Annotated in this window: 101 protein-coding genes and 1 riboswitch (2 of these 102 running past the window's edge); of the genes, 58 read left to right on the top strand and 43 right to left on the bottom strand. The window is 72.7% G+C overall.

The genetic code is table 11. The annotated features are described in order from the left end of the window. Together IE207_RS00805 and IE207_RS00800 are read right to left on the bottom strand one after the other, a co-directional pair. A protein-coding gene (locus tag IE207_RS00805) for an ATP-dependent RNA helicase (protein ID WP_190182029.1) crosses the window boundary here: on the bottom strand, positions 1-1,227 show its beginning. Its footprint begins 1,413 nt before the window's first position; 1,227 of the gene's 2,640 nt are visible here — the first part of the coding sequence; its start codon is at positions 1,225-1,227; the stop codon falls past the left edge of the window. Positions 1,228-1,231: 4 nt separating this feature from the next. Next, positions 1,232-2,104 (bottom strand): class I SAM-dependent methyltransferase, encoded by an 873-nt coding sequence (locus tag IE207_RS00800; protein ID WP_229873210.1) that lies wholly within the window; start codon positions 2,102-2,104, stop codon positions 1,232-1,234. 346 nt (positions 2,105-2,450) lie between these two features. Between IE207_RS00800 and rpsA the strand changes: the two genes are divergently transcribed. The 4 genes from rpsA (at position 2,451) to IE207_RS00780 (ending at position 6,345) form a co-directional block, all read left to right on the top strand. After that, a complete protein-coding gene (gene rpsA, locus IE207_RS00795; RefSeq protein ID WP_190182028.1) occupies positions 2,451-3,968 on the top strand; it encodes a 30S ribosomal protein S1 in 1,518 nt (505 codons plus the stop codon). 222 nt (positions 3,969-4,190) lie between these two features. Continuing rightward, positions 4,191-5,129 carry a PAC2 family protein gene (locus IE207_RS00790; protein WP_190182027.1) on the top strand — a complete coding sequence of 313 codons (939 nt, stop codon included), beginning with the start codon at positions 4,191-4,193 and terminating at the stop codon, positions 5,127-5,129. Positions 5,130-5,167: 38 nt separating this feature from the next. After that, positions 5,168-5,776, top strand: a complete 609-nt coding sequence (gene coaE, locus IE207_RS00785) for a dephospho-CoA kinase (RefSeq protein ID WP_190182026.1) — start codon at positions 5,168-5,170, stop codon at positions 5,774-5,776. Positions 5,777-6,012: 236 nt separating this feature from the next. Further along, positions 6,013-6,345: a tetratricopeptide repeat protein gene (locus IE207_RS00780; RefSeq protein WP_190182715.1), complete on the top strand. Its 333-nt coding sequence runs from the start codon at positions 6,013-6,015 to the stop codon at positions 6,343-6,345. Positions 6,346-6,399: 54 nt separating this feature from the next. Here IE207_RS00780 and IE207_RS00775 read toward each other — a convergent pair whose 3' ends face one another. Both IE207_RS00775 and IE207_RS00770 read right to left on the bottom strand, forming a co-directional pair. Beyond that, entirely contained in the window at positions 6,400-6,660 is a 261-nt protein-coding gene (locus tag IE207_RS00775) for a DUF6343 family protein (protein WP_190182025.1), read from the bottom strand. Positions 6,661-6,775: 115 nt separating this feature from the next. After that, complete coding sequence (locus tag IE207_RS00770; protein ID WP_190182024.1) at positions 6,776-7,381, bottom strand: hypothetical protein; 606 nt, start codon at positions 7,379-7,381, stop codon at positions 6,776-6,778. A gap of 280 nt (positions 7,382-7,661) precedes the next feature. Between IE207_RS00770 and IE207_RS00765 the strand changes: the two genes are divergently transcribed. The 3 genes from IE207_RS00765 to IE207_RS33920 all read left to right on the top strand — a co-directional run bounded on the left by IE207_RS00765 (position 7,662) and on the right by IE207_RS33920 (position 12,638). After that, on the top strand, positions 7,662-10,574 hold the full coding sequence (locus IE207_RS00765; protein WP_190182023.1) for an SCO1167/SCO6262 family helicase: 2,913 nt from the start codon (positions 7,662-7,664) through the stop codon (positions 10,572-10,574). Then, a complete protein-coding gene (locus IE207_RS00760) occupies positions 10,571-11,776 on the top strand; it encodes an SWIM zinc finger family protein (protein WP_190182022.1) in 1,206 nt (401 codons plus the stop codon). Before IE207_RS00765 ends, IE207_RS00760 begins: the two co-directional genes overlap by 4 nt. A gap of 169 nt (positions 11,777-11,945) precedes the next feature. Further along, a complete protein-coding gene (locus IE207_RS33920; RefSeq protein WP_190182021.1) occupies positions 11,946-12,638 on the top strand; it encodes a chaplin in 693 nt (230 codons plus the stop codon). Positions 12,639-12,678: 40 nt separating this feature from the next. Here IE207_RS33920 and IE207_RS00750 read toward each other — a convergent pair whose 3' ends face one another. Next, the gene (locus IE207_RS00750; RefSeq protein ID WP_190182020.1) at positions 12,679-13,368 is read right to left on the bottom strand and encodes a DUF2293 domain-containing protein; all 690 of its coding nucleotides are present in this window, start codon (positions 13,366-13,368) and stop codon (positions 12,679-12,681) included. 137 nt (positions 13,369-13,505) lie between these two features. Between IE207_RS00750 and IE207_RS00745 the strand changes: the two genes are divergently transcribed. Then, a complete protein-coding gene (locus IE207_RS00745; protein WP_229873208.1) occupies positions 13,506-13,874 on the top strand; it encodes a cupin domain-containing protein in 369 nt (122 codons plus the stop codon). Between the two features lie 31 nt (positions 13,875-13,905). Here IE207_RS00745 and IE207_RS00740 read toward each other — a convergent pair whose 3' ends face one another. Continuing rightward, the gene (locus IE207_RS00740; RefSeq protein WP_190182018.1) at positions 13,906-15,351 is read right to left on the bottom strand and encodes a WGR domain-containing protein; all 1,446 of its coding nucleotides are present in this window, start codon (positions 15,349-15,351) and stop codon (positions 13,906-13,908) included. Between the two features lie 93 nt (positions 15,352-15,444). Between IE207_RS00740 and IE207_RS00735 the strand changes: the two genes are divergently transcribed. Both IE207_RS00735 and IE207_RS00730 read left to right on the top strand, forming a co-directional pair. Next, positions 15,445-16,098 carry a nucleoside/nucleotide kinase family protein gene (locus IE207_RS00735; RefSeq protein ID WP_190182017.1) on the top strand — a complete coding sequence of 218 codons (654 nt, stop codon included), beginning with the start codon at positions 15,445-15,447 and terminating at the stop codon, positions 16,096-16,098. A gap of 178 nt (positions 16,099-16,276) precedes the next feature. Next, positions 16,277-16,894: a hypothetical protein gene (locus IE207_RS00730; RefSeq protein ID WP_190182016.1), complete on the top strand. Its 618-nt coding sequence runs from the start codon at positions 16,277-16,279 to the stop codon at positions 16,892-16,894. Here IE207_RS00730 and IE207_RS00725 read toward each other — a convergent pair. Both IE207_RS00725 and IE207_RS00720 read right to left on the bottom strand, forming a co-directional pair. After that, positions 16,834-17,817 carry a carbohydrate kinase family protein gene (locus IE207_RS00725; protein WP_190182015.1) on the bottom strand — a complete coding sequence of 328 codons (984 nt, stop codon included), beginning with the start codon at positions 17,815-17,817 and terminating at the stop codon, positions 16,834-16,836. The two genes, IE207_RS00730 and IE207_RS00725, sit on opposite strands and share 61 nt — an antisense overlap. After that, the gene (locus IE207_RS00720; RefSeq protein ID WP_190182014.1) at positions 17,814-18,755 is read right to left on the bottom strand and encodes a pseudouridine-5'-phosphate glycosidase; all 942 of its coding nucleotides are present in this window, start codon (positions 18,753-18,755) and stop codon (positions 17,814-17,816) included. Before IE207_RS00720 ends, IE207_RS00725 begins: the two co-directional genes overlap by 4 nt. Before the next feature lie 149 nt (positions 18,756-18,904). Between IE207_RS00720 and IE207_RS00715 the strand changes: the two genes are divergently transcribed. Continuing rightward, positions 18,905-19,282 (top strand): cupin domain-containing protein, encoded by a 378-nt coding sequence (locus IE207_RS00715; protein ID WP_190182013.1) that lies wholly within the window; start codon positions 18,905-18,907, stop codon positions 19,280-19,282. A gap of 25 nt (positions 19,283-19,307) precedes the next feature. On the opposite strand, the gene IE207_RS00710 is transcribed toward IE207_RS00715, so the two are convergent. The 3 genes from IE207_RS00710 to IE207_RS00700 form a co-directional block, all read right to left on the bottom strand. After that, the gene (locus tag IE207_RS00710) at positions 19,308-20,612 is read right to left on the bottom strand and encodes an MFS transporter (RefSeq protein WP_190182012.1); all 1,305 of its coding nucleotides are present in this window, start codon (positions 20,610-20,612) and stop codon (positions 19,308-19,310) included. Between the two features lie 249 nt (positions 20,613-20,861). Beyond that, entirely contained in the window at positions 20,862-21,425 is a 564-nt protein-coding gene (locus tag IE207_RS00705) for a methylated-DNA--[protein]-cysteine S-methyltransferase (protein WP_190182011.1), read from the bottom strand. Positions 21,426-21,486: 61 nt separating this feature from the next. Continuing rightward, positions 21,487-22,401 carry a glycerophosphodiester phosphodiesterase gene (locus IE207_RS00700; RefSeq protein ID WP_190182010.1) on the bottom strand — a complete coding sequence of 305 codons (915 nt, stop codon included), beginning with the start codon at positions 22,399-22,401 and terminating at the stop codon, positions 21,487-21,489. Positions 22,402-22,716: 315 nt separating this feature from the next. Here IE207_RS00700 and uvrB point away from each other — a divergent pair, with 315 nt between their 5' ends. The 4 genes from uvrB to IE207_RS00680 all read left to right on the top strand — a co-directional run bounded on the left by uvrB (position 22,717) and on the right by IE207_RS00680 (position 28,689). Next, positions 22,717-24,870, top strand: a complete 2,154-nt coding sequence (gene uvrB, locus IE207_RS00695) for an excinuclease ABC subunit UvrB (protein WP_190182009.1) — start codon at positions 22,717-22,719, stop codon at positions 24,868-24,870. Between the two features lie 92 nt (positions 24,871-24,962). Next, positions 24,963-25,541 carry a TerD family protein gene (locus IE207_RS00690; protein WP_190182008.1) on the top strand — a complete coding sequence of 193 codons (579 nt, stop codon included), beginning with the start codon at positions 24,963-24,965 and terminating at the stop codon, positions 25,539-25,541. A gap of 75 nt (positions 25,542-25,616) precedes the next feature. Continuing rightward, positions 25,617-27,452, top strand: a complete 1,836-nt coding sequence (locus tag IE207_RS00685) for a TerD family protein (RefSeq protein ID WP_190182007.1) — start codon at positions 25,617-25,619, stop codon at positions 27,450-27,452. A 253-nt stretch (positions 27,453-27,705) separates the two neighbouring features. Further along, complete coding sequence (locus IE207_RS00680) at positions 27,706-28,689, top strand: TerC/Alx family metal homeostasis membrane protein (RefSeq protein ID WP_190182006.1); 984 nt, start codon at positions 27,706-27,708, stop codon at positions 28,687-28,689. A 10-nt stretch (positions 28,690-28,699) separates the two neighbouring features. Here IE207_RS00680 and IE207_RS00675 read toward each other — a convergent pair whose 3' ends face one another. The 3 genes from IE207_RS00675 to IE207_RS00665 all read right to left on the bottom strand — a co-directional run bounded on the left by IE207_RS00675 (position 28,700) and on the right by IE207_RS00665 (position 31,508). Next, positions 28,700-30,010, bottom strand: a complete 1,311-nt coding sequence (locus IE207_RS00675) for an MFS transporter (protein WP_190182714.1) — start codon at positions 30,008-30,010, stop codon at positions 28,700-28,702. 139 nt (positions 30,011-30,149) lie between these two features. Then, a complete protein-coding gene (locus tag IE207_RS00670; RefSeq protein ID WP_190182005.1) occupies positions 30,150-30,806 on the bottom strand; it encodes an MBL fold metallo-hydrolase in 657 nt (218 codons plus the stop codon). Positions 30,807-30,815: 9 nt separating this feature from the next. Beyond that, on the bottom strand, positions 30,816-31,508 hold the full coding sequence (locus IE207_RS00665) for a maleylpyruvate isomerase family mycothiol-dependent enzyme (protein ID WP_190182004.1): 693 nt from the start codon (positions 31,506-31,508) through the stop codon (positions 30,816-30,818). A 173-nt stretch (positions 31,509-31,681) separates the two neighbouring features. Here IE207_RS00665 and uvrA point away from each other — a divergent pair, with 173 nt between their 5' ends. Then, entirely contained in the window at positions 31,682-34,621 is a 2,940-nt protein-coding gene (gene uvrA, locus IE207_RS00660) for an excinuclease ABC subunit UvrA (RefSeq protein WP_229873199.1), read from the top strand. 99 nt (positions 34,622-34,720) lie between these two features. Here the strand turns inward: uvrA and IE207_RS00655 are convergent, their stop codons facing one another. Beyond that, positions 34,721-35,371 (bottom strand): NAD(P)-dependent oxidoreductase, encoded by a 651-nt coding sequence (locus tag IE207_RS00655; RefSeq protein ID WP_190182003.1) that lies wholly within the window; start codon positions 35,369-35,371, stop codon positions 34,721-34,723. Positions 35,372-35,440: 69 nt separating this feature from the next. On the opposite strand from IE207_RS00655, the gene IE207_RS00650 reads away from it, so the two are divergent. Beyond that, a complete protein-coding gene (locus tag IE207_RS00650) occupies positions 35,441-36,046 on the top strand; it encodes a TetR/AcrR family transcriptional regulator (protein ID WP_190182002.1) in 606 nt (201 codons plus the stop codon). On the opposite strand, the gene IE207_RS00645 is transcribed toward IE207_RS00650, so the two are convergent. Continuing rightward, on the bottom strand, positions 36,036-36,917 hold the full coding sequence (locus tag IE207_RS00645; RefSeq protein WP_190182712.1) for a carbohydrate kinase family protein: 882 nt from the start codon (positions 36,915-36,917) through the stop codon (positions 36,036-36,038). The two genes, IE207_RS00650 and IE207_RS00645, sit on opposite strands and share 11 nt — an antisense overlap. 81 nt (positions 36,918-36,998) lie before the next feature. On the opposite strand from IE207_RS00645, the gene IE207_RS00640 reads away from it, so the two are divergent. Continuing rightward, positions 36,999-37,430: a Rieske (2Fe-2S) protein gene (locus IE207_RS00640; protein ID WP_190182001.1), complete on the top strand. Its 432-nt coding sequence runs from the start codon at positions 36,999-37,001 to the stop codon at positions 37,428-37,430. A 23-nt stretch (positions 37,431-37,453) separates the two neighbouring features. On the opposite strand, the gene IE207_RS00635 is transcribed toward IE207_RS00640, so the two are convergent. Beyond that, a complete protein-coding gene (locus IE207_RS00635; protein WP_190182000.1) occupies positions 37,454-38,392 on the bottom strand; it encodes a hypothetical protein in 939 nt (312 codons plus the stop codon). Between the two features lie 252 nt (positions 38,393-38,644). On the opposite strand from IE207_RS00635, the gene IE207_RS00630 reads away from it, so the two are divergent. The 13 genes from IE207_RS00630 (at position 38,645) to pgi (ending at position 55,234) form a co-directional block, all read left to right on the top strand. Further along, on the top strand, positions 38,645-39,235 hold the full coding sequence (locus IE207_RS00630) for a papain-like cysteine protease family protein (protein WP_190181999.1): 591 nt from the start codon (positions 38,645-38,647) through the stop codon (positions 39,233-39,235). 4 nt (positions 39,236-39,239) lie between these two features. After that, on the top strand, positions 39,240-40,013 hold the full coding sequence (locus IE207_RS00625) for a hypothetical protein (RefSeq protein ID WP_229873197.1): 774 nt from the start codon (positions 39,240-39,242) through the stop codon (positions 40,011-40,013). Positions 40,014-40,988: 975 nt separating this feature from the next. Further along, entirely contained in the window at positions 40,989-42,977 is a 1,989-nt protein-coding gene (gene uvrC, locus IE207_RS00620) for an excinuclease ABC subunit UvrC (RefSeq protein WP_190181998.1), read from the top strand. Next, complete coding sequence (rapZ, locus tag IE207_RS00615; RefSeq protein ID WP_229873196.1) at positions 42,974-43,981, top strand: RNase adapter RapZ; 1,008 nt, start codon at positions 42,974-42,976, stop codon at positions 43,979-43,981. Before uvrC ends, rapZ begins: the two co-directional genes overlap by 4 nt. Then, complete coding sequence (locus IE207_RS00610; RefSeq protein WP_190181997.1) at positions 43,978-45,042, top strand: gluconeogenesis factor YvcK family protein; 1,065 nt, start codon at positions 43,978-43,980, stop codon at positions 45,040-45,042. The genes rapZ and IE207_RS00610 overlap by 4 nt, the downstream gene beginning before the upstream one ends. Further along, positions 45,033-46,028 carry a DNA-binding protein WhiA gene (whiA, locus tag IE207_RS00605; RefSeq protein ID WP_030237199.1) on the top strand — a complete coding sequence of 332 codons (996 nt, stop codon included), beginning with the start codon at positions 45,033-45,035 and terminating at the stop codon, positions 46,026-46,028. Before IE207_RS00610 ends, whiA begins: the two co-directional genes overlap by 10 nt. A gap of 156 nt (positions 46,029-46,184) precedes the next feature. Then, the gene (locus IE207_RS00600) at positions 46,185-49,145 is read left to right on the top strand and encodes a M14 family metallopeptidase (protein ID WP_190181996.1); all 2,961 of its coding nucleotides are present in this window, start codon (positions 46,185-46,187) and stop codon (positions 49,143-49,145) included. 232 nt (positions 49,146-49,377) lie between these two features. Beyond that, positions 49,378-50,385 (top strand): type I glyceraldehyde-3-phosphate dehydrogenase, encoded by a 1,008-nt coding sequence (gene gap, locus IE207_RS00595; protein ID WP_190181995.1) that lies wholly within the window; start codon positions 49,378-49,380, stop codon positions 50,383-50,385. Positions 50,386-50,527: 142 nt separating this feature from the next. Next, positions 50,528-51,739, top strand: a complete 1,212-nt coding sequence (locus IE207_RS00590) for a phosphoglycerate kinase (protein WP_190181994.1) — start codon at positions 50,528-50,530, stop codon at positions 51,737-51,739. A gap of 6 nt (positions 51,740-51,745) precedes the next feature. Further along, positions 51,746-52,522 (top strand): triose-phosphate isomerase, encoded by a 777-nt coding sequence (gene tpiA, locus IE207_RS00585; protein ID WP_190181993.1) that lies wholly within the window; start codon positions 51,746-51,748, stop codon positions 52,520-52,522. A 149-nt stretch (positions 52,523-52,671) separates the two neighbouring features. Continuing rightward, entirely contained in the window at positions 52,672-52,893 is a 222-nt protein-coding gene (gene secG, locus IE207_RS00580) for a preprotein translocase subunit SecG (RefSeq protein WP_190182709.1), read from the top strand. Between the two features lie 181 nt (positions 52,894-53,074). Further along, positions 53,075-53,410, top strand: coding sequence for an RNA polymerase-binding protein RbpA (locus tag IE207_RS00575; RefSeq protein ID WP_007263454.1), 336 nt, complete (start codon positions 53,075-53,077; stop codon positions 53,408-53,410). A 165-nt stretch (positions 53,411-53,575) separates the two neighbouring features. Continuing rightward, entirely contained in the window at positions 53,576-55,234 is a 1,659-nt protein-coding gene (pgi, locus tag IE207_RS00570) for a glucose-6-phosphate isomerase (RefSeq protein WP_190182708.1), read from the top strand. Between the two features lie 49 nt (positions 55,235-55,283). On the opposite strand, the gene pgl is transcribed toward pgi, so the two are convergent. From pgl to tkt, 5 genes are all read right to left on the bottom strand, one after another. After that, entirely contained in the window at positions 55,284-56,060 is a 777-nt protein-coding gene (pgl, locus tag IE207_RS00565) for a 6-phosphogluconolactonase (RefSeq protein WP_190181992.1), read from the bottom strand. A 94-nt stretch (positions 56,061-56,154) separates the two neighbouring features. Then, positions 56,155-57,204, bottom strand: a complete 1,050-nt coding sequence (opcA, locus tag IE207_RS00560) for a glucose-6-phosphate dehydrogenase assembly protein OpcA (RefSeq protein WP_190181991.1) — start codon at positions 57,202-57,204, stop codon at positions 56,155-56,157. After that, positions 57,201-58,730, bottom strand: coding sequence for a glucose-6-phosphate dehydrogenase (zwf, locus tag IE207_RS00555; protein WP_190182707.1), 1,530 nt, complete (start codon positions 58,728-58,730; stop codon positions 57,201-57,203). The genes opcA and zwf overlap by 4 nt, the downstream gene beginning before the upstream one ends. A 2-nt stretch (positions 58,731-58,732) precedes the next feature. Next, a complete protein-coding gene (tal, locus tag IE207_RS00550; protein WP_190181990.1) occupies positions 58,733-59,851 on the bottom strand; it encodes a transaldolase in 1,119 nt (372 codons plus the stop codon). Between the two features lie 34 nt (positions 59,852-59,885). Further along, positions 59,886-62,006: a transketolase gene (gene tkt / locus IE207_RS00545; RefSeq protein WP_190181989.1), complete on the bottom strand. Its 2,121-nt coding sequence runs from the start codon at positions 62,004-62,006 to the stop codon at positions 59,886-59,888. Positions 62,007-62,284: 278 nt separating this feature from the next. Between tkt and IE207_RS00540 the strand changes: the two genes are divergently transcribed. From IE207_RS00540 to IE207_RS00530, 3 genes are all read left to right on the top strand, one after another. Next, a complete protein-coding gene (locus IE207_RS00540) occupies positions 62,285-63,226 on the top strand; it encodes a heme o synthase (protein WP_190181988.1) in 942 nt (313 codons plus the stop codon). Between the two features lie 39 nt (positions 63,227-63,265). Beyond that, positions 63,266-63,580 (top strand): hypothetical protein, encoded by a 315-nt coding sequence (locus IE207_RS00535; protein ID WP_190181987.1) that lies wholly within the window; start codon positions 63,266-63,268, stop codon positions 63,578-63,580. Positions 63,581-63,709: 129 nt separating this feature from the next. Continuing rightward, positions 63,710-64,831, top strand: a complete 1,122-nt coding sequence (locus IE207_RS00530; protein WP_190181986.1) for an amidohydrolase family protein — start codon at positions 63,710-63,712, stop codon at positions 64,829-64,831. A gap of 82 nt (positions 64,832-64,913) precedes the next feature. Here the strand turns inward: IE207_RS00530 and IE207_RS00525 are convergent, their stop codons facing one another. The 4 genes from IE207_RS00525 to IE207_RS00510 form a co-directional block, all read right to left on the bottom strand. Beyond that, positions 64,914-65,903 (bottom strand): COX15/CtaA family protein, encoded by a 990-nt coding sequence (locus IE207_RS00525; RefSeq protein ID WP_190181985.1) that lies wholly within the window; start codon positions 65,901-65,903, stop codon positions 64,914-64,916. Between the two features lie 4 nt (positions 65,904-65,907). Continuing rightward, complete coding sequence (locus IE207_RS00520; protein WP_190181984.1) at positions 65,908-67,044, bottom strand: hypothetical protein; 1,137 nt, start codon at positions 67,042-67,044, stop codon at positions 65,908-65,910. An 84-nt stretch (positions 67,045-67,128) separates the two neighbouring features. Beyond that, on the bottom strand, positions 67,129-67,896 hold the full coding sequence (locus tag IE207_RS00515; protein ID WP_190181983.1) for an ABC transporter permease: 768 nt from the start codon (positions 67,894-67,896) through the stop codon (positions 67,129-67,131). Beyond that, positions 67,893-68,819: an ABC transporter ATP-binding protein gene (locus IE207_RS00510; RefSeq protein ID WP_190181982.1), complete on the bottom strand. Its 927-nt coding sequence runs from the start codon at positions 68,817-68,819 to the stop codon at positions 67,893-67,895. Before IE207_RS00510 ends, IE207_RS00515 begins: the two co-directional genes overlap by 4 nt. Positions 68,820-69,005: 186 nt before the next feature. On the opposite strand from IE207_RS00510, the gene IE207_RS00505 reads away from it, so the two are divergent. From IE207_RS00505 to IE207_RS00455, 11 genes are all read left to right on the top strand, one after another. Further along, positions 69,006-69,782, top strand: a complete 777-nt coding sequence (locus IE207_RS00505) for a helix-turn-helix transcriptional regulator (RefSeq protein ID WP_190181981.1) — start codon at positions 69,006-69,008, stop codon at positions 69,780-69,782. Then, entirely contained in the window at positions 69,779-71,194 is a 1,416-nt protein-coding gene (sufB, locus tag IE207_RS00500; RefSeq protein ID WP_190181980.1) for a Fe-S cluster assembly protein SufB, read from the top strand. The genes IE207_RS00505 and sufB overlap by 4 nt, the downstream gene beginning before the upstream one ends. Before the next feature lie 74 nt (positions 71,195-71,268). After that, the gene (sufD, locus tag IE207_RS00495) at positions 71,269-72,447 is read left to right on the top strand and encodes a Fe-S cluster assembly protein SufD (protein ID WP_190181979.1); all 1,179 of its coding nucleotides are present in this window, start codon (positions 71,269-71,271) and stop codon (positions 72,445-72,447) included. After that, a complete protein-coding gene (locus IE207_RS00490) occupies positions 72,447-72,764 on the top strand; it encodes a bifunctional 3-phenylpropionate/cinnamic acid dioxygenase ferredoxin subunit (RefSeq protein ID WP_190181978.1) in 318 nt (105 codons plus the stop codon). The genes sufD and IE207_RS00490 overlap by 1 nt, the downstream gene beginning before the upstream one ends. A gap of 7 nt (positions 72,765-72,771) precedes the next feature. Beyond that, on the top strand, positions 72,772-73,536 hold the full coding sequence (gene sufC / locus IE207_RS00485) for a Fe-S cluster assembly ATPase SufC (protein WP_053785807.1): 765 nt from the start codon (positions 72,772-72,774) through the stop codon (positions 73,534-73,536). Next, positions 73,533-74,804 (top strand): cysteine desulfurase, encoded by a 1,272-nt coding sequence (locus IE207_RS00480; protein WP_190181977.1) that lies wholly within the window; start codon positions 73,533-73,535, stop codon positions 74,802-74,804. The genes sufC and IE207_RS00480 overlap by 4 nt, the downstream gene beginning before the upstream one ends. Positions 74,805-74,856: 52 nt before the next feature. Beyond that, positions 74,857-75,318 carry a Fe-S cluster assembly sulfur transfer protein SufU gene (sufU, locus tag IE207_RS00475; RefSeq protein ID WP_190181976.1) on the top strand — a complete coding sequence of 154 codons (462 nt, stop codon included), beginning with the start codon at positions 74,857-74,859 and terminating at the stop codon, positions 75,316-75,318. After that, a complete protein-coding gene (locus IE207_RS00470; protein ID WP_190181975.1) occupies positions 75,315-75,659 on the top strand; it encodes a metal-sulfur cluster assembly factor in 345 nt (114 codons plus the stop codon). The genes sufU and IE207_RS00470 overlap by 4 nt, the downstream gene beginning before the upstream one ends. A 203-nt stretch (positions 75,660-75,862) precedes the next feature. Further along, on the top strand, positions 75,863-77,233 hold the full coding sequence (locus IE207_RS00465; protein ID WP_190181974.1) for a DUF3616 domain-containing protein: 1,371 nt from the start codon (positions 75,863-75,865) through the stop codon (positions 77,231-77,233). A 49-nt stretch (positions 77,234-77,282) separates the two neighbouring features. Continuing rightward, entirely contained in the window at positions 77,283-77,606 is a 324-nt protein-coding gene (locus tag IE207_RS00460) for a DMT family transporter (RefSeq protein ID WP_190181973.1), read from the top strand. Next, positions 77,606-78,133 carry a TetR/AcrR family transcriptional regulator gene (locus IE207_RS00455; RefSeq protein WP_190181972.1) on the top strand — a complete coding sequence of 176 codons (528 nt, stop codon included), beginning with the start codon at positions 77,606-77,608 and terminating at the stop codon, positions 78,131-78,133. The genes IE207_RS00460 and IE207_RS00455 overlap by 1 nt, the downstream gene beginning before the upstream one ends. Positions 78,134-78,197: 64 nt before the next feature. Here the strand turns inward: IE207_RS00455 and IE207_RS00450 are convergent, their stop codons facing one another. Continuing rightward, positions 78,198-79,103, bottom strand: coding sequence for a winged helix-turn-helix transcriptional regulator (locus tag IE207_RS00450; protein ID WP_190181971.1), 906 nt, complete (start codon positions 79,101-79,103; stop codon positions 78,198-78,200). A gap of 84 nt (positions 79,104-79,187) precedes the next feature. Here IE207_RS00450 and IE207_RS00445 point away from each other — a divergent pair, with 84 nt between their 5' ends. Next, positions 79,188-80,441: an MFS transporter gene (locus IE207_RS00445; RefSeq protein WP_190181970.1), complete on the top strand. Its 1,254-nt coding sequence runs from the start codon at positions 79,188-79,190 to the stop codon at positions 80,439-80,441. Between the two features lie 9 nt (positions 80,442-80,450). Continuing rightward, positions 80,451-81,431 carry a 2,3,4,5-tetrahydropyridine-2,6-dicarboxylate N-succinyltransferase gene (dapD, locus tag IE207_RS00440; RefSeq protein ID WP_190181969.1) on the top strand — a complete coding sequence of 327 codons (981 nt, stop codon included), beginning with the start codon at positions 80,451-80,453 and terminating at the stop codon, positions 81,429-81,431. Between the two features lie 69 nt (positions 81,432-81,500). Here dapD and IE207_RS00435 read toward each other — a convergent pair whose 3' ends face one another. Together IE207_RS00435 and IE207_RS00430 are read right to left on the bottom strand one after the other, a co-directional pair. Continuing rightward, entirely contained in the window at positions 81,501-81,755 is a 255-nt protein-coding gene (locus IE207_RS00435; protein ID WP_229873194.1) for a hypothetical protein, read from the bottom strand. Between the two features lie 223 nt (positions 81,756-81,978). Then, positions 81,979-83,820, bottom strand: coding sequence for a DUF8508 domain-containing protein (locus IE207_RS00430; RefSeq protein WP_190181968.1), 1,842 nt, complete (start codon positions 83,818-83,820; stop codon positions 81,979-81,981). Between the two features lie 269 nt (positions 83,821-84,089). Between IE207_RS00430 and IE207_RS00425 the strand changes: the two genes are divergently transcribed. Both IE207_RS00425 and IE207_RS00420 read left to right on the top strand, forming a co-directional pair. Further along, the gene (locus IE207_RS00425; RefSeq protein WP_190181967.1) at positions 84,090-85,559 is read left to right on the top strand and encodes a hypothetical protein; all 1,470 of its coding nucleotides are present in this window, start codon (positions 84,090-84,092) and stop codon (positions 85,557-85,559) included. A gap of 264 nt (positions 85,560-85,823) precedes the next feature. After that, positions 85,824-87,263, top strand: a complete 1,440-nt coding sequence (locus IE207_RS00420; RefSeq protein WP_190181966.1) for an alkaline phosphatase PhoX — start codon at positions 85,824-85,826, stop codon at positions 87,261-87,263. Positions 87,264-87,327: 64 nt separating this feature from the next. On the opposite strand, the gene IE207_RS00415 is transcribed toward IE207_RS00420, so the two are convergent. From IE207_RS00415 to IE207_RS00400, 4 genes are all read right to left on the bottom strand, one after another. Continuing rightward, positions 87,328-87,504 carry a hypothetical protein gene (locus IE207_RS00415; protein WP_190181965.1) on the bottom strand — a complete coding sequence of 59 codons (177 nt, stop codon included), beginning with the start codon at positions 87,502-87,504 and terminating at the stop codon, positions 87,328-87,330. Positions 87,505-87,606: 102 nt separating this feature from the next. Continuing rightward, the gene (locus IE207_RS00410; protein ID WP_190181964.1) at positions 87,607-88,806 is read right to left on the bottom strand and encodes a TerD family protein; all 1,200 of its coding nucleotides are present in this window, start codon (positions 88,804-88,806) and stop codon (positions 87,607-87,609) included. Between the two features lie 52 nt (positions 88,807-88,858). Next, positions 88,859-89,077: a hypothetical protein gene (locus IE207_RS00405; protein WP_190181963.1), complete on the bottom strand. Its 219-nt coding sequence runs from the start codon at positions 89,075-89,077 to the stop codon at positions 88,859-88,861. A 52-nt stretch (positions 89,078-89,129) separates the two neighbouring features. Next, positions 89,130-90,653, bottom strand: coding sequence for an aldehyde dehydrogenase (NADP(+)) (locus IE207_RS00400; RefSeq protein WP_190181962.1), 1,524 nt, complete (start codon positions 90,651-90,653; stop codon positions 89,130-89,132). A 153-nt stretch (positions 90,654-90,806) separates the two neighbouring features. On the opposite strand from IE207_RS00400, the gene IE207_RS00395 reads away from it, so the two are divergent. The 5 genes from IE207_RS00395 (at position 90,807) to IE207_RS00370 (ending at position 95,761) form a co-directional block, all read left to right on the top strand. Then, on the top strand, positions 90,807-91,580 hold the full coding sequence (locus IE207_RS00395; protein WP_190181961.1) for an IclR family transcriptional regulator: 774 nt from the start codon (positions 90,807-90,809) through the stop codon (positions 91,578-91,580). Between the two features lie 101 nt (positions 91,581-91,681). Continuing rightward, positions 91,682-93,130 (top strand): peptidoglycan D,D-transpeptidase FtsI family protein, encoded by a 1,449-nt coding sequence (locus IE207_RS00390; protein ID WP_190181960.1) that lies wholly within the window; start codon positions 91,682-91,684, stop codon positions 93,128-93,130. Positions 93,131-93,192: 62 nt separating this feature from the next. Next, positions 93,193-93,687, top strand: a complete 495-nt coding sequence (locus IE207_RS00385; RefSeq protein ID WP_190181959.1) for a GNAT family N-acetyltransferase — start codon at positions 93,193-93,195, stop codon at positions 93,685-93,687. Between the two features lie 74 nt (positions 93,688-93,761). Further along, positions 93,762-94,472, top strand: a complete 711-nt coding sequence (locus IE207_RS00380; RefSeq protein WP_190181958.1) for a DsbA family oxidoreductase — start codon at positions 93,762-93,764, stop codon at positions 94,470-94,472. A gap of 239 nt (positions 94,473-94,711) precedes the next feature. Continuing rightward, on the top strand, positions 94,712-95,761 hold the full coding sequence (locus tag IE207_RS00370; protein ID WP_190181957.1) for an aminotransferase class V-fold PLP-dependent enzyme: 1,050 nt from the start codon (positions 94,712-94,714) through the stop codon (positions 95,759-95,761). Positions 95,762-95,785: 24 nt separating this feature from the next. Here the strand turns inward: IE207_RS00370 and IE207_RS00365 are convergent, their stop codons facing one another. Then, the gene (locus IE207_RS00365) at positions 95,786-96,853 is read right to left on the bottom strand and encodes a pyridoxal-phosphate-dependent aminotransferase family protein (protein WP_190182705.1); all 1,068 of its coding nucleotides are present in this window, start codon (positions 96,851-96,853) and stop codon (positions 95,786-95,788) included. A 64-nt stretch (positions 96,854-96,917) separates the two neighbouring features. On the opposite strand from IE207_RS00365, the gene IE207_RS00360 reads away from it, so the two are divergent. Both IE207_RS00360 and IE207_RS00355 read left to right on the top strand, forming a co-directional pair. Beyond that, the gene (locus IE207_RS00360; RefSeq protein WP_190181956.1) at positions 96,918-98,054 is read left to right on the top strand and encodes an amidohydrolase family protein; all 1,137 of its coding nucleotides are present in this window, start codon (positions 96,918-96,920) and stop codon (positions 98,052-98,054) included. 208 nt (positions 98,055-98,262) lie between these two features. Continuing rightward, positions 98,263-99,153 (top strand): SCO1860 family LAETG-anchored protein, encoded by an 891-nt coding sequence (locus IE207_RS00355; RefSeq protein WP_190181955.1) that lies wholly within the window; start codon positions 98,263-98,265, stop codon positions 99,151-99,153. Between the two features lie 3 nt (positions 99,154-99,156). On the opposite strand, the gene IE207_RS00350 is transcribed toward IE207_RS00355, so the two are convergent. Together IE207_RS00350 and cobC are read right to left on the bottom strand one after the other, a co-directional pair. After that, positions 99,157-100,314 (bottom strand): CapA family protein, encoded by a 1,158-nt coding sequence (locus IE207_RS00350; RefSeq protein WP_190182704.1) that lies wholly within the window; start codon positions 100,312-100,314, stop codon positions 99,157-99,159. Positions 100,315-100,479: 165 nt separating this feature from the next. Further along, positions 100,480-101,934 (bottom strand): Rv2231c family histidinol phosphate aminotransferase CobC, encoded by a 1,455-nt coding sequence (gene cobC, locus IE207_RS00345; protein ID WP_190181954.1) that lies wholly within the window; start codon positions 101,932-101,934, stop codon positions 100,480-100,482. Between the two features lie 86 nt (positions 101,935-102,020). On the opposite strand from cobC, the gene IE207_RS00340 reads away from it, so the two are divergent. Continuing rightward, positions 102,021-102,791: a ZIP family metal transporter gene (locus IE207_RS00340; protein WP_190181953.1), complete on the top strand. Its 771-nt coding sequence runs from the start codon at positions 102,021-102,023 to the stop codon at positions 102,789-102,791. 2 nt (positions 102,792-102,793) lie between these two features. Here the strand turns inward: IE207_RS00340 and IE207_RS00335 are convergent, their stop codons facing one another. The 7 genes from IE207_RS00335 to IE207_RS00305 all read right to left on the bottom strand — a co-directional run bounded on the left by IE207_RS00335 (position 102,794) and on the right by IE207_RS00305 (position 112,427). Then, positions 102,794-104,188 (bottom strand): cobyrinic acid a,c-diamide synthase CobB, encoded by a 1,395-nt coding sequence (locus IE207_RS00335; protein ID WP_190182703.1) that lies wholly within the window; start codon positions 104,186-104,188, stop codon positions 102,794-102,796. Positions 104,189-104,199: 11 nt separating this feature from the next. Continuing rightward, positions 104,200-104,799, bottom strand: coding sequence for a cob(I)yrinic acid a,c-diamide adenosyltransferase (cobO, locus tag IE207_RS00330; protein ID WP_190181952.1), 600 nt, complete (start codon positions 104,797-104,799; stop codon positions 104,200-104,202). After that, positions 104,799-106,907, bottom strand: coding sequence for a putative cobaltochelatase (locus IE207_RS00325; RefSeq protein ID WP_190181951.1), 2,109 nt, complete (start codon positions 106,905-106,907; stop codon positions 104,799-104,801). Before IE207_RS00325 ends, cobO begins: the two co-directional genes overlap by 1 nt. Before the next feature lie 1,165 nt (positions 106,908-108,072). Continuing rightward, positions 108,073-109,596 carry a cobyric acid synthase gene (locus tag IE207_RS00320; RefSeq protein ID WP_190181950.1) on the bottom strand — a complete coding sequence of 508 codons (1,524 nt, stop codon included), beginning with the start codon at positions 109,594-109,596 and terminating at the stop codon, positions 108,073-108,075. After that, entirely contained in the window at positions 109,593-110,567 is a 975-nt protein-coding gene (locus tag IE207_RS00315) for a cobalamin biosynthesis protein (RefSeq protein ID WP_190181949.1), read from the bottom strand. The genes IE207_RS00320 and IE207_RS00315 overlap by 4 nt, the downstream gene beginning before the upstream one ends. Positions 110,568-110,625: 58 nt before the next feature. Then, a riboswitch (cobalamin riboswitch) is annotated at positions 110,626-110,711 on the bottom strand. Between the two features lie 200 nt (positions 110,712-110,911). Then, entirely contained in the window at positions 110,912-111,133 is a 222-nt protein-coding gene (locus IE207_RS00310) for a hypothetical protein (RefSeq protein WP_190181948.1), read from the bottom strand. Positions 111,134-111,161: 28 nt separating this feature from the next. Continuing rightward, on the bottom strand, positions 111,162-112,427 hold the full coding sequence (locus IE207_RS00305; protein WP_190181947.1) for an inorganic phosphate transporter: 1,266 nt from the start codon (positions 112,425-112,427) through the stop codon (positions 111,162-111,164). 341 nt (positions 112,428-112,768) lie between these two features. Here IE207_RS00305 and IE207_RS00300 point away from each other — a divergent pair, with 341 nt between their 5' ends. Next, on the top strand, positions 112,769-113,817 hold the 5' portion of the coding sequence (locus IE207_RS00300; protein ID WP_190181946.1) for an alpha/beta hydrolase family protein. The gene runs 82 nt beyond the window's last position; the window shows 1,049 of its 1,131 coding nt (coding positions 1-1,049); the start codon lies at positions 112,769-112,771; its stop codon lies off the right edge, out of view.

Raw genomic sequence — 113,817 nt, 5'->3', positions numbered from 1 at the left:
CAGTACCTCCCGCGCGGCGGCCATCGCCCCGGCGGGCGGGGCGTCCAGCAGGGCGAGTCCCGTCGCGTCGGGGTCGCCCCAGCAAGCCGCCTGGAGTGCGAACGCCGCCAGGTCGGACATCCGGATCTCCGGCGAGGGATATGCCGTCAGCCGCACGTCCTCGGCCTCGGACCAGCAGCGGTACACCGCCCCCGGTGCCTCGCGGCCGGCCCGTCCGGCCCGCTGACGGCCCGCCGCGCGGGACGCCCGTACGGTGGCCAGTGCGCCCAGGCCCCGCGCGTGGTCCACCCGGGGTTCGCGGGCCAGTCCCGAGTCCACGACCACCCGTACGCCCGGCACGGTCAGGCTCGACTCCGCGACAGCCGTCGCCAGGATCACCCGGCGGTGCGCCGCGGCCGTCAGCGCCGCGTCCTGCACCGCGGCGGGCGCCCGGCCGTGGACCTGGAGCACCTCCGCGTCCACACCGCCGAGCTGTCCGGCCACCCGGGCCATCTCGCCGACCCCGGGCAGGAAGCACAGCACGTCGCCGCCCCGTTCCCGCAGCGCCCGCCGCACCACCGAGGCCACGTGCGCCAGCTGCGCCGGGTCCACCCGCATCCCGTGCGGCGGCCGCACCGGGCGGGCGGGGGGTGCCCACACCACTTCCACCGGGTACGAGACGCCCTCGGCCTGCACCACCGGCGCGTGCCCGAGCAGCCGCGCCCAGCCGGCCGCGTCGGTCGTCGCGGAGGCCGCGACCAGCCGCAGCTCCGGGCGCAGGGTCTGGCGGACGTCCAGGAGGAAGGCGGCGACGGTGTCCGCGTCGAGGTGCCGCTCGTGGCACTCGTCCAGGACCACCACGTCCACGCCGGCCAGCTCCTGGTCCCGCTGGAGCCGCTGGAGCAGCACGCCGGTGGTCACCACCTCCACGGCCGTGCGGGGTCCGACCGACCGTTCCCCGCGGACCGTGAAGCCGACCGATTCCCCGACGTCCTCGCCCAGCAGCCACGCCATCCGCCGCGCCGCCGCCCGGGCGGCGATCCGCCGGGGCTCGGCCACCACGACCCGGCGCCGCTCGCCGGCCCCCACCAGTCCCGCCAGCACCAGGGGCACCAGCGTGGTCTTGCCGGTCCCGGGCGGGGCGCACAGTACGGCGGTGCCGTGCGCGTCCAGCGCCGAGACGAGGGCGGGCACGGCCCCGCGCACGGGGAGGGCGTCGAGGTCGGATGTGCGGACCTGGCGGTTCAACGGGTCAGTCCCTCTCGCACACGAAGATCGCGGTGCCGGGGATCAGGTTGCCGCGCAACGGGGACCAGCCGCCCCACTCCTGGTCGTTCCAGGCGGGCCACTCCGGCTCGACCAGGTCCACCAGGCGGAACCCGCCCGCGACCACGTCCCGGACCCGGTCCCCGAGGGTGCGGTGGTGCTCCACGTACACGGCGCTGCCCTGCTCGTCCTGCTCGACGTACGGGGTCCGGTCGAAGTAGGAGGCCGCGACGGACAGCCCCTCCGGGCCGGGCTCGTCCGGGAACGCCCAACGGATGGGGTGGGTGACGGAGAACACCCAGCGCCCGCCGGGGCGCAGCACGCGGTGGACCTCGCGCATGACGTTCACGGGGTCCGCGACGAAGGGGACGGCGCCGTAGGCGGAGCAGGCCAGGTCGAAGGAGGCGTCGCGGAAGGGCAGGCGGCCGGCGTCGGCCTCCACGAGCGGAACGTCGTCGCCGATGCGCAGGGCGTGCTGGAGCTGGCGGTGCGAGAGGTCGAGGGCCACCGGGCGGGCGCCCCGGGCGGCCAGCCAGCGCGAGCACTGGGCGGCGCCGGCGCCGATCTCCAGGACGTCCTTGCCGGCGAGGGACGCGGCGGAGCCCAGGAGGGCCGCCTCCGCCTCGTCCAGGCCCTCCGGGCCCCAGACGAAGCGGTCGTCGCCGAGGAAGGCGCCGTGCTCGCTCTGGTACTCGTCGGCGTTGCGGTCCCACCAGCCCCGGCTCGCCCGGCTGCTCTCGGCTTCGCCCGCCTCACGGCGGGTGGCCTCGGCGTCCTCGCCGTCGTCCGCGCCGCCGGCGGCGCCGACCTGCCCAGCGATTTCGAACGCGTCTTCGGGAAGGTAGTCCTCTTGGTTCATGGGGCCCGTCGTCGTAGTCTGCGAGAAGTCGGGAGGCGGTGAGCCATCGGGCCTTCCCCGCCAGCGATTTGCGCCGGTAATGCGGCGATCCGCCCGGGGTGTGCGCCTTCGCGCATTGACCCTGTCCGGCTGCCCCCGTATGCTACAAGTTGCGCTGCGAGCCTGTGCTCCTCAGACCTAGCAGGCTGCGCTTGCTTCTGTTGATGTCCCCTCGGTTTTCGAGGCCCTACCGCTGCTTCTGCGGATGCGGGGCTTCCTTGGCTGTCCGGCTTCGGCAGTTGCCGATAAGGGCTCCCGGCGTAGCAGTACCTACGACTTTCTGTCCGTAACCGGAGCCCTTTCCCACATGACGAGCAGCACCGAGACCACCGCCACCACCCCTCCGCAGGTAGCGGTCAACGACATCGGCGACGCGGACGCGTTCCTCGCGGCCATCGACGAGACGATCAAGTACTTCAACGACGGCGACATCGTCGACGGCGTCATCGTCAAGGTGGACCGGGACGAGGTTCTCCTCGACATCGGTTACAAGACGGAAGGCGTGATCCCGAGCCGCGAGCTCTCGATCAAGCACGACGTCGACCCGAACGAGGTCGTCAAGGTCGGCGACGAGATCGAGGCCCTGGTTCTCCAGAAGGAGGACAAGGAAGGCCGTCTGATCCTGTCCAAGAAGCGCGCTCAGTACGAGCGTGCCTGGGGCACGATCGAGAAGATCAAGGAAGAAGACGGCATCGTCACCGGTACCGTCATCGAGGTCGTCAAGGGTGGTCTCATCCTCGACATCGGCCTCCGCGGCTTCCTGCCGGCCTCTCTCGTCGAGATGCGTCGCGTCCGCGACCTCCAGCCCTACGTGGGCAAGGAGCTCGAGGCGAAGATCATCGAGCTGGACAAGAACCGCAACAACGTGGTCCTGTCCCGCCGCGCCTGGCTCGAGCAGACCCAGTCCGAGGTTCGCCAGACGTTCCTCACCACCCTGCAGAAGGGTCAGGTCCGCTCCGGCGTCGTTTCCTCGATCGTCAACTTCGGTGCGTTCGTGGACCTGGGTGGCGTCGACGGTCTCGTCCACGTCTCCGAGCTGTCCTGGAAGCACATCGACCACCCCTCCGAGGTTGTCGAGGTCGGCCAGGAAGTCACCGTCGAGGTCCTCGACGTCGACATGGACCGCGAGCGTGTCTCCCTGTCGCTGAAGGCGACGCAGGAAGACCCGTGGCAGCAGTTCGCCCGGACCCACCAGATCGGTCAGGTCGTCCCGGGTAAGGTCACCAAGCTGGTTCCGTTCGGTGCGTTCGTCCGCGTGGACGAGGGCATCGAGGGTCTGGTCCACATCTCCGAGCTGGCCGAGCGCCACGTGGAGATCCCGGAGCAGGTCGTCCAGGTCAACGACGAGATCTTCGTCAAGGTCATCGACATCGACCTCGAGCGTCGCCGGATCTCGCTGTCCCTCAAGCAGGCCAACGAGTCCTTCGGTGCCGACCCGGCGTCGGTCGAGTTCGACCCGACCCTGTACGGCATGGCCGCGTCCTACGACGACCAGGGCAACTACATCTACCCCGAGGGCTTCGACCCCGAGACCAACGACTGGCTCGAGGGCTACGAGACCCAGCGCGAGACGTGGGAGCGCCAGTACGCCGAGGCGCAGGTCCGCTTCGAGCAGCACCAGGCGCAGGTCATCAAGAGCCGCGAGGCCGACGAGGCCGCCGCTGCCGAGGGCGCTGCCGCCCCGGCCGCCGGTGCCAGCGCCGGTGCGGGCAACATCTCGGGTGGCTCCTACTCCTCCGAGGGCTCGGACGAGACCTCCGGCGCCCTGGCGTCGGACGAGGCCCTCGCCGCGCTCCGCGAGAAGCTGGCCGGCGGCCAGAGCTGATCGCAGCAGCGCGTCACGCTCCGCGCCCCGGCGCGAGAGTGAGCTGAGCTGAACGGTAAGGCCCGTCCCCTTCGGGGGGCGGGCCTTACCGCGTTCCACGGTCGGCGACGGCTCCCGCCGCGTCCCGCGGCCGGGCCGATTACCGTGAAAGCCGTCAACTGGGGAATGGTGGCGCCACCTTGGGCGTTCTTGAGGAGAACGCGGCGAGGAGGAGTGGTGGCGGTGCTTGATCCACAGGGTTTGTACGAATGGGACGCCAAGGGCCTGGCGGTGGCCGACCTGGCGCTTGCCCAGGATTCGGCCGGGCTGGTCATGCTCTACCACCTCGAGGGGTACATCGACGCCGGTGAGGCCGGTGAACAGATCGTCGAGCGGCTCCTGGACACCCTGCCCCACCAGGTCGTCGCCCGCTTCGACGCCGACCGGCTCGTGGACTACCGGGCCCGGCGGCCGCTGCTGACGTTCCAGCGCGACCACTGGACGGACTTCGAGGAGCCCAAGCTGGAGGTGCGCCTCGTACAGGACGCCACCGGCGCGCCGTTCCTGCTGCTGTCGGGCCCCGAGCCGGACGTCGAGTGGGAGCGCTTCGCCATCGCCGTACGGCAGATCGTCGAGCGCCTGGGCGTGCGGCTCTCGGTCAACTTCCACGGCATCCCCATGGGCGTCCCGCACACCCGGCCCGTCGGCATCACCCCGCACGGCAACCGGACCGACCTGATGCCGGGGCACCGCAGCCCGTTCGACGAGGCACAGGTGCCCGGCAGCGCGGAGTCGCTGGTCGAGTTCCGGCTGGGCCAGGCCGGACACGACGTGCTCGGCGTCGCGGCGCACGTGCCGCACTACGTGGCCCGTTCCCCGTACCCGGACGCGGCGCTGACGGTCCTGGAGGCGATCACCGCGGCGACGGGTCTGGTCCTGCCGGCCGTGGCGCACGCCCTGCGCACCGAGGCCCACCGCACGCAGACGGAGATCGACCGGCAGATCCGGGAGGGCGACGAGGAACTGGTCGCCCTGGTCCAGGGGCTGGAGCACCAGTACGACGCGGCGGCCGGGGCCGAAAGCCGCGGCAACATGATCGCGGAGCCCGCCGAGATCCCCTCGGCGGAGGAACTGGGGCGCGAGTTCGAGCGGTTCCTCGCGGAGCGCGAGGGCGAGGGCTGAGCCGCCGGGCGCCCGCGATGGGGCCTAGGCTGCCGGGCATGCTGAAAGTGGGCCTGACGGGCGGAATCGGAGCCGGCAAGAGCGAAGTGTCGCGGCTGCTGGCGGGGTACGGGGCGGTCATCGTGGACGCCGATCGTATCGCGCGGGAGGTCGTGGAACCCGGGACGCCCGGGCTCGCGGCCGTCGTGGCGGCGTTCGGCGAATCGGTGCTGACGGCGAGCGGGACGCTGGACCGGCCGAAGCTGGGGACGATCGTCTTCTCCGACCCGGAGAAACTGCGGATACTGAACTCGATCGTGCACCCGCTGGTCGGGGCCCGGTCCGCCGAGCTTGAGGGCGCGGCGGGCGCCGGCGCCATCGTGGTGCACGACGTACCGCTGCTGGCCGAGAACGGCCTGGCGCCGCTGTACGACCTGGTCGTGGTGGTGGACGCGGCGCCACAGACGCAGCTGGCGCGGCTGACGGGGCTGCGCGGGATGACCGGGGAAGAGGCGCGGGCCAGGATGGCCGCGCAGGCCACGCGGGAACAGCGGCTGGCGGTCGCGACCCTCGTGATCGACAACGACGGGCCGCTGGAGGCGCTGGAACCGCAGGTCCGCAAGGTCTGGGAGACGCTGACCGAGCGGGCCGCGGCGGCCGGAGCCTGAGGCAGTGCGGGCGCGGCCGGACGGGGCGTGAAGGCGCCCGGAGAGGGAAGGAAAGCAACGTGTCCGACACCACGCCTCCGCCGCAGCCGCCGTCGTCCTCGGAACCGCCCGGCTCCTCGGGTCCGTCCTCGGGTTCGCCGGGCTCCTCGCGACCGGGCTCCTCGGGACCGGGGGCCGCGGGTCCTTCCGGCCCGTCGTCCGGTCCTTCCGACGCCGCCAGCCCGGAGACGCACGTCATCGACTTCCGGGCCGCCGAGCAGCTCCTGGCCGCCCGTGATCCTCGGGGCGCCGTCAAGCTGCTCGACTCGGTGATAGCCGCCCATCCCGAGAACACGGCGGCCCGGCTGCTCCGGGCCCGGGCCTTCTTCGCCGCCGCGCAACTGCGCCCGGCGGCGCTGGAGTTCGAGCTGGTGCTGGAGCGCGAACCGGACAACGCCTACGCGCACTTCGCACTCGCCAGGACCCACGAACGGTCCGGGCGGGGCGCGCAGGCCCGCAAGCACTTCCGGCTGGCGGCGGCGCTCGACCCGCAGCCCGAGTACCTGGCGGCCGCGCGCTTCGAAGACTGAGCCCCGTAGCCTGAGCCCGGTCGCCGGCCGGTTGGTGCGGGGCCTGTGCCGGCCTCAGCGGGCGTGGGGCGGCTCGTACGGGGGCACGTCCCGGCCCGGCTGGTAGTGCGGGCCCTGACGGATGTGGTGGACGACCACGACCAGGTCCACCGCCGCGAGCACCGCGACCACCGAGCAGGCGGCGGCCCATCCCGGGCGCCCGCCCAGCGAGAAGAGGGCCGCTCCGCCGGCGGCCCAGATCAGGCCCCACATGCTGAGCCACAACCGCAGCCGCAGCGGACTGCGGGCGGTCACCGGCTCGTTTCCGGTACGCATGGCCATCGCCTCGGATCACCGTAGTCCTCAAACCCATGGTCCCACGGGCGGTCGCGCAGGCGGCCCGTTCCGAAAGGCGCCGACGGCGGGGAGCGGAACGGGGGCGGCGCCCCGGCTACGGGTTCAGCTTGTTCACGGCCGTCGTGGTCGTCTTCTTGAAGGCGGCGACGGGAGCGTCGGAGAGCGTGCCCATCTGCCCCCACTTCACGACGGTCACGGTGGCGCCGTCCCGGCCGATGCCGAAGAGGTGGACGCCGGGTTCGGAGTCCGGGATCGCGGTGTGGACCCCGTACACGTGGGCGCCCTCCTCGACGGTCAGCTTGCCGTAGTCCTGCCAGGAGGCGGTGCCACCGGGCGTCGTACGCAGCCAGTCGGCGGCGCAGGCGGCGACCTCGCGTTCCAGGGAGGCGGCCAGGGAGGCGGCCGCGGAGCCGGATGCGGTACGGACCGAGAGCTGCGTGGCGCCGGTGTCGTAGTCGGTGCCGAAGACGCGGTGCCAGCTGCCGGTGGCCGGGAGCGCCTCCTCCAGGCAGAACGGTGCGGTCACCGGCAGGCCCTTGGTCACCTTTCCGGCGTGCCAGGGCGACGAGGGGTGCGGAGGGAGGTCGGTGCCGTCGAGGAACCCGGGCGCGGTGGCGGCCGAGGCGGTGGGCGGGCCGGCGAGCAGGAGGGCGGCGGCCGCCGTGGCGGCCGCGAGGATGTTGGTGCGCTGTCGCAGCATGGTCGGCTGGTCCCCGTTTCCGGTCGGGTGGGCGGTCGGGGGGTTCCTACCCCGGTGGGGGCGCCGGGGTGCGGACCGGGACGGAATCGGGACACGGGAGAAGTGACCGGGGCCGGGCGTCGGTCCGGCCGGAGCGATGAAGACGCAGGTCGGGGGCGTTGTCGGTGGGCCCACCTAGACTCGGCGGCAGAAGAGAACCATCCGACCGCGAACCATCGGACCGCGAACCATCCGACCGCGAACCATCGGACCGCGAACCATCCGGGAAGGGAGGGCCACCGTGAGCACCCAGACGTCCCGGCCGCACGCGCCGACACCGTCGTCGGTACCGGCCGACGCGCTGCTGCGTCATGCCGCCGTGTTCCTTCCCTCGGCCGTCCCGCGCCAGGGGCGGGTGGCCTTTTGGTGCCCGGAGGGCGATCCGCTTCCCGAGGCCGGGAGGGCGGCCCCGCTCGAGGTGGTGCGGCCGCACGGCGAAGGCGTGCGCACCCGCACCGTCCCCTCCGTCACCCTGTCGGTCAGTGCCGCGCTGCCGCTGCTGCTCCGGGCGGCCCGCAGCCGTGCCGCCCACCCCGCCACCCGTGCCTGGGGCACCGCCGCCGCGCAGGCGCTCGCCCTGGTCGCGCGCGGGCGGCTGCTCCCGGGGCTCACCCCCGACGGCATCGACGCCTGGCGGGCCGGACCGCTCGATTCCGATGACGTGGCCCACCTGCGCGCGATCGCCGCCGCCCTGCCCTACGAGGGGTACGCCACCCCGCTCGCCGGTCGCCGCCCGCTCCAGCTGCCCGAACCGGAGGCCCTGGTACGGGCCTTCCTCGACGCAGCCGCCGACAGCCTGCCCCGTACCCCCGCCGCGCCGGTGGCCGCCGGCCGGCCGTTCGCGGCGCGGGAACCGCAGCAGGTCCCCGGAATGCGCGAATGGGCCGCCCAGGTCGCGGCCGGAGCGGATACCGGGGTCGGGGTCTCCCTGCGGTTGGACCTGTCCTCCTTCCGCCTCTTCGACGAGGCCGACCCGGAGGACACCCGCCGCGCGGGCGCCGCCGTGGTCCAGGTGCACAGCCTCGCCGATCCGACGCTGGTCACGGATGCGGAGCAGCTCTGGGCGGGAGCGGCCGCCGCCGGATTCGGGCCGCGCGCCCGCGTCGATGCCGTACTCGCGCTGCGCCGGGCCGCGCGGGTGTGGCCGCCGCTGCTGCGCCTGCTGGACCAGCCCGTCCCCGATGTGCTGTCCCTCTCCGATCCGGAGCTGGAAGACCTGCTGGGTGTGGCCGCGACCCGGCTGGCGGAGGCCGGGGTCACCGTCCACTGGCCGCGCGACCTGGCCCGTACGCTGTCGGCGACCGCCGTCGTACGGACGGCTGCGCCCGGGTCCGCGATCGAGGGCACCGCCTTCTTCGACGCGGAGAACCTCTTCGCCTTCTCCTGGGAGCTGGCGCTGGGTGGGGACCGGCTCACCCCGGGGGAGATGGACGCGCTGGCTCAGGCGCACCGGCCCGTGGTGCGGCTGCGCGACCAGTGGGTGCGAGTGGATCCGGGCCTGGTGCGCAAGGCCCGCAAGCGGCAGTTGGGGCTGCTGGACCCGGTGGACGCGCTGGCCACCGTACTGACCGGGACGGCCGAGGTCGACGGCGAGCCCGTGCAGGCGGTCCCGGTCGGGGCACTGGCCGCGCTGCGGGACCGGCTGACCGGTGAACCGGCGCCGTTGCCTCAACCCGCCGGGTTGAAGGCGACCTTGCGCGACTACCAGGCCCGGGGACTGGCGTGGCTGGACCTGATGACCTCCCTCGGCCTCGGCGCCTGCCTGGCCGACGACATGGGCCTGGGGAAGACCGTCACGCTGATCGCGCTGCACCTGCACCGGGACCGGCCCGATCCGACGCTCGTCGTGTGCCCGGCGTCGCTGCTGGGGAACTGGCAGCGGGAGATCGAGAAGTTCGCCCCGGGGACCCCGGTGCGTCGTTTCCACGGCGGCGGCCGGAGCCTGGAGGGCCTGGACGGCGGGTTCGTCCTGACCACGTACGGGACGATGCGGGCCAGCGCCGCCAAGCTGGCCGAGCACAGCTGGGGCATGGTCGTCGCGGACGAGGCACAGCACGTCAAGAACCCGCACTCGGCGACGGCGAAGGCGCTGCGCACGATCCCGGCCCCGGCCAGGGTGGCGCTGACCGGGACCCCGGTGGAGAACAACCTGTCCGAGCTGTGGGCGCTGCTCGACTGGACCACGCCGGGCCTGCTGGGCCCGCTGACCACGTTCCGGGCCCGTCACGCCCGTCCGGTGGAGCACCAGACGGAGGAGGACGGCGGCAACGAGGAGGCCGTCGCCCGACTGGCGGCCCTGGTCCGCCCGTTCCTGCTGCGCCGCAAGAAGTCCGATCCGGGGATCGCTCCGGAGCTGCCGCCGAAGACGGAGACCGACCACCCGGTGTCCCTCACCCGGGAGCAGGCCTCGCTGTACCAGGCCGCGGTGGACGAGGCGATGGCGGTGATCGCGTCGAGCGAGGGGATCCAACGACGCGGCATGATCATGAAGCTGCTGATGTCGCTCAAGCAGATCTGCAACCATCCTGCGCAGTATTTGAGTGAGCACAGCTTGAGTGAGCACAGCCTGAATGCGCACAGCCTGAATCAGCACAGCCTGAACGCGCACCGGTCCCGCATCGCGCACCGCTCCGGCAAGCTGGCCCTGCTCGACGAGCTGCTCGACACGATCCTGGCCGAGGGCGGCTCGGTGCTGGTGTTCACGCAGTACGTGACGATGGCCCGCATCATCGAGCGGCACCTCGCCGCCCGGGGGATCTCCCACCAGCTGCTGCACGGGGGTACCCCCGTCGCTGCCCGGGAGCAGTTGGTCGACCGGTTCCAGGCGGGCGAAGTCCCCGTCTTCCTGCTCTCCTTGAAGGCGGCGGGCACCGGACTGAACCTGACCCGGGCCGGGCACGTCATCCACTTCGACCGCTGGTGGAACCCGGCCGTCGAAGAGCAGGCCACCGACCGTGCCTACCGGATCGGGCAGACCCAGCCCGTGCAGGTCCACCGGATCATCGCCGAGGGCACCGTCGAGGACCGGATCGCCGAGATGCTGGAGGCGAAGCGGGCGCTGGCCGACGCCGTCCTCGGCTCGGGCGAGTCGGCGCTGACGGAGCTGACCGACCGCGAGCTGGCCGACCTCGTCTCGCTGCGGAGGCCGGCGTGATCACCGCACGGGACGACCGCCGCCGTACCTTCGAGACCGTGCCGCCCGGCGTCGAGGCCGAGACCTGGTGGGGGCGTGCCTGGGTGGCCGCGCTGGAGGAGCGCTCGCACGACGCGGCCCGGCTGGGGCGCGGGCGGGCGTACGCGGCCGAAGGCCATGTGGACGCGGTGACGATCACCCCGGGCCGGATCGTGGCCTACGTCCGGGGCAGCCGGGCCCGCCCGTACCGCACCGAGCTGGCGCTGCCGGCGTTCGAGGACACCGAATGGCGTGAGGTGCTGGAGGGCGTGGCGGCCGATCCGGCGGCGCTGGCCGGGCTGCTGGAGGGTGAGGTCCCGCAGTCCCTCGCGGATACGGTCCTGCCGGGCGCGGGGGAGCTCGTGCCGCGTTGCTCCTGTCCGGACGTGGGGCGTCCGCCCTGCAAGCACGCCGCCGCTCTGTGCTACCGGGCGGCCCGGCTCCTGGACGAGGATCCGTTCGTGCTGCTGCTCCTGCGCGGGCGGGGCGAGCGGGAGCTGCTGGCGGAGCTGGCCCGGCGCAGTGCCGCCCACGCCGCGCTCGAACGGCGCGACACCGCGCCCGCGTTTCCCGGGGTCCCGGCCCGCGCGGCGCTGGCCCGGACCACCCTGCCTCCGCTGCCGGCCCCGCAGGCGGCGCCCGGCGCGGTGGGTCTGCCGCCCGCCTACCCGTCGGACCCCGCGGCGCCCGACCCCCTGGCGCTGGATCAGCTCGCCTCGGACGCCGCCGCCCGGGCGCTGGCGCTGCTCCGGACCGGTGAGGACCCCCTCGCCGGGTTCACGGTGTGGCAGGACGCCGTCCGGCTGGCCTCCGCACACGCGACCGCCGGGCTCACCGGCGCCGCCCGTGCCCTCTACCGCGACCTGGCCCGGGCCACCGGCCGCACCACCACCGACCTGGCGCGGGGCGCGGCGGCCTGGCGTCAGGGGGGTCCGGCCGCCCTGGCCGTCCTCGAAGAGGCGTGGGACCCGCCGGCCGGTCCGTTCGACCGGGCCCGGCCCGCCCTCGTCGCCGCCGGCTGCGGCTCCTTCCGGCCCGACCGCAACCGCCTCAGCACCCGAAGCCGACAGCTCCGGCTGGGCCGCCAGGGCCTTTGGTACGCCTATGAGTCCAGGTCGGACGAAGAGGACTGGTGGCCGACCGGCACGCCCTCCCCGGATCCGGTCGTCGCGCTGCGGGGATGAGCCGCTCCCGCCGTCCAGGCCCCGGCCAGCCGGGCTGCGCTCATTCAATGCGTGTTACCCAGTACACGATGGAGTGAAATTCGTACCGGCTCTATAACTCGAATGGTCCCACGGCGTTGTCTCCGGTGCGGGCGGTTGCCCGTGAACTCTTCCGGAAGGCAGGGAACTCATGCGTCACAGTCGTCGGAACGGCTTGATCGCGGCGGTCGTCGCGGGAGGCGGAGTGGCGGTCGCGGGGATGGGCGGCTTCGCGTACGCCGATGCGGACGCGGGCGGCGCCGCTCAGCAGTCGCCGGGGCTCCTCTCCGGCAATCTGGTGCAACTGCCCGTGCACACGCCGGTGAACGTGTGCGGCAACACCGTGAGCGTCGTCGGGGTGCTGAACTCCGCCTCCGGGAACCGCTGTGCCAACGACGGGCACGGTGACGGCGGTGGCCATCCGGGGTCGAGGCCATCACAGTCCGGCTCGTCCTCACACTCCTCGAAACCCGGGGCCGGAAACGGTACGGGAGCCGAGGCACATGGGCGCGGAAAGGATTCGCCGGGGGTGCTGTCCGGCAACGGCATCCAGCTTCCCGTCGACCTGCCGCTGAACGTCAGCGGGAACTCCGTGAACGTCGTCGGCGTCGGCAACGGAGCCGCCGGCAACACCTCCGTCAACGGCCCCAGCGGGAGCAAGCCCGTCCAGCCGCCCGCCGTCCAGCCGCCCGTCACCCCCCGGCCGATCATCGCGCCGGCCCCGCAGCAGCCCACCGTGGCGCTGGCCCACACCGGCGCCGACGCCGTCGGCTACCTGCTGCCCGGCGGCGGCGCCCTCCTGCTCGGCGGAGTCCTCCTCTACCGCCGCTTCCGCGTCGGCTGATCCCTGTCCGGGCGGACAGGACGGAGGCTCCGTCGGGCGCTCAGCCTGCGGTCCGGCACCCGGTCGGCCGTCCCGCTTGCGGCTGGGCGCGCCAGCCGTCCAGGATCGCGTCGATCCGCGGTGCCAGCCGGGCCCGCGCCGTGAAGCGGGGGACCCCCGCCATCAGCAGCGCGTCGTACTCGGTGTCGGTGTGGCGCACGGCCGCCCGGACCGCCACCGACACGGCCTGCTCGTCGAGGGCCCGGCCGGCCGCCGTGCGGCCCACCCGGCCGCTGCCCCGCAGCGAGGCGTGCGCGGCGATCGCCCGCGCGCGGTCGGCGGGGCAGCCGGGGAACAGCCGCAGGATCTCGGCGGTGAAGGCCGCCGTGAACCGGGTGTCCTCGGCGGCGCGGCGCAGGCGGTCCCGTTCCCGGCGCCGGGCGCGCGCCTCGGCGTCGGCCAGGCAGGCCCGCTCCGCACGTGCCAGGGCAGCCTCCTCCACCAGCAGCCCCAGACGTTCGTAGCGGTGACGCCGCTTGTTGAGGCGGACCACCACGGCCGAAAGTGAACTGGCTTCCCTCGCCCGCCGGGTGAGCGCCGCGTTACCACGCGGCAGGTACACCAGGTGCCCGAGGTCCGCGCAGTCCAGGCAACGCGGTACACCCGCCTCGCGGACGAGGTGCCGCAGCGGCCCCCGTCGGCACTCGGCGCAATGGATGTGCTTCTGCGACTCGAAGACGACGAGACTCATGACGGAGTGATACCGCCGTTCGGTGCGTATATCACCTGACAGATATGGGTTGTTGACTTTTCATTAATTCACTCTGGATGTCATCAGGTCCGCCTAACGTGACGTGGCTGGGCCGTTCGGCCCATGGAGGAGGGCACATGGGCGGATGGCAGACGACGGCACGACGTCCGAGACGGACCGAGGCCTCGGACCTCATGGGCCGGGAGATCGTCATAGCGCCCGGGGAGTGCACCGGATGGCACTACCACGACGTGCCGCTGATGGCCGTGGTCAAGTCCGGGACGCTGACCCGGATCCTGCACGATGACACGGTCGAGGTGCACCCGGCCGGGTCCACCTTCGTGGAGCCCCCGGGGATCGACCACATCCACCTGGGCCGCAACCTCGGCACGACACCGGTCGTGCTCCAGGTGACCTGCTCTCTGGCCGAGGACGCCCCCTGGTCGGTGTCGACCCCGGCCCCGGCCGCCGCCACACCCTGCGGCTGCCCCGGCCACGCCGGATGAGGGAGCCCGCCGGTCCCGCCCGCCGTGCCGGTCACACCAGCCGGCGTATCTCCCCGCGCACCCGGTAGAAGCCGCCCGACGAGGCGTGCAGCCCGTCGACCACGTACCGGGCGCCGGCCTCCCGTATCCCGCGCGGGAACTGCACGTTCCACGACGGGTCGAAGCCGCCCGACACCACCTGCACCCGCACCCGGCTCCCCTGTCGTACGCACTCCACCACCACGCCGTCCGCCGGCGCGGCGGCCACCGAGACGGTCGCCACCGCCGCGGGCGAGGCGGCCGGGGCGAACACCGGCAGAGCCGCGGCCGACTTCACATCCACCGCTGCCGGGACCGATCCCTGCTGGGCCGCCGCGATGGCCGCCTCGCTCGCGTCCACGCACACCAGCGAACCGTCCGTGGTCACCAGGTACAGCCGCTCGTCCAGGTACTGCATGGACAGCGCGGCGCCGCTGCCCGTGCCCAGCTTCCACAGCCGCCGCCCCGACGCGTCGAAGCAGTAGACGGAGGAGGCGAGGTCGCCGGCGAACACGTGGCGGCCGTCCGGGGAGGTCGCGCACGAGTAGACCGCCGCGTCACACCGGTAGGAGGCCTCCACCGCGCCCGTCGCCTTCGACAGCCGCTGCACGGTCTTGCGGCCGGTGCCCGCGTACACCGCGGTGTCCTCCTGCCAGCCGAACAGCACCGACCCGTCGGTCGCGGTGTGCCACAACTCGCCCCCGCCGTCCGCGGCGTAGGCCGTGACGCCCGCGCTGTGGCCGTGGTAGACCGCCCGCTCGTCCGCCCGGACCATCCAGGCGGCGGACCCGGCCGACCTGCGCGACCACTGGAACTCCTCCTCGTGGTCGATGACGGTCAGCCCGCCACTGCGGTCCGAGACGTTCAGGACGCCCTCGCGGATGTCCAGCCAGAAGATGTCCACATCCGCGGCTATGTCGTACGCCCCGAACGGCACCTTCGACGACAGGTCGTACACCGTGCCGTCGTCGCAGCCCGCATATATCCAGAACTCGTCCGCCACCAGGCACTTCACTCCGTCGGGCAGCGAGTACCGGGCCAGTACCTCACCACCGTGGCTCAGCGTGTAGACGTCCCCCGCCTGGTTGCCCACCCAGCAGCGGTCCTCGTCCACATGGATCCCGAAGGCGGCGGAACCCGTACGGAAGCGCCACAGCACCGGAGCCACCGCGCGCGCCGTCGACGGCGCCGAGGTCACCTGCCGGCGGGTCACCGACCGCGGGGCGCGGGCTCCCCGTACCGCGGGGGCGTAGCCCTTGCGGACCTTCTCGCCTATCTTCTTCGCGGCCGCCGCCCGGGCCTTCTCCGCCGTGGGGAAGGAGGAGTTCTGGAGCTGGCCGTCCGCGCCGATGCGGCCGTACCGCACGCAGACGGCCGTGCCGTCCACGGTCACCTCGTAGAACTTGTGCGCCCCCGCGCCGTCCTGAGACAGCTCCAGGTACGTCGTCTCCCGCGTCATGACAGACCCCTCCCCAAGGCCGGGCCGACGGCTTCGGTTCGCGTCGGTGATCCCTCGTGAAAAACGCTACGGTCCACCACTGACAATGGGCTCGTGCAGCTGGAACCGATCACCTGGCAGCGGCTGGCCGAGCGGCTCGCCGATCATCTGGACGAACGCGGACCCGTTGTGGACGGGGCGGGTTGGCAGCGGGCCGGCATCGACGGCGCGCCCGCCGCGGGCACTGGTCCGGTGGCGGACCACCTCGCGGAGGCCCTGCGTTCGCGCGGCCGTCCGGTCCTCGTGGTGGCCGCCGACGGCTTCCTGCGACCGGCCTCCCTGCGCTTCGAGTTCGGCCGTGAGGACGTGGACGCGTACCTCGGCGGCTGGTACGACACGGCCGCCCTGTGGCGCGAGGTCTTCGGCCCCACCGACCCGGGCGGCACCGGGCGGGTGCTGCCCGACCTGTGGGACCCGGTGACGGACCGGGCCACGCGCAGCCCGTACACCGAACTGCCGCCGGGCGGCGTGCTGATCGTGCACGGCCCGCTGCTGCTGGGCCACTGGTTCCCCTTCGACCTCAGCGTGCACATCCGGCTCTCCCCGGCGGCGCTGACCCGCCGCACCGAGGAGTCCGCACGCTGGACCCTGCCCGCCTTCGCCCGCTACGAGGCCGAGACCGATCCGGCCGCGCAGGCCGACGCCGTCGTCCGGGCCGACGACCCCCGCCACCCGGCGTGGACCGGTATCCGAGGAGTGGCCGGCTGACGACGGCCGGCCCGGCGCCCTGCCGCACCGTCACGGACGTCCCTACTCCGCAACAGTCCCATCCGGGCCCGGTGACGAACCGGATCAGGCCATCGTGGAGGCCGATAAGCGCGGGCTACGTTGACGGGAACGCTTCAACGGCTGCCCCCGCACGGCGCCTTGGCAGAGGGAGACGGCAATGAGCAGAGGTCCGAAGGCAGCGGCAGTGGCCGCGCTGGCCCTGTGCGCGACCCTGGCCCTGACGGGCTGCAACGGTGACAAGGACGCGGGAGCCGCCGGCCCGACGCCCGCCAGCACCCCCAGCGCGACCCCCGCCCTGCCCTCGGCCCCCGCCGGCGGTGCGCCCCCCTCCCCGACGAAGCCGACGGCGAAGGCGACGCCGGTGGCGTCCGCGTCCGCGTCCGCCACCGCGCCCGGCAAGCCCAAGGCGTCGGCCCCCGTGCCCGCCTGCGCCTCCAAGGCGCCGGCCTCTCCGGACGAGATCGCCGTCTACCGCTACACCCCCGAGGGCGGCTTCCACGGTCTGATCGTCAAGCACGGCCACTGGGGCTGCCCCGGCCCGGGCGGCGCCGCCCACTTCGAGACGGTCGGCGAGGAGACCTACCTCCCGATCGCCGAGGACGCCAAGATCACCGCCCTCACCCCGATCGTCGCGAGCACCGTGAGCAAGCCGATCACCGTGCACGAGCTCAGCGAGTGGCTCATCGCCCACCCGGACAAGGGCCTGGTCTTCCACTACAACGTGGGCAAGTCCGGTGCCATCGAGACCCTCGGCCAGGAGGAGTACACGGTCTGAGCCCCGGGCCGGCCGCCCAGGGCGGTGACCGCCACGGCGGCGGCGCGGCAGCCCGCGCGGGCGGCGTCCGCCGGGCCGGCGCCCGCGAGCCTGGCCGCGAGGAAACCGCCGGTGAAGGCGTCCCCGGCGCCCGTGGAGTCCACCGCCTCGGCGGCCTCCGCCGCGACCTCGGCGGTGACCCGGCCCCCCTCGGCGACCAGCGCCCCCGCCGCCCCCCGCGTCACCACCACCAGCGGTATCCGGCGGCTCAGTTCCGCCGCCGCGCGCGCCACGCCGGCCGGCTCCGGCAGCCCGGCCAGCAACCGGGCCTCGTCCTCGTTGGGCAGCAGTACGTCCGCCCCCGCGACGGCGGCCATGAAGCGCTCCGGGCCCAGCGCGGCCAGGAACCCCGCCGAGGCCGGGTCCACGCTCACCGCAACGCCCCGGGCGCGCGCCGCCCGCAGCGCGACCAGGGCCAGCTCCCGGCTGGAGTCGGCGAAGAACAGGTACCCCGACAGGTGCAGGTGCGCGGCCCCGTCCAGCAGGACCGGCGCCCAGTCGGCGGGGGACAGGCGCAGCGAGGCACCGCTGTCGGTCAAGAACGTGCGCTCCGCGTCCTTGCCGACCAGTGCCACCACCGTCCCCGTCGGCTCCTCCCGGTCGATCACCAGTTTCGGCCGCACCCCGGCGTCGACCAGGGCCCGCTCGTGCCAGCGCGCCGATTCCGCGCCGACCCGCGCGAGGAGGCGTACCTCCGCGGCGCCGGTGCGGGCCGCCCAGCAGGCCGCGTTCGCCCCGGCGCCGCCGGGCAGGGTCCGGATCCGCGCCGCGGTGTCGGTGGCCGGCGCCAGCGGCTGCGGGTGCACCGCGACCACGTCCGTCACCACGTCCCCGACGACCAGCAGTGCCCCGGCCCCGGCAGGGCCCGACCGTGCACCGCTCATGCCCGTGCCGCCCAGGCCCGCGCGATGCGGGCGCCGAGCCGGACGTTCCCGCGTACCGCCGCCAGGTTCGCCTCCAGCGAGGCCCCGCCCGTCGCCCGCACCAGGAACCCCAGCAGGAACGGCGTCACCGCCTGCCCCGTGAGCCCCCGCTCCCGGCATTCCGCGAGCGCCTCGGCCAGCACCCGGTCGTGGAGCTCCGGATCCAACTGCTCCGCCTCCGCCACCGGATTGGCCACCAGCAGCGCGGACTCCGGGCCCCCGAGCACGTCCTGGGCGGCCATCACCTGCGCCACCTCCTCCGGATGGTGCACCGTCCAGTCCACCGGCTCGCCCGAACTGGCCAGGTAGAAGCCGGGGAACCGGTCCGTCCCGTAGCCGAGCACCGCCACGCCCAGGGTTTCCAGCCGCTCCAGCGTCGCCGGGACGTCCAGGATCGACTTCACCCCCGCGCACACCACCGTCACGCGGGTGCGGGCCAGCAGCGCCAGGTCCGCCGATTCGTCCTGGCTCTGCGCCCACTGCCGGTGCACGCCGCCCAGCCCGCCCGTGGCGAAGACCCGCAGCCCCGCACGCGCGGCCAGGAACGCCGTCGCGGACACCGTCGTCGCCCCGGTCGCGCCCGTGGCGAGAGCGGGCGCCAGGTCCCGGTGGCCGAGCTTGCGCACCCCGTCGCCGCTCGCGATCCGCTCCAGCCCCGATTTGTCGAGGCCCGCGTACGCCACTCCGTCCAGGACCGCGACGGTCGCCGGAACCGCGCCCTCCGACCGGACCAGCGCCTCCAGCTCCAGGCCCACCGCCAGGTTGCAGGGGCGGGGCAGACCGTGGGCGATGATCGTCGACTCCAGCGCGACGACCGGCCGCCCCGCGGCGAGCGCTTCGCGCACCTCTTCGGACAGGACCGGTACCCGGGACGGTGCGGCTGCTGTGTGCTGTGACATGTCCCCATCCATGGCACGGGATCGCCGCCCGCAAACGCGCACCTCCGCGCCCGTACCCGCGCCCTGGACAGGATGACGCGTTCCGTACGCCCGCGCTGGACGCTCTGGCCACCCCGCGGGCCCCGGCGTCGGCCCTACGCTTGCGCCCCATGAGCACCAGTGACCACAGCGCCCGCCCCGCTTCCTTCGCCGTCTCGCTGCCCGACGTCCCGGACGCCGAACTGGAGGTGGAGGAGCTCGATCCCGCCCAGATCGTCTCCGGCGACCCGGTCGTGACCGGCAAGGTGCTGTGGGAGGCCGAAGACGGCTCGCAGATCCGCGGGATCTGGCAGATCACCCCCGGAGTGGTCACCGACACCGAGGCCGACGAGCTGTTCGTGGTCGTCAGCGGCCGCGCCACCATCGAGGTCGAGGGCGGGGCGACCCTGGAGGTCGGGCCCGGCTCCGCCTGCGTACTCCGCGAGGGTGACAAGACGACCTGGACCGTCCACGAAACGCTGCGCAAGGCCTACCACATCAACTGCTGAACCGCCGTCAGGCCCCGTCCGGGAGCTACGCGTCCACCCGCGCCCCCGCCTTGGCGGGCCCGGGGTGGCGGCGGGCCGTGAACAGGGCGAGCGCCGCCAGCGGCAGCAGCAGCGCGGCGCCGATCGCGTTGAGCCAGCCGTAGCCGGCCTGGGACATGACCAGACCGGCCGCCGCGCCGCCCACCCCCGCGGCGGTGTTCATCGTGAGGTCGCTCAGGCCCTGTACGGCGGCCCGCGCGCCCTGCGGAACGGAGTCGGTCAGCAGCGCCGAGCCGGACACCATCCCGGCGGACCAGCCCAGCCCGAGCACGAACAGACCGAGCGCGCTCTGCCCGTGCCGGCCGCCCGCCGTGCCCGCGAGCAGCGCCGCCAGCGAGAGCAGCCCGGCTCCGAGCCCGATGACGGACAGCCGGCCGAGCCGGTCCGCGAGCCACCCCATGAGAGGGGAGAAGGCGAACATGCCCGCGATGTGACCACTGATCACCAGGCCCACCAGTTTCAGCCCGGCGCCGTGGTGACCGAGGTCCATCGGGGTCATCACCATGATCGACACCATGGTGGTGTGGGACACCGCGACGGCGAGCAGGGCCAGACGAGCCCGCGGTGAGGCCTTGACGGCGGCGAACCCGGTGCGCAGCGAGCGGCCCGGGGCGGAACGGGCCGCCGGCGCCGACAGTGCACGCGCCGTCAGCAGCGGGTCGGGCCGCAGGAAGACGGCGAGCAGTGTGCCGGTGAGGACGAAGACGACGGCGGCCCACAGGAAGGGGCCCGCCGTCCGGGGTATGGAGGTACCGGCGAAGCCGGCGCTGGCCGGGGCGGACAGGTTCGGTCCGGCGACCGCACCGATGGTGGAGGCCCACACGACGACGGAGATGGCCCGCGCACGGCGGTCGGGGGCCGCGAGGTCCGCGGCGGCGAAGCGGGCCTGGAGGTTGGCGGAGGAGGCCGCGCCGAAGGCGGCCATTCCCAGCATCAGCAGCGGGAAGCTCTTGACCACGGCGGCCAGCACCACCAGGAGTGCGCCGCACGCACCGATCCCGTAGGCCAGCACCAGCCCGGGCCGGCGCCCGCGCGCCGTCATGAACGCGGCGAGCGGAAGCGAGACCAGGGCGGTGCCGATCACGGAGGCGGTGGAGGCGAAGCCGGACAGGGACTCCGTGCCGCCGACCTCGGTGGCCAGGACGGGGGCCAGGGCGATGCTGATCGGCACACCCAGACCGCCCAGCATCTGACTGGCGATCAGCACACCGGTGATCCGCCGCCGCAGCCGGGGCAGCTCCGCGGCCGTGACCGGCGCGGCGGTGCGCTCCGTACCGATGGACGCCGTCATGCCCGACACCCCCCTCGCGGCAGCGGGACGCGTGCGGCGGTGGCGAGATGACCGCGTACGGCGTCTGCGAGATGACTGCGTGCGGCGGGGGCCAGGTGACCGCGTGCGGCGGGGGCCAGGTGACCGCGTGCGGCAGGGGTCAGGCGGCCGCGTGCGGCGGCAGAAGTAGTCACCGCGGCAGTTTCCCACCCCTTACCGCGTGGCGGTACCCGGCAGGAGCCGGGCCCCGGGCAGCGCCCCCGGGCGTCCTCAGAACAGCGGCTCGGGCAGCACGCCCTCCAGCGCGAGCAGGATCCGCTTGGCCTCCACCCCGCCCCCGAAGCCCCCGATACCGCCGTCGTTCTCCACGACCCGGTGGCAGGCGACCACCACCGGCAGCGGATTGGACCCCATGGCGTTGCCCACCGCCTGGGCCGCACCCGGCTGGCCGACCCGGGCGGCCAGCTCCCCGTACCCCACGACCTGGCCGTAGGGCACCGAACGGTCGAGCTCCAGCAGCACCCGGCGGTTGAACCCGGAGCTGAGCCGCCAGTCCAGCGGCAGCTCGAAGCGCCGTAGGGAACCGGCGAAATAGGCCTCCACCTGGCGTATCGGCTCCGCGAGCAGCACTTCCCGGCCCGGCCGGGGCCGCCAGGGGTCCGCGCCGAGCCGGGAGACCAGCGAGCCGATCATCCGGTCGATCCGGTCCGGCCCGGCATGGAACCCGACCCGGACCAGGCCCTGCGGGGTCGCGGCGAGGAGCAGGGGGCCGACGCCGCCGGCGACGACCGTCCATTCGAGGTGCGGCCCGCGGGGCCGCTCGGAGCTGTCCACCCGTCCACCGTACGGGCCGCCACCGACAGCCCGGGCCGCGGAGCGGCCCGAAGCCTGCGGTTCAGAACCAGCCCACCGCGTCCCGCACGACGTCGGGCGCGTTGGTGATGATCCCGTCCACGCCCATGCCCTGTACCTTGCGGGCCGTCGCGGCGTCGTCCACGATCCAGGTGTCCACCTCCATCGCCTTGCCGTGTGCCCCCCGCAGCCGGTGCACCGCCGCGACCCAGTCGGCCGAGATCGTGGTGTGCCACGGGTTGATCCGGTCGGTGAAGGCGGCGTACCGGGGCAGGTCGGCGGCCTTCGGGGTGCCCAGGAAGGCCGTCACGATGTCCGGGCGCAGGCTGTGCACGATGCGGATGGAGTCGGCGCTGAAGCTCTGCACCACCAGCCGGCGCCCGACGTGCGCCTCGTCGAGCCAGCCGAGCCGCTCCAGCATGTCGAGGGTCTGTCGCTCGATGCCCGGGTAGAGCTCCGGCTTCTTGATCTCCAGCAGCAGCCGCTGCCGGTTGCGCTGGACCCGGTTCATGTAGTCCTTGAGGGTCGGCACGCGGGCGCCCGCGTACTCCTCGCTGAACCAGCTGCCCGCGTCCAGCCGGGCGATCTCCGCCGCCGTGAAGTCCTTCACCCGCCACGGCTTGCGGTCGGGGAAGAGCTGCTCGACATTGGTGGTGCGGGCCAGGCTGTCGTCGTGGACCACCACGAGTTCGCCGTCCTTCGTGCGCTGGACGTCGTTCTCGACCCAGGCGAAGCCCAGCCGCATGGCGAGGTCGATCGACTCCAGGGTGTTCTCCGGGGCGTACGCCGAAGCCCCCCGGTGGGCGTACACGACGGGGGCTGAGCCGAGCGGCCCGTTGCCCCCGGCGGGGCGGGATGCGGGGCCGGCGCCGGCGGACGCGGCCGTCGTGCCGAGCACGGTGAGGGTCAGGCCCAGGAAGGCGGCGGCGGCCGCGGCGGCGGGTCGGACGACGTACATGCGTTCTCCTCGGGTCGTGAGCCCCTGCCCCTGCCTCAAACAGGCGCGAAGCGACAGACGTTGCGGCGGTGCACTTCACGGCTATGCAGTTGACGGCGATGCACTTCACGGAGATCTGCCCCATGGAGATCCGCTGTATGGCGATCATGGGCGTGAAGATCACCGGGCCGCCACCGAACTACGACAAACGGACCAGGCCGCAGGGGTCCGGACGAGTACGGCGAACGGCCGGGACGGTCCCGCCGGACCTCCGCCCTGGCCCCCGCCCGCCGACGGGAATGCGTGAGTGTCAGTGCGGGGTCGTACGGTGGAGTCATGCGGCCCGTATCGAAGATCGAACGCACGGTGGCGCCTTTCGAGGTCGTCAGCCCCTACCAGCCCAGCGGCGACCAGCCGGCGGCCATCGCCGAGCTGGAGAAGCGCATCCGTGCGGGTGAGAAGGACGTCGTACTCCTGGGTGCGACCGGCACCGGCAAGTCGGCGACCACCGCCTGGATGATCGAGCGCCTCCAGCGCCCCACCCTGGTGATGGCCCCGAACAAGACCCTCGCCGCCCAGCTGGCGAACGAGTTCCGCGAGCTGCTGCCGAACAACGCCGTCGAGTACTTCGTCTCGTACTACGACTACTACCAGCCCGAGGCGTACGTACCGCAGTCGGACACCTACATCGAGAAGGACTCCTCGATCAACGAGGAGGTGGAGCGGCTGCGCCACTCCGCGACCAATTCGCTGCTGACCCGGCGGGACGTCGTCGTCGTCGCGTCCGTGTCCTGCATCTACGGCCTCGGCACCCCGCAGGAGTACGTCGACCGGATGGTCGCCCTCAAGGTCGGCGAGGAGATCGACCGGGACCAGTTGCTGCGCCGCTTCGTCGACATCCAGTACACGCGCAACGACCTCGCCTTCACCCGCGGCACCTTCCGGGTGCGCGGCGACACCATCGAGATCTTCCCGGTCTACGAGGAACTGGCCGTCCGCATCGAAATGTTCGGCGACGAGATCGAGGCGCTGTCCACCCTGCACCCGCTGACCGGCGAGGTCATCAGCGAGGACCGCGAGCTGTACGTGTTCCCCGCCAGCCACTACGTCGCCGGTCCCGAGCGCATGGAGAAGGCGATCGTCGGCATCGAGGCGGAGCTGACCGAGCGGCTCGCCGAGCTGGAGAAGCAGGGCAAGCTGCTGGAGGCGCAGCGGCTGCGCATGCGCACCACCTACGACCTGGAGATGATGCGCCAGATCGGGTCCTGCTCCGGCATCGAGAACTACTCGCTGCACATGGACGACCGCGCGCCCGGATCCGCCCCCAACACGCTCATCGACTACTTCCCCGAGGACTTCCTCCTCGTCATCGACGAGTCCCACGTCACGGTGCCGCAGATCGGCGCGATGTACGAGGGCGACGCCTCGCGCAAGCGGACCCTGGTCGACCACGGCTTCCGGCTGCCGTCGGCGCTGGACAACCGGCCGCTCAAGTGGGAGGAGTTCCAGGAGCGGATCGGCCAGACGGTGTACCTGTCCGCCACCCCCGGGAAGTACGAGCTCTCGCGCGGCGACGGCTTCGTCGAACAGATCATCCGCCCCACCGGCCTCATCGACCCGGAAGTGGTGGTCAAGCCGACCGAAGGCCAGATCGACGACCTGGTGCACGAGATCCGGCAGCGGACGGAGAAGGACGAGCGCGTCCTGGTCACCACCCTCACCAAGAAGATGGCCGAGGACCTGACCGACTACTTCCTGGAGCTCGGCATCCAGGTCCGCTACCTGCACAGCGACGTCGACACGCTGCGCCGCATCGAGCTGCTGCGCGAGCTGCGCGCCGGCGAGTACGACGTGCTGGTCGGCATCAACCTGCTGCGCGAGGGCCTCGACCTGCCCGAGGTGTCCCTGGTGGCGATCCTCGACGCCGACAAGGAGGGCTTCCTGCGCTCGGGGACCTCCCTGATCCAGACCATCGGCCGTGCGGCGCGCAACGTCTCCGGCCAGGTCCACATGTACGCGGACAAGATGACCCCGGCGATGGAGAAGGCCATCGACGAGACCAACCGGCGCCGCGAGAAGCAGATCGCCTACAACACGGCCAACGGCATCGACCCCCAGCCGCTGCGCAAGAAGATCAACGACATCGTCGCCACCATCGCCCGCGAGGAACTCGACACCGAGCAGCTGCTCGGGACCGGCTACCGCCAGGCACGGGACGGCAAGGGCGCGAAGACGCCGGTGCCCGCCCTGGGCGGAGCGGCCGCCGCCGCGGGCAAGGGAGCCAAGGCCAAGGGCGCCAAGGGAGCGAAGGCGGCCGAGGTGCTGACCGACCGTCCGGCGGCGGAACTGGCCGCGCTCATCGAGGAGATGACGCAGCGGATGCGGGCCGCGGCGGCCGAGCTCCAGTTCGAGGTCGCCGCCCGGATCCGGGACGAGGTCGGCGAGCTCAAGAAGGAGCTTCGCCAGATGAGGGAAGCGGGCCTCGCCTGACCCGGGGCCGGTCAGTAGGGTTGGGCCAAGGGTGGCCGCGGGTACGTTCCGCGGGCCCTCATCGGGGCGGGTAGAAGGAGAGGGGACATCGCGTGACGGTCAACATGACCAAGGGTCAGGCCATCAGTCTGGAGAAGCGGGGCGGGGGCACCCTGACCGCGGTCCGGATGGGCCTCGGCTGGCAGGCGGCCAAGCGCCGCGGCCTGTTCGGCTCGCGGACCCGCGAGATCGACCTGGACGCGTCGGCGGTGCTCTTCGCCGACAAGCAGCCGGTGGACGTGGTGTTCTTCCGGCACCTGCAGAGCGACGACGGCTCGGTGCGGCACACCGGCGACAACCTCATCGGCGGCGCCGGCCAGGGCGGCGACGACGAGGCGATCCTCGTCGACCTCCAGCGCGTGCCGGTCCACATCGACCAGATCGTCTTCACGGTGAACTCCTTCACCGGGCAGACCTTCCAGGAGGTGCAGAACGCCTTCTGCCGCATCGTCGACGAGACCAACGGCCAGGAGCTGGCCCGTTACACCCTCGACGGCGGCGGCGCGTACACCGCGCAGATCATGGCGAAGGTGTCGCGCGCCGGCGCGGGCTGGCAGATGACGGCCCTGGGCAACCCGGCGAACGGCCGGACGTTCCAGGACCTGATGCCGGCGATCCTGCCGCACCTGTAAGAAGCAGCGCCCACGGGCGCGGACGGCCAACAGCACAGAGCGCACGGGACCGAAGGCACGGGGGAGGGCTGCACGATGACGGCCGAATTGGTCCGGGGGCAGAACCACCCCCTGTCCCTGCACCAGGTGGAGATCAGGGTCACTGCGGGTACGCCCGTACTGGCCCTGGTCTCGGCCGGTGACGACGAGGGCCGGCTGGCCGGTCCCGAGGCGCTGGCGCACCCCGGCGCCCGGATCCTGCCCGGGCTCGAGGCGCCGGGGGCGGCGGGCGCGCGGCACCGGTTCCCCCTGGACCTCGACGCCGTCGGGGCGGCCGTCCACCGGGTCCGCGTGGTGCTCGCACTGCCGGGCGGCGGACCGGCGCGCTTCGGCGCGGTCCCGGCGCCGCACGTGGCGGTGGCCGCAGCCGACGGCGCCGAAGTCGCCGCCTACACGGTGACTGGGCTGGACTCCGAGAGCGCCGTCGTCGCCCTGGAGCTGTACCGCAGGCAGGACGCCTGGAAGGTCCGCGCCGTCGGCCAGGGCTACGCCGACGGGCTCGGCGCGCTCCTCACCGACGCCGGACTGCCCGGCCCGGCCGCGACCGCCCTGGCCGCGGCGGCCCTGGCGGTGGACACCCCCCTCGCGACGGCCGCATCCGCCGCCGCACCCGCCGCCGCGCGCGGCCCCGCCGGCGAAGGGCCGGCCGGGGCCCCCGCAGCGACCGCCATCGACTACGCCCACCCGCGCCGCCGCCGCACCACCGAGCCGCCCGAGCCGGCGCCCACGCCCGAAGCGCCCGGACAAGCCGGGGCGCCGCCGCGCCCCGTCGCCGGGGACGCCGGCGGCTGGTCCATGGAGGAACGGCTCTACAACCAGGTCTGGGGCATGTTCGAGGACCTGGCCCGCACGGTGGCCGCCTACCGCAGCGCCGTCGACTTCGCGGACTCCCGGCTCGACCGGGAACTCGACGACGCCCTGTCCGACCCGAGCGCCCGCCTCACCGCCAATGCCGCGCGGGACGCCGCCCGCGCCCGCCGTGACGAACTCGTCGCCCGCGCCCAGGCCGTGCTCGACCGGGACCTCGCCCAGCTGCGCGCCGAATCCGAGGTCGTCGAACCCGCGCTGCCGGCCGCGTACGCCCGCTGGGACAACCCCGTCTGGCACGGTGCCGGCGCGCCCCGCGAAAGCCCGCTCGCGCTGCGCCTCGGCGACCTGAGCCTGCCCGAGGCGCCCGGCCTGCGCGTGCCGATGCTGATGCGGCTCCCGCTGGAGCGGGGGCTGTGGATCGACAACGGCCGCACCGGCTCCGAGGCCGCCATGGCCATGGACACCGACCGGCTGCGCCGTCTCGCCATGGACATGGCCGTGGCCCACGCGGTGCGGCTCCTCGCCGTCCACCCGGGCGGCCGGTTCTGCGTCCACGTCATCGACCCGGCCGGGGCCGGAGCCGCCGCCCTGGCCCCCCTCGTGCGCTCCGGCGTGCTGGCCGCCCCGCCCGCCCTGGGTGCGGCGGGCGTCACCGACACCCTTGAGCGGCTGACCCGGCGGGTGGACCTCGTACAGATGGCGGTGCGCGCCGGGGCGCCCGCGGAGCTGCCCCCGGACGTGGACCCGGCCGACCAGCTGCTGATCGTGCACGACTTCCCGCACGGCTTCGACGAGCGCGCCGTCACCCGGCTGCGCTACCTGGCCGACGAGGGGCCGGCGGTAGGCGTGCACCTGCTGATGGTGGCCGACCGGGACGAGGCCTCGGCGTACGGGCCGTTGCTGGATCCTCTGTGGCGGGCGCTGATGCGGCTGTCGCCCGTACCGGACCACCATCTGGCCGACCCGTGGGTCCACCACGCGTGGACCTTCGAACCGGACCTGCCGCCGCAGCACAGCGCGGTCCTGGAGCGGGCGCTGGAGCAGGTCATGACCCGTCACTGACCTTTTCTTGGTCTCCCCTTTACCTTCACCCCTTCGGCGGCTAACCTGGAAAGCGCGGAGGGGAGTATTCCTGCTTTCCTGCTACGGCGTGCCCGTCAATACGGACCCTGCCCGGTCGGCTGAACCACTCGGTCAGCGAACGGCGCCGGTCCCGGGGCGTCGGCCCGCGGCCTCCAGGCCGCCCGGGTGGAAGAGACCTCCGGCAGCGATGACGCTGACGCAGTGCTGAGCCATCCCGCCGGAGGCGTGTGCAATGGACGTTTCAATGACCCTCTGGGTGCTGACCATCGTGGGTCTCGGCATCCTCATCGGCGCCGATTTCCTCATCGGCCGCAAACCCCATGACGTGTCCATCAAGGAAGCCGGCATCTGGACGGTCGTCTGGATCGTCCTCGCCGTGCTCTTCGGCCTCGGCCTGCTGTTCTTCGGCAACGGCCAGGCCTCCCAGGAGTTCTTCGCGGGCTTCGTCACCGAGAAGTCCCTGAGCGTGGACAACCTCTTCGTCTTCGTCCTGATCATGGCGAAGTTCGCCGTACCGTCCCACCTCCAGCAGCGCGTCCTGCTGGTCGGCGTACTGATCGCCCTGGTGCTCCGCGCGATCTTCATCGCGGCCGGCGCCGCGATCATCGCCAGCTTCTCGTGGGTCTTCTTCCTCTTCGGCGCCTTCCTGATCTACACCGCCTGGAAGCTGATCCAGGAGGCGCGCAAGGACGAAGAGGAGGAGGAGTTCGAGGAGAACCGTCTCCTCAAGTCCGTCGAGAAGAAGTTCGGCGTCGCCGACAGGTACCACGGCACCAAGCTCTTCATCCGCAGCAACGGCAAGCGCGTCCTGACCCCCCTGATGGTCGTCATGCTCGCCATCGGGACCACCGACGTGCTGTTCGCCCTGGATTCGATCCCCGCGATCTTCGGCCTCACCCAGGACCCCTACATCGTCTTCACCGCCAACGCCTTCGCCCTGATGGGCCTGCGCCAGCTGTACTTCCTCATCGGCGGCCTGCTCAAGAAGCTCGTCCACCTCAGCTACGGCCTGTCCGTCATCCTCGGCTTCATCGGCGTCAAGCTCGTCCTGCACGCGCTGCACGAGACGGGGGTGCACGTCCCGCAGATCTCCATCCCGCTCTCCCTCGGCGTCATCTGCGGCGTCCTGATCGTCACCACCGTCACCAGCCTGATCGCGTCCAAGAAGCAGGCGGCCGCCGAGGAGGCCGCCCGCCCTCAGAGCGTCGACGCCTGATCCCCGGCGGCTATGCGGGGGCGGCCGCTTCGGCCGCCCCCTTCCGCGTACCCCGGCCCGCCCCGGGCCCGGCGACGGCGGGGTTCGTCTCCGGCAGCAGCGCGAAGCAGGACAGGCTGAGCAGGGCCATACCGCTCAGGTACAGGGCCACGCCCCACGGCGGACCGTCGCCGTCCGCGAGCGCCGTCGCCACGACCGGGGTCAGCGCCCCGCCCAGCACGCCGCCCAGGTTGTAGCCGACGGCCGCCCCGGTACACCGCACGCGCGGGGCGTACAGCTCGGGCAGGTACGCCCCGACCACCGCGAAGGTCGTCACCATGCCCAGCAGGGCGCCCAGGAACCCCAGCGTCATCAGCAGTGGATCCGCGGCGCACAGCAGCGCGACGAAGGGGAACATCCACACCGCGCAGATCGCGCAGCCGGCCAGGCACAGCGGCTTGCGGCCGTAGCGGTCGCCCAGCACCGCCAGCAGCGGGGTCAGCAGGCCCTTGAGCACGACGGCCGTCATGATGCAGCCCAGGACCACCGTGCGGTCCAGCCCGAGCTGCTTCGTCGCGTAGGCCAGGGACCAGGTGGTGGTCGCGTAGAAGACGGCGTAACCCGAGGCGAGCGCCCCACCGGTGAGCAGGAGCAGCCGCCAGTGGCCGCGGACCACGTCGCGCAGCGGGGTCTCGGAGCGCCGCCCGGTCTTCGCGAGTGCCCGGAACTGCGGGGTCTCCTCCACCGAGCGGCGCAGCCACAGCCCGGCCAGCGCCAGCAGCCCGGCGGCCCAGAACGGCACCCGCCAGCCCCAGGCGGTGAACTGCTCCTCGGTCAGGGCGGCCGACAGCACCAGGACCGTCCCGTTGGCCAGTACGAAACCCACCGGCGGCCCCATCTGCGGGAAGCTCGACCACAGCCCGCGCCGGCCCTCGGGCGCGTGCTCGGCGGTCAGCAGCACCGCGCCGCCCCACTCGCCGCCCAGCCCCAGCCCCTGGAGGAAGCGCAGCAGGAGCAGCAGGACCGGCGCTGTCGGGCCGATGGAGGCGTAAGAGGGCACGCAACCGACCGCCACCGTGGCCAGGCCGGTGAGCAGGAGCGAACCGAGCAGCACCGGGCGGCGCCCGTAGCGGTCGCCGATGTGGCCGAAGACGGCGGAGCCGAGGGGGCGGGCGAGGAAGCCGATGCCGAAGGTGCCGAAGGCGGCGAGGGTCCCGGCGAGGGCCGAGAACGAGGGGAAGAAGAGCGGGCCGAGCACCAGGGCGGCGGCCGTGCCGTAGACGAAGAAGTCGTAGAACTCGATGGCGGTCCCGGCGAGCGAGGCCAGCGCGAGCCGCGGCATCGAGGGGGAGCGGCCCGGGGAGGGGTCTGGTTGCATGGTGCACCAAATACCCCGCCCCGGGCCCGCTGGGCGTGCGTTCGGTCATGACCGCCCGGAAGGAGTGCTCGCACACCCCCCGGGTTGACCGGAGTCGCCGGTACTACCAGCCGCGCTCGCGCCACTCGGCCAGATGCGGACGCTCGGCGCCGAGCGAGGTGTCGTTGCCGTGGCCCGGGTAGACCCAGGTCTCGTCCGGCAGACGCGCGAAGAGCTTCTCCTCCACGTCGTCGAGCAGCCGGACGAAGGCCTTCGGGTCGCCCCAGGTGTTGCCGACGCCGCCCGGGAAGAGGCAGTCGCCGGTGAACACGTGCGGGTGCCCGTGCGGGTCGTCGTAGACCAGCGCGATCGAGCCGGGGGTGTGTCCGACCAGGTGGCGGGCGGTCAGCGTGACCCGGCCCACCGTGAGCGTGTCGCCGTCCTGGACCGGGACGTCGGTCGGGACGGGGATCCCCTCCGCGTCGAAGGCGCCCGCGTAGGTCCGTGCGCCCGTCGCCTCGACCACGGCTTGGAGAGCGCCCCAGTGGTCGCCGTGGCGGTGGGTGGTGACGACGGAGGCGATGCCGTCGTCGCCGATCAGGCCCAGCAGCGTGTCCGCCTCGGCGGCCGCGTCGATCAGCAGCTGCTCGCCGGTGGCCCGGCAGCGCAGCAGGTAGGCGTTGTTGTTCATCTCGCCCACCGCGACCTTGGAAATCATCAGGTCCGCGAGTTCGTGCACGTCGGCAGGACCGCCGACCTTGACCGCTCCGCTGTACGTCATGACCCGATCCTAGAGCGGGGGGAGGGCCGGGAGGGCCCCGCCGTCGACGGTCAGGCCGGCGCCCTTGGATTCCCGGCCCGCGAGCCAGGCCAGGAGCTCGCTCAGCGGCCCGGTCAGGGTCACGGGATCGCCTTCGGCGGAGCCGGTGCGCCAGACGCCGGCGTCGTCGGGCGTCCGGAGGCTGACCGGCGGCACCTCCGGGCGGCCCGTCCAGCGGTCGGCGAGGAAGGCGATCTCGCGGCGGGCGAACTCCTCGGGCAGGTCGGCGAGGCCGTAGCCGACGTTCAGGTCCACGTGGTGCAGCTCGACCTCCACGAGCCGGCGGAACGGCACGTTGGTGGCGACGTCGGTCACACCGCCCCGGAGCTCGACCGTCCGCGACCAGTCCTGCGCGGACTGCCCGACGGCCTCGAAGCGGTCCGCGGAATTACGGACGTCCTCCAGCTGTTCCACCAGAGGCCGGACGGAATCACGTTCGATGTCCGCGTCGCGGGCCTCGGCGCTCACGTACATCGGTCGCCCCTCGAGGACGTTGACGAGGGCGTCGGCGTTGCGGGCGAGGTGGGCCAGCACGTGGCCGCGGCTCCAGCCCGGCAGGTGTGACTCCTCGGCCAGGGCGGCGTTGTCCAGTTTCCCGACCGCGGTCAGCAGCCGTTCCGTGGCTGCACGTACAGATCGCAGGTCGTGCACATGATCAGTCATAGGCCGAGCCTAGTGCGCGCGAGGCGTCGGCCACACGATCGGGTGAAGCCCTCTTGGCCGTGCCGTAAATCGAATGCGCGTGCTATACGCTCGGAAGTCAAGCACCACTCCATCGCTAACGCGCCCCCCATACCCTGGGACGGGGGCCCGTGCCCCCCGCTCTCTCAAGAAAGGTGCGGACCGGCGTGACCGACCGTCTCATCGTTCGTGGCGCTCGCGAGCACAACCTGAAGAACGTCTCGCTCGACCTGCCCCGCGACTCACTCATCGTCTTCACCGGACTCTCCGGCTCGGGCAAGTCCTCCCTGGCCTTCGACACGATCTTCGCCGAGGGTCAGCGCCGCTACGTCGAGTCGCTCTCCTCGTACGCCCGTCAGTTCCTCGGGCAGATGGACAAGCCCGATGTCGACTTCATCGAGGGCCTCTCCCCGGCCGTCTCGATCGACCAGAAGTCCACCTCGCGCAACCCGCGCTCCACCGTCGGCACGATCACCGAGGTCTACGACTACCTGCGCCTGCTGTTCGCCCGCATCGGCAAGCCGCACTGCCCCGAGTGCCGCCGTCCGATCTCGCGCCAGTCGCCGCAGGCGATCGTGGACAAGGTGCTCGCGCTGCCCGAGGGCAGCCGCTTCCAGGTGCTCTCGCCGCTGGTGCGCGAGCGCAAGGGCGAGTTCGTCGACCTCTTCGCCGACCTCCAGACCAAGGGGTACAGCCGTGCCCGGGTGGACGGGGAGACGATCCAGCTCTCCGAGCCGCCCGCGCTCAAGAAGCAGGAGAAGCACACCATCGAGGTGGTCATCGACCGCCTCACCGTCAAGGACTCCGCCAAGCGCCGGCTCACGGACTCGGTGGAGACGGCCCTCGGCCTCTCCGGCGGCATGGTGATCCTGGACTTCGTCGACCTCGCCGAGGACGACCCCGAGCGTGAGCGGATGTTCTCCGAGCACCTCTACTGCCCGTACGACGACCTGTCCTTCGAGGAGCTGGAGCCCCGCTCCTTCTCCTTCAACTCCCCGTTCGGCGCCTGCCCCGAGTGCACGGGCATCGGCACGCGCATGGAGGTGGACCCGGACCTGATCGTTCCGGACGAGGACAAGTCCCTGGACGAGGGCGCGGTCTCCCCGTGGTCGCTCGGCCACACCAAGGACTACTTCCAGCGGCTGATCGGCGCGCTCGCGGCCGAGCTGGGGTTCCGCACGGACATCCCGTGGGCCGGGCTGCCGCAGCGCGCCAAGAAGGCGCTGCTGTACGGCCACCGCACCCAGATCGAGGTCCGCTACCGCAACCGCTACGGGCGGGAGCGGGCGTACACCACCGCCTTCGAGGGCGCCGTGCCGTTCGTCAAGCGGCGGCACGCGGAGTCCGAGAGCGACGCGAGCCGCGAGCGCTTCGAGGGCTACATGCGCGAGGTGCCCTGCCCGACCTGTGAAGGCACGCGGCTCAAGCCGATCGTGCTCGCGGTGACGGTGATGGAGAAGTCCATCGCCGAGGTCGCCGCGATGTCGATCAGCGAGTGCGCCGACTTCCTGGGGCAGCTGCGGCTCGACGCCCGGGACAAGAAGATCGCCGAGCGGGTCCTCAAGGAGGTCAACGAGCGGCTGCGCTTCCTCGTGGACGTCGGCCTGGACTACCTGTCGCTGAACCGTGCCGCCGGCACCCTCTCGGGCGGCGAGGCCCAGCGCATCCGGCTGGCCACGCAGATCGGCTCCGGTCTGGTCGGCGTGCTGTACGTGCTGGACGAGCCCTCCATCGGCCTGCACCAGCGGGACAACCACCGGCTGATCGAGACCCTCGTGCGGCTGCGCGACATGGGCAACACCCTGATCGTCGTAGAGCACGACGAGGACACCATCAAGGTGGCCGACTGGGTCGTGGACATCGGTCCCGGCGCGGGTGAGCACGGCGGCAAGGTGGTCCACAGCGGCTCCCTCAAGGACCTGCTGAAGAACAGCGAGTCGATGACGGGGCAGTACCTGTCGGGCAAGCGGTCCATCCCGCTGCCGGACGTGCGCCGTCCCGTGAACGGGGAGCGGAAGCTGACCGTCCACGGCGCGAAGGAGAACAACCTGCGGGACATCGACGTGTCCTTCCCGCTGGGCGTGCTCACGGCCGTGACCGGCGTGTCCGGCTCCGGCAAGTCGACGCTGGTCAACGACATCCTGTACACGCACCTGGCGCGCGAGCTGAACGGCGCCCGGTCGGTTCCGGGCCGCCACACCCGGGTCGAGGGCGACGACCTGGTCGACAAGGTCGTGCATGTCGACCAGTCGCCGATCGGGCGGACGCCGCGGTCCAACCCGGCGACGTACACCGGTGTCTTCGACCACGTGCGCAAGCTGTTCGCCGAGACGATGGAGGCGAAGGTGCGCGGCTACCTGCCGGGCCGCTTCTCCTTCAACGTCAAGGGCGGCCGGTGCGAGAACTGCTCCGGTGACGGCACGATCAAGATCGAGATGAACTTCCTGCCGGACGTGTACGTCCCGTGCGAGGTGTGCCACGGCGCCCGGTACAACCGGGAGACGCTGGAGGTGCACTACAAGGGCAAGTCCATCGCCGAGGTGCTGAACATGCCGATCGAGGAGGCGCTGGACTTCTTCGAGGCGGTACCGACGATCGCGCGGCACCTGCGGACGCTGAACGAGGTGGGGCTGGGCTACGTCCGGCTCGGCCAGTCGGCGCCGACGCTGTCGGGCGGTGAGGCGCAGCGCGTGAAGCTGGCGTCGGAGCTGCAGAAGCGGTCGACGGGCCGGACGGTGTACGTGCTGGACGAGCCGACGACGGGGCTGCACTTCGAGGACATCTCGAAGCTGATCAAGGTGCTGTCCGGGCTGGTCGACAAGGGGAACTCGGTGATCGTCATCGAGCACAACCTCGACGTCATCAAGACCGCGGACTGGGTCGTCGACATGGGCCCCGAGGGCGGTTACGGGGGTGGTCTCGTCGTCGCGGAGGGGACGCCGGAGCAGGTCGCCTCGGTGGGGGCCAGCCACACGGGCAAGTTCCTCCGGGACATCCTGGGCGCGGACCGCATCTCGGACGCGGCCCCGACGGTGCCGCCGACCCGCAAGCGGGCCGCGGCCAAGAAGACGACGGCCAGGGCCCGTAAGGCGTGAGTGGTGTCCGGCGGGGCTGATCTTCCAGCCCCGCCGGCTCCGGGGCGCGGGGGCTCGGGGGCGGGGCTCGGGTCCCAGCCCCCGCAACGGCGCCGCAGGTCAGGACGCCACGCCCACCGCGCGGTCGATGGTTTCCGGGTCCGTGAGGCAGGCCAGCAGGGCGTCCGCGACGTCGGCGCGGGGGATCGTCCGGGCGCCCGGGACGTTGGCGCCGATGACCCGGCGGTAGCTCCCGGTCCGAGGCCGGTTCAGCAGGCGCGGCGGGCGGACCACCGTCCACCGCGTGCCGCTCGCGCGGATCACCGCTTCCATCACGGCCAGATCCGCGTACAGGTCCCGAAGCGCCCGGCGCAGCAGCGGGAGGAAGACCTTCCGGGCCAGCACCCCGTCCTGCGGTACGTCCGGTCCCACGGGCGCCGCGCTGACCGCCGCGAGCCGGCTCACCCCCGCCCGGTCCATGGCCGACACGACGGCCCGTAGCGCCGGTCCGGTGACCGGGGCCAGCCGCGCCTGCTTGTTGCTCGGGGAGCCCAGCGCCGAGATCACCGCCGACCGTCCCGTGAGGACGGGGACCAGCGCATCCTCGTCCGTCAGGTCGGCCACCACCGCCACCCGCAGCCGTTCATGCGCCGGCACCGGCAGCCTGGCCGGGTCGCGGACCACGGCCGTCACCTCGTGACCGGCTTCGAGGGCCTGGCGGACGACCTCCAGGCCGACGCCGCCCGTGGCTCCGAACACCGTGAGTTTCATGTCTCAGCTCCCGCCTCCCCGTTGGTGGGTGAGTGTTCACTCACCCATGAACACCCTTAGAGTGAGTGAATGCTCACCTCGAAGTCAAGCCGTCCCACCCCCGAGCGGCTGCTCGACGCGGCGGAGTCCCTCATGCGCACCGTCGGCTTGGCCAACACCACCACCAAGGCCATCGCCCGTGAGGCGGGCTGCTCGGAGGCCGCGCTCTACAAGCACTACGCCAACAAGGAGGAGCTCTTCGTACGCGTCCTCATGGAGCGCACGCCCAACGCGGCGCCGCTCATGGCCGAGCTCGGCGCGGAGCACGACGAACGCCCGGTCGAGGAGACCCTCGTCGCCATCGCCCGCCACGCCTCGCTCTTCTACGCCGACGCCATGCCCATGGCCGCTTCCCTCTTCGCCGAGCCCGCCCTGCTGACCCGGCACCGCGAGGGCGTACAGCAGATCGGCACCGGCCCCCACGTCATCCGCGACGCCCTCGCCGGGCACCTGCGCCGCGAGCGCGAACGCGGCCGGCTGCGCCCGGACGCCGACCCGGAAGCCGCCGCCGCGCTGCTGCTCGGCGCCTGTTTCCAGCGGGCCTTCTTCCTGCACTTCTCGGGTGGGGAAGTGGTGCGGCCGGTCGAGGAGTTCGCCTCCTCGGTGGCCGGTACGCTCTGGGCGGCTATCCGCTGAGCTCCGCCGCGTACGGGGGTTCCGCGCCCGCACGGGTGCAGGTCAGGGCCGCCGCGCGGGCCGCGTAGGCCAGTACGTCCGGCCAGTCGACCGGGTCACTGCGGCCGGCGCCCGCCAGGCGGTGCAGCAGCGCCGCGTTGACGGTGTCGCCGGCGCCGATCGTGTCGACGACGGTCACCGGGCGGGCCGCCGCCGTATGCTCCGCGCCCTCGCGCGTCCACACCGTGAGCCCGGCGGCGCCCCGGGTCAGCACCACCGCCGAGGGCCCCGCCGCCAGCCAGTCCGGGATCCGGCCGCCGAGCCACGCCGCGTCCTCCTCCGACAGCTTCAGCACCGACACGTACGGGAGCCAGCTCAGGAAGCGCTCGCGGTATGCGCCCGGGTCCGCGATCAGCGCCGGGCGGATGTTCGGATCGAGCAGGGTCAGCAGTCCGCGCCCGGACTCCCGGCGCAGCAGGGCCTCGTACGCGCTCGCGCCCGGCTCCAGCACCAGGGAGCAGGTCCCGAGTGCGAGGGCCCGTACGCCGGAGGGGAGCGCGGGCGGCAGGCTGAACAGCCGGTCGGCCGTGCCTTCGACATAGAAGCGGTACGCCGCCGAGCCGTCCGGTGCCAGCGAGGGCACCGCCAGCGTGGTCGGCTCCGGCCCGCGCTGCACCAGCGAGAGGTCCACCCCGGCGGCCCGCAGCCCGGCCAGCAGGCCCTCGCCGAACCCGTCGGCCGAGACCCTGGAGCAGAAGGCGACCCGTTCCCCGAGGCGCCCCAGCGCCAGCGCGGTGTTGTACGGCCCGCCTCCCGGCCGGGGCACCAGGGCGCCCGGCGGCTCCGCGAGGGGCACCAGGTCGATCAGGGCTTCTCCACCGACGACGATCACGCGGGGAAAGTACCCCATCCGGCGGCGGTATCGTCGGACGGGCCCGGCCGGGCGCCGGCCCCACGACACCAGGAGCACCGCATGTCCGCGTCACAGTCAGCAGCCCGCCGCACCGTGCTCAAGGGCGCGGCCGCCCTCGCCGGAGCCGCCGGCGCCGGACTGACCCTCGCGGCCTGCTCCACCGAGGCGAGCGGCGCGGCGGGCTCCCCGGCGGTCCCGGGCGAGCCGGTCGAGCTCGGCGCGGCGACGGACGTCCCGGTCGGCGGCGCCAAGCTGTACCGGGAGCAGAAGCTCGTCGTCAGCTGCTCGGCGGAGGGCCAGTACAAGGCCTTCACCGCCCAGTGCACGCACGCGGGCTGCATCTTGGACAAGATCGTCGAAGGGCAGGGCAACTGCCCCTGCCACGGCAGCCGCTTCGACGTGAGCACCGGCAAGGTGCTGCGCGGCCCGGCCGCAGACCCGCTGTCGCCGGTCCCCGTCAAGGCGGAGGGCGGCAAGCTGATCGCCGGCTGAGCGAGCCGGTAGCGAAGGACGGCTCAGTCCCAGTCCCAGGCGATGCCCAGGATGCCGCGCCGGACCGACTCCTCCACGAGGTGCACCGCCCGGTGGCGTCCGCTCGGGGTCAGATCCGCCAGTGCGGTGCGCGGCGCGCCGGGGCTGCTGCGGGTGAAGCGCCGGCAGCGCACCGGCAGGGCCGCCTCGTCGAAGCGGACCTGGAGCACGTACTGGCCGCCGGTGTAGGTGAACCCCCGTACGTACTCGGTGCAGCGGCCGCCCGTGCCGTCTTCGAATCCGTAGCCGAAGAGGTAGGTGTCGCCGGTGCGCAGCCGGGCGTCGAAGAGCAGCTCGGCGACCAGCACCCCGGTCCCGCGGTGCCACCGCACGCGCCCCGTCCGGCAGTTCTCGCCCGCGCGGACCCGGATCCGCTCCGGGTCGCAGCCCGGGTCGCCGTGGTGGACGGCGAGGTAGCGGTCGACGCCGTCCCGGTGGGCCCGTACGACGTGCTGCGAGGCGCGGTCCAGCAGCTCACCGCCCGCGCCGACGCGCACCCGCTCGTGGTGGCCGACCGTGTGGAGGCCTCCGTCGGCGGGCAGTTCCAGGCCGGCCAGCAGCTCGTCCACCGCTGCGCCCGCGCTGACCAGGGCCCGGTACGAGCGGGCGGGCGGACGACTGGTGGCCGCCCCGGCGGCCCCGGATGCGGACAGCAGCCGCAGTAACGTTCCCTCGGGCAGTTCCAGGATCTGCTCCAGGGCCCGTACGGCCCTCAGCGACTCGGGGCGCTGCGGGCGCCGGGCTCCCTGCTGCCAGTAGCTGAGGCTGGTCACGCCGACCTTGATGCCCTGGGCCGCGAGGCGGTGCTGCACCCGGTGCAGGGGCAGGCCGCGGGCGGTGAGCGCGGCCCGTAGCGCGAGGTGGAAGGGCCCGGCGTGCAGCAGTCGTGGCAGGTCCGGATCGCTTTCGGCGCTCGGCGGCACGGCGTGCTCCCTCCTGTGAACGTTCACGTGTGGCGGGGCGGGGGACCGCGCCGGTGACCTCTGTGGTCCAGGTGAGGTCCAGGTGAGGTCCAGGTGACGGGACGGCCGCCGTTCACACCGGCGCTGCGCCGTTCACACCCCGATGTCACCGTGCATTGAAGCCTGTTGACCTGATCGCGACAACACCCTGATGCTCCTCATCAGCGTCCGGACGCGCTCCTCCATCCCCACTCCCCCCACGGGAGGAACGCGATGCGCAACCCCCACCGGCGGCTGTCCCTGGCCGCCATCCTCACCGCCCTGCTGTTCGCCCTGCCCGCCGGCACCGCCACCGCCGCCGATGCCGGCGCCGAATCAGTCCTGTCCTACAACCGGCTGAACATCACGATGCAGGCGCAGCAGAAGACCAACTGGTGCTGGGCCGCCTCCGGCAACACCATCGCCACCTGGTTCGGCCGCAACTACAGCCAGAACCAGTTCTGCAACGCCGCCTTCAACCGCCAGCAGGGCACCGAATGCCCCAACAACCAAGCCACCTTGGGCAACGTCCAGACGGCCCTGCGCTGGGCGGGCATCAACTCCGGTTCCTACGTGAGCGGATGGCTCCAGTACTCGACCGTCCAGAGCGAGATCAACGCCAACCGGCCGGTGGAGACCCGTATCCAGTGGTCGAACGGGGGCGGGCACATGCACGTCCTGTACGGGTACGACACCGCCAGCAGCTGGGTGTACTGGGGCGACCCCTGGCCCTCGAACGACCGCTACAACTGGGCCTCCCACGCCTGGTACGTCGACAACAGCACCTTCTCCTGGACCCACTCGCTCTACCGGATCGGAGCGTGACCGCGTGAACACCGGACAGTTGCGCAACGCCGCCGTCGCGGTCCTCGCCACCGCAGCCGCCTGTCTGGCGCTGGCCCCGCAGGCGCAGGCGGCCCCCGTCCCACAGCCGCAGTCCGCGACCGCCGAGGTCAAGGCGGCGGCCGCGCAGGCGGCCGCCGCGCCCGCGACGCTGGACACCCTGTCCCGGTTCTTCGCGCGGGAGGGCAAGGTCGCCGTGACTGCTGCCCGGCCGCGGGTGGAGGGCGAGGCGATCCCGGTGAACTACCTCTCGCCGGACTTCGTGGCGGGCAAGGCCGGGGCGCCGGTCGCCCGGCTGGAGTTCCTCGCCAGCAAGGCGGTCTCCTCGGACGGTCAGCAGGCCGCGCTGTGGACGGCGCGCACGGAGGCCGGATGGCAGGTGGTGAACATCGCCACCGGCGACGACGAGTTCCGCTACGCGCGGCTCGGCGCGGAGAAACTGCCGGGCGGGACGGTGTTCCGGGAGCCGCAGATCGACGCGTGGTACGTGGCCCGGGGTGCGAGGGTGCTGCCGCTGGACGAGGACGCGGAGCGGGCCGTCGGTGCCGGGGGCACGAGCCTGGCCGCGTACCGGGCGCGGGTCGAGCGGGCGTACGGGGACAAACTGCCGGGGTCGGCGTACGCGGAGGCGGGCAAGGCCGGGGGCTACGACGGTGGCCCCGCCGGCGGCTCCCCGGCCGTCCCGGCCGGCGCGGCCGCTGCGCTGGCCCTGGCCGGGACCGGCGCGGTCCTCCTGCGCCGTCGGGCCCTGCGCCCCTGACCCACGCCGGGCCCTGCCGCCCGCCAGGCGGCAGGGCCCACCCCCCCGCCCGGGGGTGCCCCGCCCCGCAGGGCCGTCCGCGTTCGACCGCCGCCGCGTGCGCGGCCCTGCGGGCCCGGCCAGACCATCCTCGCCACTGGTGCGACGCGGCCCCGGCTCGTTCCCGGAGCCGCTGCGCGGGTCGTTGCCCCTCCCCGCCCCTTCCCGTAACCGGGGGCAAGCCCCCGGCCCCCGTGACGGGCGCTCCGCGCCGCTGCCCTCATCCGCCGCGCGGGCGCGGCGCACCGGGCCCCCGGACCTGCCCCGTTCCGGGCGGCCCCGCGTTCGGCCGCCGCGTGCGCGGCCCTGCGGGCCCGGCCGGGAACCCCCGCCCCCGGTGCGACGCTGGTCCCGGCCCGTTCCCGGAGCCGCTGCGCGGGTCGTTGCCCCTCCCCGCCCCTTCCCGTAACCGGGGGCAAGCCCCCGGCCCCCGTGACGGGCGCTCCGCGCCCCTGCCCTCATCCGCCGCGCGGGCGCGGCGCACCGGGCCCCCGGACCCGTCCCGTTCCGGGTGCTGTACGGGACGACCCGGCGGCCCCGGCGCCGGATCTGCCCCGGTCCGGGGGCCGTCCGCGGGTGGCCCCGCCCCCCAGGGCCCGTGCCGACCGCGTGCGGCCGCCCCGCCGACCCGCGGGCGGGACGGCGTTCGGGTGCCGGCCGCCGGCCGGGGCGGGGGCCGGGCCGGGGGTGTGCACGGGGGAGCGGCCTGGCGGGCACGTGGTCCGGCGACGGCCCAGGCGGGGGACGCGGCGCGGCGCCGGTGGTGTCCCCGGACGGGGCCGCGGGGCGCCGGCCGCCCACGCGCCCCCGGACGGCGCCGCGCGCGGCGTGCGCACGCGTTCCCCGGCGGGGGCCGCAGGTGCCGTCCCCATCCACCCCCGGCCAGGGGAGAGGCGTGGGGGTGGGTTGTCCGTGCGCGACAGTAGGGTGGTTGGCATGGCCGACCCCTCCAGCTACCGCCCCCAGCCGGGGCAGATCCCCGAGTCCCCGGGCGTCTACAAGTTCCGCGACGAACACCGCCGGGTGATCTACGTCGGGAAGGCCAAGAGCCTGCGCCAACGCGTGGCCAGCTACTTCCAGGACGTCGCGAACCTGCACCCCCGTACCGCCACCATGGTGACGACCGCCGCCTCCGTCGAATGGACCGTCGTCTCCACCGAGGTCGAGGCGCTCCAGCTCGAATACTCCTGGATCAAGGAGTTCGACCCCCGGTTCAACGTCAAGTACCGGGACGACAAGAGCTACCCCTCCCTCGCCGTGACGATGAACGAGGAATACCCCCGGGTCCAGGTCATGCGCGGCCCCAAGAAGAAGGGCGTGCGGTACTTCGGGCCCTACGGCCACGCCTGGGCCATCCGCGAGACCGTCGACCTGATGCTCCGGGTCTTCCCCGTGCGGACCTGCTCCGCCGGCGTGTTCAAGCGGTCCGCCCAGATCGGCCGGCCCTGCCTGCTCGGCTACATCGGCAAGTGCTCCGCGCCCTGCGTCGGCCGCGTCACCCCCGAGGAGCACCGTGAACTCGCCGAGGACTTCTGCGACTTCATGGCCGGGCGGACGGGGACGTACCTCTCCCGCCTCGAAGCGCAGATGCACGAGGCCGCCGAGGAGATGGAATACGAGAAGGCCGCCCGGCTGCGCGACGACATAGGCGCACTGCGCCGGGCCATGGAGAAGAACGCCGTCGTCCTCGCCGACGCCACCGACGCCGACCTCATCGCCGTCGCCGAGGACGAGCTGGAAGCCGCCGTGCAGATCTTCCACGTACGCGGCGGCCGGGTCCGCGGCCAGCGCGGATGGGTCACCGACAAGGTGGAGGCCGTCGACACCGCAGGACTCGTCGAGCACGCCCTCCAGCAGCTCTACGGGGAGGAGAGCGGCGAAAGCGTCCCCAAGGAGGTGCTCGTACCCGTGCTGCCCGAGGACGCGCCCACCCTGGGGCAGTGGCTCGCCGGGCGGCGCGGGTCGCAGGTCAGCCTGCGCATCCCGCAGCGCGGGGACAAGAAGGCCCTCATGGAGACCGTCCACCGCAACGCGCAGCAGTCCCTCGCCCTGCACAAGACCAAGCGGGCCGCCGACCTCACCACCCGCTCCCGCGCCCTGGAGGAGATCGCCGAGGCCCTGGAGCTGGACGGCGCGCCGCTGCGCATCGAGTGCTTCGACATCTCGCACCTCCAGGGCGACGACGTCGTGGCATCCATGGTCGTCTTCGAGGACGGGCTGGCCCGCAAGAGCGAGTACCGCCGCTTCCAGATCAAGTCCTTCGAGGGGCAGGACGACGTCCGGTCCATGCACGAGGTGGTCTCCCGGCGCTTCCGGCGCTACCTCCAGGAGAAGCTGAAGACGGGCGAGTGGTCCCCCGAGGACGGGGAGACGGACGGCCCGGAAGAGGACGACGGCCGCCCCAAGCGCTTCGCGTACCCGCCGCAGCTCGTCGTGGTCGACGGCGGCCGGCCGCAGGTCACGGCCGCCAAGCGGGCCCTGGAGGAGCTGGGGATCGACGACGTGGCGGTGTGCGGCCTCGCCAAGCGGCTGGAGGAGGTGTGGCTCCCCGGCGAGGACGACCCGGTGGTGCTGCCCCGCACCAGCGAGGGCCTCTACCTGCTCCAGCGGGTCCGTGACGAAGCCCACCGCTTCGCCATCCAGTACCAGCGCAACAAGCGCGGCAAGCGCTTCAAGGCAGGCCCGCTGGACGAGGTGCCGGGTCTCGGCGAGAGCCGCAAGCAGGCCCTGATCAAGCACTTCGGTTCGGTGAAGAAGCTGAGACAGGCGACAATCGACCAGATCTGCGAAGTGCCCGGCATAGGCCGCAAGACGGCCGAGACCGTGGCCGCCGCGCTCGCCCAGGCCGTCCCCGCCCGTCCTGCCGTCAACATGGCGACAGGAGAGATCATTGAAGACGAGTCCGAACGGGGGACAACGCCATGACCGAGCGACCGGCGAACGAAGCCGCGGCGAATGGAGCCGCGGCGAGCGGCCACGCAGCAGATCAGAACGAGACCGAGTACGACCGAGACGGAGCACAGGTGAGTACGGGCACGACAGTGGAGCCCGGCGATACCGCCGAGGCGGCCATCCCCGAGCTGGTGATCATCTCCGGGATGTCCGGGGCCGGCCGCAGCACCGCGGCCAAGTGCCTGGAGGACCTCGGCTGGTTCGTCGTCGACAACCTCCCGCCGGCGCTGATCCCCACCATGGTGGAGCTCGGCGCCCGCTCGCAGGGCAACGTGGCGCGCATCGCCGTCGTCGTGGACGTCCGCGGCCGCCAGTTCTTCGACGCCCTGCGCGAGTCCCTCGCCGACCTGGAGTCCCGCGGGGTCACCCGCCGCATCGTCTTCCTGGAGTCCTCCGACGACGCGCTGGTCCGCCGCTTCGAGTCGGTCCGCCGCCCCCACCCCCTCCAGGGCGACGGGCGCATCGTCGACGGCATCGCCGCCGAGCGCGACCTGCTGCGCGAGCTGCGCGGTGACGCGGACCTCGTCATCGACACCTCCAGCCTGAACGTGCACGAACTGCGCGCCAAGATGGACGCCCGGTTCGCGGGCGACGAGGAGCCCGAGCTGCGGGCCACCGTCATGTCCTTCGGCTACAAGTACGGCCTCCCCGTCGACGCCGACCTCGTCGTCGACTGCCGTTTCATCCCCAACCCGCACTGGGTCCCCGAGCTGCGCCCCTTCACCGGGCTCAACGCGGAGGTGTCGGGGTACGTGTTCAGCCAGCCCGGCGCCAAGGAGTTCCTCGACCGGTACACCGAGCTGCTCCAGCTCATCGCCACCGGCTACCGCCGTGAGGGCAAGCGGTACGTGACCATCGCGGTCGGCTGCACGGGCGGCAAGCACCGCAGCGTGGCCATGTCCGAGAAGCTCGCGGCCCGCCTCGCCTCCGAGGGAGTAGAGACCGTCGTCGTCCACCGGGACATGGGGCGCGAGTGACCGGTCGCTCCCTGCGCCTGCGCCGCCTGCGCCGGCTCGCCCCCGTCCGGGGCGAGGACGGCGCGGGCCGTGCCGGGCGCCGTTCCGCCGCCAGGGTCGTCGCCCCCAAGGTCGTCGCCCTCGGCGGGGGCATGGGCCTGTCGGCCTCCCTGGCCGCGTTGCGCCGGATCACCGGCGAGCTCACGGCCGTGGTCACCGTCGCCGACGACGGCGGCTCCAGCGGCCGGCTCCGCGAGGAGCTCGGCGTGCTGCCGCCCGGGGACCTGCGCAAAGCGCTGGCCGCGCTGTGCGGGGACGACGAATGGGGCCAGACCTGGTCCCGGGTCATCCAGCACCGGTTCCAGTCGGCGGGGGACCTGCACGAGCACGCGGTCGGGAACCTGCTGATCGTCGCGCTGTGGGAGCAGCTGGGCGATCCCGTGCAGGCGCTCGACCTGGTCGGCAAGCTGCTCGGCGCCCAGGGCAGGGTGCTGCCGATGTCGGCGGTACCGCTGGAGCTCCAGGCGCTGGTCAAGGGCCACGACCCGGCGCGCCCTGAGGACGTGGACACCGTACGGGGGCAGGCCACGGTGGCCCTGACCCCCGGCGAGGTGCTGTCCGTGCAGGTCGTCCCCGGCGATCCGCCGGCCGTGCCGGAGGCGGTCGCGGCCGTGCTCGACGCGGACTGGGTGGTGCTCGGTCCGGGTTCCTGGTTCTCGTCGGTGATCCCGCACCTGCTGGTGCCGGAACTGCTCGACGCGCTGATCGCGACGAAGGCCCGCAGGGTGCTCTCGCTGAACCTCGCGCCGCAGCCCGGTGAAACAGAGGGCTTCTCTCCGCAGCGTCATTTGGAGGTTTTGGCCCGACACGCCCCTAAACTCGCCCTGGACGTGGTGTTGGCCGACGAGGCCGCCGTGCCCGATCGCGAGTCCTTGGCCGACGCCGCCAAACGGTTCGGCGCCGCGGTCGAGCTGGCGCCCGTGGCCAGGCAGGACGGGGCTCCGAAGCACGATCCGGAGCTGCTGGCCGCCGCGTACGACCGTATTTTTCGGATGCATGGAAGGATCGGCCCATGGCGATGACGCCCGCGGTGAAGGATGAGATTTCCCGCCTCCCCGTCACCCGGACCTGCTGCAGGAAGGCGGAGGTCTCGGCGATCCTTCGGTTCGCGGGCGGGCTGCACCTGGTGAGCGGCCGCATCGTCATCGAGGCGGAGCTCGATACCGGCATCGCCGCCCGGCGCCTGCGCAAGGACATCCTGGAGATCTTCGGGCACTCCTCGGACCTCGTGGTGATGGCCCCGGGCGGGCTGCGCCGCGGCAGCCGGTTCGTCGTCCGCGTCGTGGCCGGCGGGGACCAGCTGGCCCGCCAGACCGGCCTGGTGGACGGGCGCGGCCGCCCCATCCGGGGTCTGCCCCCGCAGGTCGTCTCCGGGGCCACCTGTGACGCCGAGGCGGCCTGGCGCGGCGCCTTCCTGGCCCACGGCTCGCTCACCGAGCCGGGCCGGTCCTCCTCCCTGGAGGTCACCTGCCCGGGACCGGAGGCCGCCCTGGCCCTGGTGGGCGCCGCCCGCAGGCTCTCGATCGCCGCGAAGGCGCGCGAGGTGCGCGGCGTGGACCGGGTCGTGGTCCGCGACGGCGACGCGATCGGCGCGCTGCTGACCCGGCTGGGTGCCCACGAGTCGGTGCTGGCGTGGGAGGAGCGGCGGATGCGGCGCGAGGTGCGCGCCACCGCCAACCGCCTCGCCAACTTCGACGACGCCAACCTGCGCCGCTCGGCGCGGGCCGCGGTGGCCGCCGGAGCCCGTGTGCAGCGCGCCCTGGAGATCCTCGGCGAGGAGGTCCCCGAGCACCTCGCCGCGGCCGGGCGGCTGCGCATGGAGCACAAGCAGGCCTCCCTGGAGGAGCTGGGCGCGCTCGCCGACCCGCCGCTGACCAAGGACGCGGTCGCGGGCCGCATCCGCCGGCTGCTGGCGATGGCCGACAAGCGGGCGCAGGACCTGGGCATCCCGGGCACGGAGTCGAACCTCGACCTCAGCGAGGAACTGGCCGACAACATGGCCGGCTGACGCCCCCCGACAGGCCGGGCCCGCGCAGCAGGGAGGACAGGGGCCCGCACGGGTGATCGTGCGGGCCCCGCGTCGTACGCCCCATTGACATGGGCATGGGCGATCGTGAGCCTGGCTGCCAACGCTTTCGTGGCAGACGACGCCCAGGGGGGGCACATGAGGCACCGCGCGAGATCGATCCTCGCCGCAAGCGCACTCGTCATCGGAACCACACTCGCCGCATCACCCGTAGCGGCACACGCCCGGCCCGCGGCGGACGGCGGAGCCGGACCGGCCTCCGACGAGGTCCGGGCCTATGACGCCGACATCACCAAGGAGCAGCTCCCGCTCGTCCTCGCCGCCGGCCAGGACGCGCACGAGCTGACCGAGCACCCGCCGCAGACCGGCACGGCGAAGGTCGAACTGTTCCTCACGGCTGCACAGGCCAGGGGCCTCGCCGCACAGGGCGTCAAGATCGCCGAGCGCCGGATCGCCCCGACCGCCCGGGCACAGGCGCCCGGGGACGGCGTCTTCCGCCCGTACAGCGGCAAGGGCGGCCTCCAGGAGGAGATCCTCAAGACCGCCCGGGACAACCCGTCGCTCACCAAGGTCGTCTCCATCGGCAAGACCGGCCGGGGCAAGGACATCCTGGCCCTGAAGGTCACCAAGGACGCCAAGAAGACCAAGGACGGCGCCAAGCCCTCGGTGCTCTACATGTCCAACCAGCACGCCCGCGAGTGGATCACGCCGGAGATGACCCGGCGGCTGATGCACCAGACGATCGACACGTACGGCAAGGACCAGCGGATCACCAAGCTGGTGGACTCCACCGAGCTGTGGTTCCTTCTCTCCGCCAACCCCGACGGCTACGACTACACGCACGCCCCCGACGGCCAGCGGCTGTGGCGCAAGAACCTGCGCGACAACGACGGTGACGGCAAGATCACCGCCGTCGACGGGGTCGACCCCAACCGGAACTTCGCCTACCGGTGGGGCTACGACGACGAGGGCTCCTCCGAGAACCCGTCGAGCGAGACCTACCGCGGTCCGAAGCCGAACTCCGAGCCCGAGACCGTCGCCCTCGACGCTTTCGAGAAGCGCGTCGGCTTCGCGTACGCGATCAACTACCACTCGGCCGCCGAGCTGCTGCTCTACGGAGTGGGCTGGCAGGTCGCCACGCCCACCCCCGACGACGTGGCCTACAAGGCGCTCGCCGGCACCCCCGAGCACTCGGCCGTCCCGGGCTACTACCCCCAGGTGTCCTCCGAGCTCTACACCACCAACGGCGAGGCCGACGGCCACGCGGCCAACGTCAACGGCGTCATGATGTTCACGCCCGAGATGAGCACCTGCCAGACGGCCTCCGCCGTCGACCCCGGCGACCGGTGGAAGCCCGAGGACTGCCCGTCCGTCTTCAACTTCCCGGACGACGAGAAGCTCATCCAGGCCGAATTCGCCAAGAACGTGCCCTTCGCGCTGTCTGTCGCCGAGAGCGCCGCCCATCCGGACCGGCCGGTGTCCTCCGTCGGTCTGAGCGCCGCCGACTTCACCGTGGACCCCTTCACCACCTCCTACGTACAGCGCGGCGAGGACCAGACCGTCTCCGTCACCGCCCGCAAGGCGCTCGCGGACAAGCAGCTCAAGTTCCGCGTCAACGGCGGCCGTACGCACGACGACGGGCTGAGGGCCTGGAAGGGCGGCGACGTCTACGGCGGCGACGACAACAACTGGTTCGACGAGTACCGCGCCAAGGTGGACGGCACCAAGCCGGGCGACACGGTGGAGGTCTGGTTCACCGGCCGCGACCGCGGCAGGGAGGTGTCCAGCGAGCACTTCACCTACACGGTGGCCGAGCGGCCCCGCGACGCCGACGTCCTCGTGATCGCCGAGGAAGGCGCCAAGGCCGTCCACGCCCAGGAGTACGTCGACGCCCTGCGCGCCAACGGCAAGAAGGCGGCCGTCTGGGACGTCGCCACCCAGGGCGTCCCGCACCACCTCGGGGTGCTCTCCCACTTCCGCACGGCCGTCCACTACACCGGGGCCAAGGCTCCCGGCGGCGACACCCAGCTAGCGGTGCGCGACTTCCTCAACGAGGGCGGGAAACTCGTCGAGGCCGGTGAGCTCGCGGGCGGCAACGCCCAAGTCGGCCGCGCCGCCACCGACGACTTCAGCCAGTACTACCTCGGCGCCTACGGCAGGGCCGGCGTCAGCGGGCCCACCGCCTTCACCGGCGCGGGAGGCCTCACCGGCGCCAACGGCGCCCTCGGGAACGCGGCGGACAACCCGCTGGACCACCCCGGTTCCTACTCGGTGACCTCGCAGACCTTGCCACCGACGCAGTTCCCGCAGTTCAAGAGCGCGCAGGCGGGCCAGTACGCCGGGGTCGTGAACCCGTACGCCCCCTACGCGGGCAGCGGGATGGCCTCGGCCACCCACGAGGACAACGAGTGGAAGCGGCTGACCCGCACCATCGACCTCACGGGCGTGTCCGCGGCCGGCAAGCCGCAGCTCATGGCGGCCCTCAACTGGAACACCGAGCCGGGGTACGACCACGCCGTCCTGGAGGCGCACACCGTCGGGGCGGAGGACTGGACCACGCTCCCCGAGGCCGGGGGTCTCACCAGCACCGCCGTGCCCGCCGAGTGCGAGGCCGGGTTCTTCGTCAACGGGCACCCCTTCCTGCGTCATTACCTCGACCTGACGGCCGGCGGCTGCACGCCGCACGGCAGCAGCGGGGCGTGGAACAGCTTCACCGGCTCCTCGGGCGGCTGGAAGCAGGTCTCCTTCGACCTGAGCGCCTACGCCGGCAAGTCGGTCGAGGTCTCGCTGTCGTACGTCACCGACGGCGGGGCCGGCGGTCGCGGCGTCTTCGCGGACCAGGCGAGGCTGAACGTCGGCGGCGCGGACCAGGCCGTCGAGGGCTTCGAGACCTCGCTGGGGGCATGGACGGCGCAGGGCGCACCGGCCGGGAGCCCCGTGATCCCGGGCGACTGGTACAGGTCCGGGGAGTTGTTCAAGTCGTACGCCGCTGTCACTACGCGTGACACGGTCCTGCTCGGCTTCGGCCTGGAACACGTCCCGACGGCGGCCGACCGTGCCGTACTCGTCGGTAAGGCCCTCCGTTCGCTGAACCACTGATCCCAGGCTTAGCGGGCCCTCACTCCGGGTAACGGGGACAAGGTCCCAGAGGTCCCGTACCGGTCCGTCCGGTACGGGGCCTCGCGGTGTCATTCCTGGGAAGCAGGGGAGTGTCAGCCGTCGGCCGATGTCACTCAGAAGCTCACGGAGAGGTAGGGTCGTAAGCGGTCGGGGACATCCCATACAGCTCGCCGGGGGACTTTTACCGGCGCACCAACGAGGAGATCGGTTCGTGACGATCCGCGTAGGCATCAATGGTTTTGGCCGTATTGGCCGCAACTACTTCCGGGCGCTCCTTGAGCAGGGAGCGGACATCGAGATCGTCGGTGTCAACGACCTGACTGACAACGCCACTCTCGTGCACCTGCTCAAGTACGACACCATCCTCGGCCGCCTCAAGGCCGAGGTCTCGCACACCGACGACACCATCACCGTCAACGGCAACACCTTCAAGACGTTCGCCGAGCGCGACCCCGCCAACCTGCCCTGGGGCGAGCTGGGCGCCGACATCGTCATCGAGTCGACCGGCATCTTCACCAAGAAGGCCGACGCCGCCAAGCACATCGCGGCCGGCGCGAAGAAGGTCCTCATCTCGGCCCCGGCCAAGGACGAGGACATCACGATCGTGATGGGCGTCAACCAGGACAAGTACGACGCGGCCAACCACCACGTCATCTCCAACGCCTCCTGCACCACCAACTGCGTGGCGCCGATGGCCAAGGTCCTCGACGAGAACTTCGGCATCGTCAAGGGCATGATGACGACGGTCCACGCGTACACCAACGACCAGCGCATCCTCGACTTCCCGCACTCGGACCTGCGCCGCGCCCGTGCCGCCGCCGAGAACATCATCCCGACCTCGACCGGTGCCGCCAAGGCCACCGCGCTGGTCCTCCCGCAGCTCAAGGGCAAGCTGGACGGCATGGCCATGCGCGTCCCGGTCCCGACCGGCTCGGTCACCGACCTCGTCCTGGAGCTCGCCCGCGAGACCACCAAGGAAGAGATCAACGCCGCCTTCCAGAAGGCCGCCGAGGGCCAGCTCAAGGGCATCCTCGACTACACCGAGGACGCGATCGTCTCCTCCGACATCGTCAACTGGCCCGCTTCCTGCACCTTCGACGCATCCCTGACCATGGTTCAGGACGGCAACCAGGTCAAGGTCATCGGCTGGTACGACAACGAGTGGGGCTACTCCAACCGCCTCGTCGACCTGACGGTGTTCGTCGGCGGTCAGCTCTGATCGTCACGGCAGGCAGCAGCACGATGTGAGGCACAGGGTCCGGGTGGCGCGACGAGGCGCCGCACGGGCCCTGTGGCTTGTCTCGTACCCTCTCACCCAGGTCGGGACGGAAACCCCGCGTGGGGATAAGGAGTAGAAACACATGAAGACGATCGACGAACTTCTCGCCGAGGGCGTCGTGGGCAAGCGGGTCTTCGTCCGCGCGGACCTCAACGTGCCGCTGGCCGGCACCGAGATCACCGACGACGGGCGCATCCGCGCCGTCCAGCCGACCATCGCGAAGCTCGCCGAAGCCGGCGCCCGCGTGATCGTCGCCTCGCACCTGGGCCGCCCCAAGGGCGCCCCGGACCCGGCGTTCTCGCTGGCGCCGGCCGCCAAGCGGCTCGGTGAGCTGCTCGGCAGCGACGTCGCGTTCGCCACCGACACCGTCGGCTCCTCCGCCAAGGAGACCGTCGCGGCCCTCGCCGACGGCCAGGTCGCCGTCATCGAGAACCTGCGGTTCAACGCCGGCGAGACCTCGAAGGACGACGCCGAGCGCGGCGCGTTCGCCGACCAGCTCGCCGAGCTCGCCGACCTCTACGTCGGCGACGGCTTCGGCGCCGTCCACCGCAAGCACGCGTCGGTCTTCGACCTGCCCGCGCGCCTGCCCCACGCGGCCGGCTACCTCATCGCCACCGAGGTCGGCGTACTCAAGAAGCTGACCGCCGAGGTCAAGCGTCCGTACGTGGTCGTACTCGGCGGCGCCAAGGTCTCCGACAAGCTGGCCGTCATCGACCAGCTGCTCGGCAAGGCCGACCGCATCCTCATCGGCGGCGGCATGGCGTACACCTTCCTCTACGCCAAGGGCTATGAGGTCGGCATCTCCCTGCTCCAGAAGGACCAGGTGGACGTCGTCAAGGAGTACATGGCCCGGGCCGAGAAGAACGGCGTCGAGCTGGTCCTGCCGGTCGACATCCTCGCGTCCTCGGAGTTCCCCGACCTCAAGGGCAAGACCCCGGCCGACTTCATCACCGTCGACGCGGACAAGATCCCCGCCGACAAGGAGGGTCTGGACATCGGTCCCAAGACCCGTGAGCTGTACGCGTCGAAGATCGCCGATGCGGAGACCGTCTTCTGGAACGGTCCCGTGGGCGTCTTCGAGCACCCCGACTACGCCGGAGGCACCAGCGCGATCGCGCAGGCCCTCGTCGACAGCAACGCGTTCACCGTCGTCGGCGGCGGGGACTCCGCCGCCGCGGTGCGCACGCTCGGCTTCGACGAGAACGCTTTCGGCCACATCTCGACCGGTGGCGGCGCCTCCCTCGAATACCTCGAGGGCAAGACGCTCCCCGGCCTCGCCGCACTGGAGGTCTGACCCTCAATGACCACGCGCACCCCGCTCATGGCGGGCAACTGGAAGATGAACCTCAACCACCTCGAGGCCATCGCGCACGTCCAGAAGCTCGCCTTCGCGCTCGCCGACAAGGACTACGACGCCGTCGAGGTCGCGGTCCTGCCGCCCTTCGTCGACCTGCGCTCCGTCCAGACCCTGGTCGACTCCGACAAGCTGAAGATCAAGTACGGCGCCCAGGACGTCTCGGCGCACGACTCCGGTGCCTACACCGGCGAGATCTCCGGCCCGATGCTGGCCAAGCTTGGCTGCACGTTCGTGGCCGTCGGCCACAGCGAGCGCCGCCAGTACCACGGCGAGAGCGACGAGCTCTGCAACGCCAAGGTCAAGGCCGCCTACCGCCACGGGATCACCCCGATCCTGTGCGTCGGCGAGGGCCTGGACGTCCGCAAGGCCGGCCGGCAGGTCGAGCACACCCTGGCCCAGGTCGACGGCGGCCTGGCCGGCGTCCCGGCCGAGCAGGTCGAGTCCATCGTGATCGCCTACGAGCCCGTCTGGGCCATCGGGACCGGCGAGGTCGCGACCCCCGAGGACGCCCAGGAGGTCTGCGGGGCGATCCGCGGCCGCCTGGCCGAGCTGTACTCGCAGGAGCTGGCCGACAAGGTCCGCATCCAGTACGGCGGCTCCGTCAAGTCCGGCAACATCGCCGCGATCATGGCCCAGCCCGACGTCGACGGCGCCCTGATCGGCGGCGCGGCACTGGACGTGGACGAGTTCGTCAAGATCGTCCGGTTCCGGGACCAGTAGGGCCCGGCCGTCCCCGCAGCGAGTATGCGCCAGGACGGATCCGTCGTACCCTTGCGGGGGCCAGGAGGCTGCACCACCAGCCCCTGGCCCCCGCGCCCGGCACAATCGGATGGCCGGAACAGCCAGGAAAGTAGGAACCAGCCGTGATTCTGGGGTTCTCGATCGCCCTGATCGTCTTCAGCGCCCTGCTGATGCTGCTCGTGCTGATGCACAAGGGCAAGGGCGGTGGCCTTTCCGACATGTTCGGCGGCGGCATGCAGTCGTCGGTCGGCGGCTCCTCGGTCGCCGAGCGCAACCTGGACCGCATCACCGTCGTGATCGGCCTGCTGTGGTTCGCCTGCATCGTCGCGCTCGGCCTGCTGAGGAAGTAACCCGCAAGCCGGCCGTTCCGGCCATAGTGCCGGTCCGCCGCGCCCCCTGCGGCCTATCATGGGCTCCTGCGGGGGCGCCCCCTGCAGTTGCTGGACGGCCGCCCGGCCTTACGTAGACTTGGGCGCCCGCAGCGGAAAACCCCTCACGCTCCGCGGCACCATCAGGCAGGGAGTTACGACCGTGGCAAGTGGCAACGCGATCCGTGGAAGTCGGGTCGGAGCGGGGCCGATGGGCGAGGCCGAGCGCGGCGAATCCGCGCCCCGCCTGCGCATCTCCTTCTGGTGCTCGAACGGGCACGAGACGCAGCCGAGCTTCGCCAGCGACGCACAGGTACCGGACACTTGGGACTGCCCGCGCTGCGGCTTCCCCGCCGGCCAGGACCGGGACAACCCGCCGGCGCCGCCGCGCACCGAACCGTACAAGACGCACCTGGCGTACGTACGGGAGCGGCGTACCGATGCCGACGGCGAGGCGATCCTCGCCGAGGCGCTCGCCAAACTCCGGGGCGAGATCTGAGAGTCGGCCCTTGCCGGTCGCACATGAGAGTGATCAGGGGCCCGGCCCGCGGGAGAGAACAATCCCGCGGGCCGGGCCCCTTTGTGCGCGTTGTCCCCCTTCTGATCCCTTAGGTTGGGGCGTGGCGGGGCACAACAGGACGGAAGAAGTGGGTTGATGTCCGAGATGAACGCAGACAGCCGTAAGACGAGGCTCAACCGGACGCCCGAGTGGCTGGCACTCGGCAAGCACCGGGAAGCGCTGGGGCAGACGCATCTGCGGGAGCTGTTCGAGACGAATCCCGGCCGGGGGGCCGACTACACCCTGCGGGTCGGGGACCTGTACATCGACTATTCGAAGCACCTCGTCACCGACGAGACGCTCGCGCTCCTGCGTGAACTGGCGGCGGCCACCGGCGTGGCCGAGCTGCGCGACGCGATGTTCCGCGGCGAGAAGATCAACACGACGGAGGACCGGGCGGTCCTGCACACCGCGCTGCGCGCGCCCCGGGACGCGGTGGTCGAGGTGGACGGCGAGAACGTCGTGCCCGCCGTCCACGCCGTGCTCGACAAGATGGCCGCCTTCTCCGAGCAGGTCAGGTCGGGGAAGTGGACCGGGTTCACCGGCAAGCGCATCAAGAACGTCGTCAACATCGGCATCGGCGGCTCCGACCTCGGTCCGGCCATGGCCTACGAGGCGCTGCGCGCCTTCACCGACCGCGGGCTGACCCTGCGGTTCGTGTCCAACGTGGACGGCGCCGACCTGCACGAGGCGCTGCGGGGACTGGATCCCGCCGAAACGCTGTTCATCATCGCCTCCAAGACGTTCACGACGATCGAGACGATCACCAACGCCACCTCGGCGCGCACCTGGCTGCTGGCCGGACTGGGCGGCGACGACGCGGCGGTGGCGCGGCACTTCGTGGCGCTGTCCACCAACGCGGAGAAGGTCGAGGAGTTCGGGATCGACCCGGCCAACATGTTCGGGTTCTGGGACTGGGTCGGCGGCCGCTACTCCTTCGACTCGGCCATCGGCCTCTCGCTGATGATCGCGATCGGCCCGGACGCCTTCCGGGAGATGCTGGACGGCTTCCACACCGTCGACGAGCACTTCCGCACGGCGCCGCCGGAGCGGAACGCGCCGCTGCTGATGGGCATGCTGGGCGTCTGGTACGGGGGCTTCTTCGACGCGCACTCCCACGCGGTGCTGCCCTACAGCCACTACCTCTCGCGGTTCACCGCGTACTTGCAGCAGCTGGACATGGAGTCCAACGGCAAGTCCGTGGACCGGGACGGCAATCCGGTGGACTGGCACACCGGCCCGGTGGTCTGGGGAACGCCCGGCACCAACGGGCAGCACGCGTACTACCAGTTGCTCCACCAGGGCACCCGGATGATCCCGGCGGACTTCATCGGCTTCGCCCGCCCGGTGGCGGAACTGGAGCCCGAACTGGAGGCGCAGCACGACCTGCTGATGGCGAACTTCTTCGCGCAGACCCAGGCACTGGCCTTCGGCAAGACGGAAGAGGAAGTACGGGCGGAGGGCGTCGCCGAGGCGCTGGTCCCGCACAAGACGTTCCGCGGCAACCACCCGACCACGACGATCCTGGCGGACGAGCTGACCCCGGCGGTGCTCGGTCAGCTGGTCGCCCTGTACGAGCACAAGGTGTTCGTCCAGGGCGCGGTGTGGAACATCGACTCCTTCGACCAGTGGGGCGTGGAACTGGGGAAGGTGCTGGCCAAGCAGGTCGAACCGGCCCTGATCGACGGCTCCCGCACGGAGGACCTCGACCCGTCCACCCGGGAGCTGGTGTCCACCTACCGCAAGCTGCGCGGCCGGTCCTGATCCGGCGGCGGGTGCGGGGGGCTGTGACGGCCCCCCGCACCCGTCGGCCTCAGACGGGCGGGTACAGGCCCGGGGGCAGCTTCGCCGCCGCCGGGCGGTCCAGCAGCCACAGGGTGCGGCTGCGCCCGTAGGCGGCCGCGGCCGGGGCCTGGACGTCGCCCGCGCCGCCGAGCGCGATGGCCACCGCGCCCGCCTTGTCCTCGCCCGCCGCCAGGAGCCAGACCTCGCGCGCCGCCCGGATCGCCGGGAGGGTCAGCGAGACCCGGGTCGGCGGCGGCTTGGGCGCGCCGTGCACCCCGACCACCGTGCGGTCGGCCTCGCGCGCCGCCGGATGCTCCGGGAACAGGGACGCCACGTGCGTGTCCGGGCCGACGCCCAGCATCAGCACGTCGAAGGTCGGGACCGGGCCGTGGTCCTCGGGCCCCGCCGCCTTGCGGAGCTCCTCGGCGTACGCCGCGGCCGCCGCGTCGACATCCGCCCCGTAGGGGCCGTCCGAGGCCGGCATCACGTGGACGCGCGCCGGGTCGACGGGGACGGCGTCCAGGAGCGCCTCCCGGGCCTGGACGTGATTGCGCTCGGGGTCGTCGGCGGGGACGTAGCGCTCGTCGCCCCACCACAGGTCCAGCCGGGACCAGTCGATCGCGTCCCGGGCCGGGGCCGCGGCGAGCGCGGCCAGCAGCCCGTTGCCGTTGCGGCCCCCGGTCAGCACCACCGAGGCGCTGCCGCGGGCCGCCTGCGCGTCCACGACCTTCGTGATGAGCCGGGCCGCGGTGGCCTGGGCCATCAGTTCCTTGTCCCGGTGGACGACGACCTGGGGAGTCGTCATACCCATGTGCGTGCCGCCTTCTTGCTCGTGCCGGAAAATGGAGCGGCCGCCGGCCGGACCCCCCGCGGGGGATCCGGCCGGCGGCCGTGGAACGTCACTGCTTGGCCGTGGCCTTCTTCGCCGCGGCCTTGGCGGCCGGCTTGGCCGCAGGGGCCTTCGCCGGTGCGTCCGCCGGTGCGTCCGCCGGCGCCTCGGCGGTAGCGGCGGCCGGGGCACCGGCCGGCTCCAGCCGGTCCACGCCGAACTTCAGCGAGGCCTCGTAGGTGTTGTCGGGGTCCAGCCGGCGCAGCTCCTCCGCGAGCAGCTCGGCCGTCTCCCGCCGCTTGAGCGCCACCGCCCGGTCGGGCTGACCCGGCATGCACAGCGTCGCCAGGGCGCCGTCGGCGCGGTCCAGGACGATCTGGCCGTCCTTGGTCTCCATGCGCACGGCGGTCAGGCCCGGGCCCTGGGACAGCGCACGCGTCACCGGTACGCCCAGGCGGTCCGCGAGCCACATGGCCAGCAGCTCGCAGCTGGGGTTCTCGTCCTCGCCCTCGACGGTGGCGGAGACGACCGACACCCTCTGCTGGTCCAGCGCGGCGGCCAGCATCGAGCGCCAGGGCGTGATCCGGGTCCACGACAGGTCCGTGTCACCCGGCGCGTACGCCTGCGCCCGGTCGCCGAGGGCGGCTATGGGCTGCTCCGAGGAGTAGGTGTCCGCGATCCGGCGCTGACCGAGCGCACCCAGCGGGTCGCCCGCCAGGTCCGTCGGAGCCCCCTCCGGCCACCAGACGACCACGGGGGCGTCGGGCAGGAGGAGCGGGAGAACCACCGACTGGGCGTGGTGGACCAGTTCACCGTGCAGGCGCAGCACCACCGTCTCGCCGGTACCGGCGTCCGTCCCGACGCGGATCTCCGCGTCGAGCCGGGCGTCGCGACGGCTGCGGGGGGAGCGGCTGACCCGCCTGACCACGACGATGATCCGCGAAGGGTGTTCGTGGGACGCGTCGTTGGCCGATTTGAGCGCGTCGTACGCGTTCTCCTCGTCGGTCACGATCACCAGCGTGAGGACCATGCCGATGGCCGGCGTGCCGATGTCCCGGCGCGCCTGCACCAATGCGGCGTTGATCTTGCTGGAGGTGGTCTCCGTAAGGTCGATCTTCATGGCCGGCGCCAGCTCCGTCCGTCTCGTGCGAGCATCTCGTCCGCCTCGACCGGCCCCCAGGTGCCCGCCGGGTACTGCGCGGGCTTCCCGTGCTTGTCCCAGTACTCCTCGATCGGGTCGAGGATGTTCCAGGACAGTTCGACCTCCTGGTGGCGCGGGAAGAGGTTCGCGTCACCCAGCAGGACATCGAGGATCAGCCGCTCGTACGCCTCGGGGCTGGACTCGGTGAAGGACTCGCCGTAGGCGAAGTCCATCGTCACGTCGCGGACCTCCATGGAGGTGCCCGGAACCTTCGAGCCGAAACGCACCGTGATGCCCTCGTCCGGCTGGACCCGGATGACCAGGGCGTTCTGCCCCAGCTCCTCGGTCGCGCCCGACTCGAACGGCAGGTACGGGGCCCGCTTGAAGACGACCGCGATCTCGGTGACGCGGCGGCCCAGGCGCTTGCCGGTCCGCAGGTAGAACGGGACGCCCGCCCAGCGGCGGTTGTTGATCTCCAGCCGGATGGCCGCGTAGGTGTCGGTCTTCGACTTGGGGTCGATGCCGTCCTCTTCGAGGTACCCGACGACCTTCTCGCCGCCCTGCCACGCCGCCGAGTACTGGCCGCGCACGGTGTGCTTGCCCAGGTCCTCCGGCAGCTCCACGGCGGTCAGCACCTTGAGCTTCTCGGCCACCAGCGCCTTGGGGTGGAAGGAGCCGGGCTCCTCCATCGCGGTCAGCGCCAGCAGCTGGAGCAGGTGGTTCTGGATGACGTCACGGGCCGCGCCGATGCCGTCGTAGTAACCGGCCCGGCCGCCGATGCCGATGTCCTCGGCCATCGTGATCTGTACGTGGTCGACGTACGACCGGTTCCAGATCGGCTCGAACATGGTGTTGGCGAAGCGGAGCGCCAGGATGTTCTGGACGGTCTCCTTGCCGAGGTAGTGGTCGATCCGGAAGACCTCGTCCCGGGGGAACACCTCGTGGACGACCTTGTTCAGTTCCTGGGCGCTCTTGAGGTCGTGGCCGAAGGGCTTCTCGATGACGGCGCGCCGCCAGGAACCCTCCTTCTGCGCCAGACCGTGGTCCTTGAGCTGCTGGACCACCTTGGGGAAGAACTTGGGCGGGACCGACAGGTAGAAGGCGAAGTTGCCGCCGGTGCCCTGCGCCTTGTCGAGTTCCTCGATCGTGGCCTTGAGGGTCTCGAAGGCCGCGTCGTCGTCGAACTCGCCCTGGACGAAGCGGCAGCCCTGCACCAGCTGCTGCCAGACCTCCTCGCGGAAGGGGGTGCGCGAGTGCTCCTTGACGGCCTCGTACACCTCCTGGGCGAAGTCCTCGTCGTGCCACTCGCGGCGGGCGAACCCGATCAGCGAGAAACCCGGGGGCAGCAGGCCGCGGTTGGCGAGGTCGTAGACGGCGGGCATGAGCTTCTTGCGCGACAGGTCACCCGTAACGCCGAAAATGACCAGGCCGGACGGCCCCGCGATACGCGGGAGCCGCCGGTCCTGTGCGTCACGAAGCGGGTTCGCTCCGTTCACCGACAAAATACTCAGTCCTCCGCGGGGGCGAGGCGCTCGAGCTCCGCCTGGGTCGACTTCAGCAGGTCGTTCCACGACGCCTCGAACTTCTCGACGCCTTCGTCCTCCAGCACCTGGACGACCTCGTCGTACGAGATGCCCAGCTTCGCGATCGCGTCGAGCTCGGCGCGCGCCTGCTCGTAGGTGCCGTGAATGGTGTCACCGGTGACCTCGCCGTGGTCGGCGGTGGCCTCCAGGGTGGCTTCCGGCATGGTGTTGACCGTGCCGGGGGCGACCAGGTCCACCACGTACAGGGTGTCCTTGTACGCCGGGTCCTTCACACCGGTCGAGGCCCACAGCGGGCGCTGCTTGTTGGCGTGCGCCCTGTCCAGGGCGGCCCAGCGCTCGGAGGAGAAGACCTCCTCGTACGCCTGGTAGGCCAGACGGGCGTTGGCGAGCGCAGCCTTGCCCTTGAGGGCCTTGGCCTCGTCGGTGCCGACGCCGTCCAGGCGCTTGTCGATCTCGGTGTCCACGCGGGACACGAAGAAGGAGGCCACCGAGTGGATCTTGGAGAGGTCGAGGCCCGCGGCCTTGGCCTTCTCCAGGCCGGCCAGGTAGGCGTCCATGACCTGGCGGTAGCGCTCCAGCGAGAAGATCAGCGTCACGTTGACGCTGATGCCCCGGCCGATGACCTCGGTGATCGCGGGCAGACCGCCCATGGTCGCCGGGATCTTGATCAGGGTGTTCGGGCGGTCCACCAGCCAGGCCAGCTGCTTGGCCTCGGCGACGGTCGCCTTGGTGTTGTGCGCGAGGCGCGGGTCGACCTCGATCGAGACCCGGCCGTCCTGGCCCTCGGTCGCGTCGAAGACCGGCCGCAGGATGTCGGCGGCGTCGCGGACGTCCGCCGTGGTGATCATGCGGATGGCTTCCTCGACGGTCACCTTGCGGGCGGCGAGGTCAGAGAGCTGCTGGTCGTAGCCGTCTCCCTGGCTGATGGCCTTCTGGAAGATCGACGGGTTGGTGGTGACACCGACCACGTGCTGCTGGTCGATCAGCTCGGCGAGGTTGCCGGACGTGATGCGCTTGCGGGACAGGTCGTCCAGCCAGATCGCCACGCCCTCGTCGGAGAGGCGCTTGAGTGCGTCTGTCATGGGAATTGCATCTCCTACTGGTCGTGTACGGGCGTCAGCGCGCGGTGGCGGCGTTCCCACGGCTTTCGTTGAGGGAGTCCCGGGCGGCGTCGGCAACGGCCTCGGGGGTGAAGCCGAACTCGCGGAACAGCAGCTTCGCGTCGGCCGAGGCACCGAAGTGCTCCAGCGACACGATGCGGCCCGCGTCGCCGACGTAGCGGTGCCAGGTCAGGCCGATGCCCGCCTCGACCGCGACGCGCGCACGGACGGACGGCGGCAGGACGCTGTCCTTGTACGCCTGGTCCTGCTCCTCGAACCACTCGACGGACGGCATCGAGACGACCCGGGTCGCGATGCCCTCGGCCTGCAGGGCCTCGCGCGCGGCGACGGCGAGCTGTACCTCGGAGCCGGTGCCGATGAGGACGACCTCGGGGGTGGTGTCCCCGCCCTCGGGGCCGGTCGCCTCGAACATGACGTACCCGCCCTTGGCGGCGTCGTTGTTGAGCTCGTACGTCGGCACGCCCTGACGGGTCAGCGCCAGTCCGTGCGGGGCGCCCTTGCCGAACACCTTGGTGTGGCGGCGCAGGATCTCGCGCCAGGCGACGACGGTCTCGTTCGCGTCGGCCGGACGGACCAGGTTCAGGCCCGGGATGGCGCGCAGCGAGGCGAGGTGCTCGACCGGCTGGTGGGTCGGGCCGTCTTCGCCGAGGCCGATGGAGTCGTGCGTCCACACGTAGGTGACCGGCACGTGCATCAGCGCCGACAGGCGCACGGCGTTGCGCATGTAGTCGGAGAACACCAGGAAGGTGCCGCCGTAGATGCGGGTGTGGCCGTGCAGCGCGATGCCGTTCATGGACGCGGCCATGGCGTGCTCGCGGATGCCGAAGTGGATGGTGCGGCCGTACGGGTCGGCCTCCGGCAGCGGGTTGCCCTCCGGCAGGAACGAGGAGTTCTTGTCGATGGTGGTGTTGTTGGAGCCGGCCAGGTCGGCCGAGCCGCCCCACAGCTCCGGGATGACCGGGCCGAGCGCCTGGAGCACCTTGCCGGAGGCCGCGCGGGTGGCGACGCCCTTGCCGGGCTCGAAGACGGGGAGCTTGTCCTCCCAGCCCGCGGGCAGCTCGTTGGCCTCGATGCGGTCGAACTCGGCGGCGCGCTCCGGGTTGGCGGTGCGCCAGGCGGAGAAGTCCTTCTCCCAGGCGGCCTTGGCCTCGCGGCCGCGGTCCAGCGCCTTGCGGGTGTGCGTGATGACCTCGTCGGAGACGTCGAAGGTCTTCTCCGGGTCGAAGCCGAGGACGCGCTTGGTGGCGGCGACCTCGTCGTCACCGAGGGCGGAGCCGTGCGCGGCCTCGGTGCCCTGGGCGTGCGGGGCCGGCCAGGCGATGATCGAGCGCATGGCGATGAAGGACGGACGCCGGGTCTCGGCCTTCGCGGCCTTGAGCGCCTCGAACAGCGCCTTCGGGTCGAGGTCGCCGTTCTCCTTCGGGGCGACGCGCTGGACGTGCCAGCCGTACGCCTCGTACCGCTTGAGGGTGTCCTCGGAGACGGCCGTCTCGGTGTCGCCCTCGATGGAGATGTGGTTGTCGTCCCACAGCAGCACCAGGTTGCCGAGCTTCTGGTGGCCGGCCAGGGCGGACGCCTCGTGGGAGATGCCCTCCTGGAGGCAGCCGTCACCGGCGATCGCGTAGACCATGTGGTCGAACGGGGACGTGCCCGGGGCGGCGTCCGGGTCGAACAGGCCGCGCTCGTAGCGGGCGGCCATGGCCATGCCCACCGCGTTGGCGACGCCCTGGCCGAGCGGGCCGGTCGTGGTCTCGACGCCCGGGGTGTGGCCGTACTCCGGGTGGCCGGGGGTCTTGGAACCCCAGGTGCGGAACGCCTTGAGGTCGTCCAGCTCCAGGCCGAAGCCGCCGAAGTAGAGCTGGGTGTAGAGGGTGAGGGACGAGTGGCCCGCGGAGAGCACGAAACGGTCGCGGCCGACCCACTGGGGGTCCGCCGGGTCGTGGCGCATGACCTTCTGGAACAAGGTGTACGCGGCTGGGGCCAGGCTCATCGCCGTTCCGGGGTGGCCGTTCCCGACCTTCTGGACCGCGTCCGCGGCCAGGATGCGGGCGGTGTCGACGGCCCGCTGGTCCAGTTCGGTCCACTCGAGCTCTGTGGTGGTCGGCTTGGTGCTCACCGTGAGTCAGGGCTCCTCTCCACATGTTGTTTCCCGGTGACGAACGGTGCACCGGCGCGATTCCGAGCCTACCCCCGAGACGGCGTGCCACTATTCGAGTGCCGGTAGTGCGTCGCCGGGTCGCCGACCGGTGTTCACCTGCGCCCGGGCCGATCGGCCCAACACGAGGCGACCCCGGGGCCGGGCGGGGTGAGGGCAACGTCTAGAGTGGCGTGGTACGTGCAAGCCTTGCCGGGCCTCCTGTCCGCGGCTTGCTGAATTCTCTGTCAGGGGTGTGCGTGACGGCCGTCGAATCCCGTCCAGCGGGGGTGCTCGGGACCCCTCCCGGTCATCGGCCGTTCGGGGCCAGGGTCATGGCTTTCGTGGCTTTGACCAAGCCGCGGATCATCGAACTTCTGCTGATCACCACAGTGCCGGTGATGTTCCTCGCCGAACAGGGCGTGCCGTCCTTGTGGCTGGTTCTCGCGACCTGCTTCGGCGGATACCTGTCGGCGGGCGGCGCCAACGCGCTGAACATGTACATCGACCGCGACATCGACGCACTGATGGACCGTACGTCGCAGCGCCCGCTGGTGACCGGCATGGTGAGCCCGCGCGAGTGCCTGGTCTTCGGCATCACCCTCGGGGTCGTCTCGACCCTGTTCTTCGGTCTGCTGATCAACTGGCTGTCCGCCGCGCTCTCGCTCGGCGCCCTCCTCTTCTACGTCGTCGTCTACACGATGCTGTTGAAGCGGCGCACCGCCCAGAACATCGTCTGGGGCGGCATCGCGGGCTGCATGCCGGTGCTCATCGGCTGGTCGGCGGTGAAGAACGAGGTCTCCTGGGCCGCGGTCATCCTCTTCCTCGTCATCTTCTTCTGGACGCCGCCGCACTACTGGCCGCTGTCGATGAAGGTCAAGGACGACTACGCCCGCGTCGGCGTGCCGATGCTGCCGGTCGTCGCGGGCAACAAGGTCGTGGCCCGTCAGATCGTCCTCTACAGCTGGGTGATGGTGGCCGTCTCCCTGCTGCTGACCCCGCTGGGCTACACCGGCTGGTTCTACACCTCCGTCGCGCTGCTGGCGGGCGGCTGGTGGCTGTGGGAGGCGCACGCGCTGAACGCCCGGGCCAAGGCCGGGGTGACGGGCGGGAAGCTCAAGGAGATGCGGCTGTTCCACTGGTCGATCACCTACGTGTCGCTGCTCTTCGTCGCCGTGGCCGTGGATCCCTTCCTCCGCTGACGCTTCCTCCGCTCATTACCCGCCGGTAGCATGCCGTCCATGGCAGACACCACGGCAGACACGAAGAAGCAGGACCGGACGGCCGCGAAGCTGGCCAGGCAGATCGGCGCGTTCGCCAAGCGGCACGGCGGCGCCGAGGGACAGCTCGCGCACATCGGCCAGGCCGGCACCCGGATCGTGCTCGTCGGCACGGACGGCGGCTGGGGCGACCTGGTGGCCCCGACCTACGCGACGGCCGAGCAGGCCGCCGAGAAGGCCGGGCTGACCCTCCACGAGGAGTTCGACGGAGAGTTCGCCGCCCGCGTCAAGACCGGCCCCTACGAGTGGTCGCGCATGGCCGGGATCCAGCTCTGACCCCGCACTGACGCACCCGGTGGTCCGTTCGGGGGCGGCTCGGTCAACAGCGCGAGCAACACCTGTCACCCCGCTCACCCGTTAGGACGTGTGGAAGCCGCTTCCTCACGTCCGCAACGGGATGCCCGGATGATCGAAACGCCGCCCCTGGTGGACCAGCACTGCCAGGGAGTGCTCCGCACCGAGCTCGGCCTCGGCACCTTCGAGGCCCAGCTGATCCGCTCGGCCGGCCCGCCCGCCGCGGGCACCACCTTCTTCGACACGCAGACCGGCTTCGCCGTGCGCCGCTGGTGCCCGCCGCTGCTCGGGCTCGAACCCCACTGCGCGCCCGTGCGCTACCTCGCCCGGCGGCGCGAGCTGGGCGCGGCCGAGGCCGCGCGGCGGCTGCTGCGGGGCGCGGGGGTCGGTGCCTACCTCGTCGACACGGGGGCACCCGGCGACCTCACCGCCCCCAAGGAGCTGGCCCGCGCCGGTGACGCCGAGGCCTTCGAGGCCGTCCGGCTGGAGCCGCTGGCCGAGCAGGTCGCCGACACCTCCGGGACCGTCGCCGCCTTCCTCGCCAACCTCGCCGGGGCCGTCCACCACGCCGCCGCCGGGGCCGTCGCCTTCACCTGCGGGGCGGGCGCCCGGTACCCCGCCGCCCTCGCCCAGGCACCCGAGCCGCCCGGCCCCGGCGAGGTGCGCGGGGCCGCCGGGCGCTGGCTGGCCGGGCGCGCCAAGGGCGCGGCCGTACGCGACCCCGTCCTCCTGCGGCACCTGCTGTGGAGCGCCGTGGCGACCGGGCTGCCGATCCAGCTGCACACCGGCGCGGGGGAGCCCGGGCAGCGGCCCGAGCACGCCGACCCCGCGCTGCTGACCGGCTTCGTACGGGCCACCGCGGGCCTGGGCGCCCCGCTGGTGCTGCTCGGCGGCTACCCGCACCACCGCAGCGCCGCCCGGCTGGCCGAGGCGTTCCCGCACGTACACGCGGACCTGGGACCGCTCCTCGCGCGGACCGGCGCGGGGGCGGCCGCCGTACTGGCCGAGCTGCTGGAACTGGCGCCGTTCGGGAAGCTGCTCTACTCCAGCGGCGGCCGGCGGCTGCCCGAGCTGCACGCGGTGGGCGCCCTGGTGTTCCGCGAGGCGCTGGGCCGGGTGCTGCGCGGCTGGGTCGGCGACGGGGCCTGGTCCTGGCGGGACGCGGACCGCGTCGCGGCGATGATCGCGGCGGGCAACGCCCGCCGCGTCTACCGGCTGGACGAGCGGGCCTGAGCCGCCCGGGGCGGCGCCGGCCCGGCGCGCCCAGAGGCCCGGCGCGCTCAGAGGCCCGGCATGCTCAGACGGGTCGGCGCGCTCAGACGGAGGAAAGCCGGCTGTCGCCCTGGGTGGGGATGCCCGCCCGCTCCACCGGCCGCTCGCGCAGGCTCAGCACCACGCGCAGGACCGAGATCCACACCAGGCAGGAGCCCAGCATGTGCACGGCGACCAGCACCTCGGGCACGTGGGTGAAGTACTGGACGTAGCCGACGGCGCCCTGGGCGAGCAGCACGACCAGCAGGTCGCGGGCGCGCGCCCGGGTGTCGGCGGGGGCGTCCGCCACGCGCAGCACCAGCCACACCGCCAGCGCGAGCGCGCACACCACCCAGGCGGACACGGCGTGGACGTGCGCGGTGGCCGACCAGCCGAACGGCATCCGCTTGATCTCGCTGCTGTCACCCGCGTGCGGGCCGGAGCCGGTGACGACGGTGCCCGCCGCGATCAGGACCAAGGTGGCCGCGACCAGCGCCCACGTGAGCCTGTGCACCGGGCCGGGCACCCGGGGCCGGGGCGCACAGTCGCCCTCGGCGGTGCGCTGCCAGCTGACGGTGGTGACCGCGATCAGGGAGGTGGCGAGCAGGAAGTGCGCGGCCACGCTGTACGGGTTCAGCCCGGTCAGCACGGTGATGCCGCCGAGGACCGCGTTGCTCATCACGAGGGCGAACTGGAGCCAGCCGAGCCGGGTCAGGGAGCGGCGCCACGGCTTGGCGGAGCGGGCGGTCAGGATGAACCAGCCGACGGCCGCGCAGAGCACGTACGTCAGCATGCGGTTGCCGAACTCGACGGCGCCGTGGAATCCCTGTTCCTGGGTGACGATCAGACTGCCGTCGGTGCACTTGGGCCAGGTGTCGCAGCCGAGACCGGATCCGGTCAGCCGCACCGCGCCGCCGGTGACGACGATGGCGACGCTCATGAGGAGCGCGGCGAACGCGGCCCGCCGGACGGTCCGGGGTGACGGGGTCCAGCGGCTGGCGAGGAAGGCGAGGGGGTTCAACACGGCCCCTATCGTAGGCCGCGCCTTGTGCAAACTTTCACGAGGGGGTGCCCACGGGTGCGTCGGGCCCGATGACCAGGCGGAACTTCGCGCCCGCCGGGTCGCCTTCCTCGTGCCACCACACCCGGACGCGCCAGAAGCCCTCGTCGCCCGGGTAGTGCGGCGACGCCATGAACCCGTGGATCAGCTCGGCCGCCACTTCCTCGGCGCTCAGGTCGCGCACCTCGCCGGCGCCGTGCCAGGCCTGGTCCGGTACGGTCCACAGCCCATCGGCGCCGCGGACCTCGATGCGCCACACCGCGAGCCACGGCGTGACCTCCAGCATCGTGACGACCTGCTCCGGCTCCAGGCCCAGCCGGGACGCGATCTCCGGTTCCGGGGTGCCCTGGATCCGGGCGGCCACCACGGCCCGGGGCAGCAGCCGCTCGGGCAGCAGGCCCTGGGCGCGCAGACCGGCGAGGGAGTCGAAGGACAGGTGGCGCAGCCGCAGTTCCAGCTGGCGGCCGATGTGGTCGAGGGCGCCCTCGGCCTCCTCCGCCTCCTCCGGGTCCGGACCGGACAGCAGGATCCGCCGGAAACCGGCCTCCGCGTCCACCGCCCACGCCACCGCGTCCTCGGCGAAGCCCAGCTCGGCGAGGCGGTCCCCGAGGAACACCTTGGCCTGCGCCAGCCCGCGCCGATTGACCGCATCGTGCTGGTCGAGCCCGGTCCAGACCTCCACGGCGGCGCGGGTCACGTCCCGCGCGCGCTCGCCGGCCGCCCGCTCCATGGGGCTCGGGCCGCTCTCCCCGGCCGCGCCGAGCGGAAAGCGCGGCAGCCGGTCCCCGTCGCTCAGCGGCCAGGCCAGCCAGACGCCCTGGTTGATCAGCGACCGGGCGTACCAGCGGGCGAACTCCGGATCGTGTCCGGCCGCCTGCCCGGCGTGCCGGAGCGCTTCCTCGATGGCGGACAGGGCCCCCGCCCGGTCCCCGGCGGCGAAGCGGCGCGCCGCGAGGTCACCCAGGCGCAGGCCCAGCCGCGCGGCGCACTCGGCGTCGGTGCGGGCGGGCTCGCGCAGCGCGCCGATCAGCTCGGCGAGCAGCCGGTCGGCTTCGCCGGGCCCGGTGTGCGCCGACCCCGAACGGACTCTCGCCCACTGCTGGTCCAGCCGTAGAACGGCTTCCCGCTGCCCCATGCCGCGCCCCCGGTGTCCTGGTGTGCGTCGCTGATGTGTGGCGGCGCCCATCCTCGTGCCCGGACAACGAACGGGGGAAGGGATTCACTCCCAGCGGAAGAAGCGGGCGGCGGCGCCGAGCCCCAGGACCGACCAGCAGGCCAGGACGGCCGCGTCGCCCCACGGCATCGCCGCCCCGTTGCGGAGCACCTCGCGCAGCCCGTCCGACAGCGCCGATATGGGCAGCAGTTCCAGTACGGAGCGCACCGCGTCCGGGAACTTGTCCAGCGGCACGATCACCCCGCCGCCGACCAGCAGCAGCAGGAACACCAGGTTCGCGGCGGCCAGGGTCGCCTCGGCCTTGAGCGTGCCCGCCATCAGGAGCCCGAGCCCGGAGAAGGCGGCGGTGCCCAGCAGGAGCAGCGCGGCGACCGCGAGCGGGTTCCCGTGCGGCGACCAGCCCAGCGCCAGGGCGATCACCGTGAGCAGGGCGACCTGGAGCACCTCGGTGAGCAGTACCGACAGGGTCTTGGCGGCCATCAGGGCCCGGCGCGGCAGCGGAGAGGCACCGAGCCGCTTGAGTACCCCGTAGCGCCGGTCGAAGCCGGTGGCGATGGCCTGGCCGGTGAAGGCGGTGGACATCACGGCGAGCGCGAGGACGCCGGGCGCGAGGAAGTCGACGGACTTGCCGGCACCGGTGTCGAGGATGTCCACGGATGAGAACAGCACCAGCAGCAGCGCCGGGATGATCACGGTCAGCAGCAGCTGTTCGCCGTTGCGCAGGAGCATCCGCGTCTCCAGCGCGGTCTGGGCCCGGATCATCCGGGTCACGGGCGCGGCCGCGGGCCGGGGGGTGAACGTACCGGCGCTCATGCGCGCAGCTCCTTACCGGTCAGCTCCAGGAAGACGTCTTCGAGGGTGTGCCGCTCCACCGTGAGGCTGTCCGGCATCACCCCGTTCTGTGCGCACCAGGACGCGACGGTCGCCAGCATCTGCGGGTCGACGTCGCCGGTGACCCGGTAGACGCCGGCGGTGAGCTCGGCGGCCTGGGTGCCGTCGGGCAGGGCCTTGAGCAGCGAGGCCAGGTCCAGGGAGGGGCGCCCGGTGAAGCGCAGGGTGTTCTCGGCGCCGCCGCGGCACAGCAGCTCGGGGCTGCCGTGGGCGACGACCTTGCCGGCGTCCACGATGGCGACCTCGTCGGCGAGCTGTTCGGCCTCGTCCATGTGGTGGGTGGTGAGGACGACGCCGACGCCGTCGGCGCGCAGCTCCCGTACGAGGTCCCAGGTCGCGCGGCGGGCCTGCGGGTCGAGGCCGGCGGTCGGCTCGTCCAGGAAGACCAGCTCGGGGCGGCCCACGACGGCCATGGCCAGCGCCAGGCGCTGCTGCTGGCCGCCGGAGAGCCGGCGGTAGGGGGTGCGCCCGCAGCTGCCGAGGCCGAGGCGGTCCACCAGGGCGGGGACGTCGAGCGGGTCGGCGTAGAGGCTCGCCATGTGGCGCAGCATCTCCACGGCGCGGGCGCCGGAGTAGACGCCGCCGGACTGGAGCATCACGCCTATCCGGGGGCGCAGGGCCGGGGCCTGGGTGATCGGGTCGAGGCCGAGGACCCGTACGGTGCCGGCGTCGGGGCGCAGGTAGCCCTCGCAGGTCTCCACGGTGGTGGTCTTGCCCGCGCCGTTGGGGCCGAGGACGGCGGTGACCGAGGCCCTGCGCACGGTGAGGTCGAGGCCGTCCACCGCGGTTTTCGGTCCGTACCGCTTCACCAGTCCGCGGATTTCCACGGCGGGGTCGTTACTCATGCGGGTGAGTCTACGGAGGGCCGGACGGCCGCCCGGGCCGTGGGGTAAAGGGGGCCGGAACTCGCTCTCACGTGCTGCTTTGAGTGATCTACCGCTTAAATTAGGTAACCCTTAGTGATGGAGGACACCAGGAGTGGCGTCCGTCACCGCTTGTCCGTGCCCGAGTAATTACGCAACAATGGCGTTGTGAAATACGGCGGACGGATGATCGAGACCCCTCAGGGGGAGCTCGCAACCGGGGAGCGGTCAACCCGCGACCGGGTCGCGCGCTCCATCCTGGACCACGGTCCGTCCACCGTCGCCGACCTCGCGCAGCGCCTCGGCCTCACCCAGGCCGCCGTGCGCCGCCACCTGGACGCGCTCGTCGCGGACGACGTGGTCGCACCCCGCGCGCAGCGCGTCTACGGGGCGCGCACCCGGGGCCGGCCCGCCAAGGTCTTCGCGCTCACCGACTGCGGCCGCGACGCCTTCGACCAGTCCTACGACTCGCTCGCCGTGGACGCCATGCGCTGGATCGCGCAGGCCGCCGGCGGGGGCGAGCAGGGCGAGGCGGCTGTCGCCGCCTTCGCCAGGGCGCGCATGGCGGCACAGGCGGAGACCTACCGGGAGGCCGTCGAGGCGGCCGCCCCCGGGGACCGCGCCGAGGCCCTGGCCAAGGCGTTGACCGCGGACGGGTACGCTGCTACGGCGAAGAGCGCTCCCGGTCCGCACAGCGGTGAACAGCTCTGCCAGCACCACTGCCCGGTGGCCCACGTAGCCGAGCAGTTCCCGCAGCTCTGCGAGGCGGAGACCGAGGTCTTCTCCCGCCTGCTCGGGACCCATGTGCAGCGGCTCGCCACGATCGCCCACGGCGACGGGGTGTGCACGACGTTCATTCCGCGAAGCGGAAGCGCCGGCGCCACGGGCGCCGCACAGACCGACTCATCAGTATCTGCAAGCACGGCCGGGAGGAACCCCGCATGACCACGGAGACTGCTCACCCTGAGCTCGATGGCCTGGGCACCTACGAATACGGCTGGGCCGACTCCGACGCGGCCGGTGCCGCTGCCAAGCGGGGTCTGTCCGAAGAGGTCGTCCGCGACATCTCCGGCAAGAAGTCCGAGCCGGAGTGGATGCTGAACCTCCGCCTCAAGGGCCTCAAGCTGTTCGACAAGAAGCCCATGCCGAACTGGGGCTCCGACCTCTCCGGCATCGACTTCGACAACATCAAGTACTTCGTGCGCTCCACCGAGAAGCAGGCCGCTTCCTGGGAGGACCTGCCGCAGGACATCAAGAACACGTACGACAAGCTCGGCATCCCCGAGGCGGAGAAGCAGCGCCTCGTCGCCGGTGTCGCGGCCCAGTACGAGTCCGAGGTCGTCTACCACCAGATCCGCGAGGACCTGGAGGAGCAGGGCGTCATCTTCCTCGACACGGACACCGCGCTCAAGGAGCACCCGGAGCTCTTCCAGGAGTACTTCGGCACGGTCATCCCGGTCGGCGACAACAAGTTCGCGTCGCTGAACACCGCCGTGTGGTCGGGCGGCTCGTTCATCTACGTGCCCAAGGGCGTCAAGGTCGACATCCCGCTCCAGGCCTACTTCCGCATCAACACGGAGAACATGGGCCAGTTCGAGCGGACGCTGATCATCGTCGACGAGGACGCGTACGTCCACTACGTCGAGGGCTGCACCGCCCCGATCTACTCCTCGGACTCGCTGCACAGCGCCGTGGTGGAGATCATCGTCAAGAAGGGCGGCCGCTGCCGCTACACGACCATCCAGAACTGGTCGAACAACGTCTACAACCTGGTCACCAAGCGCGCCGTGGCGTACGAGGGCGCGACCATGGAGTGGATCGACGGCAACATCGGTTCCAAGGTCACCATGAAGTACCCGGCCGTCTACCTGATGGGCGAGCACGCCAAGGGCGAGACCCTGTCCATCGCCTTCGCGGGCGAGGGCCAGCACCAGGACGCCGGCTCCAAGATGGTCCACATGGCGCCGAACACCTCCTCCAACATCGTCTCCAAGTCGGTGGCGCGGGGCGGCGGCCGGACCTCCTACCGCGGCCTGGTCGAGATCGGCGAGGGCGCGCACGGCTCCAAGTCCAACGTGCTGTGCGACGCGCTGTTGGTCGACACGATCTCCCGTTCGGACACGTACCCCTACGTGGACGTCCGCGAGGACGACGTCTCCATGGGCCACGAGGCCACCGTCTCCAAGGTCTCCGACGACCAGCTCTTCTACCTGATGAGCCGCGGTCTGACGGAGTTCGAGGCCATGGCCATGATCGTGCGGGGCTTCGTCGAGCCCATCGCGCGTGAGCTGCCCATGGAGTACGCGCTGGAGCTGAACCGGCTGATCGAACTGCAGATGGAGGGTTCGGTCGGTTAATCCCGCCCGCCCCCTCACGCAGCAATCCTTCGACGCAGGCAGCGCTTTACAAGAGAGTGAGCAACACGACAGCCATGGCTGAGGCTCAGAACATCCCGGCGGGCTCGACCACCGCCGGCGCGATCGCGGTGGCCGCAGAGTCCACCGTCGCCACCCGGATGAGTGCACCCCCGTCCTTCGACGTGGCGGACTTCCCCGTCCCCCACGGCCGTGAGGAGGAGTGGCGCTTCACCCCGCTGGCGCGCCTGCGTGGTCTCCACGACGGCACCGCGGTCGCGGGCGGCACCATGAAGGCCCAGATCGACGCCCCCGACGTCGTCACGATCGAGTCGGTCGAGCGCGATGACGCCCGCATCGGCAGGGCCGGCGCCCCCGTCGACCGTGTCGCCGCCCAGGCGTTCTCCTCCTTCACCAAGGCCACGGTCGTCACCGTGCCCAAGGAGACCGTCCTGGACGAGCCCGTGCGCGTCTCCCTGCACGGCGAGGGCGGCACGACCTTCGGCCACACCGTCTTCGAGGTGCAGGCCTTCGCCGAGGCCGTCATCGTCATCGACCACACCGGTGACGGCGTGCGCGCCGCGAACGTCGAGTTCGTCGTCGGCGACGGCGCGAAGCTCACCGTCGTGTCCGTGCAGGACTGGGAAGACACCGCCGTGCACTGCTCCCAGCACAACACGCTGGTCGGGCGGGACGCGAGCTACAAGTCGATCGTCGTCACCTTCGGCGGCGACGTCGTACGCCTGCACCCGCGGATCAGCTACGCGGGCCCCGGCGGCGAGGCCGAGCTGCTCGGCCTGTACTTCACGGACGCCGGCCAGCACCAGGAGCACCGCCTCCTGGTCACGCACGACGCCCCGCACTGCAAGTCGCACGTGGTCTACAAGGGTGCGCTCCAGGGCCAGGACGCCCACGCCGTCTGGATCGGTGACGTGCTGATCCAGAAGAGCGCCGAGGGCACCGACACCTACGAGATGAACCGCAACCTCGTCCTCACGGACGGCGCGCGGGTCGACTCGGTGCCGAACCTGGAGATCGAGACCGGCGAGATCGTCGGCGCCGGCCACGCCTCCGCGACCGGCCGGTTCGACGACGAGCAGCTCTTCTACCTCCAGGCCCGGGGCATCCCGGCCGACGAGGCGCGGCGCCTGGTCGTGCGCGGCTTCTTCGCCGAGCTCGTCCAGCAGATCGGTGTCCCCGACATCGAGGAGCGCCTGCTCGCCAAGATCGAGGCCGAGCTCCAGGGTTCCGTGTGATGAATTTCGTCAAGGCCTGTGCGCTGAGCGAGCTGGAGGAGAACACCCCGAAGCGGGTGGAGCTCGACGGCACGCCGGTGTCCGTCGTCCGCACCGAGGGCGAGGTGTTCGCGATCAACGACATCTGCTCGCACGCGAACGTCTCCCTCTCGGAGGGCGAGGTCGAGGACTGCATGATCGAGTGCTGGCTGCACGGCTCGTCCTTCGACCTGCGCACCGGCAAGCCGTCCGGCCTCCCCGCGACGCGCCCCGTACCCGTATACCCCGTAAAGATCGAAGGGGACGACGTGCTCGTCTCCCTCACCCAGGAGTCCTGAGGTATCCATGGCAACGCTTGAAATCCACGACCTGCACGTCTCCGTCGAGGCCGAGAATGGCGCCCGCGAGATCCTCAAGGGCGTCGACCTCACCGTCAAGCAGGGTGAGACGCACGCCATCATGGGTCCCAACGGCTCCGGCAAGTCCACGCTGGCGTACTCGCTGGCCGGTCACCCGAAGTACACCATCACCGGTGGCACCGTGACCCTCGACGGCGAAGACGTCCTGGAGATGTCCGTCGACGAGCGCGCCCGCGCCGGCGTCTTCCTCGCCATGCAGTACCCGGTCGAGGTCCCCGGCGTCTCGGTCTCCAACTTCCTGCGCACCTCGGCCACCGCCATCCGCGGCGAGGCGCCGAAGCTGCGCACCTGGGTGAAGGAGGTCAAGTCCGCCATGGAGCAGCTCCAGATGGACCCGGCCTTCGCCGAGCGCAACGTCAACGAGGGCTTCTCCGGCGGTGAGAAGAAGCGCCACGAGATCCTCCAGCTGGAGCTCCTCAAGCCGAAGATCGCGATCCTCGACGAGACCGACTCCGGCCTCGACGTCGACGCCCTGCGCATCGTCTCCGAGGGCGTCAACCGCGTCCGCGAGACCGGCGAGGTCGGCACCCTGCTGATCACCCACTACACGCGCATCCTGCGCTACATCAAGCCCGACTTCGTGCACGTGTTCGCGAACGGCCGCATCGCCGAGTCCGGTGGCGCCGAGCTCGCCGACCAGCTGGAGGCCGAGGGCTACGACAAGTACGTGAAGGGTGGCGCGACCGCGTGACACAGCTGCCTGGCCTCCTCACCGGCACTCATCTGCTTGACGAGGCGATCCGCAAGGACTTCCCCCTGCTGGATCGTGTGGTCCACGACGGGAAGAAGATCGTCTACCTGGACAACGCGGCGACCTCACAGAAGCCCCGCCAGGTCCTCGACGCGTTGAACGAGTACTACGAGCAGCACAACGCCAACGTCCACCGTGGCGTGCACGTGCTCGCCGAGGAGGCCACGGCGCTGTACGAGGGCGCCCGCGACAAGGTCGCCGCCTTCATCAACGCACCGAGCCGCGACGAGGTGATCTTCACCAAGAACGCCTCCGAGTCGCTCAACCTGGTCGCGAACATGCTCGGCTGGGCCGACGAGCCCTACCGGGTCGACCGCGAGACCGAGATCGCCATCACGGAGATGGAGCACCACTCCAACATCGTGCCGTGGCAGCTGCTCTCGCAGCGCACCGGCGCGAAGCTGAAGTGGTTCGGCCTGACCGACGACGGCCGGCTCGACCTGTCCAACATCGAAGAGGTCATCACGGAGAAGACGAAGATCGTCTCCTTCACGCTGGTCTCCAACATCATGGGCACGGTCAACCCGACCGAGGCGATCGTCCGGCGCGCGCAGGAAGTCGGCGCGCTGGTGCTGATCGACGCCTCGCAGGCCGCTCCGCACATGCCGCTCGACGTGCAGCAGCTCGGCGCCGACTTCGTGGCCTTCACCGGCCACAAGATGTGCGGCCCGACCGGCATCGGCGTCCTGTGGGGCCGCCAGGAGCTCCTGGAGGACCTGCCCCCGTTCCTCGGCGGCGGCGAGATGATCGAGACCGTGTCGATGCACGCCTCGACCTACGCCCCCGCGCCGCACAAGTTCGAGGCGGGTACGCCCCCGATCGCCCAGGCCGTCGGCCTCGGCGCGGCCGTGGACTACCTGACCGCGATCGGCATGGACAAGATCGCCGCTCATGAGCACGCGATCACCGAGTACGCGGTCAAGCGCCTCGCCGAGGTGCCCGACCTGCGGATCATCGGCCCCACCACGGCCGAGGACCGCGGCGCCGCGATCTCCTTCGTCCTCGGGGACATCCACCCGCACGATGTCGGGCAGGTGCTGGACGAGCAGGGCATCGCCGTCCGCGTGGGGCACCACTGCGCGCGCCCGGTCTGCCTGCGCTACGGAATTCCCGCGACGACGCGAGCGTCTTTCTACCTGTACTCCACTCCCGCCGACGTCGACGCGCTGATCGACGGGCTGGAGCACGTACGGAACTTCTTCGGGTGACGACGGGTCGGACGACGAAGAGGCGGACGACGATGAGGCGGACGAGGACGCTGTGAAGCTGGATTCGATGTACCAGGAACTGATCCTGGACCACTACAAGCACCCGCACGGGCGTGGCCTGCGCGACGGCGACGCCGAGGTGCACCACGTCAATCCCACCTGTGGCGACGAGATCACGCTGCGTGTGAAGTACGACGGCGAGACGCTCACCGACGTCTCCTACGAGGGCCAGGGCTGTTCGATCAGCCAGGCCAGCGCGTCCGTACTGAACGAGCTGCTCGTCGGCAAGGAGCTGGCCGAGGCGCGGAAGATCCAGGGCGTGTTCCTGGAGATGATGCAGTCCAAGGGCAAGATCGAGCCCGACGAGGCCATGGAGGAGGTGCTGGAGGACGCCGTCGCGTTCGTCGGCGTCTCCAAGTATCCGGCGCGGGTGAAGTGTGCTCTGCTGAGCTGGATGGCGTGGAAGGACGCGACCGCCCAGGCCCTGGGCGACGCCGAGAGGAAGACGGCATGACCGAGAACGCGACGCCCGAGGCGACGATCAAGCCCGCCACCGAGGAAGAGGTCCGTGAGGCCCTCTACGACGTGGTCGACCCCGAGCTGGGCATCGACGTCGTCAACCTGGGCCTGATCTACGGCATCCACATCGACGACGCGAACATCGCCACCCTCGACATGACGCTGACGTCGGCGGCCTGCCCGCTGACGGACGTCATCGAGGACCAGGCGAAGTCGGCTACGGACGGCATCGTCAACGAGCTCCGCATCAACTGGGTCTGGATGCCGCCGTGGGGCCCGGACAAGATCACGGACGACGGCCGCGAGCAGCTGCGCGCGCTCGGCTTCAACGTCTGAAACGTCCGACCGCTCGCTCGTGTGAAGGCCCCCGGCGCCGTCGTGCCGGGGGCCTTCGCCGTTGCCGGGCCCGGCGTCGTCGCGGGGCCCGCGGTGTTCTTCCGGCGGACGGGCACAGTGCACCGGCAGTTGGCCGCGGTGGCCGAATCTTCGAGGCGGCAGCCGGACGAGGCGGCCACCGGTTCCGGTCGTGGGAGTCACCGATGAAGAAGCAGCTTGGTATCGCAGGGATCGCGGCGCTCGTCGTCGCCGGGACGGTCACCGTCGTGCCCGCGCGGGCGGTCACCTACGGGACGCCGACCATCGCGCTGTCCGCCTCCTACCTCTCCGGCTCCGTCGGCGGCGTCGGCGACCAGACCGTCGACGTGAGCGTCGGGCAGAGCGGCGCCGACGCGTCCGCGCTGACCGTCAGCGCCTCCGCGTCCAGCAAGGCCTCCGTCGCCGGCACCGGCGACGTCACGGTCACAGGGACCGGCGCGGTACGGCAGCTCGCCGTCACCGCACGCGGCCGCGGCTACACCAACCTGACCGTCAAGGTGACCGGCCTCGGCGGCAAGACCGCCACCAGGACCCTGTCCTACGCCGCCTCCGCGGCGGTGCGGAACCCGGCCGACGCCCGCTACCTCAGCGGCGCCTCGGACTCCTCGGCCGCCGTGGACGTCGGCGGCGGCTACACCGTCGTCGCCGACGACGAGAACAACGTCCTGCGCCTGTACGACCGTTCGCGCTCGGCCGCGCCCGTCAGGACCTGGGACCTCAGCTCGCAGCTCGGTGTCACCAAGGAGGTGGACATCGAGGGGGCGACCCGGGTCGGCAACACCATCTACTGGACCGGTTCGCTCGGGAACAACAAGGACGGCGAGTACAAGGCGCCCCGGAACACGGTGTTCACCACGACCGTCAGCGGCTCCGGCCCGGGTACGCAGCTCGCGTACGGGCGCTCGTACAAGCAGCTCCGCGACGACCTGGTGGCCTGGGACGAGGCGAACGGGAACCGGTACGGCTTCGCCGCCGGGACCGCGGCCGGCGAGGCGCCCAAGCAGATCGACGGGTTCAACGTCGAGGGGCTGGAGTTCGCGCCGGGCTCCACTTCCACCGCCTACGTGGGCTTCCGGGCTCCGCTGGTACCCGTCGTGCCGGGCGGCAAGGCGCTGCTCGTGCCGGTGACCAACTTCGACAAGGTGCTCTCCAGCGGCGCCAAGGCCGCCTTCGGCACGGGCGTCGAGCTCGACCTGGGGGGCCTCTCCGTCCGGGACATCCGCAAGAACGCGGCGGACCAGTACCTGATCCTGGCCGGCTCCTGGGCAGCCGACGACAACTCCGACCCGTACGCCCTCTACCAGTGGGACGGGATCGCCGGCCACGCCCCGGTCAAGCGGGCCGACCTGCCGACGACCGACCCGGGCGGCTGGGAGGCCATCGTGGAGGTGCCGGACCTGTCGCTCCCGGGCGCGCGGGTGCAGCTGATCACCGACAGCGGCTCGGCGGACCTGTACGGCGACGGGGTCGAGGCCAAGGACCTCGCGCACCCGGAGTGGAAGAAGGCGCGTGCGGCCTGGTTCACGCTGAACTGAGGCCCCTTTTGTGTACGCGTGTACGTAGGGCATGTGTACTGTTGTACACATGCCCTACGTACTGCTCGCCGCGGCCATCGCCTCCGAGGTGGCCGGGACCACCGCCATGAAGTACAGCGACGGCTTCACCCGGCTCTGGCCCTCGCTCGGTACGCTGCTGGGGTACGCCATCGCCTTCACCCTGCTCGCGCAGACGCTGAAATCGATGTCGGTGGGCACGGCCTACGCGATATGGGCCGGGGTCGGCACGGCCGCCATCGCCGCCATCGGGATGGTGTTCATGGGGGAGGCCGCCACCGCGGCGAAGATCGCCGGGATAGGGCTGATCATCGGCGGGGTCGTCCTGCTGAACCTCGGCGGGGCGGCCCACTGATGGCCCGCCGCCACGACCCCGACCGGCGCCGGCGGATCATCGACGCGGCGATCCGGGTGGTCGGAGCCAAGGGCATCGCCGGGCTGAGCCACCGGAGCGTGGCTGCGGAGGCCGACGTGCCGCTGGGGTCGACCACGTACCACTTCGCGACGCTGGACGAGCTGCTGGTGGCGGCGCTGCGGCAGGCGAACGAGGGCTTCGCGACGGTGCTGACGGGCCTGGGGGACGGCGACCTGGCGACCGCGCTGGCCCGCCGGCTGGGGGAGTTCCTGACGGCGGACCGGGCGCGGGCGGAGCTGGAGTACGAGCTGTACCTCGCCGCCCTGCGCAAGCCGGCGCTGCGGCCGGTGGCGGCCGAGTGGTGCGAGGCGGTGGCGGCCGCGCTCGGCGAGCGGGTGGACGCGGCGACGGCCCGGGCGGTGGCGGCGGTGGTGGACGGCATCAGCCTCCATGTGCTGCTGACCGAGGCCGCCTACGACGAGCCGTACGCGCGCGAGCTGCTGGCACGGGTGCTGGGCCGGCCCTAGCCCGGCCGGCTCGTGACACCGCCCGGCCGGGTCCCGGCCGGCTCATGACACCCTCCGGCCGGTTTCACGGCCGGGCCGGACCTCGGGCCGACTCGGGGGCGGCCCCGCGCACCGCGGTGAGGGCCGCCCGGACGCTCGCCTCGACGTCCCGGATCGGGTAGAACACCTCGCGCACCGTCCGCTCCCGGTCCACCACCAGCGTCAGCCGCTTGATCCGGCTCACCCCCGCCGCCCGGAAGGTCGGCAACCGGAGCGCCGCCACCAGTTCGAGGCCCGCGTCCGAGAGCAGCGGGAACCGAAGCTGCTCCGCCTGCGCGAACTCCCGCTGCTCGTCGGGACGTTGGGTGGACACCCCGTGGACCGTCGCGCCCGCCGCGGTGAACTCCGCCAGCTGGTCCCGGTACGTGCACGACTCCAGCGTGCAACCCTTGGCGCCCGGGATCCCCGCCCAGTGGGGCGGGTAGGACTCCGCGCGGGCGTACGCGCCCGGGAAGCAGTACAGGACGGTGAACGGGGTGTCCGCCACCGGGTCGCGCAGCTCGCCGAAGCGGTCCGGCAGCAGCAGCTCCGGCAGCCGCGTGCCGCGCAGCGCGTGCACCCGTACCGCCTCGCGCGAGGCTTCGTCGGTCGTCGCCGTCATCTCTCCCTCTCCGAGGATCCAGGCGTCGCCCCAGTCCTGGAGGGCGACCAGCACCGGCAGCAGGCCCCGCCCGCGCGGGGTCAGCCGGTACTCGTGCCGTACCGGGCGTTCCTGGTACGGCGTGCGCGCCAGCACCCCGGCGTCGACGAGCAGTTTCAGCCGCTCGGTGAGCACCTTGCGGGACATGCCCAGCTCGCGCTGGAACTCCTCGAAGCGGTGCACGCCGCGCGCGGCGTCGCGCACGATCAGCAGCGTCCACCAGTCCCCGACCACGTCGAGGGCCTGGGCGATGGAGCAGACCGCGTCGCCGAGGCCGGTGCGCTGCGCCATGGGAACTCCCTTGTCCGTTTGACCCCGGGCCGCCATGCTGACACAGTCAGTTCCCAAAGGGAACTGACTCGGGGGTGGGCGGCCGTGCCGCAGGGGTTCAAGGACGTGCCGAGAGCGGTCTGGCTGCTGGCCGCGGGGGTGTTCGTCAACGCCGTCGTCAGCTTCACGTTCGTCTTCGTCTTCCTGTACCTGTCCGGCCCGCGCGGACTGGGCCCGGGCCAGGCGGGTGTCGCCGTCGGCGTCGGAGGCATCGGCCTGGTCGCCGGGAACTTCACCGGAGGCTGGTACGGCGACCGCTTCGGACACCGGCGGGTCCTCCTCGCCGCGGCCGGCCTCGGCGGGCTCACCCTCATGGCCTTCCCGCTGCTGTCCGACCCGCTGCTGTACGCAGCCCTCCCGCTGGCCGAGTACGCCTCCGGGGTGGTCCGCGCCGCGAACTCCTCGCTGGTCGCCGTCATCGTGCCGGAAGGGGCCCGCCGGCAGGCCTTCGCCGTGGTGCGCTGCGTCGCCAACGGCGGCTTCACCATCGGTCCGCCGCTGGGGGCCCTCGTCGCGAGCGCCCTCTCCTACGACTGGCTGTTCGTCGCCGACGGGGTCGGCACCCTCCTCTTCGCCGTGTGGACCGCCCGCGTCGTCCCGGCCCGCGGCGCCTCCTCGAAGCGCGCCTCGGCCCCGGACGGCGGCGGGGGCGTCTGGCCCGAGCTGCGGGCGCGGCCGGCGGTGCTCGTCCTCCTCGGCGCCATCCTCGTCACCGACCTCGTCTACCGCCAGCAGTACGGCACCTTCCCGGTCTTCCTCGCCGACCACGGCCTCGACGTCGGCGCCTTCGGGCTGGTCATCGCCCTCAACGGGGGCGTCATCCTGCTGCTGGAACTGCCCGCCGTCCTCGCCCTGCGCAACCGGCCGCCGCTCCCCGTCATCGCCACCGGGCTCCTGCTCGTCGGCGCCGGGTACGCCGCGCTGCTGGCCGGGGCGGGCGCGGCGAGCGCCGTCACCATGATGGTGCTGATGAGCCTCGGGGAGATCCTGTACAAGACCACCGCCACCGCCTACGTGGCCGACCAGGCGCCCGAGCACGCGGTCGGGCGCTTCCAGAGCCTGTACGCCGGCGTCTCGGTCAGCGGGGTCGTCCTCGGCGCCCCGCTGGGCGGGGCGCTGTACGCCGCCGCGCCCGGGCTGCTCTGGCCGCTGTGCGCGGCGCTCGCGGCGGGCTCGGGCGGAGCGGTGTTCTGGGCGTCGGCACGGCAGGCACGACGGGAGGCCGGCCGCCGAGCCCTTGAGGACACAGCGCGCCCGGCACATGAGACCGGTTCGCAACCGCAGGCCCTGGCCGGTTAGGTTTCGGATATGACTGCTACGCGTACCACCGGCGCCGTCGCCGCCGGACTTGCCACCCTCGCCGCCGACGGCACCGTCCTCGACACCTGGTTCCCCGCCCCCGAGCTGGTCGCCGAGCCCGGCCCGGCCGGCACCGAGCGCCTCACCGCCGAGCAGGCCGTGGAGCTCCTGGGCGAGGCCGCGCCCAAGGCCGTCGGGCCGGACGCGCGCCGTGGCGTCGAGGTCGTAGCCGTCCGTACCGTGATCGCCTCGCTGGACGACAAGCCGCTGGACGCGCACGACGCGTACCTGCGCCTGCACCTGCTCAGCCACCGCCTGGTCAAGCCGCACGGCCAGAGCCTGGACGGCCTCTTCGGCCTGCTCGCGAACGTCGCGTGGACCTCGCTCGGCCCGGTCGCCGTCGACCAGGTGGAGACCGTCCGGCTGAACGCCCGCGCCGAGGGCCTGCACCTCCAGGTCACCTCGATCGACAAGTTCCCGCGGATGACGGACTACGTCGCCCCCAAGGGCGTCCGCATCGCCGACGCGGACCGCGTCCGCCTCGGTGCGCACCTCGCCGAGGGCACCACCGTCATGCACGAGGGCTTCGTCAACTTCAACGCCGGCACCCTCGGCACCTCCATGATCGAGGGCCGCATCTCGGCGGGCGTCGTGGTCGGCGACGGCTCCGACATCGGCGGCGGCGCCTCCACCATGGGCACCCTCTCGGGCGGCGGCAAGCAGATCATCTCGATCGGCGAGCGCTGCCTGGTCGGCGCGGAGGCGGGTGTCGGCATCGCGCTGGGCGACGAGTGCATCGTCGAGGCCGGCCTCTACGTGACCGCGGGCACCCGCGTCACCCTCCCGGACGGCCAGATCGTCAAGGCCCTGGAGCTCTCGGGCGCGAGCAACATCCTCTTCCGCCGCAACTCGGTCACCGGCGCCGTGGAGGCCCGCCCCAACAACGCGGTCTGGGGCGGCCTGAACGAGGTCCTGCACAGCCACAACTGACCCGGTACGCGCGAACGCCCTCCCACACCCCCGAGCGGGGTGGGAGGGCGTTCGCGCGGGACGGGGTGGTCAGTGGAGGGCGATGGTGCGGATCAGGCCCGCGAAGGCCCGTTCCTCCTCCTCGGTCAGCTCGACCGTCTCCATCGGGTGGCCGGCCGGGCCGCGCTGGCCCGGGATGGCCGCGAGACCCTCGCGGGAGCCCGGCTGCGGCGGGTGGAACCGGCTGTCCCACAGCATGCGGCCGAGGCCCATGACCCAGACCAGCGCGGCCACCAGCAGTACGGCCAGGCCGATTTCCTCGGCGAGCGAGATGGAGGGGAACACGCGGTCCTCCGGGAGTGCGGCGGGACGGGACCGGGCGCGGGCCCGGGTGGTCAGGCGTGGGGATACTCAACACCACAACCCGGACCGAATGGGTACGGATGTGGCCAGCGTCACGCCAGGGGCGAAAGTCCCCATCTCGGCAGCCCCGCGGCCCGCACGATCAGGCCCGCAAGTGTGCGGGCGGCCCGGGCGGGAGAGCGCGCGGGCCGCCCGCGGTCCGCGGTCACGGGCGGAAGCGCAGCACCTGCGGGTCGTGGTCGCTGTTCTGGGCGGAGAACTCCGCGTTGATGTGCACGCTGTCGTAGGAGAAGTTCTTGACCGCCGGGCTGGTCAGGATCTGGTCCAGCACCTGGGCGTTGCCCTGGTAGACGTAGGAGTAACGTTCCGCCTTCGGCAGCGACTTGATCGCCGAGTACAGCACGCCGCCGTCCTCCAGCGCCTTCGCCGTACCCGAGAACTCGAAGTCGTTGATGTCGCCGACCGCGAGGACCTCGGCGTTCTTCTCTGTCGCCAGGATCTCCTTGACGAAGCCGTTCACGGCCTGCGCCTGGAGCAGCCGCTTGGCCTCCGAGGAACGCACCGGCGGCTGGTGCACCGAGGTCAGACCCTCGTCACCGCCCTTCGAGGCGAAGTGGTTGGCGATCACGAAGACCGTCCTGCCGCGGAAGACGAACTCGCCCGCCAGCGGCTTGCGGCTGTCGGTCCACGCCGGGTTCGCCGGGTCGATCCGGCCGGGGGAGTGGGTCAGGGCCGCGTGGCCCTTCTCCGTCATCACGCCGGTCGCGGTCGTGGAGTCGCCCGCCGCGCGGTCGGTGAAGGAGACGCGGGCCGGGTTGAACAGGAACACCTGACGGATGTTGCCGCCGGGCTCGCCGCCGTCCTTGTTGTTCTCCGGGTTGATGGAGCGCCACTGGTAGGCCGGGCCGCCCGCCGCCGTGATGGCGGCGGTGAACTTGGTCAGCGTCTGCTCCGCCGAGACGGTGCCGTCGTTCTTCGCGCCGTTGTCGTCCTGGATCTCCTCCAGGGCCACGATGTCGGGGGAGGCGAGGTTCTCGACGACCGCCTTCGCCAGGTTGTCGAACTTCGTCTGAGGGTCGGACGGGTCCAGGTTCTCGACGTTGTACGTGGCCACCGCCAGCTCGCCCGGCGCCTGCGCCTTGGTCTTCTCGGGGGCCAGCGTGCCCGGCCTGACCTCCCCGAGGGTGCGCGCGACCAGGGTGTAGCCGCCGAACTGGTTGAAGTCGAGCGGGCCTTCGGTGGTGCCGGTCAGCTTGTCGCCGACGTTCGCCGCCGGGAAGGGCTGCTGCGCGAGGGGCGCCAGCTGCTGGATCTGGAGCCGGCCGGTGTTCTGGGACTCGTACGAGCCGTAGAGCGTGCCGCCGCGCTTGGCGGTGTTCTCCCAGCCCTTCACCGTGACCCACAGCTCCCCGTACGGGTCGGTGGCGCCGACGACGCGCGAGGTGCCGATGCGGACGTTCATGCCCTCCAGGGACTCGTAGTAGTCCAGGGCGTACCGCGAGGGGTCCAGGGTGAGGCCGTTGATGCTGCCGCCGGCGGCCGCGTCGCCGGCCGGGGCGTACTCGGCGGGAACGCTGTACTCGTTGATCGCGACGGCCTCGGGCAGCGCGTTGCCGGAGGACACCACGGTGACGGCCGGCTTGGAGATCTGGGTCACCGACTGGTTGCCGGAGGAGACCCCGCCCGGGATGTACTCGCCGACCGTGCCGTTCACCTTCACGGCGTCGCCGACCGCGACGGTCGGCACCGAGCTCGTGAAGACGAAGATGCCTTCGCTGGTGGCGGCGTTGTCGTCGGCGTCCGGGTCCTGCATCCAGAAGCCGCGCGAGCCGTACGTGCGCACGCCGGTGACGATGCCCTCGACGCCGGTGACCTGCTTGCCGGCGAGCGGGGATATCCGGGTGGTGCCCTGGATGTCGTGGATGCGTACCGGATCGGCGGACGCGGCGCCCTCGGCCGCGTCGGCGGAGCCCGCGAGGAGGCCGGTGGCCAGGGCCGTGGCGACGAGGGCCGCGATGGCGGCGGAACGGGGGTGCGTGGAGCGCATGGTCAGGAACTCCGGTGTGTGGAGGGGGAACCCAGGGGGTCGCGGGTACCCGGAATCGTGTGGAGGGAGCGGGGCGGGGCCTTCGCTATGTCTACGCGCGTCAATTTCCTGTGTGGGGCGTGAAGTTGTCAAGGTCTCCAGGGAAGACGGCGGCTGACTGTGGGATGAACCAAAGGCGTTGGCCCCCTGGCCGTGCCCGAAATGCGTCTACGCTGGGCGTCGCCGTCCGGCCCGACGGCCACCACCGCGTCCACGAGGAGAACCGCCCCATGTCCGCAGAGCCGCACCCCACGCTGCCGCCGGTACGGCTGCACTCCGATGCGGAACTGGCCCGCGACGCCCTCGTCGCACCCCTGTTCGCCCGGGCCGTACGCCTCGCCCGCTGGGCCGGACCCGGCACGCGCGTCGAGATCGGCGGCGAACTGGCCGCCGACCAGTTGCCGCAGGCCGCGGCCGTCCTCGGGCTCGACGCGGACGACCCGGACGGCCCGGTGCACGCGAGCCAGGCCTGGCGGGTGGCCGTGGACACCGGCCTGGTCGATGTGACGGAGCCCGACGAGGACGCCGACGATCCGGCGTACGGGACCGCCGAACCGGGCGAGGACCTCGCGCTGATCACCGGGGGCGCGCCCGGCGACGTACTGGACCTGTGGCTGGCCGCCCTGGACACCGTCCTCGCCGACGCGGCCGTCCCCGACCTGGACGACCTCGTCGACGCCCTGGACGACGGCGGGGGACTCGACTTCGACCGCCTCGACTGGAACCCGGCGCGCGAGGCGGACTTCCTCGACGGGGTCCTCGCCAACCTCTACCTGCTCACCGTCTCCGAGGGCGGCGCGGGGCAGGGCCCGGTTCCGCTGCCCGTCCTCGCCGCCTCGATGGTCGTTCCGGACGACATGGGGGAGCCGACCGACGCGGTACTGGAACAGGTGTCCGACGCGATGATGCGCCTGGACGACCAGTTCCGGCAGCTGGAGCCCATCGGGCTGGTCGAGTTCCGGCCCGTCGACGAGGAGCTGATGGCGGAGGCGGACGACGACGAACTGCTCCCCGACCCGGCCCTGGCGGACGAGGAGGACATCGCCCGGTACGGGATGGTCCGGCTGACCGCCCTCGGCCTGTACGGGGTCCGTGCCCGCATGCTCGAAGCCGGGGTCGAGGCGCCCGCCATCGGCGGACTGGCCGACAAGGGCGCGGACGCGCTGCTGGAGGCGGTCTCCCACTACCCGGAGCACGCGGCGCAGGCGGAGATCGAACAGTGGCTGGCCGGCCGCGAGCTGCCGACGGCGGTGGCCGAACTGCTGGACGCGGCCCGGGGCGACGACGAAGGGGCGCCGCTGCGCCGGCTGCGCTGCCAGCAGGCCCTCGCGCCGGCCGGACCGGAGGCGGAACCCGCGGTACGGGCGGTACTGGACGACCCGCGCCTGGGCGGGCTCGCGCGGGTGTGGCTGGCCGAGCGCGGGGTGAAGGACGTACCGGCGCCGGACGGGGCGATGGTCTTCTGGCTGACGGTCGACACGATCGCGGCGCAGCTCGCGGCGGACGGCGAGGCGGAGGAACTGCCGCAGCTGATGGAGAGCCTGACGGGGCACCACACGGGGTTCTTCGACGAGGTCTGGCGGGTGGAGCACCCGGCGACGGCGGACGTCCTGGAGGCGATGGGCCGGCTGCACCCCGACAAGAAGGCGGCGAAGGAAGCCCGCAAGGCGGCCTTCAAGGCCCGCTCCCGCCGCCACTGACGCTCCGCACAGCCCCCGGCCCGGTTCCGGGGGCCCGGGTTCCGGCCCCAGCCGGATGGGGTGGCGCCCCGGCGCCGGACCGGTTCGGGGTCCAGGGCGAGGGGCCGCAACGCGTCGATCAGCGGCCGGAGTTCGCCATTGCGGGCCGCGGTCAAGGGTCAGCCGGTTTTCGGGGGTAGTTCAGCCGCAGTTCACGTGCGGTCGGGAGCGTATGCGCCGACGACCGTACGACCGGCGCACCACCGCCCACCCCCTGGAGTCACGATGCCCCTCAGCCGTAGGGACTTCACCGCCCGCACCGTCATCGCCGGCGCGGGAGTCGCACTCACCGGGACCGTCGGTGCCCTCGCCACCGCCCCCGGGGCGCTGGCGGCCGACGACACCACCCGGCACGACGAGCACGGGCGCCCGCACGAGCCCGGCTACGGCCCGCTCGTCCCCGACCCGGCCGGGATCCTGGCCCTCCCGGCCGGCTTCACCTACCGCGTCATCACCCACAGCGGCGTGACGAAGCTCGACTCCGGCGAGACCACCCCTTCCAACCACGACGGCACGGCCGCCTTCGAGGGCCACCGCGGGCTCACCCTCCTCGTCAACAACCACGAGCTCAAGGGCCCCCGTTCCGGCTGGGCCCACCCGGTCCCCCTCACCGAGGGCCTCGTCTACGACCCGGCGGCCTCCGGCGGCTGCACGGTCGTCGAGGTCCGCCGCGGCGGCGAGGTCGCCGAATGGGTCGGCATCGCCGGTACCTCCACCAACTGCGCGGGCGGCGCCACCCCCTGGGACACCTGGCTGACCTGCGAGGAGACCGAGGACCTGGCCGGCAAGAACGGGATGACCAAGGACCACGGCTACGTCTTCGAGGTCGACCCGCACGACCGCCGCGCCAACCGCGACCCGAAGCCGGTCAAGGCGTTCGGCCGGTACGCCCACGAGGCGGTCGTCATCGACCCCCGCCAGGGGCACGCCTACCTGACCGAGGACGCCTCCGGCCCCAACGGGCTGCTCTACCGCTGGACCCCGCCGCAGGGCTTCCACCACGGGCGCGGCAAGCTGCGCACGCTCGCCCCCGACGCGGGCGTGCTCGCGGCGGCCAAGTGCTTCGACAGCACCGGGCGGTTCGTGGACGACCTCTCGCGCGCGACGCAGACCGGCACCGTGTACGGGGTCGACTGGGTGGAGGTCCCCGACCGCGACGCCCGCACGACGTCGGTCCGCAAGCAGTTCGGGGCGGACGCCGTGACCCGGGCGCGCAAGCTGGAGGGCATGTGGTGGGCCGACGGGGGCGCCTACTTCGTCTCCTCCTACGCCCGCTCCGAGAGCCCGGGCCCCGCGCACGACGGCCAGGTGTGGTTCTACGACCCCAAGCGGCGCACGATCCGCCTCATGGTCCTGCTCGGGGTGAACGCGGACCCGTCCAAGGACGGCGCCTTCGACGGCCCCGACAACATCACGGTGTCCCCGTACGGCGGCCTGGTCATCGCGGAGGACGGCGAGGGCGTCCAGCACCTGCTCGGTGCGACGGAGTCGGGCCGCACCTACCCGCTCGCCCGCAACGAGATGAACATGGGGACGGCCGAGAACCCCGAGTACTCGGAGTTCACCGGCGTCTGCTTCTCACCGGACGGGCGCACCCTGTACGCCAACATCCAGGAGCCGGGGATCATGCTGGCCATCACCGGGCCTTGGCGGCGCGCCCACTGAGGACCGCGAACCGGGTAGGCCGGGACGGCGGCCGGGCCGTGACGGCCCGGCCGGCCACCGGACCCTACTGGGCCGGGGCGGCCTCCGCGCGGGAGGCCGCGGCCCACTCCTCAAGCAGGAATTCGTACGCCTGCGAGGGCCACTCGCCGTCCACCCGGGTCTCGACGAGGTGCCGGATCGCCGCGTTCGCCTCTGCGGCGGACGGGCGGGCCGGACCCGCGGGCTCAAGTGTCTTCTGCATGAGTACAAGGCTACGGGCGGCCACTGACAGTCACCCCCGATTTAGGGGTGGCATCGCTCACCCGGCGTGGGCGCCGGTTGCGCAATGTGGCCGCCCACCTGCTCAGAGTGCCTCCGCGGCCGGTTTGACCATCCCCCGCACTGTGCGGGACTTCACAAAGTCGCCCATGGCCGTCATCTCCCACTCGCCGCTGAACTGCTTGATCAGTTTCGCCATCATGACGCCCGTCTGCGGCTCCGCGCCGGTCAGGTCGAAGCGGACCAGCTCCTCGTCGGTCGCCGCGTCGATCAAACGGCAGTAGGCCTTCGCCACCTCGGTGAACTTCTGCCCGGAGAAGGAGTTGACGGTGAACACCAGGCCGGTGGCCTCGGCGGGCAGCCGGCCGAGGTCCACGACGATGACCTCGTCGTCCCCGGCGCCCTCGCCGGTCAGATTGTCACCCGAGTGCTTGACGGCTCCGCCGAGGATCGACAGCTTGCCGAAGTAGCAGCTGTCGATGTGGTTGCGCTGCGGGCCGTAGGCGATGACGGACGCGTCGAGGTCGATGGCCCGGCCGCCGAACGCGGGCTCCCAGCCGAGGCCCATCTTGACCTGGGAGAGCAGCGGCCGGCCGCCCTTGACGAGGGAGACGGTCTGGTTCTTCCGCAGGCTGACCCGCCCCTTGTCGAGGTTGATCTTCCCGGCGCCGGAGGCGGCGGCGGGCGCCGGTGCGGGCGCCGACGGCATCGGCGGGGCGGCCACAGGCATCGGCGGGGCGGCGGCGGGGGCCGGGGGCATCGGCGGGGCGGCCGCGGCGGGCTCCTCGTCGACCGAGACCCCGAAGTCCGTCGCGATACCGGCGAGGCCGTTGGCGTACCCCTGGCCCACGGCGCGCACCTTCCACACGCCGCCGCGCTGGTAGACCTCCACCACCACGAGGGCGGTCTCCGCGCCGAGCTGCGGCGGTGTGAAGGTGGCGATCACGGCGCCGCTCGCCGCGTCCCGCACGGTGGCGGTGGGTTCGATGCCCTGGAAGGTCTGTCCTGCGGCGTCCGGGCTCGCCGTGACGACGATCCGCTCGATGCCCGGCGGGAGCGCGGCGGTGTCGACGGTGATCGAGTCGGGCGCCGACCCGCCGCCGGACCGGTAGTCCACGCCCGGTCCGGACGGCTGGTTGTAGAAGATGAAGTCGGCGTCGGATCGCACCTTGCCGTCCGCCGTGAGGAGGAGTCCCGAGACGTCGAGACGCACCGGGGCAGCCACATCGACCGTCACACGGACGGTGTTGAGCGGCAGGTTGGAACCAGGGGTCATAGCGGTCATGCCCGGAGAACGACCGGCACCGCTTTGCCGTTCCCTTACCCTCGCAAGATTCTCAGCCCCGGTTGCGCGGGTGGTTGCGGGCCGCGCGCTCGTTGCCGAACTTGTAGGAGCCGGTCCAGCGGGCCATGACCAGCTGGGCGTCGCCCGACTCCACTTCGGCGACGAACTTCTCGGCCCGCGCCCCGCGCAGGGTGGCCGCGGCCCGGCCCCGGTGCGTGATGACGACGCGGTCGCCCTGTCTTCCGTACGTGAACCCGTGAGGTTTCGGCATGGGCGGCAGCCTGCCGCCCCCCGGGCCCGGGCGGCAACGGATTTGTCCGCCGTCAGCGCCCCGTGACCCGGCGCGGGAGCCCCAGCGGGTTGCCCTCGCGCAGCTCGGGCGGGAGCAGCGCGTCCGGCACCGACTGGTACGCCACCGGCCGCAGCCAGCGCTCGATGGCGGTGGCGCCGACCGAGGTGGAGTGCGAGGTCGCCGCCGGGTACGGGCCGCCGTGGTGCTGGGCCGGCGCCACCGCGACCCCGGTCGGCCAGCCGTTCACCACGATCCGCCCGGCCAAGGCGGTGACCTGCGCGAGCAGTTCCCCGGCCGGCCCGGGCGCGCCCGCGGTCTCGGCCGCCGAGAGCTGGAGGGTGGCGCTCAGGTTGCCGCCGAGCCGGCCCAGCACCTCGGCCGCCCCGGGTCCGTCGTAGCGGACGACGACGCCCACCGGACCGAAGCACTCCTCCAGGAGCACCTCGTAGGACGGGCCGCCGTCGAGCAGGGTCCGGGCCGGCACGGTCAGGTACCCGGCCGTGACGCGGTGTTCCCCGTCCGGGCCCGGTGTGACGGGCGCCTCGACCCCGGGCAGGGCCGACCGCTCCCGGACCCCGGCGACGAAGGCGTCCCGCATCCGGTGGTCCAGCAGCACCCCCGGCCCGGTCTCGCCGAGCGCCTTGCCGAGCGCCGCGGTGAGGCGGTCGCCGTCGGGGCCCTCGGGCACCAGGACGAGACCCGGCTTGACGCAGAACTGGCCGACGCCGAGCGTGAGCGAGCCCGCGAGCCCGGTACCGATCTCCTCGGCCCGCTCGGCGGCCGCGGCCGGGGTGACCACGACGGGGTTCAGGGAGCCCAGTTCGCCGTGGAAGGGGATCGGTACGGGGCGGGCGGCGGCCGCGTCGAACAGGGCTCGTCCACCCCGGACCGAACCGGTGAACCCGGCCGCCGCGACGAGCGGGTGGCGGATCAGCTCCAGCCCCGCCCCGAATCCGTGGACGACGCGTACGACTTGGGCCGGCAGCCCGGCCCGCACCGCCGCCCGGCGCAGCAGCGAAGCGCACAGTTCGGAGGTCGCCGGGTGGTCGGGGTGCGCCTTGACCACCACGGGGCAGCCGGCGGCGAGGGCGCTCGCGGTGTCCCCGCCGGGCACGGAGAAGGCGAGCGGGAAGTTGGAGGCGGCGTAGACGGCGCTCACGCCCAGCGGCACCTTGTAGCGGCGCAGTTCGGGGCGCGGCGGGCTGAGCGACGGGTCGGCGCGGTCGATGCGGATGTCGAGGTAGGCGCCCTCGTCGACGGCGTCGGCGAAGGCCCGCAGCTGTCCGGTGGTGCGGGCCAGCTCGCCGGTGAGGCGCCCGGACCCGAGCGCGGTCTCGGCGTCGGCGGCTTCGACGACCTCGTCCGCGGCTGCGTCCAGCAGGTCGGCGGCCCCGCGCAGGAAGGCGGCGCGGACGGCGCGGTCGGCCAGTGCACCCCGGGCGGCGTGCGCCGCGCGTACGGCCTCGTCCACGTCCCGGGGTGTGGCCTCCACCGCAACCCGGCGGAGCTGCTTCCCGGTGCGGGGGTCCACACTCCAGACTGGTGTTGCTGCCATGGCGCACTGCCTCCTGGGATCCACGCCGACCCGAGCGCTGCGTTCAGTATTCTGAACGCCGTTCCGGTGGATGAATGATCACATCCAGCGTGGACTCTATTTCCGCGTCTTCCCGGTGACAAGGGAAACGAGACAAGAGGGGCACGAACGCCGATGACCACAGGTGAGTCCGGAGCTCCGGCGGCCGTCAAGTCGGCCGTGCGCACGGTCATGTTGCTGGAACACTTCGCGGCGAGGCCCGGGCTGCACAGCCTCGCCGACATCCAGCACGACCTCTCGCTCCCGAAGTCCAGCCTGTACATGCTGCTGCGCACGCTGGTGAACCTGGGCTGGGTGGAGACCGACGCCACCGGCACCCGGTACGGCATCGGCGTACGGGCCCTGCTCGTCGGCAGCTCCTACATCGACGGCGACGAGGTGGTGGCGGCGGCCCGGCCCACCCTGGACCGGCTCTCGGACGACACGACGGAGACGATCCACCTCGCCCGGATGGACGGGACGAGCGTGGTCTACCTCGCGACCCGGCAGTCCCAGCACTACCTGCGGCCCTTCACCCGGGTCGGGCGGCGCCTGCCCGTGCACTCCACGGCGCTCGGCAAGGCGCTGCTGGCCACGCACACCGACGACGAGGTGCGCGTACTGCTGCCGAGGCGGCTGGAGGCGGTCACCGAGCACACCATCACCGACCGGGAGCGGCTCGTGGACGAGCTGGCGCTGGTCAGGGAGCAGGGGTACGCGGTCGACCGGGAGGAGAACACCCTCGGACTGCGCTGCTTCGGCGTGGCGGTGCCCTACCGCACCCCGGCGCGCGACGCGGTCAGCTGCTCGGTGCCGGTCGCCCGGCTGACGCCGCAGCACGAGCAGACCATCAAGGCGGCCCTGTTCGAGGCCCGCGACCGGCTGCCCGTGGTGACGCGCCGGATGTGAGCCGCGCCCCCGCGGCCGGCGATCATGAGGAACCAGTGAGAACCCGGCCACAATCGGGGCAGAGCGGAACGTCCGGGGCGGCTCGTACGTCTTTCCGGGGGATGAACAAGACGATCAGGCGCGCGTCGGTCTTCTGTCTGCTTCTGGTGGCGGCCCTCTTGGTTCGGGTCACCTGGGTGCAGGCGTACCAAGGCCAGGCGCTCGCAGACGACAAGCACAACCGGCGCAACCTCATCGGGCAGTACGAGAACCCGCTGGGGAACATCATCGTGGGCGGCGAGGCGATCACCGGCTCGGTGAAGACCGGCGGCAAGGACTTCCAGTACAAGCGCACCTACGTCGACGGCCCGCTGTACGCGCCGATCACCGGCTACAGCTCCCAGGCCTACGGCGTGAGCATGCTGGAGGGCGTCTACAAGAACATCCTCAACGGCTCCGACAGCCGGCTCAAGACGCCGATGGACATCCTCACCAACAAGCGGGCCGCCCCGGGCAACGTGCTGACCACCATCGACAAGGGCGTCCAGAAGGCCGCCTACGACGCACTCCAGGGCAAGCAGGGTTCCGCGGTGGCCATCGACCCCGCGACCGGGCAGATCCTCGCGATGGTGAACAACCCCTCCTTCGACCCGGGCCGGATCACCGGCGCCACCGACGAGCAGGCCTGGAAGGAGCTCTCGGCCGATCAGGGCAAGGCCATGGAGAACGTGGCGCTGCGCAAGCCGCAGGCCCCCGGCTCCACCTTCAAGCTGGTCACCATGGCGGCGGCCATCGAGAACGGCCTGGTCTCCGACATCGACGCGCCCACCGGCATCCCCGGCGCGTACACGATCCCGGGCACCCGCACCGCCCTGCCCAGCGAGGCCGGCAACGAGGCCTGCAACAACGTGTCCGTGCGCACCGCGCTGCGGCTGTCCTGCAACAACGTCTTCGCCGAACTGGCCTCCAAGCTCGGCCAGGACAAGATGCGGGCGATGGCGGAGAAGCTGGGCTTCAACACGGAGACCGCCACCCCCGTGACCGCCCGGCCCGCGAGCAAGTACCCGTCCGCGAAGATGTCGGTCGACCAGGTCGCACAGACCGGTATCGGCCAGTTCGACGTCCAGGCCACGCCGCTCCAGATGGCGATGGTCACCTCGGCGATCGAGAACGGCGGCAAGCTCGTCGCCCCGCACATGGTCTCGGAGGTCACCGATTCCGGCGGCAACGTGCTGGAGAGCTTCAAGGACCCCAAGTCGGACCAGGTGATGAACGCCAAGACCGCCTCGATGCTCCAGGACGCCATGCGCACCGTCGCCACGCAGGGCGGCGGCAAGCCCGCGCAGGTGGCGGGCGCCGAGGTCGGCGGCAAGACGGGCACCGCGCAGCGCGGCGTGAACAACAGCCTGTCGCCGCTCGCCTGGTTCACCTCGTACGGGAAGCGCGACGGCAAGCAGATCGCGGTCGCCGTCGTGATCGAGAACTCGGACACCGACCGCTCCGAGATCGGCGGCGGCAAGCTGGCCGCGCCCATCGCCCAGAAGATGATGGCGGCGTGGCTGGGTAAGTAGCCCCCTGCCGCACGGGCCGCCGCGCCGGGAACCGCCACGGTTCCCGGCGCGTTTCCCTATCCATGATCAGGACCGCACGCCTCGACGACCTCGACGCCATCGCCGCCCTGCACACCCGGGCACGGGCCACCTACTACCAGGGGCACATCCCCGAGGAGGAGTACGGGGGAGCGGCCGAGCTCGCGCGCACCCGCGAGGGCTGGGCCCGTGCCGTCGCGCGGACCGGCTCCGAGGGCGGGATGTTCTGCGCCGAGCAGGACGGCGTGCTCACCGGCGTCGCGGCGTACCGCATACAAGAGGGTGAGAGCGTCCTCACCCAGCTGCACGTCGACCCCGTCCACTGGCGCCGCGGTACCGGCGCGGCGCTGCACGCAGCCTGCCTGGACGCCTGGCGCCGGGCGGGAACACGCAAGGCCCGCCTCGAGGTCTACGAGCGCAACCTGCGCGCGCAGTCCTTCTACGCCGCCCACGGCTGGCGCCCGGATCCCGCGTTGCCCCGGTCCGGCACCCACGTCACGCTGTGGCTGAGCATGGAGGCGGCCCCGTCCGGGGAATGAGACGTTCCGGCAGGTGGTTGAAGGGGAAACCGTCCGGTCCCGCAGGCCGGAAGGCCTCCGAGAGAAGAAGGATCATGCGCGTAGAGATTTGGGCCGATATCGCCTGCCCGTGGTGTTACGTCGGAAAGGCCAGGTTCACCAAGGGCCTGGCCGGGTTCGCGCACCGCGACGAGGTGGAGGTCGTCTTCCGGTCCTTCGAGCTCGACCCGCACGGCCCCAAGGGCGTGACCGCGCCCGTCGTGGAGGTGCTGGCCAAGAAGTACGGCCGCACCCTCGACGAAGCCCGCGGCATGGAGGAGCACGTGGCCGCCAGTGCGCGCGGCGAGGGGCTGGAGTACCGGGTCGAGGGCCGCGACAACGGCAACACCTTCGACATCCACCGCCTGCTGCACCTGGCCGCCGCCCGGGGCCGTCAGGAGGAACTGCTCGACCTGGTCTACCGCGCCAACTTCGCGGAGGAGCGCAGCGTCTTCGACCCCGAGGTGCTGGTGGCGCTGGCCGTCGAGGCCGGGCTGGAGGAGGCGCAGGCCCGTACGGTCCTCGCCGACGACCAGGCCTACGCCGAGGACGTGCGCGCCGACGAGCGCGAGGCGGCCGAGCTGGGCGCGAACGCCGTACCGTTCTTCGTCCTCGACCGCCGCTACGGCATCTCCGGCGGGCAGCCCGCCGAGGTGTTCACCCAGGCGCTGGAGCAGGCGTGGGCCGGCCGCGAGGTCACCGCGCCCGAGGCCGACGGCGGCGAGACCTGCGAGCCCGACGGGGCGTGCGCCGTCCCCGGGGCCTGAGCCGGATCCGGGGGGCCGGCCGCGCCCGGGGGCGGGCCGCCCTCCGGGCGTAGGCCGCCTTCCGGGCGTAGGCCGCCTTCCGGGCGTAGGCCGCCTTCCGGGAGTTGGCCGCCTTCCGGGAGTTGGCCGCCTTCCGGGCGTAGGCCGCCCTCCGGGCGTAGGCCGCCCTCCGGGAGTTGGCCGTTCTCCTGCCGTAAGGGGCATGGACGGGGGCCGGGCCGTGGCCCAGAGTTGGGGGCATGGACCTCCCCGCCCTCAGCGTCGAGTTCGCGCACTCCACCACCTACCTCAACACGGCCAGCTGCGGGGTCCTCCCGCGTTCCGCCGTCGCCGAGGTCCGGGCCCTGGCCGAGGCGGCCGGGGCCGGGGACCCGGCCGGATTCGGGGACTTCGACCGGGTGGGCCGGGTGCGGGCCGCCTTCGCCCGGCTCGTCGGCGTGCCCGTCGAGCGGGTGGCGCTCGGATCCTCCGTATCGACCCACGTCGGCCTCGTCGCGGCCGCCCTCCCCGCCGGCGCCGAAGTCCTCTGCCCCGAAGGGGACTTCGCTTCGGTGATGAACCCCTTCGTGGTGCGCGCCGACCTCAAACTCCGGCTCGCCCCACTGGAGTCGCTGGCCGAAGCCGTCGGCCCCGGCACCGCGCTCGTCTCGCTGTCCGCCGTACAGTCCGCAGACGGCCGCACCGCCGACCTCGCCGCGGTACGGGCCGCGACGGCCGCCCACGGCGCGCGGATGCTCGTCGACGCGACGCAGGCGGCGGGCTGCGTGCCCTTCGACGCCGCGCCCTACGACTACACCGTCACCGCGGGCTACAAGTGGCTGCTCGGCGCGCGCGGCGCCTCCTACCTCACCGTGTCGGAGGAGGCCGAGGACACCCTCATCCCGCTGCACGCCGGCTGGGTGGCTGCGGAGTCCGTCTGGGAAGCCACCTACGGGCCGATGCCCCGACTGGCCGACGGGGCGCGGCGCTTCGACGAGTCCCCGGCCTTCCTCGGCTACCACGCCGCCGAGCCCTCGCTGGCGCTGCTGGAGCGGATCGGTGTCGCCGCCGTCCACGCGCACGACACCGCCCTGGCCGACCGCTACCGGGCCGGCCTCGCGCGCCTGGGTCACGAACCGGTCGCCGGGCAGACGCCGATCGTCACCGTTCCCGGCCTGGCCCACCGCCAGCCCGAGCTACAGGCCGCGGGCATCGTCACGTCGGCCCGGGCGGGCGGCCTGCGGGCCTCGTTCCACCTCTACAACACCGAAGCCGACGTCGACCGGCTGCTGGACGTCCTCGACGGCTGACCGGCGCCGGTACCCGGCGGCCGCCTACCAGGCCGCGGCCGCCGCGGCGAGCGCCGGGGCGGGGTCGACCGACAGGGCGGAGGCCAGCGCCGTCAACGACGCCCGTACCGCGTCCGGTGAGGCCGCCGGACCGTAGTGGTTGACCCGGACCATCTCTCCGGCCAGCGCCCCGCCGCCCGCCGCGAGCGGGGCCGCCGGGTCCGCCGCCAGCGCCTTCGCCACCACCGCCGAGGCGTCCGCCACCCGCAGGGTCGTCGCCACCGGCGCCGCCTCCACGGCCACCGGGACGTACGGGGCCACGCCCAGCGCCGTCGCGCCCGCCCGGGTCGCCGCGGCTGCCGCCGCGTGCCGGCCCGCCACCGCGGGCAGCCCCTCGGCGGCGATCCGGTCCAGGCAGGCCTCCAGCGCCAGCATCTCCAGCTGCGCGGGAGCGTGCAGCAGCGTCGTGCGGCCGGCGTCGATCCAGCGCTCCTTCCAGTCCAGCAGCGACAGGTACGAGCGCCGGGGCGCGGCCGGGTTCTCGGCGAAACGGGCCCATGCGCGCTCCGAGACCGACACCGCCGAGACGCCCGCCGGACCGCCCATCGCCTTCTGCGCGCCGATCACGCACAGGTCCACGCCCCACTCGTCCGGGAGCAGCGGCTCAGCCGCCACCGAGGCCACCGCGTCCAGCATGAACAGCGCGCCGTGGGCCCGTACGGCCTCGCCGATCTCCGCGACCGGGTTGGTGTTGCCCGTCGCGGCCTCGGCGTGCACCAGTGACACGAAGTCGGTCCCGGGGTGCGCGGCCAGTGCCTCGGCGACCTGCTCCCCGGTGACGGCGGTGTGGAACGGCACCGCCAGGTCCACCACCGTCGCCCCGCAGTCACGCAGCCAGTTGCCGAACGTGGTCCCGTACGGTCCCGTCACGATGTTCAGGGCGGTCGAACCGGGACGGGCCCCCGAGCGGATGCACGCCTCCAGCGGCAGCAGCGCCTCGCCCTGCGTGACGACCACGTCCTCGCGGGTACCGAGCAGCTCGGCCACCCCCCGCTCGATCGACGCGAAACGGGCGGCGGTCAGCGGCGGGAGGTCCAGCAGGGGGTGGGTCACGGCGGTGCTCTCTTCGTCCGGGGTCACCGGCCGAGCCTACCCAGCACGGACGTAAGGTGCCGCCATGAGCGATGCGCGTGAGGTGGGCGGAGCGGGCCGGGCCGACGGCAGGTCCGGGGGCGAAGTGCTGCACGTCAAAGGGCGGGTGCTCGTCGGGCCCGACGACGTGCGCGACGAACTGTGGGTGATCGGCGGCCGGATCTCCTACGAGCGGCCGCGCGCCGCCCGCGAGATCACCACCGTCACCGGCTGGACCCTGCCCGGCCTGGTCGACGCGCACTGCCACGTGGGCCTCGACGCCCACGGCCCGGTCGACGCCGAAACCGCCGAACGCCAGGCGCTCACCGACCGCGACGCCGGCACCCTCCTGATCCGCGACGCCGGATCGCCCTCGGACACCCGCTGGATCGACGACCGCGAAGACCTCCCGAAGATCATCCGGGCGGGCCGGCACATCGCCCGGACCCGCCGCTACATCCGCAACTACGCACACGAGATCGAGCCGGCCGACCTCGTCGAGTACGTCGGGCGCGAGGCCCGGCGCGGCGACGGCTGGGTCAAGCTGGTCGGCGACTGGATCGACCGCGACGCCGGGGACCTGACCGCCTGCTGGCCGCGCGCGGAGGTCGAGGCGGCCATCGCCGAGGCGCACCGCCTCGGCGCCCGCGTCACCGCGCACTGCTTCGCCGAGGACTCGCTGCGCGACCTGGTCGAGGCGGGCATCGACTGCATCGAGCACGCCACCGGGCTCACCGAGGACACCATCCCGCTCTTCGCGGAGCGCGGGGTCGCCATCGTCCCGACCCTGGTGAACATCGCGACGTTCCCCAAGCTGGCGGCGGGCGGCGAGGCGAAGTTCCCGGCCTGGTCGGCGCACATGCGGCGGCTGCACGAGCGCCGCTACGACACCGTGCGCGCCGCCTACGACGCGGGGGTCGCGGTCTACGTCGGCACCGACGCGGGCGGCTCCCTGCCGCACGGTCTGGTCGCCGCCGAGGTCGCGGAGCTGGTGAAGGCCGGGATCCCGGCGTCGGCCGCCCTCTCGGCCACCGCCTGGGCGGCTCGCGCATGGCTCGGCAGGCCCGGCCTGACCGAGGGCGCGCCGGCCGACCTCGTGGTCTACGGCTCGGACCCCCGGGCCGACGTACGGACGCTGGCGCGGCCGCTGCGGGTGGTGGTCAACGGGGGCGTCCGGGCGTGAGGCGGGCCGTGTCAGGAGGAACTCCCGTTCCCTCTGGGGCGAATGATTCGCACACCCGGGCGGAAACCACCCTTTGGGGTGAAGTCACCTCAGGCGTACCCCCGTTCACCCACAGTGCTTAAAGAATCCGGGGGTCGAAGCCGTCGGCGTGCGCGATGTCCCCCATTGGCCGCGCGACGGCACCCAACTCCCCGGGGGTTCCACCACCTTGAACAGCAACACCTTCCGCATGCCCGCGGCCGCCCTGCTCGCCACGGGGGCGGTAGCCCTGCTCACCGCGTCGCCCGCCTCCGCCACCGGCGGCTCCGGCACCGGCCCGGCGAGCGGGGGCAAGGCCGGCGCCGTCGTCCTGCGCGCCGGTCTCGACGTCGGCCTGCTGGGCAAAGCCGTGCACGTGCCGCTCCAGGCCACCCTGAACGAGGTCAGCGCCCCCGCAGCGGCCGAGAAGACCGCCCTCACGGTGACCCTGGACGGGGCCGAACAGGGCAAGCCGGTCAGCGTCCTGCGGGCGGACGTGGCCACCGCCAAGGCGACCGCGGACGCCCACCGCGCCCAGGCGGAGTCCAACCTCGCCAACGCCGAGGTGCACGTGCCCGGACTGCCGCTGCTCTCGCTGATCCGGGTCGAGAAGGTCACCTCCAAGGCGGTCTGCGAGGCCGGCCGCAAGCCGGTGGCCACGTCGAACGTGCTCGGGGCCGTCACCGTCCTCGGCAAGAAGGTCACGCTGTCGGCGGGCGGCCCCACCAAGGTCGAGGTCCCCGGGGTGGGTCTGGTGAACCTGGAGCTGTCCGGGACGCAGACCACCTCCACGACGGCCGCCGCGGCCGCCCTGCGCCTCAAGGTCGCGGTGAACCCGCTGAACCTGAACGTGGCGCAGGTCGACGGCGAGGTGGTCCTGGCGGAGGCGCACTGCGAGGCCCCGGCGGCCCCGGCCCCGAACGCTCCCGCCGACGTCAAGGCCCAGACGGGGCCCGCCAGTCCCGCAGGACTCGCGGAGACGGGCGGCGGTTCGGCGACCCCCTACCTGGCGGGCGGGGCGCTGCTGCTGGGCGTCGGCGGGGGCGCCGTGGTCCTCACCCGGCGCGGCAGGGCCTCGTAGCGCTCAGCGGGTGACGTGCTCCAGCCCCTGGGTGCTCGCGCCGCGGGACGTCACGGCGGCGGTGACCTGCTGGTCGACGCGCGCGTACTCGCTCCGCTTGGCGGCGCTCAGCGAGCCGTCGTCGGCGGCGCAGGAGGCGCACACGACCCGGAACGGAGGCCCCATGTCCGAGTACTGCGTGAGGTATTCGGCCTTCACCACCTCCCAGCGTCCCGGGTGCGCGGCGTTCGGCGCGAAGGTGAAGCGGGGCACCGAGGACATGTTGCCGCGCAGCTGGGCGGGCTCGTAGAAGCTGGCGACCTGGTCGCCCATGCCGTAGACCACCCACGTGCCGTTGATCTTCTCGTAGGGCTGCGGCACGTGGTTGTGCGTTCCGATGATCAGATCGATGTCGGGGAGTCCGTCGGGGGAGCGGGAGGCGGTCAGCGCCTGGGCCAGGTCGCTCTGCTGCTGGTCCGGCGCGGTCTGCCACTCCGTGCCCCAGTGGACGCTGAGGACGACGACGTTCGCGCCGGCCGCGCGGGCGGCCCGGGCGTCGGCGATGATCCGGTTCTGGTCGATGAGGTTGACGGACCAGGGCTTGCCTGCCGGGAGCGGTATCCCGTTCGTCCCGTAGGTGTAGTCCAGCTGGGCGACCTTCGCACCGCCGGCCTGGAGCACGGCGGGGGTGGCGGCCTCCTCGGCCCTGCGGGCCGAGCCGACGTGCTTGAGGCCGACGCGGTCGAGGTTGTCGAGGGTGCGGGCGAGGCCGTCGTAGCCGGCGTCCAGGGTGTGGTTGGAGGCGGTGGAGCAGCTGTCGTACCCGGCGTCCTTGAGGGCGTCGGCCAGCTGGTGCGGAGCCTTGAAGGCGGGATAGCCGGTGTAGGGGCCGCCGGGCGGCCCGTACGGTATCTCGTGGTGGCATATCGCCAGGTCGGCGGCGGAGACGATGGGCTTGACGCCGGCCAGTATCTTGCGGAAGTCGTGGCTCTGGCCGGTGCCTTGGGCATCGTCCGCCGCGCGCTGGATGATCGAGGGGTACGGGATCAGGTCCCCGGTCGCCACCAGCGTAAACGGCTTGCCCCCTTTCGCGGCCGGCGCGTCCCGCCCGGGCTCGGCCCCGAGCCGCTGCTCGGCCGCGCCCCCGCCGCCCTTGCCGAACACCACGGGCACGGCCCACACGGCCCCACCCACCAGCACCAGCCCACCGAGCCCCGCGCCTATCTTCCCGAGCGCCTTCACCCTGCCACCCCCGTGATCACGACTCCTACTCCCGAATCCTCCCCCACGGGCGGGGGCCCCGCCAGGCGACCCGGGCCGGCCGGGCGGGGGCGCTGCGGGGCCGGCTCAGCGCGCGGCCAGCGCGAGGGCGTGGTCGAGGGCCTGGAGGAGGCGGCCCGTTGTGGGGCGGTCGCGGACCGCCAGGCGGAGCCAGGAGGCGTCCAGGCCCGGGAAGGTGTCCCCGCGGCGGACCGCGAAGCCCAGCGCGCGCAGGCGGCTGCGGACCTGTTCGGCGCCGGCGACCCGGATCAGGACGAACGGCCCCTCGGCCACCCCCGACACCGAGACCTCCTCGAACTCCGCCAGCCCCGCCAGCAGATGCGCCCGGTCCACCGCGATCTGCCGTGCCACCGCCTCCGCCTCCGCCAACGCCTGCGGCGTCATGCACGCCTGCGCCGCCACCAGGGCCGGGGTGGACACCGGCCACAGCGGCTGCGCCGCCGCCAGCTTCGTGATCACCTCCGGCTCGGCCAGCACGTACCCGATCCGCAGCCCCGCCAGCCCCCAGGTCTTGGTCAGGCTGCGCAGCACCACCAGCCCCGGCACGTCCGTCCGCCCGGCCAGCGCCTCCCGTTCACCCGGGACCGCGTCCATGAACGCCTCGTCCACCACCAGGATCCGGCCCGGCCGGGCCAGCGCCGCCAGGGTGGCCGCCGGGTGGAGCACCGACGTCGGGTTGGTCGGGTTCCCGACCACCACCAGGTCGGCCTCCTCCGGCACCGCCGCCGGGTCCAGCCGGAACCCGTCCGCCGCTCGCAGCACCACCCGCTCGACCTGGTGGCCGGCGTCCCGCAGGGCCGCCTCCGGCTCGGTGAACTGCGGATGCACCACCACCGGCCGTTCGGCGCCCAGCGCCCGCGCGATCAGAACGAACGCCTCCGCCGCCCCCGCCGTCAGCAGCACCCGCCCGGCCGGCAGCCCGTGCCGCTCCGCCACGGCCGCACGGGCCGCCCGGCCGTCCGGGTACGCGGCGAGGTCCCCGAGGGAGGCGGCGATCCGCTGCTTGAGCCACTCCGGGGGCGTGTGCGCCCGTACGTTGACCGCCAGGTCGACCAGCGCCCCGTCCGCGTCCCGCACCTCCGCGTCCCCGTGATGGCGCAGGTCGTGCCCCTGCGCGGTGGCGACGGCGCAGGTCGCCGCCACCGACCGGCGTTTGGGCACGAGGAGTTCCCCGCCCCCCGCGAGCGCCGCGGCCTCCGCCACCGAGGCGGTGCCGGCGGCGTCGCGCGCCGCGTCCGAGGGGTGCGGCACCGGGATGCCGGCCAGCTTCTCCGCGGGGTAGCCGAGCAACGGCACGCCGAAACGTTCCGCCGCCCCCGCGATGCCCGCTTCCTTCGTCTTCGGCTCCACCGTGGCCAGGGCCGTCACCGCGTCCGTGGCCAGCCCCGCGCCCCGCAGCGTCTCCTCGACCAGCGCACAGACCTCCGCCACGGAGACACCCGCACGTCCGCCCACCCCGACCACCAGCCGGGTCGCGTACTCGCCCACCGGGGCCCTCCCTCCGTCGTCCTGTCGGGTCATTGTCGGCCCGCCTTCGTCCATACGTCTGCGTGCCCGGCCCGCGCGGGGAAGTGCGCGCGGCCCCGACAATCGGTATTCAGGGGCACATGGCCGTGATCGTGGCGTTGGGCGCGTTCCTGATGACCCTGGCGGGCGGATGGACGGCGCAGCGCGTCACCGACCGGCGCCACCTCGTGCTGGGCTTGGCCGGCGGGCTGATGCTCGGCGTCGTGGGCCTGGACCTGCTCCCCGAGGCGATGCGGGCGGCGGGCGACGAGGTGTTCGGCGTGCCGCTCGCCCTGCTGCTGTTCGTCGCCGGCTTCCTGCTCGCCCACGTCGGCGAGCGCCTGCTCGCGGTACGGCAGGCCGCGCACGGGGCGGCGAACGGGGCGAACGGGGCGAACGGCGCGCACGGGGCCACGCGCGACCACGTGCACCGCGCCCCGGAGGTCGGGCTCACCGCGGCCGCCGCCATGGTCGGCCACAGCCTCGCCGACGGGGTGGCCCTGGGCGCCGCGTTCCAGGTCGGCGGCGGGATGGGCGTGGCCGTCGCCCTCGCCGTCGTCACGCACGACTTCGCCGACGGCTTCAACACGTACACGCTCACCAGCCTCTACGGCAACGCCCGCCGCAAGGCGCTGGCGATGCTGTTCGCGGACGCCCTCGCGCCGGTCGTGGGCGCCGCCTCCACACTGCTGTTCACCCTTCCGGAGGAACCGCTCGGGGCGTACCTCGGCTTCTTCGCGGGCGTCCTGCTCTACCTGGCCGCCGCCGAGATCCTGCCCGAGGCGCACCACCGGCACCCCGCCCTGTCCACGCTGCTGTGCACGGTGGGCGGGGTGGCCGGGATCTGGCTCGTGGTCGGCCTCGCGGACTGAGCTCACCGCCGGGCCGCTGCGGCTCGTGCGAACCGCCGGGCGACGGACGGCTGCGCCGCCCAGTGCGTGTGCAGGTAGCTGGCGTGTACTGCGCCCTGGACGAAGCCCTCGACGCGGCGTTCGGGATGCGTGAAGCCCCAGGCGGGGGCCGCTCCGGCGCCGGGCTCGATCACCGTCCGGTGGAACTCGTGCCCCCGCAGCCGGGTCCCGGTGGCGGCGAGCGCGCTGTCCGACACCGCCACCGCCTCGCGGTAGCCCAGCGTCAGCCGCTCCGACATCCGCGCGTCGGCGTCGAGCACCCCGCACATCGGCTTCCCGTCCAGGGACCGCGCGAGGTACAGCAGGCCGGCGCACTCGGCCGCCACGGGGCCGCCCGCCGCGGCGAAGTCGGCGACGGCGCGGCGCAGGGGGGCGTTGGCGGACAGCTCGGGGGCGTAGACCTCGGGGAATCCACCGCCGATCACCAGGCCGGTGGTCGCGTCCGGCAGGGCCTCGTCCCGGAGCGGGTCGAAGGTGACGACGTCCGCGCCGGCGGCGGTGAGGAGTTCGGCGTGCTCCGCGTAGGAGAACGTGAAGGCCGGGCCGCCCGCGACCGCGATGACCGGTCGTCGGCCGGGGCTCTGTCCCAGGTCCCGCGCCTCGACCGCCGACGGGGCCGGATCACGCGGATCCAGGGACCGCTCCGGGGACCAGGCTTCGCAGTCCAGCGGCGGGGCCGTGCGGGCCAGGGACATGAGGGCTTCCAGGTCGCAGCCGGCGCGGACCTGGGCCGCAAGGGCGGCGACCGAGGAGACGGCGTCGGCGCGGCGTTCGGCGACCGGGACCAGCCCCAGGTGCCGCGACGGGGCCGCCACCTGGGGGGCCCGCCGCAGGACGCCCAGGACCGGCATCCCGGCCTCCTCCAGTGCCTCCCTCAGCATCATCTCGTGCCGGTCGGAGCCGACCTTGTTGAGGATCACCCCGCCCAGGCGCACCTGGGGGTCGAAGGACGCGAAACCGTGCACCAGCGCCGCCACCGACCGCGACTGCGACGAGGCGTCCACGACCAGCACCACCGGCGCCCGCAGCAACTTCGCGACCTGCGCCGTCGACGCCAGCTCACCGCGCCCCGCGGCCCCGTCGTACAGGCCCATCACGCCCTCGACGACCGCCAGGTCGCACCCCGCCGCCCCGTGGGCGAACAGCGGCGCGACCAGCTCCGTCCCGCACATGAAGGCGTCCAGGTTCCGCCCCGGCCGGCCGGTGGCCAGCGCGTGGTAGCCGGGGTCGATGTAGTCGGGCCCGGCCTTGTGCGGGGACACGGCGAGGCCGCGTTCCGCGAAGGCCGCCATCAGGCCCGTCGCCACGGTGGTCTTGCCGCTCCCGGAGGACGGCGCGGCGATCACCAGCCGCGGCATGTGGAGCGAGTTCACCACTCGATGCCCTTCTGGCCCTTCTGGCCGGCGTCCATGGGGTGCTTGACCTTGGTCATCTCGGTGACCAGATCGGCGAACTCCACGAGCTTCTCCGGCGCGTTGCGGCCCGTGATGACCACGTGCTGCGTGCCGGGACGGCCGCGCAGCACCTCGATCACCTCGTCCACATCGATCCAGCCCCAGTGCATCGGGTACGCGAACTCGTCCAGCACGTACAGCCGGTGCGTCTCGGCGGCAAGGTCCCGCTTGACCTGCTCCCAGCCCTCCTTCGCCGCCTGCTCGTTGTCGAGCTGCGCGTCGCGCTGCACCCAGGACCAGCCCTCGCCCATCTTGTGCCAGACGACGGGGCCGCCCTCGCCGGAGGCCCCGAGCACCTTGAGCGCGTTCTCCTCGCCGACCTTCCACTTCGCCGACTTGACGAACTGGAACACCCCGACCGGCCAGCCCTGGTTCCAGGCGCGCAGCGCCAGCCCGAAGGCCGCGGTCGACTTGCCCTTGCCGGGGCCGGTGTGGACGAAGACCAGCGGCCGGTTGCGGCGCTGACGCGTCGTGAGTCCGTCGTCCGGAACGACGGTCGGCTGTCCCTGTGGCATTAAGCGGCCCTCCTGGAGGTATCCGATGCGGTACGTACGTTGTTCACGAGGCCGGCCAGCGAGTCGGCCCGCAGCCCGTCGAGCGTGACGGCCGGCCCACCGAGGTCGGCGGCCAGCGCCCCGGCCAGCCCGAGCCGGACCGGACCCGTCTCACAGTCCACGACCACCGAGGTCAGCCCCTGCGCGGCCAGCATCCGCGCACTGCGGCCCGAGAGCTCGCGCGGGTCCCCGCCGAGCTCGCCGGCCGACGTGGCCCGCCCGTCGGTGACGACCACGAGCAGCGGCCGGCGCGAGGGGTCGCGCAACCGCTCGATCCGCAGCACCTCATGGGCTTTGAGCAGCCCGGCCGCCAGCGGGGTCCGCCCACCGGTCGGCAACTGCTCCAGCCGGGCCGCCGCCGCGTCCACCGAGGAGGTCGGGGGCAGCGCCAGCTCGGCGCCCCGGCCGCGGAAGGTGATCAGACCGACCTTGTCGCGGCGCTGGTAGGCGTCGAGGAGCAGCGACAGCACGGCGCCCTTGACCGCGCTCATGCGCTGCCGGGCGGCCATCGACCCCGAGGCGTCCACGAGGAACAGGACGAGGTTGCCCTCACGGCCCTCGCGGGTCGCCTGTCGCAGGTCGTCCTTGCGCACGACCAGCCCGCGCCCGTTGCGCCCGCGCGCCTTCTGGTGCGGCGCGGCGGCCTGGACGGTCGCGGCCAGGTGCAGCTTCGTCAGCTGGCCGCGGGGGCGCTGGGAGCCGGTGGTGCGGCCGTGGGCGGTCCGGGCGCGGGAGCGGCGGCCGGCCGCGCCCTCGCCGAGGCCGGGCACGCTCAGCACCTTGGTCCGGAAGGGCTCGGCGGCCCGTACGGGCGCCTGTTCGGGCGCGCCGGCGGCGGGGGAGTCCGCGGGGGCGTCCGCCCGGGCCGGCTCCGGGTCCTGGGCCGGGGAGCCGGTGTCGGGCCGGGGCTCCTGCCCGGGCTCCGCCGGGGGTGCTTCGGACGGCTGGTCGGGGCCGCCGTCCTGCGGGGGCCGCTGCCCGCCGCCGTCGGGGCCGTCGCCGTTGTCGTCCGGGCCACCCGGCTCCGGTTCCGGCTCCGGGTCGGGCTCCGGCTCGTCGTCGGGGAACCCGTCCAGGATCCGGTCCAGCTGGTCCTCGTCCAGGCCGGGAGCGTCGAACGGGTTGCGGCGGCGCCGGTGGGGGAGCGCCAGCAGCGCGGCCTGCCGCACGTCCTCCTTGCGCACCTCGGTCCGCCCGGCCCAGGCGGCCAGGGCCGTCGCGGTGCGGGCCATCACGATGTCGGCCCGCATGCCGTCGACCTCGAAGCCGGCGCAGGTGGCGGCGATCCGGAGCAGCGAGGTGTCGCCGAGCACCACCTTCGGCAGCAGCGCCCGCGCGGCCACCACCCGGGCCCGGATCTCCCGCTCGTCGTCGGCCCAGCGGCTCGCGAAACCCGCGGGGTCGTCCTCGTACGCCAGCCTGCGGCGCACCACCTCGACGCGCTGGGCGGGCTCGCGCGAGGCCGCGACCTCGACGGTGAGCCCGAACCGGTCCAGGAGCTGGGGGCGGAGCTCGCCCTCCTCGGGGTTCATCGTGCCGACGAGGAGGAAGCGGGCCGCGTGGCGGACGGAGACGCCCTCGCGCTCGACGTAGGAGGCGCCCATCGCGGCGGCGTCCAGGAGCAGGTCGATGAGGTGGTCGTGGAGGAGGTTGACCTCGTCGACGTAGAGGATGCCGCGGTGGGCGTCGGCGAGCAGGCCCGGCTCGAAGGCCTTCACGCCCTCGGCGAGGGCCCGTTCGATGTCGAGGGCGCCGACGAGGCGGTCCTCGGAGGCGCCGACGGGCAGCTCCACCATCCGCGCGGGCCGGGCGGTGCCGGGGCCGGGCTCGTGGGGGCCGTCGGGGCAGGCGGGATCGGGGGCGCCCGGTGCGCACGAGAAGCGGCATCCGGGTACGACGTCCACCTGCGGCAGCAGCGCTGACAGCGCGCGGACGGCGGTGGACTTGGCGGTGCCCTTCTCACCGCGCACGAGCACACCGCCGACCGCGGGGCTCACGGCGTTGAGCAGGAGCGCGAGGCGCAGGTCGCTCTGGCCGACCACTGCGGTGAACGGGTAGGGGGTGCTCATGCGGTGCCTTTCCTTGTGCGGGTACGGGTTCGCGTGCGCGGGCGGTTCCCGGCCTCGGTCGGAGCCCGGCCGGCCCCCACGCTCCGGGTCCGCTGCGCGGTCCCGCCGGGAGCCGCCGCGCCGGGCCGCCGGCTGCGGTGCGCGGGGCGGCCGGGGTCCGCTTCCGCGGGCCGGGTCCGCTGCGCGGGTCCGTCGTCGGTCTCCGCGACGGCCCGCCGGGTCGCTTCCGCGGGTCGTCCGCCGGGGGTCGCCGCTACCGGCTGCCGGGTGCGGCGGTGCGCGAGTCCCCCGGGAGCAGCTTCCGCGGGCCGCCGGGCCTGATGTGCGCATCCGCCGGGGGTCACTTCCGCGGGTCGCCGGGTGTGGTGCGCGGGCCCGCCGGGGGTCACTGTCGTGGGTCGCCGGGCCTGATGTGCGGGCCCGTCCGAAGCGGCTGGGCCGGGTCGCCGGGTCGGATGTGCGGGTGTGCCGGGGGTCGCTTCCGCAAGCCGCCGGGCGTGGTGCGCGAGTCCCCCGGGAGCAGCTTCCGCGGGCCGCCGGGCCTGATGTGCGGGCCCGTCAGGAGCCGCTGGGCCGGGTCGCCGGGTTGGATGTGCGGGTCGGCCGGGGGTTGCCGGCGTGGGCCGTTGGGTGTGGCGCGCGGGTCCGCCTGGGGCCGCCGGCGCGGGTCGCCGGACCTGATGTGCGGGCCCGTCAGAAGCCGCTGGGCCGGGCCGTCGGGTCGGATGCGCGGGTTCGCCGGGGGCCGCTTCCGCGGGTCGTCGGGCTCGATGCGCGGACCGGTCAGGAACCTCTGGGCCGGGTCGCCGGGTCGGATGTGCGGGTTCGCCGGGGGGCGCCGGCGCCGGCGCGGGCCGGGTGGGGGGTGCGGGTGTGCTGTGGGGTGCCGCTGCGCGGGGCCGTCCCCTGGCCGCCCTTCCACCGTCCCCTGGGACTCCGCCCCAGACCCCGCCAGCGTCCCGGGGTGTCCCCGGGCTGGACGGCGCAGAGCGCCCTTCCAGCCCCGCCGGCGTTTGAGGCGCGGGGGTCCGGGGGCCGACCCCCGGCAGCGGCGCCGTGGCGCCGGGCCGTCCAGCCTGTACGGCGATCGGGGACCGGGTCCGGGCGGAGCCCGGGGAACGGAGGAAGGGCGGGCAGGGGAAGGCCGCCCGCAGGGCCGGGGGCCTCACGGGGCGCCCGGGGGCAGGAAGGGCAGGCCCGTCGGCGCGCCGCCCTCGATCAGCCCCAGCAGCGCAGCGGTGTCCGCGTGCTCCTCGATCAGGTCCCCCAGCAGATCCAGCTGCCGCTCCCGCAGCTCCCCGAACGACGTGTCCGCCGCCGGAACGAACCGGCGCCCCGCGGCAGCCGCCACCTCCCGCAGGAACGCCCGGCGGAAACCGTCCGACTCCAGCGAGCCGTGCCAGTGCGTCCCCCAGACCTCGCCGACCCGGCAGCCGTCCAGGAAGGGCGTCCCGCCCAGCACCTCGGCCACCCCGTGGTGGATCTCGTACCCCTCCACCGCCTCTCCCAGCGCCGAACCCACCGGCCGCGCCAGGGTCTTCTCCCGCTCGAAGCGGACGCGCACCGGCAGCAGCCCCAGGCCGTCGACGGTGCCCGCCCGGGACTCCACCTCGTCCTCGATCCGCTCGCCCAGCACCTGGAACCCACCGCAGATGCCCAGCACCGGCCGGCCCGCCGCCGCCCGCGCGGCCAGCGCGTCGGCCAGACCGCGCTCACGCAGCCACGCCAGCGCCTTCACCGTGCCCCGCGTCCCCGGCACCACCACCAGGTCGGCGTCGGTCAGTTCCTCGGGCCGGTCCACGAACCGCACCACGACCCCGGGCTCCGCCGCCAGCGCGTCCACATCGGTGAAGTTCGACATCAGCGGCACCGCGCACACCGCGACCCGCAGCACGTCCTCGCCGACCGGAGGGGCGACCACGGACTCCCGCACCGCGCCCCGCAGCGAGACCCTCAGGCCGTCCTCCTCGTCGATGCCCAGCCCGTGCCGGTAGGGCAGCACGCCGTACGTGGCCCGCCCCGTCAGCCCGCGCAGCATCTCCATGCCCGGCTCCAGCAGCGAGACGTCGCCGCGGAACTTGTTCACCAGGTAACCGGCGATCAGCGACTGGTCCTCGGGCGACAGCAGCGCCGTCGTCCCGAAGAACGAGGCGAACACGCCGCCCCGGTCGATGTCCCCGACCACCACCACCGGGAACCGCGCGGCCCGCGCGATGCCCATGTTCACGATGTCGGTCCGGCGCAGGTTGATCTCGGCCGGACTGCCCGCCCCCTCGCAGATCACGGCGTCATACGTGCCCCGCAGCTCCTCCAGACAGTCCGTGACGACCCCGAGGAGCTGCTCCTGCCTGCCTCCGTGGTAGCCGCGCGCGCTCATCTCACCCACCGGCTTGCCCAGCAGCACCACCTGGCTGCTGCGGTCACTGCCGGGCTTGAGCAGCACCGGGTTCATGAGCGCCGTCGGCTCCACGCGGGCGGCCTGCGCCTGCATCGCCTGCGCCCGGCCGATCTCGGCGCCCTCCCGCGTGACGAAGGAGTTCAGGGACATGTTCTGCGCCTTGAACGGCGCCACCTTCACGCCTTGGCGCGACAGCCAGCGGCAGATGCCCGCCGTGACCACGCTCTTGCCCGCGTCCGACGTGGTGCCCGCGACCAGCAGACCGCCGCCCCGCTTCGCGCCGTTGCTCATGCCCGCCCCTTCCTCGACCACCGTGCAACCGGCCCCCGCGTCACCGCACACCGCAGTGCCACGCACGCCCCCAGCGCCACCCACGTCACCCGACGCGACAGCCGTACCGCCCGCTCGATGTCCGCCACTTCGACCGGCCGCCCCGCGGCGCCGTTCAGTACGGCCCGGTGCTCGACCCGCCCGCCGTACGCCAGCGTCCCGCCCAGCCGTACGCCCAGCGCCCCCGCGAACGAGGCCTCCACCGGACCGGCGTTGGGGCTCGGGTGCGCGGCGGCGTCGGCGCGCCAGGCCCGCAGGGCTCCCCGCCGGTCGGGCCCGGCCAGTACGGCGGCCAGCGCGGTCAGCCGGGCCCCGGGCCAGCCCGCCACGTCGTCGAGCCGGGCGGAGGCCCAGCCGTAGCGCAGGTAGCGCGGGGACTTGTGGCCCACCATCGCGTCCAGGGTGTTGACGGCGCGGAACGCCAGCAGCCCGGGCACGCCCGCGAGGGCGCCCCACACCAGCGCCCCGACCACTGCGTCGGAGGTGTTCTCGGCGACCGACTCCACGACGGCGCGGGCCAGCTGCTGTTCGTCCAGGGCCTGCGGGTCGCGCCCGCACAGGTGCGGCAGCCGCTCCCGGGCCACCTCGGCGTCCCCCGCGGCGAGCGCACCGCCGATGGCGCGGGCCTCCCGGCCGAGCGAGGTGCCGCCGACGACGGCCCAGGTGGCGGCTGCGGTCAGGGCGATACGGGCGGCAGCGGGCCGGGAGCGCACGGCGCGGGCGCCGAGCGCGCCGACGGCGGCCGCGCCCCCCGCGCACACCAGGGCGTGGACCACGCCCCGTCCCCGGTCGTCTCGCCACAGGGCGCGTTCGAGGGTTGCGGCGGCTCTTCCGAAGGCGGCCACGGGGTGCCCGCGGCGCGGATCCCCGAGGATCCGGTCGCCGATCAGGCCCGCCGCGGCACCGTACGCGAATACGCGGTCGGCACGCATGGTGGCAGGTATGTCCTCGCTCAGGGTCCGCGCCCTGGTTCGACGTGTCCGGCGGCGAGAGTTCCTGGCTCCCGGGGCGCACGGACCGCGTGCGCTTCCCGGTGACAGTGGCGGGACCGCGCCGGATTCGCACCGGACTTCCTCTCCATGCCGCCGTATTGGCTCGGGCAGTCCACCACGCACCCCGAACGCCCGTCAACTTGCCGTTGACCTGCGGCGAGGGGTGGGGCGGCCGGGGCGCGGGTACGCGAAAGCTCCCCACGGGAACCCGCGGGGAGCTTTCGGTGGTCGTCGCGCCGGTCAACGCGTCAGCCGTCGCGCCGGTCGAGGCGCCGGCCGTCGCGTCAGCTGACGATCAGGTAGATCGCGTAGACCACGGCGAGGCCGCACAGCGCGAAACACGCGTAGGCGCCGCCGCGGGCCACGGTCGCGGTCCCGCCCTGCTCGGTGGCGGTCTCGTGCTTGGACAGACCCACCAGGCCCAGGGTGAAGAGGGCCACGAGGGCGACGGTGGCGGAGAGGCTGACCCCGAAGACGGAGCCGAGTGCTGCCCAGTCGATCTTCATACCGCTGATTCCTCTGTCGTTCTCGGGGTCAGACCGCGGCGGCCGGGGCCGCGGGTGCCGGGGCGGCCGCCGGAATGGTGGCCTTGAGGTCCTCGTCCGTCACCGCGGCCGTGGTACCGGCGGCGGCGATCGGCGGGACGGTGACGGCGGCCATGGCCGTGGTGACGACACCGGGCGCCTCGGCGGCGGCCGGGGCCGGCTCCGTGACGTTGTGGTGGTCGACGACCTGGCGGCGCGAGATGAACCAGATCGCGGCGCAGGAGGCGACCAGGAAGACCACGACGGCGGCGACGCCGATGTTGCCGGTCCGCATGACCATCTCCGCACCGGCGCCGACCAGGGCTGCCGCCGGCAGGGTCAGGCCCCAGGCGATGAACATCCGGGTGGCGGTGGACCAGCGGACCACACCGCCCTTGCGGCCCAGACCCGCGCCCATGACCGCGCCGGAGCAGGCGTGGGTGGTGGAGAGGGAGAAGCCGAGGCTGGAGGAGGCCAGGATGACGCTCGCGGCCGAGGTCTGGGCGGCGAAGCCCTGCTGCGGCTGGAGGTCGGTCAGGCCGCTGCCCATGGTGCGGATGATGCGCCAGCCGCCCAGGTAGGTGCCCGTGGCGATGGCCATGCCGGCCGAGACGATGACCCAGACCGGCGGGTTCGCGCCGGACTCCAGGGCGCCCCCCGCGACGAGCGCGAGGGTGATGATGCCCATCGTCTTCTGCGCGTCGTTGGTGCCGTGCGCGAGGGAGACGAGACCGGCCGAGGCGATCTGACCGGCGCGGTAGCCCTTGGTGGAGGTCTTTCCGCCGACCTTGCCGCCGAGCTTGTACGTGAGCCTCGCGGCCAGCATGGCGGCCACACCGGCCACGATGGGAGCGGCGACCGCGGGGATGAGCACCTTGGTGACGACAACGCTGCCGTTGACCGCGCCGAGGCCGGCCGAGGCGACCGCGGCGCCGATCAGGCCGCCCATCAGGGCGTGGGAGGAGCTGGAGGGAAGCCCGACCAGCCAGGTGACGAGGTTCCAGAGGATCGCGCCGACCAGGGCGGCGAAGATCACCTCTGGCTGGATGCCCTCCTCGTTGACCAGGCCCTTGGAGATCGTCTTGGCGACCTCCACGGACATGAACGCCCCGACGAGGTTGAGCACGGCGGACATGGCCACCGCCGTCTTGGGCTTGAGAGCGCCGGTCGAGATGGTGGTTGCCATCGCGTTGGCTGTGTCGTGGAAACCGTTCGTGAAGTCGAACACGAGAGCGGTGATGATCACGATCCCGAGGAGAAGCGTTATGTGCTCCATTTACCCAGGCTTCTGTTTGGCGTCAGTGGTTCGGCGACCGTAGGCAACCTGAGTGAACGGAAGATGAACTGAGGGGGGTGGGCCGGTGTCCCGCGTCGGGGCCCGATCGGGGGCTTCCTCCCGATTCGGCCGCAGATCTCGCGATAAGGGCACGTCAAGGCAGGTGAACGCCTCCCCTTCGAAGGGATTTCGGCCGGCTCGCCGGCCTGGCGCCCGCCGTGCGACGAGACCCAGATCACGTTCCGCTCCGGCCAAGCGGAACCGTTACCGGCCGTTACCCCGCGGCTGCGGAACGATCTCCTCCAGTGGCCCGCGCGGCCTCGCGCCGCGACACTGGAGCGGTGCGTACCGCCACAGCGACGGCAGCGGCCGTCACCACGACCCTGATCGGTGCCGCAGTGGCCGTCGTCGCGGCCGGCCGGTATGCCGCCGACGCGGCCCTGCGGCCCGAGCCGGGCCGCCCCCTGCCCGGCTCACCCCGGCTCACCGTCCACTCCACCGCGGCCGGCCGGATCGCGCTGACCCGCTCCCTGGCCTCCCTGCGCCCCGGCCGCTACGGCCTGGACGCCCCCGGTGTGCACGCCGTGGTCGGCCCCGTCCTCACCGGCGTCCCGCACGGCCCCGACACCGTCGTACGCCGCCTCCTCGCCGTCACCCACGGCAGCCTCGACCCCGGCACCCGGGTCGCCCTCACCCCCCGGGTCCACGTCGGCAACCCGCGCACGGCCCTCGGGCTCGACCACGCCGACGTGGACGTCCCCGGCGAGCTCGGCCCGCTGCCCGCCTGGTTCGTCCCGGCCGCCCGCGACACCTGGGTCATCACCGTGCACGGGCTCGGCGGCACGCGCGAGCACCCGATGGTCGTCATGCCGTTCCTCCACGGCTACGGGCTGCCCGTCCTCGACCTCGCCTACCGCGGCGACCTGGGCGCCCCCCGCCCGCCCGACGGCGTCGGCCACCTCGGCGAGTCGGAGTGGCGCGACGTCGACGCCGCCATCCGCTACGCCCTGCGCTACGGCGCCCGCCGCGTCGTCCTGCACGGCTGGTCCACGGGCGCCACCATGGCCCTGTACGCCGCCGAGCGCTCGGCGCTGGCCGACCGGATCTCCGGGCTGGTCCTGGACTCCCCGGTCCTCGACTGGCACGCCACCCTGCGCGCCCTGGCCGCGGCCCGGCGCACCCCGGCGCCGCTGATGCCGTTCGTGCTGCGGGCCGCGGAGGGCCGCGCGGGCCTGCGCGTCGACCGGCGCCCCCCGGGCTCGGATCCCGGCCGGCTGCGGATGCCCGTACTGATCTTCCACGGGCCCGACGACACGCTCGCCCCCTGGGAGCCCTCCCGCCGGCTCGCCGCGGCCCGCCCCGACCTCGTCACCTTGAAGGCCGTCAGGGA

The organism is Streptomyces cirratus, from assembly GCF_014650775.1.
Classification (GTDB): Bacteria; Actinomycetota; Actinomycetes; order Streptomycetales; family Streptomycetaceae; genus Streptomyces; species Streptomyces cirratus.
This window is presented reverse-complemented; position numbering and strand designations above follow the sequence as displayed.

Excerpts from the sequence above, each read along its gene's own strand:
- IE207_RS00800 (WP_229873210.1), bottom strand. The coding sequence starts at position 2,104 with ATGAACCAAGAGGACTACCTTCCCGAAGACGCGTTCGAAATCGCTGGG.
- rpsA (WP_190182028.1), top strand. The coding sequence starts at position 2,451 with ATGACGAGCAGCACCGAGACCACCGCCACCACCCCTCCGCAGGTAGCG.
- coaE (WP_190182026.1), top strand. The coding sequence starts at position 5,168 with ATGCTGAAAGTGGGCCTGACGGGCGGAATCGGAGCCGGCAAGAGCGAA.
- IE207_RS00775 (WP_190182025.1), bottom strand. The coding sequence starts at position 6,660 with ATGCGTACCGGAAACGAGCCGGTGACCGCCCGCAGTCCGCTGCGGCTG.
- IE207_RS00770 (WP_190182024.1), bottom strand. The coding sequence starts at position 7,381 with ATGCTGCGACAGCGCACCAACATCCTCGCGGCCGCCACGGCGGCCGCC.
- IE207_RS33920 (WP_190182021.1), top strand. The coding sequence starts at position 11,946 with ATGCGTCACAGTCGTCGGAACGGCTTGATCGCGGCGGTCGTCGCGGGA.
- IE207_RS00750 (WP_190182020.1), bottom strand. The coding sequence starts at position 13,368 with ATGAGTCTCGTCGTCTTCGAGTCGCAGAAGCACATCCATTGCGCCGAG.
- IE207_RS00745 (WP_229873208.1), top strand. The coding sequence starts at position 13,506 with ATGGGCGGATGGCAGACGACGGCACGACGTCCGAGACGGACCGAGGCC.
- IE207_RS00740 (WP_190182018.1), bottom strand. The coding sequence starts at position 15,351 with ATGACGCGGGAGACGACGTACCTGGAGCTGTCTCAGGACGGCGCGGGG.
- IE207_RS00730 (WP_190182016.1), top strand. The coding sequence starts at position 16,277 with ATGAGCAGAGGTCCGAAGGCAGCGGCAGTGGCCGCGCTGGCCCTGTGC.
- IE207_RS00725 (WP_190182015.1), bottom strand. The coding sequence starts at position 17,817 with ATGAGCGGTGCACGGTCGGGCCCTGCCGGGGCCGGGGCACTGCTGGTC.
- IE207_RS00720 (WP_190182014.1), bottom strand. The coding sequence starts at position 18,755 with ATGTCACAGCACACAGCAGCCGCACCGTCCCGGGTACCGGTCCTGTCC.
- IE207_RS00715 (WP_190182013.1), top strand. The coding sequence starts at position 18,905 with ATGAGCACCAGTGACCACAGCGCCCGCCCCGCTTCCTTCGCCGTCTCG.
- IE207_RS00710 (WP_190182012.1), bottom strand. The coding sequence starts at position 20,612 with ATGACGGCGTCCATCGGTACGGAGCGCACCGCCGCGCCGGTCACGGCC.
- IE207_RS00700 (WP_190182010.1), bottom strand. The coding sequence starts at position 22,401 with ATGTACGTCGTCCGACCCGCCGCCGCGGCCGCCGCCGCCTTCCTGGGC.
- uvrB (WP_190182009.1), top strand. The coding sequence starts at position 22,717 with ATGCGGCCCGTATCGAAGATCGAACGCACGGTGGCGCCTTTCGAGGTC.
- IE207_RS00685 (WP_190182007.1), top strand. The coding sequence starts at position 25,617 with ATGACGGCCGAATTGGTCCGGGGGCAGAACCACCCCCTGTCCCTGCAC.
- IE207_RS00680 (WP_190182006.1), top strand. The coding sequence starts at position 27,706 with ATGGACGTTTCAATGACCCTCTGGGTGCTGACCATCGTGGGTCTCGGC.
- IE207_RS00675 (WP_190182714.1), bottom strand. The coding sequence starts at position 30,010 with ATGCCGCGGCTCGCGCTGGCCTCGCTCGCCGGGACCGCCATCGAGTTC.
- IE207_RS00670 (WP_190182005.1), bottom strand. The coding sequence starts at position 30,806 with ATGACGTACAGCGGAGCGGTCAAGGTCGGCGGTCCTGCCGACGTGCAC.
- IE207_RS00665 (WP_190182004.1), bottom strand. The coding sequence starts at position 31,508 with ATGACTGATCATGTGCACGACCTGCGATCTGTACGTGCAGCCACGGAA.
- IE207_RS00655 (WP_190182003.1), bottom strand. The coding sequence starts at position 35,371 with ATGAAACTCACGGTGTTCGGAGCCACGGGCGGCGTCGGCCTGGAGGTC.
- IE207_RS00650 (WP_190182002.1), top strand. The coding sequence starts at position 35,441 with ATGCTCACCTCGAAGTCAAGCCGTCCCACCCCCGAGCGGCTGCTCGAC.
- IE207_RS00640 (WP_190182001.1), top strand. The coding sequence starts at position 36,999 with ATGTCCGCGTCACAGTCAGCAGCCCGCCGCACCGTGCTCAAGGGCGCG.
- IE207_RS00630 (WP_190181999.1), top strand. The coding sequence starts at position 38,645 with ATGCGCAACCCCCACCGGCGGCTGTCCCTGGCCGCCATCCTCACCGCC.
- uvrC (WP_190181998.1), top strand. The coding sequence starts at position 40,989 with ATGGCCGACCCCTCCAGCTACCGCCCCCAGCCGGGGCAGATCCCCGAG.
- rapZ (WP_229873196.1), top strand. The coding sequence starts at position 42,974 with ATGACCGAGCGACCGGCGAACGAAGCCGCGGCGAATGGAGCCGCGGCG.
- whiA (WP_030237199.1), top strand. The coding sequence starts at position 45,033 with ATGGCGATGACGCCCGCGGTGAAGGATGAGATTTCCCGCCTCCCCGTC.
- IE207_RS00600 (WP_190181996.1), top strand. The coding sequence starts at position 46,185 with ATGAGGCACCGCGCGAGATCGATCCTCGCCGCAAGCGCACTCGTCATC.
- IE207_RS00590 (WP_190181994.1), top strand. The coding sequence starts at position 50,528 with ATGAAGACGATCGACGAACTTCTCGCCGAGGGCGTCGTGGGCAAGCGG.
- tpiA (WP_190181993.1), top strand. The coding sequence starts at position 51,746 with ATGACCACGCGCACCCCGCTCATGGCGGGCAACTGGAAGATGAACCTC.
- pgi (WP_190182708.1), top strand. The coding sequence starts at position 53,576 with ATGAACGCAGACAGCCGTAAGACGAGGCTCAACCGGACGCCCGAGTGG.
- pgl (WP_190181992.1), bottom strand. The coding sequence starts at position 56,060 with ATGACGACTCCCCAGGTCGTCGTCCACCGGGACAAGGAACTGATGGCC.
- opcA (WP_190181991.1), bottom strand. The coding sequence starts at position 57,204 with ATGAAGATCGACCTTACGGAGACCACCTCCAGCAAGATCAACGCCGCA.
- tal (WP_190181990.1), bottom strand. The coding sequence starts at position 59,851 with ATGACAGACGCACTCAAGCGCCTCTCCGACGAGGGCGTGGCGATCTGG.
- IE207_RS00535 (WP_190181987.1), top strand. The coding sequence starts at position 63,266 with ATGGCAGACACCACGGCAGACACGAAGAAGCAGGACCGGACGGCCGCG.
- IE207_RS00530 (WP_190181986.1), top strand. The coding sequence starts at position 63,710 with ATGATCGAAACGCCGCCCCTGGTGGACCAGCACTGCCAGGGAGTGCTC.
- IE207_RS00520 (WP_190181984.1), bottom strand. The coding sequence starts at position 67,044 with ATGGGGCAGCGGGAAGCCGTTCTACGGCTGGACCAGCAGTGGGCGAGA.
- IE207_RS00515 (WP_190181983.1), bottom strand. The coding sequence starts at position 67,896 with ATGAGCGCCGGTACGTTCACCCCCCGGCCCGCGGCCGCGCCCGTGACC.
- IE207_RS00510 (WP_190181982.1), bottom strand. The coding sequence starts at position 68,819 with ATGAGTAACGACCCCGCCGTGGAAATCCGCGGACTGGTGAAGCGGTAC.
- sufB (WP_190181980.1), top strand. The coding sequence starts at position 69,779 with ATGACCACGGAGACTGCTCACCCTGAGCTCGATGGCCTGGGCACCTAC.
- sufD (WP_190181979.1), top strand. The coding sequence starts at position 71,269 with ATGGCTGAGGCTCAGAACATCCCGGCGGGCTCGACCACCGCCGGCGCG.
- IE207_RS00490 (WP_190181978.1), top strand. The coding sequence starts at position 72,447 with ATGAATTTCGTCAAGGCCTGTGCGCTGAGCGAGCTGGAGGAGAACACC.
- sufC (WP_053785807.1), top strand. The coding sequence starts at position 72,772 with ATGGCAACGCTTGAAATCCACGACCTGCACGTCTCCGTCGAGGCCGAG.
- IE207_RS00470 (WP_190181975.1), top strand. The coding sequence starts at position 75,315 with ATGACCGAGAACGCGACGCCCGAGGCGACGATCAAGCCCGCCACCGAG.
- IE207_RS00465 (WP_190181974.1), top strand. The coding sequence starts at position 75,863 with ATGAAGAAGCAGCTTGGTATCGCAGGGATCGCGGCGCTCGTCGTCGCC.
- IE207_RS00460 (WP_190181973.1), top strand. The coding sequence starts at position 77,283 with ATGCCCTACGTACTGCTCGCCGCGGCCATCGCCTCCGAGGTGGCCGGG.
- IE207_RS00455 (WP_190181972.1), top strand. The coding sequence starts at position 77,606 with ATGGCCCGCCGCCACGACCCCGACCGGCGCCGGCGGATCATCGACGCG.
- IE207_RS00450 (WP_190181971.1), bottom strand. The coding sequence starts at position 79,103 with ATGGCGCAGCGCACCGGCCTCGGCGACGCGGTCTGCTCCATCGCCCAG.
- dapD (WP_190181969.1), top strand. The coding sequence starts at position 80,451 with ATGACTGCTACGCGTACCACCGGCGCCGTCGCCGCCGGACTTGCCACC.
- IE207_RS00430 (WP_190181968.1), bottom strand. The coding sequence starts at position 83,820 with ATGCGCTCCACGCACCCCCGTTCCGCCGCCATCGCGGCCCTCGTCGCC.
- IE207_RS00425 (WP_190181967.1), top strand. The coding sequence starts at position 84,090 with ATGTCCGCAGAGCCGCACCCCACGCTGCCGCCGGTACGGCTGCACTCC.
- IE207_RS00420 (WP_190181966.1), top strand. The coding sequence starts at position 85,824 with ATGCCCCTCAGCCGTAGGGACTTCACCGCCCGCACCGTCATCGCCGGC.
- IE207_RS00415 (WP_190181965.1), bottom strand. The coding sequence starts at position 87,504 with ATGCAGAAGACACTTGAGCCCGCGGGTCCGGCCCGCCCGTCCGCCGCA.
- IE207_RS00410 (WP_190181964.1), bottom strand. The coding sequence starts at position 88,806 with ATGACCGCTATGACCCCTGGTTCCAACCTGCCGCTCAACACCGTCCGT.
- IE207_RS00405 (WP_190181963.1), bottom strand. The coding sequence starts at position 89,077 with ATGCCGAAACCTCACGGGTTCACGTACGGAAGACAGGGCGACCGCGTC.
- IE207_RS00400 (WP_190181962.1), bottom strand. The coding sequence starts at position 90,653 with ATGGCAGCAACACCAGTCTGGAGTGTGGACCCCCGCACCGGGAAGCAG.
- IE207_RS00395 (WP_190181961.1), top strand. The coding sequence starts at position 90,807 with ATGACCACAGGTGAGTCCGGAGCTCCGGCGGCCGTCAAGTCGGCCGTG.
- IE207_RS00390 (WP_190181960.1), top strand. The coding sequence starts at position 91,682 with ATGAACAAGACGATCAGGCGCGCGTCGGTCTTCTGTCTGCTTCTGGTG.
- IE207_RS00385 (WP_190181959.1), top strand. The coding sequence starts at position 93,193 with ATGATCAGGACCGCACGCCTCGACGACCTCGACGCCATCGCCGCCCTG.
- IE207_RS00380 (WP_190181958.1), top strand. The coding sequence starts at position 93,762 with ATGCGCGTAGAGATTTGGGCCGATATCGCCTGCCCGTGGTGTTACGTC.
- IE207_RS00370 (WP_190181957.1), top strand. The coding sequence starts at position 94,712 with ATGGACCTCCCCGCCCTCAGCGTCGAGTTCGCGCACTCCACCACCTAC.
- IE207_RS00360 (WP_190181956.1), top strand. The coding sequence starts at position 96,918 with ATGAGCGATGCGCGTGAGGTGGGCGGAGCGGGCCGGGCCGACGGCAGG.
- cobC (WP_190181954.1), bottom strand. The coding sequence starts at position 101,934 with ATGACCCGACAGGACGACGGAGGGAGGGCCCCGGTGGGCGAGTACGCG.
- IE207_RS00340 (WP_190181953.1), top strand. The coding sequence starts at position 102,021 with ATGGCCGTGATCGTGGCGTTGGGCGCGTTCCTGATGACCCTGGCGGGC.
- IE207_RS00335 (WP_190182703.1), bottom strand. The coding sequence starts at position 104,188 with ATGCCGCGGCTGGTGATCGCCGCGCCGTCCTCCGGGAGCGGCAAGACC.
- cobO (WP_190181952.1), bottom strand. The coding sequence starts at position 104,799 with ATGCCACAGGGACAGCCGACCGTCGTTCCGGACGACGGACTCACGACG.
- IE207_RS00325 (WP_190181951.1), bottom strand. The coding sequence starts at position 106,907 with ATGAGCACCCCCTACCCGTTCACCGCAGTGGTCGGCCAGAGCGACCTG.
- IE207_RS00320 (WP_190181950.1), bottom strand. The coding sequence starts at position 109,596 with ATGAGCAACGGCGCGAAGCGGGGCGGCGGTCTGCTGGTCGCGGGCACC.
- IE207_RS00315 (WP_190181949.1), bottom strand. The coding sequence starts at position 110,567 with ATGCGTGCCGACCGCGTATTCGCGTACGGTGCCGCGGCGGGCCTGATC.
- IE207_RS00310 (WP_190181948.1), bottom strand. The coding sequence starts at position 111,133 with ATGAAGATCGACTGGGCAGCACTCGGCTCCGTCTTCGGGGTCAGCCTC.
- IE207_RS00305 (WP_190181947.1), bottom strand. The coding sequence starts at position 112,427 with ATGGAGCACATAACGCTTCTCCTCGGGATCGTGATCATCACCGCTCTC.